This window comes from Marinomonas sp. AWM4_232 (assembly GCF_056158325.1).
The window spans coordinates 3894001-4009343 of record NZ_JBSWTA010000001.1; the positions used below are offsets into that span (position 1 = coordinate 3894001).

At 43.7% G+C, this 115343-nt stretch carries 112 protein-coding genes and 3 tRNA genes (1 of these 115 running past the window's edge); 34 read left to right on the forward strand and 81 right to left on the reverse strand.

Translation table 11 applies throughout. The annotated features are described in order from the left end of the window. The 4 genes from ACXAC1_RS18420 to ACXAC1_RS18435 all read right to left on the reverse strand — a co-directional run. Positions 1-1083: the 5' end (the start) of an EAL domain-containing protein gene (locus ACXAC1_RS18420; RefSeq protein WP_475063404.1), read on the reverse strand. Its footprint begins 1494 nt before the window's first position; 1083 of the gene's 2577 nt are visible here — the first part of the coding sequence; the start codon lies at positions 1081-1083; its stop codon lies beyond the left edge, outside the window. 431 nt (positions 1084-1514) lie between these two features. Next, positions 1515-2720 carry a tyrosine-type recombinase/integrase gene (locus ACXAC1_RS18425; protein ID WP_475063406.1) on the reverse strand — a complete coding sequence of 402 codons (1206 nt, stop codon included), beginning with the start codon at positions 2718-2720 and terminating at the stop codon, positions 1515-1517. Positions 2721-3050: 330 nt separating this feature from the next. After that, positions 3051-3138 (reverse strand) — tRNA-Ser (locus ACXAC1_RS18430). A 327-nt stretch (positions 3139-3465) separates the two neighbouring features. Continuing rightward, positions 3466-4032: a nitroreductase family protein gene (locus ACXAC1_RS18435; protein ID WP_475063407.1), complete on the reverse strand. Its 567-nt coding sequence runs from the start codon at positions 4030-4032 to the stop codon at positions 3466-3468. Between the two features lie 100 nt (positions 4033-4132). Here ACXAC1_RS18435 and ACXAC1_RS18440 point away from each other — a divergent pair, with 100 nt between their 5' ends. Continuing rightward, complete coding sequence (locus ACXAC1_RS18440; protein ID WP_475063409.1) at positions 4133-5689, forward strand: hypothetical protein; 1557 nt, start codon at positions 4133-4135, stop codon at positions 5687-5689. Positions 5690-5718: 29 nt separating this feature from the next. Here ACXAC1_RS18440 and queF read toward each other — a convergent pair whose 3' ends face one another. From queF to ACXAC1_RS18455, 3 genes are read right to left on the reverse strand one after another with little or no spacing between them, the layout of a single operon-like run. Next, positions 5719-6531, reverse strand: a complete 813-nt coding sequence (gene queF / locus ACXAC1_RS18445) for an NADPH-dependent 7-cyano-7-deazaguanine reductase QueF (protein ID WP_475063410.1) — start codon at positions 6529-6531, stop codon at positions 5719-5721. Positions 6532-6541: 10 nt separating this feature from the next. Further along, positions 6542-7315 (reverse strand): ABC transporter permease, encoded by a 774-nt coding sequence (locus ACXAC1_RS18450; protein WP_475063412.1) that lies wholly within the window; start codon positions 7313-7315, stop codon positions 6542-6544. Position 7316: 1 nt separating this feature from the next. Beyond that, positions 7317-8234, reverse strand: coding sequence for an ABC transporter ATP-binding protein (locus ACXAC1_RS18455; RefSeq protein WP_475063414.1), 918 nt, complete (start codon positions 8232-8234; stop codon positions 7317-7319). Positions 8235-8288: 54 nt separating this feature from the next. On the opposite strand from ACXAC1_RS18455, the gene ACXAC1_RS18460 reads away from it, so the two are divergent. Next, the gene (locus ACXAC1_RS18460; protein ID WP_475063416.1) at positions 8289-8702 is read left to right on the forward strand and encodes a PA2817 family protein; all 414 of its coding nucleotides are present in this window, start codon (positions 8289-8291) and stop codon (positions 8700-8702) included. 38 nt (positions 8703-8740) lie between these two features. Here the strand turns inward: ACXAC1_RS18460 and fabF are convergent, their stop codons facing one another. The 7 genes from fabF to ACXAC1_RS18495 all read right to left on the reverse strand — a co-directional run bounded on the left by fabF (position 8741) and on the right by ACXAC1_RS18495 (position 13828). Then, on the reverse strand, positions 8741-9979 hold the full coding sequence (gene fabF / locus ACXAC1_RS18465; RefSeq protein ID WP_475063418.1) for a beta-ketoacyl-ACP synthase II: 1239 nt from the start codon (positions 9977-9979) through the stop codon (positions 8741-8743). Positions 9980-10082: 103 nt separating this feature from the next. Then, positions 10083-10316 (reverse strand): acyl carrier protein, encoded by a 234-nt coding sequence (gene acpP / locus ACXAC1_RS18470; RefSeq protein ID WP_055462884.1) that lies wholly within the window; start codon positions 10314-10316, stop codon positions 10083-10085. Positions 10317-10453: 137 nt separating this feature from the next. Continuing rightward, positions 10454-11179: a 3-oxoacyl-ACP reductase FabG gene (gene fabG, locus ACXAC1_RS18475; protein ID WP_475063420.1), complete on the reverse strand. Its 726-nt coding sequence runs from the start codon at positions 11177-11179 to the stop codon at positions 10454-10456. A 19-nt stretch (positions 11180-11198) separates the two neighbouring features. Next, positions 11199-12125 (reverse strand): ACP S-malonyltransferase, encoded by a 927-nt coding sequence (gene fabD / locus ACXAC1_RS18480; protein ID WP_475063422.1) that lies wholly within the window; start codon positions 12123-12125, stop codon positions 11199-11201. Continuing rightward, a complete protein-coding gene (locus tag ACXAC1_RS18485; RefSeq protein WP_475063424.1) occupies positions 12122-13072 on the reverse strand; it encodes a fatty acid synthesis protein in 951 nt (316 codons plus the stop codon). The genes fabD and ACXAC1_RS18485 overlap by 4 nt, the downstream gene beginning before the upstream one ends. Before the next feature lie 13 nt (positions 13073-13085). Next, positions 13086-13265, reverse strand: a complete 180-nt coding sequence (gene rpmF / locus ACXAC1_RS18490) for a 50S ribosomal protein L32 (RefSeq protein WP_067209547.1) — start codon at positions 13263-13265, stop codon at positions 13086-13088. A gap of 11 nt (positions 13266-13276) precedes the next feature. After that, complete coding sequence (locus ACXAC1_RS18495; RefSeq protein WP_233401630.1) at positions 13277-13828, reverse strand: YceD family protein; 552 nt, start codon at positions 13826-13828, stop codon at positions 13277-13279. Positions 13829-13941: 113 nt separating this feature from the next. Between ACXAC1_RS18495 and ACXAC1_RS18500 the strand changes: the two genes are divergently transcribed. Beyond that, positions 13942-14529, forward strand: coding sequence for a Maf family protein (locus tag ACXAC1_RS18500; protein WP_475063426.1), 588 nt, complete (start codon positions 13942-13944; stop codon positions 14527-14529). A 56-nt stretch (positions 14530-14585) separates the two neighbouring features. On the opposite strand, the gene ACXAC1_RS18505 is transcribed toward ACXAC1_RS18500, so the two are convergent. Then, complete coding sequence (locus tag ACXAC1_RS18505) at positions 14586-15587, reverse strand: S49 family peptidase (RefSeq protein WP_475063427.1); 1002 nt, start codon at positions 15585-15587, stop codon at positions 14586-14588. A gap of 132 nt (positions 15588-15719) precedes the next feature. On the opposite strand from ACXAC1_RS18505, the gene ACXAC1_RS18510 reads away from it, so the two are divergent. After that, positions 15720-16127 carry a MaoC family dehydratase gene (locus ACXAC1_RS18510; protein ID WP_475063429.1) on the forward strand — a complete coding sequence of 136 codons (408 nt, stop codon included), beginning with the start codon at positions 15720-15722 and terminating at the stop codon, positions 16125-16127. 81 nt (positions 16128-16208) lie between these two features. Here ACXAC1_RS18510 and rluC read toward each other — a convergent pair whose 3' ends face one another. Then, positions 16209-17180, reverse strand: a complete 972-nt coding sequence (gene rluC / locus ACXAC1_RS18515) for a 23S rRNA pseudouridine(955/2504/2580) synthase RluC (protein WP_475063431.1) — start codon at positions 17178-17180, stop codon at positions 16209-16211. A 430-nt stretch (positions 17181-17610) separates the two neighbouring features. Here rluC and rne point away from each other — a divergent pair, with 430 nt between their 5' ends. Next, positions 17611-20832: a ribonuclease E gene (gene rne / locus ACXAC1_RS18520; protein ID WP_475063433.1), complete on the forward strand. Its 3222-nt coding sequence runs from the start codon at positions 17611-17613 to the stop codon at positions 20830-20832. Positions 20833-20996: 164 nt separating this feature from the next. Here the strand turns inward: rne and katG are convergent, their stop codons facing one another. The 9 genes from katG to ACXAC1_RS18565 form a co-directional block, all read right to left on the reverse strand. Then, positions 20997-23129: a catalase/peroxidase HPI gene (gene katG, locus ACXAC1_RS18525; RefSeq protein WP_475063858.1), complete on the reverse strand. Its 2133-nt coding sequence runs from the start codon at positions 23127-23129 to the stop codon at positions 20997-20999. Positions 23130-23582: 453 nt separating this feature from the next. After that, positions 23583-24383, reverse strand: coding sequence for a glutamate racemase (gene murI, locus ACXAC1_RS18530; protein WP_475063435.1), 801 nt, complete (start codon positions 24381-24383; stop codon positions 23583-23585). Further along, a complete protein-coding gene (murB, locus tag ACXAC1_RS18535) occupies positions 24380-25426 on the reverse strand; it encodes a UDP-N-acetylmuramate dehydrogenase (RefSeq protein WP_475063436.1) in 1047 nt (348 codons plus the stop codon). The genes murI and murB overlap by 4 nt, the downstream gene beginning before the upstream one ends. After that, positions 25419-25874, reverse strand: coding sequence for a low molecular weight protein-tyrosine-phosphatase (locus ACXAC1_RS18540; RefSeq protein WP_475063438.1), 456 nt, complete (start codon positions 25872-25874; stop codon positions 25419-25421). The genes murB and ACXAC1_RS18540 overlap by 8 nt, the downstream gene beginning before the upstream one ends. Before the next feature lie 4 nt (positions 25875-25878). Further along, positions 25879-26067, reverse strand: a complete 189-nt coding sequence (locus ACXAC1_RS18545) for a Trm112 family protein (RefSeq protein WP_133559907.1) — start codon at positions 26065-26067, stop codon at positions 25879-25881. Then, entirely contained in the window at positions 26060-27088 is a 1029-nt protein-coding gene (lpxK, locus tag ACXAC1_RS18550) for a tetraacyldisaccharide 4'-kinase (protein WP_475063440.1), read from the reverse strand. Before lpxK ends, ACXAC1_RS18545 begins: the two co-directional genes overlap by 8 nt. After that, a complete protein-coding gene (locus tag ACXAC1_RS18555; protein WP_475063442.1) occupies positions 27085-27507 on the reverse strand; it encodes an ExbD/TolR family protein in 423 nt (140 codons plus the stop codon). Before ACXAC1_RS18555 ends, lpxK begins: the two co-directional genes overlap by 4 nt. A gap of 12 nt (positions 27508-27519) precedes the next feature. Continuing rightward, the gene (locus ACXAC1_RS18560) at positions 27520-28131 is read right to left on the reverse strand and encodes a MotA/TolQ/ExbB proton channel family protein (RefSeq protein WP_475063444.1); all 612 of its coding nucleotides are present in this window, start codon (positions 28129-28131) and stop codon (positions 27520-27522) included. Then, positions 28115-29641 carry a ComEC/Rec2 family competence protein gene (locus tag ACXAC1_RS18565; protein ID WP_475063860.1) on the reverse strand — a complete coding sequence of 509 codons (1527 nt, stop codon included), beginning with the start codon at positions 29639-29641 and terminating at the stop codon, positions 28115-28117. Before ACXAC1_RS18565 ends, ACXAC1_RS18560 begins: the two co-directional genes overlap by 17 nt. A 314-nt stretch (positions 29642-29955) precedes the next feature. Here ACXAC1_RS18565 and ACXAC1_RS18570 point away from each other — a divergent pair, with 314 nt between their 5' ends. Continuing rightward, positions 29956-30462, forward strand: a complete 507-nt coding sequence (locus ACXAC1_RS18570; protein ID WP_475063446.1) for a DUF2062 domain-containing protein — start codon at positions 29956-29958, stop codon at positions 30460-30462. Positions 30463-30508: 46 nt separating this feature from the next. On the opposite strand, the gene ACXAC1_RS18575 is transcribed toward ACXAC1_RS18570, so the two are convergent. Genes ACXAC1_RS18575 through dapA form a run of 5 tightly spaced genes read right to left on the reverse strand, consistent with a single transcriptional unit; the run spans position 30509 to position 35216 of the window. Continuing rightward, on the reverse strand, positions 30509-31195 hold the full coding sequence (locus ACXAC1_RS18575) for an ABC transporter ATP-binding protein (protein ID WP_475063448.1): 687 nt from the start codon (positions 31193-31195) through the stop codon (positions 30509-30511). Beyond that, a complete protein-coding gene (locus ACXAC1_RS18580) occupies positions 31188-32429 on the reverse strand; it encodes a lipoprotein-releasing ABC transporter permease subunit (protein WP_475063450.1) in 1242 nt (413 codons plus the stop codon). Before ACXAC1_RS18580 ends, ACXAC1_RS18575 begins: the two co-directional genes overlap by 8 nt. A gap of 58 nt (positions 32430-32487) precedes the next feature. Further along, positions 32488-33204: a phosphoribosylaminoimidazolesuccinocarboxamide synthase gene (gene purC / locus ACXAC1_RS18585; RefSeq protein ID WP_133559914.1), complete on the reverse strand. Its 717-nt coding sequence runs from the start codon at positions 33202-33204 to the stop codon at positions 32488-32490. A 36-nt stretch (positions 33205-33240) separates the two neighbouring features. Beyond that, on the reverse strand, positions 33241-34338 hold the full coding sequence (locus tag ACXAC1_RS18590) for a hypothetical protein (RefSeq protein ID WP_475063451.1): 1098 nt from the start codon (positions 34336-34338) through the stop codon (positions 33241-33243). After that, positions 34338-35216 (reverse strand): 4-hydroxy-tetrahydrodipicolinate synthase, encoded by an 879-nt coding sequence (gene dapA, locus ACXAC1_RS18595; RefSeq protein ID WP_475063453.1) that lies wholly within the window; start codon positions 35214-35216, stop codon positions 34338-34340. Before dapA ends, ACXAC1_RS18590 begins: the two co-directional genes overlap by 1 nt. A 173-nt stretch (positions 35217-35389) precedes the next feature. On the opposite strand from dapA, the gene bcp reads away from it, so the two are divergent. Then, a complete protein-coding gene (gene bcp / locus ACXAC1_RS18600) occupies positions 35390-35836 on the forward strand; it encodes a thioredoxin-dependent thiol peroxidase (protein ID WP_475063455.1) in 447 nt (148 codons plus the stop codon). A 49-nt stretch (positions 35837-35885) separates the two neighbouring features. Here bcp and ACXAC1_RS18605 read toward each other — a convergent pair whose 3' ends face one another. Together ACXAC1_RS18605 and ACXAC1_RS18610 are read right to left on the reverse strand one after the other, a co-directional pair. Continuing rightward, positions 35886-36971: an AI-2E family transporter gene (locus ACXAC1_RS18605; RefSeq protein WP_475063457.1), complete on the reverse strand. Its 1086-nt coding sequence runs from the start codon at positions 36969-36971 to the stop codon at positions 35886-35888. Between the two features lie 3 nt (positions 36972-36974). Continuing rightward, a complete protein-coding gene (locus tag ACXAC1_RS18610; RefSeq protein ID WP_133559919.1) occupies positions 36975-37220 on the reverse strand; it encodes a sulfurtransferase TusA family protein in 246 nt (81 codons plus the stop codon). 30 nt (positions 37221-37250) lie between these two features. Here ACXAC1_RS18610 and ACXAC1_RS18615 point away from each other — a divergent pair, with 30 nt between their 5' ends. Further along, positions 37251-38666, forward strand: a complete 1416-nt coding sequence (locus tag ACXAC1_RS18615; protein WP_475063459.1) for a M48 family metallopeptidase — start codon at positions 37251-37253, stop codon at positions 38664-38666. Positions 38667-38723: 57 nt separating this feature from the next. Here the strand turns inward: ACXAC1_RS18615 and nadA are convergent, their stop codons facing one another. The 18 genes from nadA to ACXAC1_RS18705 all read right to left on the reverse strand — a co-directional run bounded on the left by nadA (position 38724) and on the right by ACXAC1_RS18705 (position 55002). After that, a complete protein-coding gene (nadA, locus tag ACXAC1_RS18620) occupies positions 38724-39773 on the reverse strand; it encodes a quinolinate synthase NadA (protein ID WP_417553848.1) in 1050 nt (349 codons plus the stop codon). A gap of 36 nt (positions 39774-39809) precedes the next feature. Next, positions 39810-39885: transfer RNA gene (locus ACXAC1_RS18625), tRNA-Lys, on the reverse strand. Positions 39886-39908: 23 nt separating this feature from the next. Beyond that, positions 39909-39984 (reverse strand) — tRNA-Lys (locus ACXAC1_RS18630). Positions 39985-40027: 43 nt separating this feature from the next. Then, complete coding sequence (ybgF, locus tag ACXAC1_RS18635; protein ID WP_475063461.1) at positions 40028-41029, reverse strand: tol-pal system protein YbgF; 1002 nt, start codon at positions 41027-41029, stop codon at positions 40028-40030. A gap of 44 nt (positions 41030-41073) precedes the next feature. Next, on the reverse strand, positions 41074-41628 hold the full coding sequence (gene pal, locus ACXAC1_RS18640; RefSeq protein ID WP_475063463.1) for a peptidoglycan-associated lipoprotein Pal: 555 nt from the start codon (positions 41626-41628) through the stop codon (positions 41074-41076). A gap of 23 nt (positions 41629-41651) precedes the next feature. Next, positions 41652-42950 carry a Tol-Pal system beta propeller repeat protein TolB gene (tolB, locus tag ACXAC1_RS18645; RefSeq protein WP_475063465.1) on the reverse strand — a complete coding sequence of 433 codons (1299 nt, stop codon included), beginning with the start codon at positions 42948-42950 and terminating at the stop codon, positions 41652-41654. Continuing rightward, the gene (tolA, locus tag ACXAC1_RS18650; protein ID WP_475063467.1) at positions 42950-43936 is read right to left on the reverse strand and encodes a cell envelope integrity protein TolA; all 987 of its coding nucleotides are present in this window, start codon (positions 43934-43936) and stop codon (positions 42950-42952) included. The genes tolB and tolA overlap by 1 nt, the downstream gene beginning before the upstream one ends. A gap of 3 nt (positions 43937-43939) precedes the next feature. Continuing rightward, positions 43940-44362 (reverse strand): protein TolR, encoded by a 423-nt coding sequence (gene tolR / locus ACXAC1_RS18655; RefSeq protein WP_475063469.1) that lies wholly within the window; start codon positions 44360-44362, stop codon positions 43940-43942. A 2-nt stretch (positions 44363-44364) separates the two neighbouring features. Next, positions 44365-45039, reverse strand: a complete 675-nt coding sequence (gene tolQ, locus ACXAC1_RS18660; protein ID WP_475063471.1) for a protein TolQ — start codon at positions 45037-45039, stop codon at positions 44365-44367. A 14-nt stretch (positions 45040-45053) separates the two neighbouring features. Beyond that, positions 45054-46067 (reverse strand): Holliday junction branch migration DNA helicase RuvB, encoded by a 1014-nt coding sequence (gene ruvB / locus ACXAC1_RS18665; protein WP_475063473.1) that lies wholly within the window; start codon positions 46065-46067, stop codon positions 45054-45056. 3 nt (positions 46068-46070) lie between these two features. After that, the gene (gene ruvA / locus ACXAC1_RS18670; protein ID WP_475063475.1) at positions 46071-46670 is read right to left on the reverse strand and encodes a Holliday junction branch migration protein RuvA; all 600 of its coding nucleotides are present in this window, start codon (positions 46668-46670) and stop codon (positions 46071-46073) included. Beyond that, positions 46670-47218, reverse strand: coding sequence for a crossover junction endodeoxyribonuclease RuvC (ruvC, locus tag ACXAC1_RS18675; RefSeq protein ID WP_475063862.1), 549 nt, complete (start codon positions 47216-47218; stop codon positions 46670-46672). The genes ruvA and ruvC overlap by 1 nt, the downstream gene beginning before the upstream one ends. A gap of 129 nt (positions 47219-47347) precedes the next feature. After that, positions 47348-49117 (reverse strand): aspartate--tRNA ligase, encoded by a 1770-nt coding sequence (aspS, locus tag ACXAC1_RS18680; RefSeq protein WP_475063477.1) that lies wholly within the window; start codon positions 49115-49117, stop codon positions 47348-47350. A 164-nt stretch (positions 49118-49281) separates the two neighbouring features. Then, positions 49282-49767, reverse strand: a complete 486-nt coding sequence (locus ACXAC1_RS18685) for a GreA/GreB family elongation factor (RefSeq protein ID WP_475063479.1) — start codon at positions 49765-49767, stop codon at positions 49282-49284. A 64-nt stretch (positions 49768-49831) separates the two neighbouring features. Further along, positions 49832-51445: a sulfate adenylyltransferase subunit CysN gene (cysN, locus tag ACXAC1_RS18690; RefSeq protein WP_475063480.1), complete on the reverse strand. Its 1614-nt coding sequence runs from the start codon at positions 51443-51445 to the stop codon at positions 49832-49834. A 17-nt stretch (positions 51446-51462) separates the two neighbouring features. Beyond that, the gene (cysD, locus tag ACXAC1_RS18695; protein ID WP_133559934.1) at positions 51463-52377 is read right to left on the reverse strand and encodes a sulfate adenylyltransferase subunit CysD; all 915 of its coding nucleotides are present in this window, start codon (positions 52375-52377) and stop codon (positions 51463-51465) included. Positions 52378-52533: 156 nt separating this feature from the next. Beyond that, a complete protein-coding gene (gene trhP, locus ACXAC1_RS18700; RefSeq protein ID WP_475063482.1) occupies positions 52534-53892 on the reverse strand; it encodes a prephenate-dependent tRNA uridine(34) hydroxylase TrhP in 1359 nt (452 codons plus the stop codon). Positions 53893-54030: 138 nt separating this feature from the next. Continuing rightward, positions 54031-55002 carry a hypothetical protein gene (locus ACXAC1_RS18705; protein WP_475063483.1) on the reverse strand — a complete coding sequence of 324 codons (972 nt, stop codon included), beginning with the start codon at positions 55000-55002 and terminating at the stop codon, positions 54031-54033. A 166-nt stretch (positions 55003-55168) separates the two neighbouring features. Here ACXAC1_RS18705 and ACXAC1_RS18710 point away from each other — a divergent pair, with 166 nt between their 5' ends. From ACXAC1_RS18710 to fusA, 4 genes are all read left to right on the forward strand, one after another. Continuing rightward, positions 55169-55753 carry a superoxide dismutase gene (locus ACXAC1_RS18710; RefSeq protein WP_475063484.1) on the forward strand — a complete coding sequence of 195 codons (585 nt, stop codon included), beginning with the start codon at positions 55169-55171 and terminating at the stop codon, positions 55751-55753. A gap of 164 nt (positions 55754-55917) precedes the next feature. After that, positions 55918-56583, forward strand: coding sequence for a TIGR04211 family SH3 domain-containing protein (locus ACXAC1_RS18715; RefSeq protein ID WP_475063485.1), 666 nt, complete (start codon positions 55918-55920; stop codon positions 56581-56583). A gap of 20 nt (positions 56584-56603) precedes the next feature. After that, positions 56604-57785, forward strand: a complete 1182-nt coding sequence (locus tag ACXAC1_RS18720) for a cation:proton antiporter domain-containing protein (protein WP_475063487.1) — start codon at positions 56604-56606, stop codon at positions 57783-57785. Positions 57786-57942: 157 nt separating this feature from the next. Next, entirely contained in the window at positions 57943-60033 is a 2091-nt protein-coding gene (gene fusA / locus ACXAC1_RS18725) for an elongation factor G (protein ID WP_475063489.1), read from the forward strand. A gap of 72 nt (positions 60034-60105) precedes the next feature. Here the strand turns inward: fusA and ACXAC1_RS18730 are convergent, their stop codons facing one another. The 10 genes from ACXAC1_RS18730 to gorA all read right to left on the reverse strand — a co-directional run bounded on the left by ACXAC1_RS18730 (position 60106) and on the right by gorA (position 73188). Further along, a complete protein-coding gene (locus ACXAC1_RS18730) occupies positions 60106-61158 on the reverse strand; it encodes an aldo/keto reductase (RefSeq protein WP_475063491.1) in 1053 nt (350 codons plus the stop codon). Between the two features lie 104 nt (positions 61159-61262). After that, positions 61263-62441, reverse strand: coding sequence for a cytochrome-c peroxidase (locus tag ACXAC1_RS18735; RefSeq protein ID WP_475063493.1), 1179 nt, complete (start codon positions 62439-62441; stop codon positions 61263-61265). 148 nt (positions 62442-62589) lie between these two features. Further along, complete coding sequence (gene minE, locus ACXAC1_RS18740; RefSeq protein WP_133559943.1) at positions 62590-62847, reverse strand: cell division topological specificity factor MinE; 258 nt, start codon at positions 62845-62847, stop codon at positions 62590-62592. A gap of 1 nt (position 62848) precedes the next feature. Beyond that, positions 62849-63658: a septum site-determining protein MinD gene (minD, locus tag ACXAC1_RS18745; RefSeq protein ID WP_475063495.1), complete on the reverse strand. Its 810-nt coding sequence runs from the start codon at positions 63656-63658 to the stop codon at positions 62849-62851. Between the two features lie 44 nt (positions 63659-63702). Next, the gene (gene minC, locus ACXAC1_RS18750; RefSeq protein WP_475063497.1) at positions 63703-64431 is read right to left on the reverse strand and encodes a septum site-determining protein MinC; all 729 of its coding nucleotides are present in this window, start codon (positions 64429-64431) and stop codon (positions 63703-63705) included. 261 nt (positions 64432-64692) lie between these two features. Beyond that, positions 64693-68355, reverse strand: a complete 3663-nt coding sequence (locus tag ACXAC1_RS18755; RefSeq protein ID WP_475063498.1) for an AAA family ATPase — start codon at positions 68353-68355, stop codon at positions 64693-64695. Continuing rightward, complete coding sequence (locus ACXAC1_RS18760; protein ID WP_475063500.1) at positions 68352-69545, reverse strand: exonuclease SbcCD subunit D C-terminal domain-containing protein; 1194 nt, start codon at positions 69543-69545, stop codon at positions 68352-68354. Before ACXAC1_RS18760 ends, ACXAC1_RS18755 begins: the two co-directional genes overlap by 4 nt. Further along, entirely contained in the window at positions 69545-70285 is a 741-nt protein-coding gene (locus ACXAC1_RS18765; RefSeq protein WP_475063502.1) for a 2Fe-2S iron-sulfur cluster binding domain-containing protein, read from the reverse strand. Before ACXAC1_RS18765 ends, ACXAC1_RS18760 begins: the two co-directional genes overlap by 1 nt. Next, a complete protein-coding gene (locus tag ACXAC1_RS18770) occupies positions 70282-71760 on the reverse strand; it encodes an aminoacyl-histidine dipeptidase (protein ID WP_475063504.1) in 1479 nt (492 codons plus the stop codon). The genes ACXAC1_RS18765 and ACXAC1_RS18770 overlap by 4 nt, the downstream gene beginning before the upstream one ends. Positions 71761-71829: 69 nt before the next feature. Continuing rightward, the gene (gene gorA / locus ACXAC1_RS18775) at positions 71830-73188 is read right to left on the reverse strand and encodes a glutathione-disulfide reductase (RefSeq protein ID WP_475063506.1); all 1359 of its coding nucleotides are present in this window, start codon (positions 73186-73188) and stop codon (positions 71830-71832) included. A gap of 168 nt (positions 73189-73356) precedes the next feature. On the opposite strand from gorA, the gene xthA reads away from it, so the two are divergent. Both xthA and ACXAC1_RS18785 read left to right on the forward strand, forming a co-directional pair. Beyond that, positions 73357-74184, forward strand: a complete 828-nt coding sequence (gene xthA, locus ACXAC1_RS18780; RefSeq protein WP_475063507.1) for an exodeoxyribonuclease III — start codon at positions 73357-73359, stop codon at positions 74182-74184. Positions 74185-74348: 164 nt separating this feature from the next. Further along, a complete protein-coding gene (locus tag ACXAC1_RS18785; protein ID WP_475063509.1) occupies positions 74349-74660 on the forward strand; it encodes an ArsR/SmtB family transcription factor in 312 nt (103 codons plus the stop codon). On the opposite strand, the gene ACXAC1_RS18790 is transcribed toward ACXAC1_RS18785, so the two are convergent. The 5 genes from ACXAC1_RS18790 to ACXAC1_RS18810 all read right to left on the reverse strand — a co-directional run bounded on the left by ACXAC1_RS18790 (position 74657) and on the right by ACXAC1_RS18810 (position 79702). Next, positions 74657-75346: an alpha/beta fold hydrolase gene (locus ACXAC1_RS18790; protein WP_475063510.1), complete on the reverse strand. Its 690-nt coding sequence runs from the start codon at positions 75344-75346 to the stop codon at positions 74657-74659. The genes ACXAC1_RS18785 and ACXAC1_RS18790 overlap by 4 nt on opposite strands. 1 nt (position 75347) lies before the next feature. Beyond that, a complete protein-coding gene (locus tag ACXAC1_RS18795) occupies positions 75348-76187 on the reverse strand; it encodes a DNA ligase (RefSeq protein WP_475063511.1) in 840 nt (279 codons plus the stop codon). Between the two features lie 74 nt (positions 76188-76261). Then, positions 76262-78181, reverse strand: coding sequence for a molecular chaperone HtpG (htpG, locus tag ACXAC1_RS18800; protein WP_475063513.1), 1920 nt, complete (start codon positions 78179-78181; stop codon positions 76262-76264). Between the two features lie 98 nt (positions 78182-78279). Beyond that, positions 78280-79002 (reverse strand): O-methyltransferase, encoded by a 723-nt coding sequence (locus ACXAC1_RS18805; RefSeq protein ID WP_475063514.1) that lies wholly within the window; start codon positions 79000-79002, stop codon positions 78280-78282. Continuing rightward, the gene (locus ACXAC1_RS18810) at positions 78971-79702 is read right to left on the reverse strand and encodes a DUF599 domain-containing protein (RefSeq protein WP_475063516.1); all 732 of its coding nucleotides are present in this window, start codon (positions 79700-79702) and stop codon (positions 78971-78973) included. The genes ACXAC1_RS18805 and ACXAC1_RS18810 overlap by 32 nt, the downstream gene beginning before the upstream one ends. 243 nt (positions 79703-79945) lie before the next feature. Here ACXAC1_RS18810 and ACXAC1_RS18815 point away from each other — a divergent pair, with 243 nt between their 5' ends. Continuing rightward, the gene (locus tag ACXAC1_RS18815; RefSeq protein ID WP_475063518.1) at positions 79946-80245 is read left to right on the forward strand and encodes a hypothetical protein; all 300 of its coding nucleotides are present in this window, start codon (positions 79946-79948) and stop codon (positions 80243-80245) included. 46 nt (positions 80246-80291) lie between these two features. Continuing rightward, positions 80292-80885, forward strand: coding sequence for a CBS domain-containing protein (locus ACXAC1_RS18820; RefSeq protein ID WP_475063520.1), 594 nt, complete (start codon positions 80292-80294; stop codon positions 80883-80885). Between the two features lie 46 nt (positions 80886-80931). Here ACXAC1_RS18820 and tusA read toward each other — a convergent pair whose 3' ends face one another. Together tusA and ACXAC1_RS18830 are read right to left on the reverse strand one after the other, a co-directional pair. Further along, entirely contained in the window at positions 80932-81168 is a 237-nt protein-coding gene (gene tusA / locus ACXAC1_RS18825; protein WP_475063863.1) for a sulfurtransferase TusA, read from the reverse strand. A gap of 12 nt (positions 81169-81180) precedes the next feature. Further along, positions 81181-81771: an alpha/beta family hydrolase gene (locus ACXAC1_RS18830; protein ID WP_475063521.1), complete on the reverse strand. Its 591-nt coding sequence runs from the start codon at positions 81769-81771 to the stop codon at positions 81181-81183. A gap of 231 nt (positions 81772-82002) precedes the next feature. Here ACXAC1_RS18830 and ccoN point away from each other — a divergent pair, with 231 nt between their 5' ends. The 12 genes from ccoN (at position 82003) to ACXAC1_RS18890 (ending at position 93238) form a co-directional block, all read left to right on the forward strand. After that, entirely contained in the window at positions 82003-83445 is a 1443-nt protein-coding gene (ccoN, locus tag ACXAC1_RS18835) for a cytochrome-c oxidase, cbb3-type subunit I (protein ID WP_475063522.1), read from the forward strand. Positions 83446-83456: 11 nt separating this feature from the next. Further along, a complete protein-coding gene (ccoO, locus tag ACXAC1_RS18840) occupies positions 83457-84059 on the forward strand; it encodes a cytochrome-c oxidase, cbb3-type subunit II (protein WP_133559961.1) in 603 nt (200 codons plus the stop codon). 9 nt (positions 84060-84068) lie between these two features. Next, the gene (locus ACXAC1_RS18845; RefSeq protein WP_133559962.1) at positions 84069-84257 is read left to right on the forward strand and encodes a cbb3-type cytochrome oxidase subunit 3; all 189 of its coding nucleotides are present in this window, start codon (positions 84069-84071) and stop codon (positions 84255-84257) included. Beyond that, positions 84254-85150, forward strand: coding sequence for a cytochrome-c oxidase, cbb3-type subunit III (gene ccoP / locus ACXAC1_RS18850; protein WP_475063524.1), 897 nt, complete (start codon positions 84254-84256; stop codon positions 85148-85150). Before ACXAC1_RS18845 ends, ccoP begins: the two co-directional genes overlap by 4 nt. Positions 85151-85261: 111 nt before the next feature. Further along, positions 85262-86671, forward strand: a complete 1410-nt coding sequence (gene ccoG, locus ACXAC1_RS18855; RefSeq protein WP_475063525.1) for a cytochrome c oxidase accessory protein CcoG — start codon at positions 85262-85264, stop codon at positions 86669-86671. Between the two features lie 59 nt (positions 86672-86730). After that, positions 86731-87216, forward strand: coding sequence for a FixH family protein (locus ACXAC1_RS18860; protein WP_475063526.1), 486 nt, complete (start codon positions 86731-86733; stop codon positions 87214-87216). Then, positions 87213-89591, forward strand: a complete 2379-nt coding sequence (locus ACXAC1_RS18865) for a heavy metal translocating P-type ATPase (RefSeq protein WP_475063528.1) — start codon at positions 87213-87215, stop codon at positions 89589-89591. Before ACXAC1_RS18860 ends, ACXAC1_RS18865 begins: the two co-directional genes overlap by 4 nt. Positions 89592-89601: 10 nt before the next feature. Continuing rightward, entirely contained in the window at positions 89602-89760 is a 159-nt protein-coding gene (ccoS, locus tag ACXAC1_RS18870) for a cbb3-type cytochrome oxidase assembly protein CcoS (RefSeq protein WP_475063530.1), read from the forward strand. Continuing rightward, positions 89757-90425 carry a sulfite exporter TauE/SafE family protein gene (locus ACXAC1_RS18875; RefSeq protein ID WP_475063532.1) on the forward strand — a complete coding sequence of 223 codons (669 nt, stop codon included), beginning with the start codon at positions 89757-89759 and terminating at the stop codon, positions 90423-90425. The genes ccoS and ACXAC1_RS18875 overlap by 4 nt, the downstream gene beginning before the upstream one ends. A gap of 82 nt (positions 90426-90507) precedes the next feature. After that, positions 90508-91878: an oxygen-independent coproporphyrinogen III oxidase gene (gene hemN, locus ACXAC1_RS18880; protein ID WP_475063534.1), complete on the forward strand. Its 1371-nt coding sequence runs from the start codon at positions 90508-90510 to the stop codon at positions 91876-91878. A 29-nt stretch (positions 91879-91907) separates the two neighbouring features. Beyond that, a complete protein-coding gene (fnr, locus tag ACXAC1_RS18885) occupies positions 91908-92669 on the forward strand; it encodes a fumarate/nitrate reduction transcriptional regulator Fnr (protein ID WP_475063536.1) in 762 nt (253 codons plus the stop codon). Positions 92670-92695: 26 nt separating this feature from the next. Beyond that, on the forward strand, positions 92696-93238 hold the full coding sequence (locus ACXAC1_RS18890) for an adenine phosphoribosyltransferase (protein WP_475063538.1): 543 nt from the start codon (positions 92696-92698) through the stop codon (positions 93236-93238). Positions 93239-93323: 85 nt separating this feature from the next. Here ACXAC1_RS18890 and ACXAC1_RS18895 read toward each other — a convergent pair whose 3' ends face one another. From ACXAC1_RS18895 to ACXAC1_RS18910, 4 genes are all read right to left on the reverse strand, one after another. Next, entirely contained in the window at positions 93324-93887 is a 564-nt protein-coding gene (locus tag ACXAC1_RS18895; RefSeq protein ID WP_475063540.1) for a YfaZ family outer membrane protein, read from the reverse strand. A gap of 14 nt (positions 93888-93901) precedes the next feature. Then, positions 93902-94738 (reverse strand): tRNA 2-thiocytidine(32) synthetase TtcA, encoded by an 837-nt coding sequence (ttcA, locus tag ACXAC1_RS18900; RefSeq protein ID WP_133559973.1) that lies wholly within the window; start codon positions 94736-94738, stop codon positions 93902-93904. A 90-nt stretch (positions 94739-94828) separates the two neighbouring features. Further along, on the reverse strand, positions 94829-95338 hold the full coding sequence (locus ACXAC1_RS18905) for a SprT family zinc-dependent metalloprotease (protein WP_475063542.1): 510 nt from the start codon (positions 95336-95338) through the stop codon (positions 94829-94831). Further along, a complete protein-coding gene (locus ACXAC1_RS18910) occupies positions 95331-97115 on the reverse strand; it encodes a RecQ family ATP-dependent DNA helicase (RefSeq protein ID WP_475063544.1) in 1785 nt (594 codons plus the stop codon). Before ACXAC1_RS18910 ends, ACXAC1_RS18905 begins: the two co-directional genes overlap by 8 nt. A gap of 58 nt (positions 97116-97173) precedes the next feature. On the opposite strand from ACXAC1_RS18910, the gene ACXAC1_RS18915 reads away from it, so the two are divergent. After that, on the forward strand, positions 97174-97827 hold the full coding sequence (locus ACXAC1_RS18915) for a YecA/YgfB family protein (RefSeq protein WP_475063545.1): 654 nt from the start codon (positions 97174-97176) through the stop codon (positions 97825-97827). Between the two features lie 74 nt (positions 97828-97901). Here ACXAC1_RS18915 and ACXAC1_RS18920 read toward each other — a convergent pair whose 3' ends face one another. The 6 genes from ACXAC1_RS18920 to ACXAC1_RS18945 all read right to left on the reverse strand — a co-directional run bounded on the left by ACXAC1_RS18920 (position 97902) and on the right by ACXAC1_RS18945 (position 102874). Then, positions 97902-98345 (reverse strand): Spy/CpxP family protein refolding chaperone, encoded by a 444-nt coding sequence (locus ACXAC1_RS18920; protein WP_475063547.1) that lies wholly within the window; start codon positions 98343-98345, stop codon positions 97902-97904. Positions 98346-98460: 115 nt separating this feature from the next. Then, positions 98461-99216 (reverse strand): ATP-binding cassette domain-containing protein, encoded by a 756-nt coding sequence (locus ACXAC1_RS18925; protein WP_475063548.1) that lies wholly within the window; start codon positions 99214-99216, stop codon positions 98461-98463. Next, the gene (locus ACXAC1_RS18930) at positions 99213-100172 is read right to left on the reverse strand and encodes an iron chelate uptake ABC transporter family permease subunit (protein ID WP_475063549.1); all 960 of its coding nucleotides are present in this window, start codon (positions 100170-100172) and stop codon (positions 99213-99215) included. Before ACXAC1_RS18930 ends, ACXAC1_RS18925 begins: the two co-directional genes overlap by 4 nt. Continuing rightward, positions 100162-101163: an iron chelate uptake ABC transporter family permease subunit gene (locus ACXAC1_RS18935; RefSeq protein WP_475063551.1), complete on the reverse strand. Its 1002-nt coding sequence runs from the start codon at positions 101161-101163 to the stop codon at positions 100162-100164. Before ACXAC1_RS18935 ends, ACXAC1_RS18930 begins: the two co-directional genes overlap by 11 nt. Continuing rightward, positions 101160-101969 (reverse strand): siderophore-interacting protein, encoded by an 810-nt coding sequence (locus ACXAC1_RS18940; protein ID WP_475063553.1) that lies wholly within the window; start codon positions 101967-101969, stop codon positions 101160-101162. Before ACXAC1_RS18940 ends, ACXAC1_RS18935 begins: the two co-directional genes overlap by 4 nt. After that, positions 101969-102874, reverse strand: coding sequence for an ABC transporter substrate-binding protein (locus tag ACXAC1_RS18945; RefSeq protein WP_475063554.1), 906 nt, complete (start codon positions 102872-102874; stop codon positions 101969-101971). Before ACXAC1_RS18945 ends, ACXAC1_RS18940 begins: the two co-directional genes overlap by 1 nt. A 231-nt stretch (positions 102875-103105) precedes the next feature. Between ACXAC1_RS18945 and ACXAC1_RS18950 the strand changes: the two genes are divergently transcribed. Further along, positions 103106-104425, forward strand: a complete 1320-nt coding sequence (locus ACXAC1_RS18950; protein WP_475063555.1) for an NtaA/DmoA family FMN-dependent monooxygenase — start codon at positions 103106-103108, stop codon at positions 104423-104425. Here ACXAC1_RS18950 and ACXAC1_RS18955 read toward each other — a convergent pair. After that, on the reverse strand, positions 104395-105315 hold the full coding sequence (locus ACXAC1_RS18955) for a helix-turn-helix transcriptional regulator (protein ID WP_475063557.1): 921 nt from the start codon (positions 105313-105315) through the stop codon (positions 104395-104397). The genes ACXAC1_RS18950 and ACXAC1_RS18955 overlap by 31 nt on opposite strands. 168 nt (positions 105316-105483) lie before the next feature. On the opposite strand from ACXAC1_RS18955, the gene ACXAC1_RS18960 reads away from it, so the two are divergent. Further along, the gene (locus ACXAC1_RS18960) at positions 105484-107586 is read left to right on the forward strand and encodes a TonB-dependent siderophore receptor (protein ID WP_475063558.1); all 2103 of its coding nucleotides are present in this window, start codon (positions 105484-105486) and stop codon (positions 107584-107586) included. A 280-nt stretch (positions 107587-107866) separates the two neighbouring features. On the opposite strand, the gene ACXAC1_RS18965 is transcribed toward ACXAC1_RS18960, so the two are convergent. From ACXAC1_RS18965 to ACXAC1_RS18975, 3 genes are all read right to left on the reverse strand, one after another. After that, complete coding sequence (locus ACXAC1_RS18965; protein ID WP_475063560.1) at positions 107867-110113, reverse strand: response regulator; 2247 nt, start codon at positions 110111-110113, stop codon at positions 107867-107869. Between the two features lie 10 nt (positions 110114-110123). Next, on the reverse strand, positions 110124-111392 hold the full coding sequence (locus ACXAC1_RS18970) for an ABC transporter substrate-binding protein (RefSeq protein ID WP_475063561.1): 1269 nt from the start codon (positions 111390-111392) through the stop codon (positions 110124-110126). A 159-nt stretch (positions 111393-111551) separates the two neighbouring features. Continuing rightward, positions 111552-111932 (reverse strand): hypothetical protein, encoded by a 381-nt coding sequence (locus ACXAC1_RS18975; protein ID WP_475063563.1) that lies wholly within the window; start codon positions 111930-111932, stop codon positions 111552-111554. Positions 111933-112234: 302 nt separating this feature from the next. Between ACXAC1_RS18975 and ACXAC1_RS18980 the strand changes: the two genes are divergently transcribed. The 3 genes from ACXAC1_RS18980 to ACXAC1_RS18990 all read left to right on the forward strand — a co-directional run bounded on the left by ACXAC1_RS18980 (position 112235) and on the right by ACXAC1_RS18990 (position 115300). After that, complete coding sequence (locus ACXAC1_RS18980; RefSeq protein ID WP_475063565.1) at positions 112235-113827, forward strand: sensor domain-containing diguanylate cyclase; 1593 nt, start codon at positions 112235-112237, stop codon at positions 113825-113827. A gap of 42 nt (positions 113828-113869) precedes the next feature. Beyond that, the gene (locus ACXAC1_RS18985; RefSeq protein WP_475063566.1) at positions 113870-114148 is read left to right on the forward strand and encodes a YrhK family protein; all 279 of its coding nucleotides are present in this window, start codon (positions 113870-113872) and stop codon (positions 114146-114148) included. 276 nt (positions 114149-114424) lie between these two features. Then, positions 114425-115300, forward strand: coding sequence for an MYG1 family protein (locus ACXAC1_RS18990; RefSeq protein ID WP_475063568.1), 876 nt, complete (start codon positions 114425-114427; stop codon positions 115298-115300). The last annotated feature ends 43 nt before the right edge of the window (positions 115301-115343 follow it).

Here is a 115343-nt window from a genome sequence, read left to right on the forward strand (position 1 = left end):
GCTTTTGTAACCGAAAGGCAAAATTTTATCACGATAGTCCTTCCATAACGGATCACTTTCAATATCAGTAACCAATACGGGTTTCCCTAGGTGTGCAGCAGTACCTGACGACGCAACAGATTTACCAATTCGAATATTCTGTAAAAGCTTTCTATAGTCACTAGGTAAATTAGGAGATGATAATAGCTGCAAACAACTACCATCATCTACTTTCAATATGGCTGGCGTGATATCCCCTATGATCTTACTTATCTCATTACAAACAGACTCCATAATAATCTCTAGCGGCTCATCTCTTGCTATAGCACCAAGAATCTTGGCATGGAGAACTTCATGTAGCTTAGTTTTGGTTATTTCAGAAAATATAGTTACAATATGAGTCAGCTCGTCTGCCTCATTAAAAACGGGATTACTCATCACAGAACACCAAAGTTTCTGACCACTTTTCGTTTGAATAAGTTCATCCACTTTAATTGCCACGCCATTTTTTAACGTGGTATGTACTTTAGCTATCTGGTTGTCGCTAAAATGAGGGGCAATAATCGATATTGGAGTACGACCTAAAACATCATCACTCTCAAACCCTAAAATATTCGAGAAGCCTTTATTAACATAAATAACACGCCAAGTTGCATCAGTAATAAGAATGGCGTTATCCGTCTTGTCTGTCACCAGAGAGAGCATTTCTACGCGTTTTCTTTCCACGACCTCGGCGGTCACATCTTTAATAAAAGCAGTGTATAAGTTTTCACCATCTACGGTTACTTTTGAAATAGACATGGAGCCCCATTTTGTAGAGCCATCTTTACATGCTATTTCCACTTCACGATTAGTACCAACAATTTTATTCTTCCCGGTTTCACGGTTAGCGCTTACATATCGGTCATGGTTTGGTTTTATGTGATCAGGAACGAGAATTTTAACATTTTCCCCTATAACCTCATTTTTTTTGTAGCCCCACAAATTCTCTGCTGCATGATTATACAAAATGACATCATTTTTTGTATCGATAACAACAACACTATCCATAGCTTGCTCAAGTGTTTCTACAAATATATCTGACAACAGTTTTTTACCTAACATACAAACCCTGTACAAAAATTACACTCATTGTTCATAACATTTTACCCCCCCCCCAAAAAAAATACGAGCAATTACAAATTGTGCAAATAGTAGTCAGAACAGTTGACCATGTTAAGTGCTCACATCCCTTGTCTACTTTGCTACGTATTCACTTTATGCGGAACTGGTACAGCATAACTAGGCTGGCATTCCAGTGATTCAGCGATGGCAGGTGCACTTTAAAAGATACCTCTATGCAACTGTTTTCTGGTCTCTCGGTAGAAGGCGCGCCCCTGACCACACAACCACTAAGAATTTCCGTCATTTGCAATAGAAGCATAAGCTGGGTCATAAACTCCTCAAAAAAGTTAACAAATGCGTATCCAACTCCGGCATCTATTTTAAAGAATGGGTTATAGTTGATGTGACGATCACCGAAGCAGCGAGTTTCACTAGAAATAAGTCCAACACAAAACCCCGAAATAGCTACTCCATCGCTGCATCATTTCTCGACGTCGCTCAAGATAATCTGTTCGGTTATAGGCGTTACGTATTTTATCCTTGCCAATATGGGCAAGAGCTACTTCAATCAAATCAGGGTCCTCTCCCCACTCATTAAGCGTCGTGCTTGCCAGCGAACGTAGCCCATGAGTAGTGGTGCGATTTTGAAGCCCAATCCGCTTTAAAGCTTTGTTTATTGACTCTGGATCAACATGGCGACTGTTACTTCTAGTTGAAGGGAATACATAAGGACTATTAGATGTAAGCGCTTTAACACCATCAAGTATAGATAGAGTCTCGTCGGTCAACGGAACACGGTGTTCACGTTTCATTTTCATTCTTGAATCAGGGATCACCCAAACTTTGCTTTCAAAGTCGATTTCATCCCATCTTGTACCTGCAGCTTCAGCTGGGCGTGTCATTGTATGAAGTTGCCATTCAATCAGATAGCGGGTTACAACATATAGATTGGCATGACCAAGCGCCCTCATTAGATCCGTTACTTCATGTGGGCTTAAAGCTTTCATGTGCTCAACAACAGGCTTCTTGAACACATCTCTTATGCCTGAAAGAGGGTTATGATCAATGAACCCACTGTTTACTGCAAAATTCATGATCTCATTAAGAAGCTGTGCTGTTCGCTTAACAGTTTCCAATTTACCGATGCTTTCGGGCTCACGAAGCACTTCTATTACAATTGGAGCACTCAAAGACTTGACTGGAATGTCGCCAAGTTTATGAAACTCATACTTTTCAAGTTTACGCCAGTTATCAAGCATCGTTTTATCTTTTATTTGACTAACCTTTAACTCCCGCCACTGGTTTGCAACGTACTTCAAAGTATAAGTCTGCAATAGCTTGAGTTTGGCTTTTCTCTCAATACGATCTATCTGCGGGTCAATTCCCTCATGCAAGAGCTTACGCATTTCAAGAGCCTTGTCCCTAGCTTCTGAAAGAGACACATCTGGGAATGGTCCAATACCTATAAACGTTTTTTTACCCGTTACTGGCCTGGTATACCTGAACTCCCAAAATTTTGAGTCGTTTGGTTTTACGTATATGTAAAGGCCGCCCCCATCTGATTTTCGGAAGGATTTACCGTCGATTGACTTCAGGTTTTGGATTTGTTTGACGGTTAGCCTATTTAAACCTGCCATGATGCCTCCTGAATCAGCTAGTGTATGACTGACTCAACGAGAAAAATCACGAAAAACACCGTCATACACAAAACCAATTTTTATTTTTAATTACAATAACTTAAAAGCTATTAAACGTTGAAAATACTGATTTTAAGGTTTGAGATAGGCATATTACGTTTAATCGAAAAGTGTATGACTCTAATTAGATGAAAGATTAGTCATACTTTTTGCACTACACTTTTTTCTTGGACGTAATCGTTCAATATAGACGCTATTGAACATAAATCATTGATTTTATTGAATTTTTGACACAAAAAAAGACGTCCTTGGACGTCTTTTCTGAGATGATGGCGGTGAGCAAGAGATTCGAACTCTTGATGCCTTTCGACATACACGCTTTCCAGGCGTGCTCCTTCGGCCACTCGGACAGCTCACCAAAACTTTTTGTCCGCAGAACTGCGAAACGTGGCGCGTATCATAGCGATGAAGTCATTGAATTGCAAATGTTTTTAGCGACCCAATGAGACTTTTGCTTACCCCCACACTCCATCAACGGGAGCGACTGTGCCATCATGATAAGCTAGGCTTGGTATACGATCTTCCGATAGCAATATAGGCCCATCAATATCCAGCCAACACGCCTCTTGCGCTAAGAGTAAAGCAGGCTCCATGCCCAATAACGATGGACGTCATGCTTAGCGAAATCGTTAGGTTAATTTAGAGTTCTCGAACGATTTCGAAAACTCTAAATCATCCATTAGACCTAAAAATCGACAAAGCTTAATCTTTCTTCAAGACCTGTATCAGCTACTCGATTGGGAGTTTGTGTCGGTGTTCCAGCGTAAATCAAGCCAACAACCTGTTGGTTTTCATTAAGATCGAATAAGTCCTTAGCAGCATCGGTAAATACCGCAGGCCCTGTTCTCCAGATGCCACCATAGCCGAGCGCATCCAACCCCAACAATGTCTGTTGTGCAGCGGCTGAAGCCGCCATAAGTTGTTCAAACTCAGGCACCTTTGGATGATGCACAATGTCCGCGTAAATAAGCAAAATAGCAGGGGCTCGGAAGGCTTTCTTAATAAAAGTTTCCGCTTTATCATCCGTCAACTCAGGGACTTCACTTTTCGCATGCTGCCAATAAACTTGGCCAACTTGCTCACGACCTGAGCCGCTAAACACTTTAAAACGCCAAGGCTTTAACGAGCCATGATCTGCCGCACGACTTGCCGCATCCAGAATATCAAACCACTCTTCCTTAGAAGGTGCCGGCTCAGCAAGTTGATTTCGAGATACACGATCTCGCATAAATCGTAAAAAATCTTTACTCATAGCGTGAAAAATTCCGTTAGTATCATATATATATACCTAAAGATAACGAATGTGCTGAGACAAGTAAATCTAAACGACTCTCATTTATGAGGCAGGCATTATGGAAAAATGGGTTCTATGGGTCTTACTGGAAGCCGTCACCGTCATGGCCATCGCATCACTGTGGATTCTATGGCGCGCTAAAAAACTAAGCAAACCTTCTGAAGACAAACAAACAGTTTCTGTCGAGTCGGATGAATCTGTTAGCATCGAAGAAAACACCACTCTTCAAGTTAATGGTTCAGCTAAAGGTGATGAGCAATCCCCTTTTAAAGCATTTGCAAAAGCCTTAGAACTTCAAGCCAATGAAGCTGCCGATGTTCTGAAAAGCTTACGTACATCCGACGATTTAGAAGCCGTCACACGCTTTAAACTTTGGGGCACTCTTGTGAAGGCTGAACGTGCTATCTTACTCAATGATGAAACCGAAAAGCCTCAAGCGATTTTAAATCGATTTATGGCCAGCATTATTAGCACCCTTGAAAGCGTTAAGAACCGAAATTTAACGAAGCATTCTCTTACTGAAACACTGAAAGAAACAGACGCAGAGTTCATCCAAGCCAGTGAGTTGCTCATTTCAAAAGAGGAACTTGTAACCAACCAAAGAGAACTACATGGGGAGCTTCACAAGAGTATCGAGTTTGCTGAAAAGAAACTGAACAAGCTCAAAGTTAAAGAGACTGAGTTACAACGTTTACGTAATGAACTAAAAAAACAGCAGAATCAAGTTAGTAAACTAGAAGAGCATGCACATTATAATCAGGACCTCAAGCAAACAGCTCAAGCAACACCAAAAGACACGCCTCAAATTCAACACGGCTCTACGCGCCACCTTCATCAGTTAGAGCGTTTATCGAAGCGCCAACAGGCCATTATCGAACATTTACAAGCCCAGCTTAAGGATAGTGCTAATGATAAAGGCGACCAGAAAGAGAAAGCCCAGCAAATGGCCATTAGCCGTATGGAGCGCCTCGCTAATGAGTCTCGCTCTTTAATTGAACAACTACAATCGGAGCTCGAAAGTACTAACTTGTCCATTTCATCACTTAAGCAAGAGATTGACGATAAGGATAAGCAGCTCGAAGCCATTGATGAGCAACTGAAGTCAAGCGAGGGTGGCGTTTTAGGTGAATACCAAACATTATCTTCAAATAAGCGGGATGCGCTAGAGTCTATTCTAGGAGGCTTTGCAAACCTTAATAAAGACACTCCTGAGCAGGCTCAATCAATTTCAGAGCAAGAAAAAGAAGTGCTGAGCCTAGAGCAAATGCTTAAAGAGTCTGAGACCTGTGTGCAATTATTGGCTCAAGAACTTGAAAGTGCTGAAACTGAAAACGCTGCCCTGCGAGAGCGCATCGAAAGACAAACAAAAGATAAACGCAATAGCGCTAATGCCGAGGATATACCGAAAGAGCTGTTGGAATTAGAAGCCCTTAGAGAAGAACATCGAGATATAGTGGGACAAATTCAGCACATGAAAGACTCATTATTAAATCAGGTGTCTGGCTCAACAGAAAAAACACTACGAAATGAATATAACAAGAAGAGCCTTGAACTAGATAGATTACAACTTGCCTATTCAGATCTTGAACGGAAATACTTAGGAACACTCCGCTAGTCAACAACACGACTAGCGGAGTAATTACACTATTGTCTTGTTAAACGATCATTACCTAAGACAATTGGATCTGTCGAGCGATATGGGTTGATATCTAAACCGCCGCGACGAACATAGCGTGCATAGACAATCAAACTCTCAGGCTGACATTTTGTCATGATATCGATGAAGATGCGCTCCACACACTGTTCGTGAAAGTCAGTATGTTCACGGAATGAAGCAACGTACTTTAGTAGACCAGCATGGTCGATTTTAGCTCCACGATAATCAATGAATACAGAGCCCCAGTCAGGCTGATTCGTCACAGGACAGTTTGATTTGAGCAAGTGGCTCACTAAACGTTCCTCTACCTGCTCTCCGTCAACAATCGTCAAAAGATCCGCATTTGGATGGTATTCATCGATCTCAACATCTAGATCATCGATGCAGTAATCAGGTGTTAGCACCACAAGCGCTTCCATCGCTTCCACATCACGTATGATCACCGTCACATCGGTACCTGCCGCTGCTGATAGATCTTTTTCAAGCAGCTCTTGTACTTCAAACTGATCTTCATAGCGCATCTGATTAAGCGAATTCAGGTACAACTTGAAAGACTTCGACTCAATGATATTTGGCGAGTGGCAAGGCAGACGAAATTCAGCCGTCGCAACAATAGGTTTGCCTTTTTTATTTAGCCAGGACAACTCATATGCATTCCAAATATCCTCACCATGAAAAGGTAAGCGCTCAGACTCAATTCCCATGTCTTTCCACTTGTCTACGCGTGGGATGGGAAACAACAATCCTGGATCGTACTCAGACACATATTCCGTTTTCTGTCCTAGGGGCAAAAAACCCATGCTCAACACCTCAACTTCTAATGCCTCTACCGCGATTGAGTAGAGATAAGCCAATATAAAATAACGCAATGATAAAGGCAGCGATAATAAACAAAGCCCACGTCACGTCAATATCTGAAACGCCTAAAATCCCATAGCGGAAGGCATTTACCATATAAAGCACTGGATTTAGCATGGATATCCCTTGCCAAAGGTCGGGCAGCAAACTAATCGAGTAAAACACCCCGCCAAGGTACGTGAGTGGCGTTAAGATAAATGTCGGCACAATGGACACATCATCAAATGAGCGTGCATAGAGGGCATTAACAAAGCCTCCCAACGAGAACATCACTGATGTCAGGAATACGATAAGCATCGTTAGTAGTAAATTATGTAGATGCATATGTGTAAAAAACAGCGACAACACTGTCACAATCGCTCCGACAAAAAGACCTCGAGCGACACCACCTAAAACATAGCCAAGTAAAATGACCCAATTAGGCGTTGGCGACACCAGCAACTCTTGAACACTATGTTGAAACTTGGCTGAAAAAAACGACGAGGCAACATTTGAATACGAATTGGTGATCACCGACATCATGATCAGCCCTGGGACGATGAACTGCATATAACTAAAGCCGCCCATTTCCCCTATACGACTTCCGATTAGATTACCAAAGATCGCAAAATAAAGAGTCATGGTTATGGCAGGAGGTAGAAGGGTTTGCGGCCATATGCGCATAAAGCGGCGAATCTCTCGGCGCAAGATGGTGTAAAAGGCAATCCAAATTTCAGACGAGGACATGCTACTTACTTCCTTTAATCAATTTAACAAATAGCTCTTCAAGACGGTTCGACTTATTACGCATACTGACGACTTTGACCTTCAGCTGATTTAAGTAATTAAACACATCATTTAGGTTTTGACCTTTCATGACGGCTACCTCAATTGAAGAACCATCACCCACTAAATTCATGTCATAACCGTCCAGCTCAACACTTGAAAGAGAGTGATCTAAATCCAGTACAAATATCTCACTACTTAACGTCTTTAAAAGCGCCTTAACACTGGTGTTCTCTACAATTTCACCACTGTTAATGATGGCAATGTTGCGACAAAGCTGTTCCGCTTCTTCAAGATAATGGGTCGTTAGGATTATCGTGGTCCCGTGCTTATTTAGCTCTTTAATGAACTCCCACATAGAACGACGCAGCTCAATATCAACACCTGCTGTAGGCTCATCAAGGATTAAGACTTTGGGCTCGTGTATTAGCGCACGAGCAATCATTAAACGACGCTTCATACCACCTGATAGCATACGAGACTGCGTGTCTTTTTTATCCCAAAGATCAAGTTGCTTAAGGTACTTTTCCGCCCGCTCTTTTGCTAACTCCAATGGTATTCCGTAAAAGCCAGCCTGCGTGACCACGACGTTAAACACCGTCTCAAAAACATTGAAGTTAAACTCTTGAGGTACCACACCAAGGTGTAACTTTGCCTTGGCAAAATCTTGGTCAATATCCTCGCCAAAGATACGTACACTACCTGAGGATTTGTTGACCAAAGAACAAAGAATCCCAATCGTAGTCGACTTACCCGCGCCATTCGGTCCTAACAAAGCAAAAAAATCACCTTGCTCAACAGTTAGATCAACCCCTTTTAAGGCCTCAAAACCGTTATCGTAGCGTTTTTTTAGGTCCTTTATTTCAATAGCATATGCCATAATAACCTTCTTAATTAATACACTTTAAACCCATCAAGATAGGTTTCATTTCTCGTGAGTTCTAGAATCCAATTTATTATTAGCCGCCTACAAAACCTTCAGCAACGCTTCCAAGAGCATGATCCCTTTGATCGCTCTGAGTTAGCTGAAGAAGAGCAAGATTTTATTAATAAGTGGGATGAACTAATTACTTCCGGCAACCAAGCTCAACCTGACTTTCTCTTTGATGCCCAGGAACTTTTAAGTCGCTTTATCCGCTGCTACCCAAACTTGGTTCCTTTGATGCACCGTGAGCTATTATATTTTGTCGGTGGTGAATGCCTTCACTTCCTAGGAGATGAAGAGCTCAGTTTTTACCAACAAATTGACGAACAATTATATGATGCGGAACAAGCAGGTGGGAGCGTTGATATAGCAGAAATGATAGAAGCTAATCGCCCTGCTGCTCAAGGGGAAACCTTGCAATAAAAATTAAGTTTATAAAAAAAGCGGCTATTGCCGCTTTTTTATATTTTCCGAAACACTAATGTACCGTTGGTTCCACCAAAACCAAACGAATTGTTAAGCACTAACTCAACTTTACGTTTTTGTGCTGTATTAGCCACATAATTTAAGTCGCAACCTTCGCTTGGCTCTTCCAGATTGATAGTGGGTGGCACGAGCTGATCACGTATCGCCAAAACAGAAAAAATAGACTCTACAGCTCCTGCAGCACCTAACAAATGCCCTGTCATCGATTTAGTAGAACTGATTGCCACATCCGATGCATCATGACCCATTAATGCCTTCACTGCTTCTGTTTCCGCCAAATCACCGATTGGTGTCGATGTACCATGCGCATTAATATAATCAATCTCATGAGCTTTAGCCCCCGCATCTTTTAGCGATGCAGCCATAGCAGCAAGAGCCCCCTCACCAGTTTCCGGTGGCGCAGTCATATGATAGGCATCATCACTCATACCAAAACCAGCAAGCTCAGCATAAATAGTTGCACCACGAGAAATAGCATGCTCATATTCCTCAAGCACAAGAATACCTGAACCATCCCCCATCACAAAACCATCACGATCTTTGTCCCATGGTCTACTTGCCGTCTTAGGGTCATCATTTCGTGTCGACAAAGCACGTGCCGCACCAAAGCCACCGATACCAAGTGGCGTGATCGCCATTTCTGCGCCACCAGCAATCATAACATCCGCATCACCATACGAGATCATACGCCCCGCCATACCTATGTTATGAGTGCCTGTTGTACAAGCGGTTACGATCGAAATATTTGGCCCTTGAAAACCAAAGCGAATCGCAACATGTCCAGAAATCATATTTATGATAGCGCCAGGAACAAAGAACGGTGAAATCCGCTTTGGCCCTGATGCATTTAGCAATTCAACATTCTTCTCAATCATTGGTAAACCACCAATGCCCGAGCCGATAGCACATCCAATGCGTTGATAATCCACTGTTTCAGGGGTTAGTCCAGCATCTTCAATTGCTTGGACTGCTGCCGCAATACCATATTGAATGAAAACATCCATTTTCCGAGCTTCTTTTACGCTCATGTATTGCGATGCATCGAAGTCTTTTACTTGCGCAGCAAAACGGGTTGAAAATTGGGACGCATCGAAGTGCTCAATCGAAGAGACACCACTTTTACCTTCAATTACATTATCCCAAGAGTCTTTAACGTTATTGCCAAGGGGGCTCACCATTCCCATACCGGTGACTACGACCCGACGACGAGACATATGATTCCTCCGAAAAACTCCCTTTTATGCAGGGGGTATGAATAAGAAAAGCCGCTGTACATACAATACGAGCGGCTTTTCGGAAACTCAGTGCACCAGAGTATTACAAGTTAGCGTTGATGTAATCAATTGCTGCTTGTACAGTGGTGATTTTTTCTGCTTCTTCATCAGGAATCTCTGTGTCGAATTCCTCTTCAAGAGCCATTACAAGCTCAACTGTGTCTAGGGAATCAGCACCTAGATCGTCTACGAAAGACGCTGCTGGCACAACTTCTTCCTCTTTAACACCTAGTTGTTCGCAAACGATTTTTTTAACGCGTTCTTCAATGCTACTCATTAGAAGTTCCTACTCTACTCGTCAATAGCTCACTTTGAGCATATTATAAAAATTAGTGACACCCACATGTTGGGCGTGATTCTCATCATGAACCGGAGACGTATTTTCGTTGAATTCATTACGAATTTCAACTCAAATTACGCCATGTACATACCACCGTTGACATGTAACGTTTCACCGGTAATGTAACCCGCCGCATCAGAAGCCAAGAAAGCAACAGCCGCCGCAATCTCTTCGGGCTCCCCTAAACGTGCCGCCGGCACTTTAGAAACCAAATTCGCCTTGTGTTCTTCTGGCAAGTCTTTTGTCATATCTGTCGCAATAAAGCCAGGCGCCACACAGTTTACAGTGATCCCACGAGAGCCAATTTCAGCGGCTAGAGAGCGACTAAAACCTTCCAGGCCTGCTTTTGCTGCAGAGTAATTTGCTTGACCAGCATTACCCATAGAGCCAACAACAGAGCTGATCGTAACGACTCGACCAAATTTTGCTTTAGTCATCCCTCGTAGGCACGCTTTCGTTACGCGGAACACAGATGTAAGGTTAGTATTGATCACTTGATCCCACTCATCCATCTTCATACGCATCATTAGGTTATCACGCGTAATGCCAGCGTTATTAACCAAAACCGTCGGCGCACCAAACTCTTCGTTGATTTGCTTGATAACAGCATCTACTGACTCGTCATTAGAAACATCCAGTACGATCCCCTTACCATTATCGCCTAAGTATTCGCTAATGCTTGCAGCACCCGCTTCACTTGTTGCGGTACCCACTACAGTCATACCATTAGCGACTAGCGCTTCAGCGATGGCTTTGCCAATGCCTCGCGTCGCGCCAGTTACTAGTGCAATCTTGCTCATCAAGTTATCTCCAGTAATTTTAAATTCCTGCAGCAGTTTCAAAACCTGCTACATCTCCAATTGCTACAGCCCCTAAACCTTTTACTATACGCTTGTTTAGACCTGTCAAAACTTTACCCGGACCACATTCAACTGTCTTTTCTACACCAAGCTCATTCAACAAGGCAATAGATTGTGTCCATAAAACTGGCTCACTTAGCTGAGAGACTAGGTTTGATTTGATTTGTGCCGCATCCGATACCGCTTTTGCAGTCACGTTTTGAACCAGTTTGATCGCAGGCTCTTTAAATTCAATCGCATTTAAACGCTCTGCAAGTTTCTCACCTGCTGGAACCATCAATTTACAGTGTGACGGCACGCTCACCGGTAAAGGCAATGCACGCTTAGCGCCCGCTTCTTTAGCGTTTGCCATAGCCTCTTCTACTGCTGCCGTTTCACCTGCAATGACTACTTGACCTGGAGAGTTAAAGTTAACCGCACTCACCACGCCTTCGGAAACAGCCTCACAAGCTGCTACAACCCGCTCATCAGATAAACCAATGATAGCGGCCATAGCGCCAGCACCAGCTGGGACCGCCTGCTGCATGTACTCACCACGCAATTTAACCAGTTCAACCGCATCAGCAAATTCAATCACACCAGCACACACCAACGCAGAGTACTCGCCCAGGCTATGACCTGCAACATAAGCAGGCTGATCACCACCCTGCTGCCCCCACAAACGCCATAGAGCAACACTACTTGTTAACAGTGCTGGTTGAGTTTTATCTGTTTGATTTAGAGATTCAGCGTCGTTCTGCACCAAATCCCATAGGTCGTAACCTAGCACTTGAGACGCTTCATCAAACGTTGCTTTGATAATGTCGTATTTTTCTGCCAAGTCAGACAGCATACCTAGCTGCTGAGAACCTTGACCTGGAAACACGAATGCTAATGAAGAGTTCATAACACCCCCTGTTGAGTTAACTTGGTTTCTATTCGTTTGTATAAATTTGTGCGAGCTATATCAATACCGTACTCAATCGCACCCATCATAGCCTGCAGATCTGAGCGACCATGACCTTTGACTAAATTCCCCTTGATGCCAACTAAACACGCACCATGCCGACTTTCCGCCTGCAACAATTTTTCAATAGCAGAAGTATCCATTGAATGCTTTGGCAACTGAGACAACAAAAACATAAACAAGCCTTCAGAAGCTTTCAGCACAGCATTACCTACCATGCCATCACAAACAATCACATTCTTCTCACCTGAAAAAAGCTCAAACCCTTCAGCAAAGCCCGAAAACTTAGGCCATGTTTGTTCGGATAGCATTTGGTAGCATTCTTTAATAACAGAGCTACCTTTGCTCGTCTCGACACCAACATTTAACAGCGCCACATTTGCTTCACTGTCACTTCGCGCTTCCACATAGGAAGCACCTAGTAAGGCAAAGCCATTCAACATCTCTGCAGCACAATGTACATTCGCCCCCAAATCTACTAAACAACGAAGCGGATTGGGTCGCATCTCTCGAATTAAAGCTGGATAAAGCTTTGGTCTAAGCAAACCAACGATGTGACGTGCAAGCGCCACCATGGCTGCGGTATTACCAAACGTCACCACTACATCAGTCTTAGCTTCAGACATATCAGCCAGAGAACGATATATGGTCGAATCCACTCTTTTAAACAATGAACGATCGACGACTTCCATACTGGATACAGAATCGTGACAAGCGACAGGAATAATTCGAGAAGAAGGCGACTCAGCAGGAAGGTCTAATTCCTGAGGGTCAAAATAGAAGTGCGCCTCAACGTCTGTAAAGGCGGCAACAATTTTTTCTGTTGCTTGGAATGCAATGCGGGGACCTAAGTCCCCGCCCATAGCGTCAATAGCTACCCTAATCATTGGGGGTATCTAATTACTCACCCTTAGGAGTAACAACTTGACGGCCACGGTAAAAACCGTCTGCAGAAACGTGGTGACGACGGTGTAGCTCACCAGTAGTCTGTTCTACAGATAGAGTTGGGTTAGATAGTGCATCGTGTGAACGGCGCTGGCCGCGACGTGAACGAGTCACTTTACTTTTTTGTACTGCCATTTTTGGAGCTCCTAATTTTTCTTAGCCTTTAATTCGGCCAATATACTAAATGGATTCGGTTTATTTTCGTCATCCGGTGCGTCATCGGTAGACGATGCATACTTTAGAGCTACTGGGTTGCAACCACTTTCTTCGTGATAGGCAACAATAGGTAAAGCGAGAAGTAACTCTTGCTCAACCATATTAGCGAGAACGACCTCACCATCGGTCATGACAACGGGATCATAGTCGCTAGGAATGTTCTTAGCATGGTCTTCGTCATAAACGAAGCACACACACAGATCAACCTCCAGATCAACTGGCGCAGCCTCCAAGCATCGTTGACACTCAACTTGAACGGTTGCAGCAATGGATCCAGTCGCAATGTAGCGCCTATCTTCATCGACTCTAAAGTTTAGATGAATTAACGCATCCCCTTCATTTGACGCTAAAGCAGCGCTCAACTCCGGAAACACACTGAGTGGTAAACGCCCCTCTAATGCAACTTCTTGAGCAGCATATTTACGAGGGTCAAAGTATTTAGGTAATGTGTCATTCAACATGGCGGGGAATAATATTGCCAAGGACCATTCTTGTCAAAGAATACTGAGGCAGAAATGGCATTTTTTACGTATTATTTCGTGCAATTCTAATTTTTAGCTATTTTTTCGACAAATCAAGGCACTGCAGGCTTCATATGACACAAAAATTGATCTTAGGCTCTTCCTCAAAATACCGTCAAAGCCTTTTAAAACGTCTTCAAATCCCATTCACCACACTTTCTCCTGATATCGACGAAAATCAGTTACCAGATGAGACTCCTGAGAATTACATTGAGCGGATCACTAAAGCAAAAGCTGAGGCACTCAAAAGCCAGCTGGATGATAATAGTGTCTTAATTACATCAGACCAGTGTGCAACGTTCGATGGCATTATCATAGGCAAGCCTCTAACCAAACAAAAAGCCTGTGAACAACTTCAAAGCTTTAGCGGCAACACCGTCACGTTTCTGACTGGTCTTTACACTTACAGCGCCCTATCTCAGCAAAGCCGATACATTTTGTCTGAGTTTAAAGTAAGCTTTCGAGAGTTAAGCACATGTGAAATTGAGAGATACATTGACCTTGAGTCGCCACTAGATTGTGCAGGCAGCTTTAAATGTGAAGGCCTTGGTGTTGCTTTGTTTGAAAAGATGGAAGGAGAAGACCCCACATCATTGGTAGGACTACCTTTAATTGAAACATGCGAGAGCCTGCGACAGCTTGGCATGAACCCTCTTGCTTAATCGACACAAAAACGGAGCCCTAGGCTCCGTTTGGCATTTATGTAAAGGCATAATGTTTAACGCAGTTCATAAAGCCAGGACTTAACACTTGCCGATAGCTCCACACCTAACTGCTTGGCCACCTTCTCCCATGGCTCTTGGTAAGGCGTATAGTAAGCAGGCGTAAGACCCGAAAACTCTGTATTCAATAAATTTTGAGCGTAACCGAGCTCATCAGCCAACCCATTCTGCAATGCCTGTGCCCCAGTAAATACCATACCAGTAAACATCTGCGGATCGTTTGTCAAACGATCACCACGCCCTTCTTTTACCGCATTAATAAACTGTTGATGCGTCTCATCCAACACCGCCTGCCAACTCTCTTGAGCCTGCTCTGACATAGGCGAAAACGGATCCATGAATCCTTTATTCTCTCCTGCGGTAAATAAGCGACGTTTTACACCTAGCTTTTCGATCAGTTCACTAGCTTCAAAACCACCAGAGATAACACCGATAGAGCCAACCAAGCTCGCTTTATCCACAACAATCTTATCAGCCGCTGATGCGATGTAATAACCACCAGAAGCCGCCATATCCTCTACTGCCACGACGACAGGTATCGATGGAAACTGCTGTCTATATTTCATGATGACATCATGTAATATTCCCGCATGTACTGGACTGCCTCCAGGGCTATTCATTTCAATCAATACAGCTTTATTACGCGAATCCGCATAGACATCATCAAAGAGAGGAACATATTCGTTTGCGTCCACCTCACTTTGCGCGCCTATCGTCCCCTGCATCCGAATGACAGCAACACTATCGCTCATTTTCACTTCGTCTATCTCGGCATTCATAAATGCCGCGGATATAATGCCAATAAAAATCGTTAGATAAACAAATCGGAAAAATATTTTCCATCGGCGTGCTCGGCGACGTTCAACTACTTGAGCTCCAAGCACTTCTTTTAATGCATCAACAACACTATCTGACGTGCCACCAGATGCCGAGACAGTTTTTTGAACTCTGACCTCGGATTCTACGGTACTTTTATCGTCTTCTTCATTCCACGCCATAAACTTCTCCACTCGCCCAACGACTTTAATTAAAGGCCTTATCACAAATACAACACTCATAGCGCCAAAGCACTTAAGTTACAACAGATTGAAGTGTAACATAGCGCCATTTATAGAAATAAGGACTTAATAGTGAGCTACTCATTCGAAGAATTAACAGAAGGCCTAAACGCAAGCTTTGAAAAAGTTGTTACAGAACAAGATGTACAAGCTTTTGCCCAAGTAACAGGAGACACCAACCCCGTTCACTTGGATGCAGACTATGCTGCCACTACCAGCTTTGAAAAACCCATTGCTCACGGGATGCTGACTGCCGGCTTCATTTCAGCAGCCATCGGCACAAAATTACCTGGGCCTGGCTGTATTTATTTAGAGCAATCACTGAAGTTCCGCGCCCCTGTATTTATTGGCGCAACGGTGACCACTACGGTAACTGTAAAAGAGCTGAATGAACGTCGCCGTCGCGCCGTGCTGGAAACTGTTTGTACAGTAGAAGGCAAGAAAGTTGTGACGGGCGAAGCCACCATCATGTTGCCCTAAAAGGTAATTACCTCCTAGAATGCAAAAAAGCCGCAGCATTCGTTATGCTGCGGCTTTTAAATCAATCAATACAGGATCAAATCAAAACTTACTTGGGAGAGCCTGCATCGCCTCTTTCCAAGCATCTTCAATCGGCGCTTCTAACACTAGCTTTTGACCATCGTAGTCATCAATCACTAATCGAGAAGCGTGTAAGCACAAACGTTTAAAACCGAGTTGCTTTGCTTCTGCATTCGCTTCATTAGGTGAATATTTATCATCTCCAACAATTGGATAACCTGCAAATTGCGTATGCACACGAATCTGGTGAGTACGCCCTGTGACTGGCTCACATTCTATTAATGTATAACCTTCAAAGTTACGCACCACTTTGAAACGAGTCAAAGATTCTTTGCCATCCGTATGAACTTTCACGACACGTTCGCCAGATTTAAGTTCATTTTTAAGAAGCGGTGCATTGACCTGCAACTTTCGCTTCGGCCAAGAACCAAACACCAAAGCATTATACGTCTTCTGTACGCCTTCTTTCTCGCGCAAGGCAGCATGCAGCATTTTTAACACGCTTCGTTTTTTTGCGATCATGATTAGTCCTGAGGTATCGCGATCCAAACGATGCACTAACTCTATAAACTTTTCTTGAGGGCGCATCTGACGAACAACTTCAACCAGACCAAAGCTTAGCCCACTACCACCATGAACAGCTAAGCCAGATGGTTTATTCACCACAATCAGGCCTTTGTCCTCAAATACAATGCGACTCTCGATTTCTTGCTTTAAACCTTCTGCCACCGTGGGCTTATCCGATGGCTGAGCCACAACAATTGGCGCAATGCGTATTACGTCTTCATTACTTAAACGAAAATCAGGCTTTATTCTTTTTTTGTTGACTCGAATCTCACCTTTACGCAGCAAGTTGTAGATCTTCCCCTTGGGCACTCCTTTAAGGAAGGTCACCAAAAAGTTGTCGATACGCTGACCATGATTATTCTCATCAATGGTTACAAAACGTACCTGTGGGCGCTCTGATACGCCATTAATTTCACTAGCTGCCAAAAGAATGGTTTCCTATGTAATTGAAGCACTTAGATTTTACTGTTATATTCAAAACCGCAGAGGGTAAGAGGCAACAGAAAGCCTCGAAGAAGTAATTGTAACGAATGAATAGCCAATACCAAAGCGACACTTTGGTGAATTCTTACCTCTGAGCAAAAAGTTAATTTTTATATAATAAACCGCATGAATCAGTGAGTCGGTTCGTGGGTGTAACAGTTTACCATTGAAGACGCTTTCAAGATCAGCACCTTTCATGTTGGCCGATAGTTGAAACACGTATTACAGCAACACAGAAAAGAGCGACGCCATGGCGATTTTTGGCCTTTGTGGCGAGCCTTTAAATTGTGCCTGATTGCGACCGCCAATTCAAAATTCTCGTTACATTTCATGAACTTAGCATTCACCGAATCATTAGAAAGAGTCAGCATTAATGATTAGAATGTTAATAAACGCAACTCAACAAGAAGAGTTGCGCGTTGCGTTAGTGGATGGGCAGCGCCTGTACGATCTAGATATCGAATCAGGGTCTCGTGAACAAAAGAAAGCAAATATCTATAAAGGCAAAATCACTCGCATTGAACCTAGCTTAGAAGCCGCTTTCGTAGACTACGGCGCAGAGCGTCATGGTTTCCTCCCTCTCAAAGAAATATCAAAAACTTACTTCTCTAAAAAATCCAATTCAGACGGCCGCCTTAACATCAAGGATGTGCTAACTGAAGGACAAGAAGTCATCGTACAGGTAGACAAAGAAGAACGTGGCAACAAGGGTGCGGCGCTTACAACATTTGTCAGCTTAGCGGGTCGCTACTTGGTTTTGATGCCAAACAACCCCCGCGCTGGTGGTATTTCACGCCGCATTGATGGTGACGACCGAACTCAATTAAAAGAAGCTATGTCTGGTCTTGATGTTCCAGATAATGGTGGTTTGATTGTCCGCACTGCAGGTGTTGGCCGTTCAACTGAAGAGCTTCAGTGGGACTTGGATTACCTACAAACACTTTGGGACTCGATCACCAAAGCCGCAGCTGATCGCCCTGCTCCATTCTTGATTTACCAAGAAAGCAACATCGTGATCCGTGCTATTCGCGACTACCTCCGCGATGACATTGGCGAAGTGCTGATCGACGAAAAGAACGTTTACCAAGACGCCCTTAACTTCGTTATGCAGGTAATGCCACACTTTAAAAACCGCATCAAACTGTATACAGAACCTACTCCACTATTTAACCGCTTCCAAATCGAAACTCAGATCGAAACAGCTTTCCAGCGTGAAGTTCGCCTGCCATCAGGTGGCTCGATCGTCATCGACCCTACAGAAGCCTTGGTTTCTATTGATATCAACTCTGCTCGCGCAACGAAAGGCGGAGATATTGAAGAAACAGCACTACAAACCAACTTAGAAGCCGCTGACGAGATCGCACGTCAATTGCGTCTTCGTGACATTGGCGGCCTAGTTGTTATCGACTTTATCGATATGACACCTGTACGCAACCAAAAAGAAGTTGAGAACCGCATGAAAGCGGCACTTGAAGCCGACCGAGCGCGCGTGCAAATCGGACGCATCTCACGTTTTGGTCTACTAGAAATGTCGCGTCAACGCCTTCGCCCTTCACTTGGCGAAACCAGTGGTATCGTTTGCCCTCGCTGTAACGGACAAGGGTTTATCCGTGACGTTGAATCCCTAGCGCTTTCTGTTCTGCGCCTTATTGAGGAAGAATGCGCCAAAGAGCGTACCGCACAGATTCGCGCTATCCTGCCAGTGTCTGTCGCAACATTCCTGTTGAATGAAAAACGCACCAACATCGCCAAAATAGAAAAGCGTAACGATGTTCATATCATCTTGGTACCTAATCCTCACATGGAAACCCCTCACTTCCAAGTTGAGAGAATTCGTGATGACAACGAAGTCATCGCGCAAGACGACAGCAGCTATACACTGGTTGAAGAGCCCGCTCAGCCTCCTTACGAGCCACGCAAGGCAAATGAGCATGCTCGTCAGCAGGCAGCAGTAACCAGTATTTCACCTGCGTCCCCTGCTCCAGAGCCGACAGAAACCGAGAAGAAATCTCCTGCTAAACCAGGTTTCTTCAAACGTTTGTTGAGCGCATTATTCGGAAGCACCGAGGCGTCTGACAAAGCAGAAAAAGCACCTCAAAAAGATAATAAGAAGGCTTCTGAAAAATCATCTGATGAACGCAAGCCTTCTCGCAACCGCCAGCGTGATCGCCGCCCTTCTCGCCAAAACAGCGACCAAGCACAAAAAGATCACAACAACAGCGAGCACCAGAAACCTAAGTCAACTCGTCAGTCTCGTCGTGCCCAAGCAGAAGCACAAGAGTCTAATAAAGAAACGAACAATAGCCGTAACAAACAGCGTGAAAAGACGAGCAAAGACTCGCAGAGCAAAGACTCGCAGAGCAAAGACTCTACACCTAAGGTAAAAGCACGTCGACCAGAGCCAGAAGTTAAAGAGCGTAAGCGCGACCGTAACGATAACAAGCGCCGTAACGGCAAGCTCAAAGACGAAGTTGAGCTAGCTCAACAGCAACAGTTGCAAGCTGAACAAGAAGCGAAAGACGCTAAACAAGCAGCTGAGCAAACTCAAAACGCCGAGACTTCTGCTTCAAATCAAGGCAGTGAAGAAAGTAGCTCAACGGAGCGCAAACCTCGTCGCTCTCGTCGCTCTCGTCGCAACAAGTCTGATGATGCTGCTAAAGCAACACCTGAGACACAGGAAAATGCTACCGAGCAAACGGCTGAAACACCTACTACTGAAACAGAAGTGAAGGTAAAAGAGACCACTTCAGCCAAAGAGAACTCAACTCAAGAAGTCACTTCAGCAACGAGTGAAGTAGCTGAACAAAGTGAAACTGCTGAAGAAAAACCTACTAAGCCTAAGATGTCTGTAAAAGCCGGCATGAATAAGATTGCCAAAGCAGATACTACTGAAGAAAGCAGCACGACAGCCACTCCTGAAAAAGCAGTCGTAGACTCTGATCAGGAAACTGAAAACAGCGAAGCGGAAGCTCAAGCTTCTGTTACAGCTGATCAAAAGGCTGGCAGTAACTCAAAAGCATCAGACGCTAAAGTTGAAACACCCGCTAAGTCTAATCAGTCTTCTGAGGTTTCTGAAGATAACGCTAAGACTGAAAGTGTAACGACGGCAGAGGCAACTAAGCCGACTACACCCGTTAGCGAAGCCACTACCGAAAGCGACGCTCAGAGTGCAGCACAAGATAATGAAAACCCAAGTGAGGTTAAAAGTTCGACCGAGGATACAGCAGAGCAACCTAATGCTAAGGAATCCAATACAACGGAAGCAAATCTAGCAGAAACTGAGCCGACGAAAGCTGAAGCAGTAGAATCATCTAAAGGTGAAAATACTCCTGAAACAGGTAGAAAGATTCGTCAACCGCGCCCTATCCGCGGAAGAAAGGTCAACAAGCCTGCGACTGAGCAAAAAGCACCTGTAGAGCTTCCACAAGCCCTTATTGAGCAACAAGAAAAGGCTAAGCAAGAGCTAATTGAAAAACGCGAGCAAGCAGCTCAAGAACGTCGTCAACGTCGCTCTGGCCGTGTTAAAAATGACCCTCGTTTAGCACACCAAACTGAAGCAACAACTGAGAGCCAAGTAGAAACTTCAGAAAAGTAATTTTTGCTTAAAAGAAAAAAGGCCTATCGGACAGTCCCGATAGGCCTTTTTTATTTATAAACCAAAGCAATAATCGAATTAATTTTTTGATCATGCCTTGCTTAGTTCTTCCAGATTAAAACACCCCAAGGGTAATTGAGGTGCTTTATTTTAATCCTAAACAACTACTTTAAATCAAATCTGTCCGCATTCATGACTTTTACCCAAGCGTTCACGAAGTCATTAACAAATTTTTCATTATTATCATCTTGAGCATAAACTTCAGCATAAGCTCGAAGTATAGAGTTTGAACCAAATACTAAATCTACTCGAGTCGCAGTGTATTTATTTTGTCCAGACTTACGATCAACAATATTGTAATGAGACTTACTAGCAGGCTCCCACTTGTAAGACATGTCTGTTAGCACGTCAAAAAAGTCAGTAGAAAGCACACCTACTTTATCGGTAAATACACCGTGCTTACTGCCACCATAATTCGCACCAATAACACGTAAGCCACCGACTAACACCGTCATTTCTGGAGCAGTCAATCCCATTAATTGCGCTCTATCTAACAGCATTTCTTCTGGCGCAGGAATATAATCTTTCTTGATAAAATTCCTGAACCCATCTGCTAACGGCTCAAGCACTTCAAAAGACTCTACATCTGTCATTTCGTCTGTTGCATCACCACGACCAGGCTGAAACGGTACAGAAACATTTACTCCAGCAGCTTTAGCCGCCATTTCAACACCTACGTTACCAGCCAAGACGATAGTATCTGCAATTGAAGCACCAACTTGTTCTGCCAAAGGCTCAAGGATGGCTAAAACTCGTTGCAGCCTTTCCGGCTCGTTTCCTAGCCAATCTTTTTGTGGTGCCAAACGAATACGAGCACCATTTGCACCACCTCGGTTATCTGAACCTCGGAATGTGCGAGCACTGTCCCATGCAGTATTAATCATATCTTGAATACTCAAGCCACTGTTAGCTATGAGTGATTTCAAGTGACCAATGTCGTAGTTGGAAGCTCCCTTTGGAATTGGATCTTGCCAAATCAAGTCTTCTTCTGGCGCATCTGGACCAACATATCGAGATTTTGGGCCTAAGTCGCGGTGAGTTAGCTTGAACCAAGCCTTAGCAAACGTTTGCGAAAAGTACTCTGGATCAGCCATAAATTTCTGACAAATTTCGTTATAAATAGGGTCTACTTTCATTGCCATATCTGCATCAGTCATCAGAGGCATAACTCGAATGCTTGAATCTTCTGCATCAGTAGGCATATCTTCTTCTTTAATGTTTACAGGCTTCCACTGCTTGGCACCGGCAGGGGATTTAGTTAGTTCCCACTCATGCCCAAATAGCATATCGAAGAAGCCCATATCCCATTTAGTAGGGTCCGTTGTCCATGCTCCCTCTGGCCCACCAGCAACAACATTACGACCAATTCCGCGCTTACCTTTAGGCATCCAACCCAACCCTTGATCTGCAATATCAGCATCTTCAGGAGCTGGCCCTACGTTATCCGCTGATTCACCACCATGACTTTTACCAATGGTGTGGCCACCAGCTGTTAATGCAACGGTTTCTTCATCATTCATTGCCATTCGAGCAAATGTTTCACGGATCTGATGAGCGGTTGCCTGTGGATCGGGGTTGCCATTCACGCCTTCTGGGTTGACATAAATAAGACCCATTTGAACAGCTGACAATGGATTCTCCATAGTGTCAGGCTTTTCAACGGCTTCATAACGATCATCGGACGGCGCAAGCCACTCTCTCTCAGCACCCCAATAGATATCTTTTTCAGGATGCCAAATATCTTTGCGACCAAAGGCAAATCCAAAGGTTTTAAGTCCAGCCATTTCGTAGGCAATGGTTCCCGCCAATATAATCAGATCAGCCCACGAAATTTTGTTGCCATATTTCTTTTTTATAGGCCAAAGAATACGACGCCCTTTATCTGTGTTTGCGTTATCAGGCCAGCTATTAAGAGGCGCAAATCGCTGATTACCTGTACTTGCACCACCACGACCATCTTGTAGTCGATATGAACCTGCTGCATGCCATGCGACACGTGCCATCATTCCACCATAAAAACCATGATCGGCAGGCCACCAATCTTGGCTAGTACTCAGTAACGCCCTCAAATCCTGCTTAAGTGCTTCAACATCAAGCTTTTTAAGCTCCTGATAATAATCAAAGTCTTCGCCTAGTGGGTTAGTTTTGACATCATGTTGATGAAGAATGTCAAGGTTTAGTGCGTTGGGCCACCAATCTGTATTGGAAGACCCAGATAAAGTATGGCTGCCATGCATAACTGGACATTTACCACCGGATGTGTTGTTAGTCTGACTCACGGTTAACTCCTTATTGTAAATTCTTCTAAGATGTACTGGCACACTTAACATAGTAGGACAGTTAAACATGCAATCAAGCAATGAAATGCTTATGTTAAGGACTCAAGCTGATTCCATACTTAGTAGACTAAACATTTTTTTACGATTAAAAAAATAACCATTAGCCATAATCCTAATAGAAAATACTAATAACCCATCAACTTTACACACCTCTGACACCAGATCACAGCGTAATTTACTCAAATAACGTACAGCTATCCGAGATAGTCGATGATTTTGATGAAGAATTAAGACGCCCCCATCCTGATAAGCGCTCGGATTACTTGAATAGGGAATACCATCACATTAAGGAGACTTGGAAAAGTGAAATCAAAACGCACAAAAAACCATCAGTCCAGATAAGCGCGCGGATTAAATCACTGAGCATTCAAAGGTTGCTGAAGAAATATTTTTTGACCAATAGCGCAAGCAATTTAAGTAATCATGACCGCCATTTGATAGAAGCAATGCTCTTCCGATTGATCTAGCCGCCAAATCCTTTTGCCATTCAGGGTGTATATTATTTAACACTCTTTGAACTTGCGCTGTTACGCCAGCACTAGGCTCTACGATCTCGACGCCTGGTAACGCGTGGCAGAACATTGATTTAATCAATGGGTAATGTGTACATGCTAAAACTAGCGAATCCGACTGATGCGTATTTACCAAACGCGCTAACTTATCCACTTCTTGTTGAGTTAAGAGAAATGAATCAGGCATTCTATCAATATACGTAGCAAGGTGCCGACTTGATAACACCTGAACTTCTGTATCAAAGCGCCATGTTTGTATAAGATCGTTCAAGCGCACACTTTTGCTTGTGCTCTCAGTTGCAAGCACAGAGACACGCTTCATACGGCTGCGCAAGCAGGCTGGCTTGACCGCAGGTTCAACGCCAACGATGGGTAAACTAGCCTGCTCTCTTAACTCTTGAATTCCAGCGACAGTAGCGGTATTGCAGGCAACAACCATCAAACAGCATTTGAGCTCTTGAAAAAAGTGTGCAATGGATATAAGGCGGCTAGCGATAAAATCATTGCTCAAAGCACCATAGGGGGCGTAAGCCTGATCGGCAAAATAGACAAACTCAGCATTAGGCAATGCCATTTGAAGGGCTTCGAGGATAGTTAATCCACCCACACCAGAGTCCATCACACCGATCTTCACCATCATTTAGAACAACCAAGCAGCACAGGTTCTCTCTCTAAAGTAATATTAAACATATCCTTTATGGAACGTTGAATACTTGCCTCTAGAGTCAATAAAGCATCAGCCTTATCGCATCCAAAATTGACTAAAACCAATGCCTGCTTTTCATACACACCCACACCTTGGTCGGTATATCCCTTCCAGCCCGCTCGATCATTCAACCAACCCGCCGCAAGCTTCCACCCACCCTCTTGCTCAAAAGCGACAATATTAGGATAAGCGCCCTTCAAGCGTGAATAGTGCTCATGAGTGACTACAGGATTCTTAAAAAAGCTGCCTGAGTTTGGCAGGACATTCGGGTCAGGAAGCTTTTCCTTACGAATCTTACAAACACAATCAAACACTTCTTTTATTGAGGCATCTGCATCAAGCAAGTTACCCAATCCACCATACGACAGCGTTAGCTCTGGATGCTTTGATAATTTTAATTTGATAGAGGTAATGATGTAACGATCTTTCCAATCGGTCTTAAAGAAAGAGTCTCGATAACCAAAGCCACATTGTTCTGCATTTAGCTCAAGTAGCTCAAGAGAACGGCGATCAACAACAGATACTGATAGCAGAGTGTCTTTGATTTCAACACCGTACGCACCGATATTTTGGACGGGCGCAGCACCAGCAGAACCAGGAATCAAAGCGAGATTTTCAATGCCGCCAAAGCCTTGCATGACCGCCCACTCAACACATTGATGCCAAACTTCCCCTGCAGCAAACTCGACGACAGCATAATCCTGAGAGCTTTCACAAAGTGCTCGCCCTTGGAGTTTATTCACAATCACAAGACCAGAAACATCACCACAGATAAGGAGGTTGCTCCCTCCTCCTAGAACAGTGATAGGTAAGTGGTTCGAGTTTGCCCACAAAACGGCTTCAGTCAACTCATTCTGAGACGTAACTTCTGCTAAATACTCCGCCTGATAGTCGAATGTAAACGTGTTGTATTGCTTTAATGAAACCCTACTTTTCACAAAAGAGGGAGCAGTAGCAGATGACTCAACTTTATTCATAGTGTCTTTCCAGAAAGCTTTCCGCAATGGCAAACAAGTGCTTTCGCATCACCACAAATCCAGCATCGCCACCATAATAAGGATCATCAACTTCACCAAACTCTGCGGCCGAATCAAACTCACCAAACATGACCACTTTTGCTGTAGCATCCAGAGGCTTAATGGACTGAAGGTTCAAAAGATTCTCTTTATCCATGGCCAGAATCCAGTCGAATACATAGAAATCCTGCTGACTCACCTGTCTTGCAGACTGCTTAGAAATATCAATGCCCACTTGCGCCAATGCATTGATTGATCTGGCATCCGGTCGTTTGCCTATGTGATAAGCAGCTGTACCAGCTGAATCAACAGTTAAATCCAGTGATTGAGAGCATGCCAAATACTCAAAAATTCCTTGAGCCGCTGGCGAACGACATATGTTACCCAAGCAAACAACTAAAATTTTCATGAGCTTACTTTTCTTCTAGACGCTCTTCGCTGGACAAGGTTCTTGCTTCAGTTTCTAGTAATACAGGTATGCCATCGCGAAGCGGGTAAGCCATTCCACCAACCTTACTAATTAGCTCAGTACCATCTTCACTTAATGTAAGCGGTGCTTTAGTGACAGGACAAACAAGGATCTCTAATAATGCTTTATTCATAACGTAAACTCTTTAATTCAGTCACTTGAGCCAACCGGCCCAAAACAAATTGCTTAAAATTTTCTGGCAGTGATAGCTCTGCAACCACATACCACCAATCATCTTGCGACTGTGCAAATGCTTCAACCTTAACCGCATCCTTCTCAGTCATTATTACTTTTTCAAATCCAGCTATGTCATCTCTTTTGAATTGGTGATGATCAGAGAAAAATGTCGTATGGGACTGCTCCGGTAAACCCTGCTTTTTTAGAGTGTCCATAAACCTCTCTGGATTACCAACACCAGCCACGACGTGCCAACCATCATGCGCTAATGCTGACAATACCTGCTGCCGATCGTCTATAACATGCTTAAGTTGAGTCAGTTCCGTCGTTCCAGTAAACATGGGTTGTTTGGTCACAAGCGCTGGCAGCGCATTTAGAGAAAAGACGCAGTCAGCCGCATCGATACGAGATGCTGGCTCACGCAAAGGGCCTACTGGCAGTAACTGACCATTTCCTAAGCCACGCTTCGCATCAACCATGATAATTTCGATATCACGATCCATAGCGTAATGCTGCATACCATCATCACTGATGATCACGTCAACATCCGAATCGTTTTCAAGAGCACGAATAGCTAAGACACGTTTGTTTGCAACAGACACAGGACAGCCAGTACGACGAGCCAGCATCAACGGTTCATCACCAACTTCTGACGCAGTTGACTGGGGTGTAACGAGCAAAGCAGTATCTAGCTCACGCTTATGGCCACGTGTCACAACCCCTGGACGATAACCTTGCTCTTTTAAGTATGAACAAATGGCAATCACCATCGGAGATTTTCCGGTACCACCTACTGTGATATTTCCAACCACAATGACAGGCAGTTTTGACCGATAACTCGCTGTATCCCGGTGCTTTAAAAACGCTTTACGCTTAGCATGGACAATGGGTGCAGTGAGCAACAAAAAAGGCGTCAGCCCCCAAGTCCAGCCACACTTGCGATACCATGACTTCGTCAATGATTGCTCAAAGCTCACTGAGCATCCTCTTTTTGCGCAGTATGAGCTAACTTTGTCACCCCTAACTGCGAGGCTGCGTCATACACTCTCATTACCATCTCATAGGACGCGTTGGCATCAGAGGTAATAATTAAAGGACGATCGAAGTTTCCAGAGAACGTTTCTTTTAGTCCCTGCACCAAAGTACTTACCCGCTCATTAATCAAGGTCTGACCATTAATCACAAACTGACCATCTCTAGTGATAGTTACTTCAACAGGGTCCTGAGATACGATAGATGGCGCGCCATTTGCTGCTGTTGGCAAGTCGATTGTAAGGTCACTAGTCTGTTTAAAGGTGGTACTGACCATAAAAAATATTAATAACAAAAAGACCACATCAATTAATGGCGTTAAATTGATATGGACATCTTCAATCTTTTGCCTACGAAATTTCAATGAAGCCTCCTGCTACTCTTTGCCGTCAGCATTCAGTACATCGATCAGCTTAGTCGACTGCTGTTCCATATTGACCACCAGCTCATCAATTTTCCTCGCAAAGTAACGATGAAAGGCAAGCGCAGGGATGGCAATCAAAAGGCCTGCAGCCGTGGTTAACAACGCCTCAGAAATACCTCCTGCTAACAATTGGGTATTACCTGCGCCTTGCTCCATCAGCACATTAAAGACTTTGATCATGCCTACGACAGTTCCCAGTAGTCCCACCAACGGAGAAATGACTGCGATCGTTCCCAAAGTACTCATAAAACGCTCAAGCTCATGAATAACATGGTTAGCGGCTTCTTGAATACTTTCTTTCATTGCTCGACGTCCATGCTTTGAACTCAGCAAACCTGCGGCAAATATAGAACTTAAACCCGATTGAGCCTGCATAGAACGAATATAATCGAGCGTCATTCGGTCTTCGCGCAAACGCGTCATCACATCAGAAAGCAATGCTCTTGGAGCCACTCTGCTTCCACGCAGCGTCCAAAAACGCTCTAAAATAATGGCAAGCGTAAGAATAGAACATAGCAATAATGGCCACATAAACGGACCACCAGATTTAAAAAGCTCTAACACCGAGACCTCCTGTTTCTAATTGGGAGTAATTTAACACACTCTCCAATAATTCTGCATGTTCGCAAGCAACTGTTTTCAAAACATTTAATAATTGGTAGCAATCGGACGATTCGGCCTCCCAACTGCCCTGAGAAAAGGAAATATACAGCTTTTCACTAGGCTGAAGGTGTATCACTGGAACACTCATCGCCTCTAAGAGCTCTTTCTCAACAATACGTTGTTCCGATAGTATCGCGAGCCGCCAATCTTTAACTATCGCAGCTCGTGCCACATCACGAACGACTACGTTCAAGGCGATAACATGATCACCAACCTTTGTGGAATTTTGGGCATGATAATACACCTCACCCTTTTCATGCTTCCATTCAATAATCGATTGCTCTGCTGAGGCACGCTCCCAGATTCGCACGGTCGTAGAAGGTTCACTCGATTGCTTAACAGCAAATATCAAACATCCCATCACCAACCAAACTCTGCGTTTTGGCAACCAAGCAACAAAATAATAAGCGAGAACGATAAGCAGCAGTTTGATTTGTAAGGATGGCAAACTAATTAAAAATAACGCCGGAGCTTTTACTAACAATGGCTCAATCGATTGGTATGCATAGACTACCGTTTCATCAAATAAAGCGTAAACATTGGAAGTTTGAAACAAGAAACCTTCAAGCAAAGCGACCCACGCAATGGGAAACCAAACAAACGCCACAAAGGGAACCAACACCATATTAACAAGAACGGTTAATCCACTGAGCTCCACTTGCCAGCCTAATGTCAACAGCACAGCGAACATAGACAGTAAACTTTGCATTTCGACAAACCGGCCAACGGAGACACTCCGTTTCAAAGTAATACAAATCAAAGCCACAAATGAGAAGGAAAGCCAAAACGAAGGATCTAGCACCCTCCCCGGCCAAACCAGCAACATACACCAAGCACTTACCAGTAAAACCTGAAAAACCGAAACCTTGAGACAAACAGCTCTCAATGAAAAGCCTATTAGCGTCATCAAAGCCGCCCGAATAGCTGGCTCCCCTGCCCCGCTCCAATAGGCATATAGGAATGCTAACGGAATCACCAATAAAGCATCCAAGTGACAACGCCAAATACCTAGCGTGCGAACTTTAGGAAGCATTAGCCAAATAACCTTACTGAGCAACAAAGCTAGAACACAAACAAAACCGACATGAAGTCCTGAGACAACAAAAAGATGCGCTATACCTAAATGATTCACCAGCCAACGATCACGCTCACTCCAACCCGCGCGATCCCCCTTGATTATTGAGTAAGCAAATCTCCAACTAGGAAAATGCGATAGTGACTTGAAATACCGATCACTTGCGGCAACCTCACCATATAGATACACCACTGCATCCACACCTTTGGCAAACGCATAGCGTTCTCGGTAATCACCATGAGAGTTTGCAACAGCAGGCACAACCGGACGTCCGTTAATAACTTCAGCAACCGCGTGACAACGCGCAAAAACAGCTCCTCCCCCACTCTGTTTCACCAAGATGGTTTCAAGGACTGTTTCTCCACTTGTAAACCAGCAACCCTGGTCAAGATCTAAAAAGTAATCTTGATGTTGATAAACTAAGGACCGCTCATGCCATATGTGGTGACTTATCAGTGAAACTAAGGAAATTAAAACTAATATGAGCCCTAGCCAATCTTTACGAAAGATTTGATAGAGACATAGCAGGGTCATATGAGTAGAATACATCCACCGAAGAGAAGGTGGTGTTAATACAGCAGCCACAAGCAAGCAAATATTGAAAAGCAACATTGGACCTCCTTGTCCGTTTGTAGCCTTAAGTAGTTATTATGCCAAAGCGTTACCTTAAGAAATTTGTCCCACATCCAGAGAAGCTCAAACAGAATAAAGCGCTTGGGCTTCTTGGAACACAAATATATGAAGCCGACCTTTGGCACCTGTCGCGTCGTTCTGTCGCGAAAGCATTTTGGAATGGCCTTTTTTGGGCAGCAATACCCATGCCGTTTCAAATGGTTGCCTCTGCACTTTTCGCCATTCCATTGAGAGCCAACATTCCACTATCAATTGCGTTAGTGTGGATCACCAACCCGATTACCATGCCTGTTGTTTTCTATGTTAATTACCTGATCGGCACATGGATCGTTGGCAATGGCATCGACTCAGAATTCCAAATGTCCGTCGAATGGATTTGGCGACAAATCGAACATATCTGGTTACCACTTTACGTTGGATCCATCGTTGCCGGCTTCATAGCTGGCGGTATCGGCTACTTTTCAATTCTTCTGTTATGGCGTTTACACGTCATAAAACGCTGGAAAAATCGCCGTCTGAAATAACTAAAAAGCGCAGCCAATGGCTGCGCTTTTTTCTTTCTCAAATCGACTAATCAGTGATTTGGTTCAACGTTTTGGCACTTAAGCGATAAGCCCGATCCATCCAAGAGAGCATTTTTTCATCATGAGTAACGATGAGGAAAGCCATTTCTTTTTCCACTTTAAGACGCAGAATTAAATCCTGAATCTCTTGGGAAGTCGTTTCATCCAAATTACCCGTTGGCTCATCCATCAACACACAAGCTGGGTTGTGTGCTAACGATCGAGCAATTGCAACGCGCTGGCGCTCCCCCCCAGACAATTGCGACGGCCGATGAGAAAGCCTCTCTGATAAGCCGACATCCTGCAGTAACTTAGACGCCACACCTTTGGCATCGCTAGTTTTCTTTCCTGCAATAAGAAGTGGCATCATGACATTTTCAAGCGCACTAAATTCAGGCAACAGATGATGAAACTGATAAACAAAACCAAGCTTTTCATTACGCAATTTTGAGCGCTTAGAATCACCAAGCGAATGCCAGGAAATCCCATCGATTTCCACATCACCATGAGACGCTTTATCCAATCCTGCTAACAGGTTAAGCAAGGTTGTCTTACCTGAGCCAGAGCTACCCACAATCGCGACAGCCTCGCCCTTAAAAAGCTCGAAATCGATATCATCAAAGACCTGAACATCCCTTTTACCATCTCGGTATTGCTTGCCCAGCCCTTTACTTTGTAAAACCACATTACTCATAGCGCAAAGCCTCCGCTGGTTCTACTTTTGAGGCACGCCAAGCTGGGTACAAAGTTGCTAAAACAGTCATACAAAATGCAGCAGTTACTATAAGCCGAACATCTTGCCATTCTAATTGCGAAGGCAGATAGTTGATAAAGTACACATCACCACTTAGGAACTGCACACCCAAGATCCCTTCAAGCCAAGCAATCGCATCACTGACGTTCAACGCGGCAGCCACGCCAAGCAACAAACCTATCAAGGTACCCAACAGGCCAATAAAAATACCTTGCACAACAAACACCCACATAACCTGACCTGATGTTAGCCCCATCGTACGTAAAATCGCAATATCGGTACGTTTATCCGTTACCACCATGACCAATGTGGAAACGATATTAAAAGCAGCCACGGCCACGATCAACAATAGCAGTAAGCCGATCATAGTCTTTTCCATTTTAATGGCCTGAAATAAGTTACCGTGAGTACGTGTCCAATCACTTACTTTATTTTGACCAGGAATCGCTCTTGCTATATCCCAAATTAAGCTTGGCGCATCAAACAAATTATCAAAAGCAACTCGTAATGCTTCCACATCCTCTGGCTGATAGCGCTTCAATCTAGCGGCATCCTGAATATGTATATAGGCCAAACTTGAATCCAATTCAGCGCCAACTTTAAACGTACCCACTAGAGTAAAACGCTTCAAGGTAGGAGTTATGCCAGCTATGGATACATTTGCTTTAGGCATTAACGCCGTTACCTTATCTCCTAATCGCACACCTAACATTCGGGCAAGTTGCTCACCCAGAACAATGCCGAACTCACCAGACTTTAGATCACTCAAAGCACCTGAAGTCATATGATTAGGCAGGATAGAGACCGTCGCCTCTAAGTCAGGATTAATGCCATTGAGCAATGCTCCGTGTACCCCACGACTCGACTGAAACATTACTTGGGCTTGTATATGCGGGGCAACAGCTTTTACCCCCGGCATTTCAGCAACCAAGTCAGCAGTTCTCTGCCAATCGTCCAGAGTCGGATCCCCCCAAACTGTTGCGTGGGGAACCATTCCGAGAATACGTTGACGCAGCTCTCGATCAAAGCCATTCATAACAGATAACACTGTAATCAGAACAGCTACGCCTAATGCAATACCCGCAATAGATGAGAAACTTATAAAAGAAATAAAATGATTGGCACGCTTAGCACGCGCATAACGCAAACCAATTTTGACAGGCAATAAATTCATACAACATGCGTCCATAACAAAGAAGGGGCATAAAGCCCCTTCTTGTGATCAGCGTATATTAAGCATCAAAATCGATGCCAATACGACGACCTACATCTTCGTAGGCTTCAATCACACCACCAAGACCTTGGCGGAAGCGATCTTTGTCTAGTTTTTCTTTTGTCTTCGCATCCCACAAACGACAACCGTCTGGAGAGAACTCATCACCAAGTACCACTTCACCTTTGAATAGACCAAACTCAAGTTTGTAATCTACTAGGATCATGCCACCTTCCGCAAACAATGCTTTCAGCACATCGTTTACTTTGTAGGTTAGCTCTTTTGCTTTCGCTAGATGTTCGGCTTTCGCCCAACCAAATGATTCAACGTGAGATTCGTTGATCATAGGATCACCTAAAGCGTCATTCTTAAGGAACAATTCAAAAGTAGGAGGTGTAAGCTCCTGTCCCTCTTCGACGCCTAAGCGACGACATAAGCTACCAGCTGCTACGTTACGAACTACACACTCTACTGGCATCATATCTAAGCATTTAACCAAAGACTCGGTGTCGCTAAGCAGTGCTTCAAAGTGAGTAGGAATGCCAGCTTCTTCTAGTTTACTCATAATAAAGGCATTAAATTTATTATTTACCATGCCTTTACGGTCTAGCTGCTCAACTTTCTTACCGTCGAACGCAGAAGTGTCGTTACGGAATACCAGAACCATTTTATCAGGATCATCGGTACGAAATACCGATTTTGCCTTGCCTGCATATAGCTCTTGTCGTTTTTCCATGTGGAGAATCTCCAATTAATACTGTGAGGGGATTAATTACTTCGCCAGTAGCGAAAGGATGCGGTATGACGTCAGTGCGGGGTTATCCGTAGCAGACGTATCAACCGTTAAAAAGTAGCCTTCCTGTTGACGAATCAAGTGATACGGATAGCTACGTTCCGTCCATGGCACATCGTCAAGATTGCGACGACGTACTTTAAAAAGAATCACATCTTTATTTTCCGCAAGTGCACCTAGAGGCACTTTAAAATCAACAATATCGCCTACTTTTGCCAATTCGTTTTGCGGAACTAATGCCAGCTCTTTAGGCATGTCATTAGTGATGTGAATACCAGGAGTTGAACGGATGTACTGATCAACTGAAGCGGCATCCGCCTCTTTGCCTAAGTACAGCGCCAACTTATCGTCTCGATTGGTCCAAATGCGAGATTTTAGCACTGGTTCTTTGCTTTGGTTGGACAAAAGCACTGTTTCGACCGTTAAATCTCGTGACATATGAGACCATGCATTCACCATTTGTGAAGCAATAGTTTCATTTAATGTTAGATCGACGTTTTCTTCACGACCATCCGCGTCAATAGCAACAACCGAAACGCTGACATCAACAGTTGCACTCTGCTGAGCAAAGTTCGCTGTCACTCGATATTGAGTCGGCTTTAATCGTGTAATGCTGCTCCACAATTTCGCCAAGCTTCCTTGGCTATCAAGCTGAATAGGTGCACTGACCAGCTGCGCATCACTCACGGCATTAAACACAACTTCCTCGCCACTTAGGGACGAGAAGTAGTCCGTAATCAGTTTCTTAGACTGCTCAAGCGAAGCTGGAATTTGATAAGTCACTTGGTACTGACCAAATACCATCGGCACGTAGGCCATAGATAAAAAAGGTTTCGGAGCTCTAGGAGCTTCAAATTCACCTGTTGCATTTAAAGCTGCCACACGATCTTCATTAGGAATGATCATTTTATCTGAAATATCGTATCGGCCTGCAGGTAACTCCAACTCAACATCGCTGCTTTCTGCTGTTTGATAATCTAAACCATGATCTGTGACCAGATTAGAACAGCCAGATAAAACAACGACTGAAAATAAACCACCTAAAACTAACTGAGTTTTTTTCTGCTTAATGGGCATTATTTAGATACTCCAGCGGCCTCAAGAGCTGCAGAAACTTCTGCAAAATACTGCTCTGAAAGCGGTGTGAGTGGGAGTCGAATAGCGTTATCACATAAACCTAATTGCGCCGCAGCCCATTTAACCGGAATAGGATTCGGCTCTACAAATAGTGACTTGTGTAAACCTTTGATTCCGGCATCAACCTCATGCGCTGCTTCAGCATCGCCAACGATGGCAAGCTCTGCGGCTTTTGCAACTTGTGAAGGGGCAACGTTAGCTGTAACGGAAATATTACCTTTACCGCCCAACAACATTAAACCCACAGCCGTTGGATCATCGCCAGAATATACTGCAAACGTTTCTGGTACGGCATTGATCAGCTCTTTTGCTCGCTCTAAGTCGCCAGTAGCATCTTTAATCCCTATGATGTTAGGAATAGATGTTAAACGTAGAACCGTCTCATTACTCATATCACAAGCTGTACGACCTGGAACGTTGTACAGAATTTGAGGAATGTCGACAGCTTCAGCAATGGCTTTAAAGTGCAAGAACAAGCCTTCTTGAGTTGGGCGATTGTAGTATGGCACCACTAACAGACAAGCGTCCGCACCCGCTTCCTTTGCTCGCTGTGTAAGATCAATGGCCTCGTGCGTAGAGTTTGCACCTGTACCAGCAATGACAGGAATTCTACCATTCACTTTCTGGACCACTTGGCGAATCAAATTCGCATGTTCATCATAAGTCAATGTGGCGGATTCGCCTGTTGTTCCCACCGCAACAATGCCGTGTGTACCGGCTGCAACATGGTACTCTACAAGTTCATCTAGCTTTTGCTTATCGATGCTGCCATCGGACTTCATTGGTGTGATAAGCGCCACTAAACTTCCAGTAATCATTCCTACATCTCCACATTGATTTAAGCGTGCATAGTCTACCGCTCACGTACCCCCTATACAACACAACAAGAAGGCAATATTTAGTCCTTACACGTTATCAAGTACACTTAGCATCCAATTTGACACTTCAATACGTAAGAGTGCCAAACATAAACATGATAATGGAGCCAAAAATGAGCTTAACAATTGGACAAGAAGCACCTGATTTCACTTCAAAAGACCAACATGGCAACCCTATCACGCTGAGTGAATTTCGTGGAAAAAAAGTCGTACTTTACTTCTATCCAAAAGATTCCACGCCTGGCTGTACGGCGCAAGCATGCAACCTACGTGATCACCACCAAGAGCTAACAGATGCTGGATATGTGGTACTAGGTATCAGCCCTGACAGCGAAAAGCGCCATCAAAACTTTATTAATAAAAACGAGCTTCCATTCACTCTCATCTCGGATGAAGACAAATCCGTTCACGAGTTGTACGACACTTGGCAGCTTAAGAAGTTTATGGGCAAAGAATACATGGGCACAGTGCGAACCACCTTTATCATTGATGAGCAAGGCAAAATTGAGAACATCATTGAGAAAGTCAAAACAAAAGACCATACCGCACAGATCCTGTAACGATCAGCATCACAACAAAAAGCCCAGTCAAAGGACTGGGCTTTTTTAATTAATCCTTAGCAGGCTTCCCAACCAGGAGCTGCTGATCATGAACCCTGGGCCAAGCGTTTATAATAGCTTTCACTAATGTTGCCAGCGGTATCGCGAAAAACACGCCCCAAAACCCCCAAATCCCACCGAAAAAGAGCACAGCAATAATAATTGCCAAAGGATGTAAATTTACCGCCTCAGAAAACAGTAGTGGAACCAAAACATTGCCATCAAGAGCCTGCACAACAAGGTAGGCAACAAACACATACCAAAACTCATTTGCAGCACCAAACTGATAAAACGCAACCAATACAACAGGTATCGTTACCGCCGCTGCACCAATGTATGGAATCAGCACAGATAACCCTACTAGCAAGGCCAACAAAGCGGAATAACGCAGATCAAAAAACCAAAAAACAATAAAGGTAACCACACCCACTACAATCATCTCGATCACCTTGCCGCGAATATAATTAGCAATTTGATCATTCATTTCATGGGAAATATCGCGAATCATTTGTCTCTCTTTGGGCAACCAAGATGTCATGTATGACATGATCTGACGCTGATCCTTTAGCAAGAAAAACATCACCAAAGGAACCAGCACTAAGTACAGCATCAAAGAAAACAGTAAAGGAATACTGGTTAAAGAGTAAGACAATAACCATTGGCCAACGGTTGCCGCTTCAGCAGCCAGAACATTTACCACTTCATCGACGGCCGCTTGGCTAACATAAGCAGAATGTTCCTGCGCTAACGCTTGAACAAAGCCCTGCAAATCCGAAAACATTCTCGGCAAATCATTAACGAAGCGAACTGCCTGTCGCCAGATAATCGGCACCATCACCCCGATGAAAGCACCACAAACTGTCACAAAGCTCACAAAAACGAGGCTAACGGCTAAATTGTGACTCAAGCCCAGCTTCTTACATCGACCAATAAGCCCTTGCAGCAAAAACGCAAATACCACCGCAATGAAAACAGGCGCTAGGATCCCCCCCCAGAACGCCACCACTAACAGCGTTGAAATGAGCAGCAGGATAAAGATTACGACTTCTTCGTTACTTAAATAACGAGTCATTAGGTTATCTAGTATGCGAATCATTAATTACAGCTCTCGTTTACATGTCACAAAGAAAAAAGTTCCCTCTAGCTCACCTTGCTGGAGTAAGGGTAACCCCACTAATGAAAGAAAATGCGGTATATCTCGCAGCGAGCCCGAGTCAGTGGCATAAACACATATCGTTTCACCTTCGGACATTTTCGCCAATGCAAGCTTCAACTTAAGTAAAGGCATTGGACATCGCTCTTCTTTTGCATCTAGGATTACGTCATACTGCTTTTCATCTAGCATTTTTGATCCCGCTTTTGAACTCAGGCCACTATGAGACATTTTTTTTTACAAATCAGCAAGCTACTTATCTCACTTTGCTTACTTTCACTGTCAATATCCAGCATTGCAGAGCAAAATGAACTCCCTGATTTAGCCCGCTACGAGAATGAGAGAAGCCTCTCCAATCCAAGCTATATACTAGGACAGTATTGGTTTAGGAAGCTAAATGGAAGCCCTGGACTTATAGAGTTTCCACCTGCTTACAACTACCTTAGAGAGGCCATATCAACCCTTGTTCCTCACACTGGCATGAACAACAAAACAATAGATTTTGCTATCTTAAACAGCTCGCAAACAAATGCTTTTGTAATACCAGGCAACCACCTTTTCATCTACTCCGATATCCTCAAACTTATTAATACCGAAAGCTCTTTCATGGGACTCTTGGCCCATGAAATCTCTCACTTGGAATTGCACCATTATCAGCGCTCTGTTGAAAACCAGAAAAACGAGCAAGCCAAAGCACTGCTATTGATGTTAGCAGGCGTTGCTACAGCCGCAGCTGGTGATGGAGAGACCACCTCTGCCTTGTGGCTAGGAGGCATGGCAAACCAAGCGGAGAATATGCTTCGACATTCGCGTGAACATGAGCAGGAAGCCGACAGAAGAGGTCGAGAATTGCTTGAGCAGAGTGGCCAATCTACCATTGGCATGAATGATCTTTTAGCCGGATTACAAAAACAAGCCATGGGGAGCCAGCGCATTGAATTCCTCTCCACCCACCCACTACCTCAGAGTCGCCTTAGTGACAGCCTTACTGCCCAACAGCAAACATCTATACTTTATCAACCATCATCAGAGGAGTTTCGCTTTTTTAGGGCAACACTATTAGCTTATCGCGCCACGCTGGAGGGTAATGGATATCAGGAGTTCATAGACAGAAACATTCGCTCCAATGACGAGCAACATTTTGCTTTAGCTCTCGCGGAGCTATTAATGCACTACGAGCAGCGCGCTGAAGAAAACATAAGAAAAGTTAACACTTCAAATGAGTTTGTTGATTACTTAAACAGTTTGATCTTGCTAAGCACAAATCAAATATCTCAAGCGCAAGAAGTAATAAACAAACGTTTACTACTTGCCCCCAACAATTTGAGCTTTATCTATTTAGCGGGACAGCTTAGCACCAATGGCCAATACCTAAAAATGGACCAAGACAGCTTAAGCTATGAAAAAAGAATGGCGTTGCGACATAACATCGCTTTGGCTCGGAAGAACAATAATTCATCTTATGCCCTATACAGTCACGCACTTTTGCAATATGAACTAGGCCAAGACAAGCCTGCCTTGCACCTCATAAATCGTGCTTTGAAACAAAGCGATGGCATTCAAAAAGCCGAAATCCAAGAGACCCTAAATAGACTTGAAACAATCCAAGAGTCACAAAAGAGCCAACGATTAGACTAGACACAAAAAAAAGCAGCCAAATGGCTGCTTTCTTATGTAAACCAGTACAAAGGCACTTTAAGAAGACTTTTTAAAGTCCAGCATACGCTGCAAAGGAATCAGGCCTTTAACTCGTACCTGCTCATCAACAAAGATCTCACCCGTACCATCACGCAGAGCATCTCGCAAAAGCTCCAATGAATTCAGAGCCATCCAAGGACAGTGCGCACAACTACGACAAGTAGCACCTGAGCCAGCAGTAGGGGCCTCTACGAAGCGCTTTTCAGGTGAAGCCTGCTTCATCTTGTAAAAAATGCCGCGGTCAGTCGCCACAATAAAAGTCTGGTTAGGAAGTTCTTTACTTGCCTTTAATAACTGCGAAGTGGATCCGACCACATCTGCGATTTCAACGACCGATTCAGGAGACTCCGGGTGCACTAGCACAGCGGCATCAGGATATATGGCTTTAAGGTCATGAATCCCCTTCGCCTTAAACTCCTCATGCACAATACAAGCCCCATCCCACAACAGAACGTCTGCACCAGTTTGAGACTGAACATAACGCCCTAAATGCTGATCAGGAGCCCAGATTATTTTTTCACCTTGGTCACTTAAGTGCTGGACAACATCCAATGCAATGGCTGAAGTCACCACCCAATCAGCACGCGCTTTAACTGCCGCAGAGGTATTAGCATAAACAACAACCGTCCGATCAGGGTGCTCATCGCAAAACTTAGAAAACTCTTCTTCCGGGCAACCAATATCTAACGAACATGTTGCTTCTAGGGTCGGCATCAATACTGTTTTTTCTGGGCTGAGTATTTTAGATGTTTCACCCATAAATTTAACGCCAGCAACGACCAGCGTTTTAGCTGGGTGCTCGGCACCAAATCGAGCCATTTCTAGAGAGTCAGCAATAACGCCACCGGTTTCTTCTGCTAGCTCTTGAATTGCATCTTCGGTGTAATAATGCGCTACCAGAACGGCATCTTTTTCTTTCAGAAGCGCCTTGATTTCGTCTCGCAAATCCTGGTTATCAACCACAGGCTTTTTCAGAGATTCTTCTGCTTCAGATAGATACTTCTGAACTGTGTCGCGTAATGCTACTTTGTCAACTAATTCAGACATTTGAAAACCCCTTAGAAATGGGCAATGTTGGAGTGATGGTGGGTCGTACTGGATTCGAACCAGTGACCAATTGATTAAAAGTCAACTGCTCTACCAACTGAGCTAACGACCCATTATCACTAAACAAGGAAGAGTTGGTGGGTCGTACTGGATTCGAACCAGTGACCAATTGATTAAAAGTCAACTGCTCTACCAACTGAGCTAACGACCCAACGGGCGCGTATAATACAGTGGTCACTGGATAATGCAAGTAATTATCTAAAAATTTCACCAGTCATAGCATTTAGATAGATTCTTTCATCAACAGTATAGAACTTTGGCTTTGTCTCCCCTGAGGCACAGTAGGTAAAATAAACAGGCTCATTAGTGTATGTTGTTGTTGATTTTATCCAACCACCCGCCTCATTAAAGTCATCAAGAGAAAGATTGCAAGTTCCATTATCAATTAGCGATTGAGAAGCTTTAAGGAAAGCATCCTTGTATTTAATATAATCGTCAGATGATGAAATAGCAGACTCAAGGCTCGAAGTTGTCATCGATTTTGACAAGTTGTTAGCGGCAAGCTTCGCAGCATTAGAGTTAGGAAAGTTAACAATTACTTTTTTGAACGACTCATTGGCCAAGCTTTGATTACCTAATAGATCATTCACAATGCCAAGTTTATAAATGGCATCTGGTACTTTTGAATGTCCTGCAAATGAATCTTGCACCGTATTAAATTGCACAAGCGCTTCACCTTGATTGCCTAAAGCAAGCGCAAGCTCGCCCAACCAATAATGAGCATTTCCAGTTAGAGTGTTATTCGGGAATTTCGAGACATAGCGCCGATACGCAGCTTGCGCCTCTTCGAATTTTTTATTGCGTATTAATTCATAGGCAGAATTGTAAGCCGCACGCGCCTCAGGGCTAGGCTCTTCTAATTGCACAGGCCGTACTGGAGCTGTTTGTAGTGTAGACGAAGAAGCTGGAGTTACTGATGAGGATGAAACAGCAGAACCTACTTCACTTCCACCGGCTGAAGGTTGTGTTGACATACGACTTTGCGAAGTAACCAAGCCAGAAACACGCTTATCCAAATCAATATAACGATCTTTGGATAATGACTTCAGCTTATTCAACTCATATTGCTGCTGCTCCACTTGACCACGCAACTGAGAAACCTCTTGCTGGAGCGTTTCAAGTTGATACAACAGATCTGCAGCAACATTCGGGGAAATACCATTTAGCGTATTCGCCGTTGCGATTGGTGCTGACAAAGCCAGCACCAATGCAGCGGAGCTTATCTTTAAACGAGAGCTCATTACTCGTAGCGAACCTCTACACGACGGTTAAGCTGCCATGATGAATTGTCGTGACCAAAAGCCACTGGCACTTCTTCACCATAACTAACTGTTTCAATCTGAGTTGCTGGAACACCTTGGATCGTAAGGTAACGCATAATAGCTTTAGCACGACGCTCACCCAAAGCCATGTTGTACTCACGAGTACCACGCTCATCAGCATGACCTTCTAGCACAATACGTGCACTTGGATTTTCCATTAGGAACTGAGCATGCTTAGCTAGCGCTTCACGCGCCTCAGGACGCACAACAGACTTGTCGAAATCAAAGTAGAAAACCGTCGCAACACCATCAAGTAAGTCTGCACTTGATTGAGCCGCCGCTTGATCATCAACAATAACACTGTTTAAAGAACCATCTTCGCCAGCAGCATAAGTTGAATCAGTTGTGCTCATATCTGCACCTTCTGTCGACATAGAAGACGTATCAGAATCAGATGCGGTCGTACTACAACCAGCCAACCAAGCTGCAGATAGACCAATTACTGCAAACTTACCTAGTTTTGTTACACTCATTATTAGCTCCTTAAAGTGCTTTTTTAATTAAAATAGGGAGACCAAGCAGGTTCACGCACATCTCCTTCCGCTGATGGTAGCCTATATTTGACAAGCCCATCAACTGAAACAACCGAAAGGATCCCCTTTCCTCGGTTTGATGTTGCGTACATCACCATACTACCATTTGGCGCGATGCTTGGTGATTCATCCAAGTAGGTTTCTGTTAGCACTTGCACTCGCCCCGTATTCATATCCTGCAAGGCAACATGATAGTTTCCATCATTCTTTTGGACCGTTACTAAATAACGGCCATCAGGCGTCAATCGAGCACGTGTATTCAGCTCACCCTCAAAAGTAACTCGCTCTACATTTTTAGTACGAACATCCAAACGGTAAATTTGAGGATTACCTCCCCGGTCAGAAGTAAAGATGATTCCTTGACCATCTGGCTCCCAGCTCGGCTCAGTGTCAATTGAGTAATGATTTGTCATTCGCTCAAGCTGACGAGTTGCTATATCTAATGTATAGATTTCCGGGTTGTTATCTTTAGACAACACTAATGCCAATTTACTTCCATCCGGGGACCAAGCCGGAGCACCGTTTAAGCCACGAAACTGAGTCAATTGCTGCTGCTTCCCAGTGGCAAGCTCTTGAATAAAAATGCTTGGTCGGCGATTTCTAAACATCACATAGGCGATCTTACGCCCATCACGACTCCAAGATGGAGATAAAATCGGCTCTTTAGAACTTACGATGACTTGTGGCCTATGACCGTCAGCATCAGCAACCTGCAACTTATACGTTGGAGCAGATTTACTACCCTCCGCTGTTACATAAAGAATGCGCGTACTAAATGCACCACGGATCCCTGTTAACTGTTCATAAACCTTATCGCTGATGAAATGCGCGGCATCTCGAAAGTTACTTGGTTTTACATCTAATGCCTCACGCTTGCCCACTCGAGCCTGAGTTAACACGTTTAATAACTCATAACTGACACGATAGGTCCCGTTACCATTGTTTGCTACATTACCAACCAAAACATAGTCAGCCTTAAGCAAACGCCAATCACGATAAAAGACATTTTCCGAAGTACTTGGCAAACTCAACATATTGGCACGTGGAATGGTTTCAAAAACACCACTTCGTTGCAGGTCAGCATCAACGATACCTGCAATATCTTCAGGTAGGGGCGAAGCACCAGAATAACCAAATGGCACCACAGCAATTGGCAACAATTGATCCGAACCACTCGTAATTTCAATCACCAGCTGAGCCCTAGCAGGGATCGCAGCAACTAAGCATGCCACCAAAAGGGCAAACACAATGTTTCTTTTCATCAGTTTCTCAAATCTTGTGGGTTAAACAATAAATCAACTTGTCTAAAGTTACGTTCAAATATGTAAGACTCTATATCAGCCAACTCTTCGATTCGTCCAACTTTGTATACAGCATCCACCGCATATTTATCAAACGTACCATTACCACTCCCTTTCAGCACTTGAACATCCGCCACTTCACCATTAGGTAAAAAATTAATACGCAAGAGTGTTTTCATACCATTGCGTGCACTAGGCGGGCGAATCCATGCATTGGTGATGCGTTGATTAATCAAGCCACTAATAGACTGAACCATCTTACCAGATTCCGCTTCACGTCTACGGGCCTCTTCCTCTGCAACCGCTTTTTGCACCGCTTCCTCTGCGCGCTTGCGCCGCTCAGCCTCTTGTCGCGCTTGCTCTTCAGCTCTACGCTTTCTTTCTAATTCAGCCGCTTTTTGACGCTCTAGTTCCTGCTGACGCTTGCGCTCAGCCTCTTGACGAGCTTTTTCTTCAGCCGCTTTCTTCTCTTTAGCAATACGCTGCTGACGAGCTTTTTCCTCTGCCGCTTGCTTTTCTTTTGCAATACGCTGCTGGCGAGCCTTTTCTTCAGCTGCCTTTTGCTTTTCTATCGCCGCCTTGCGCTCTGCCTCTGCTTTTTGTCGAGCCTGCTCTTGCTTCTGACGGGTGGCTTCAGCTTCTCGCTTCTGTTTTTCTAGAGCAGCCTTTTCAGCTTTGCGTTTAGCTTCTTCTTGGGCTTTTCTTTTTGCCTCTTGCTGCGCCTTTGCTGCGGCATCCGCCGCACGCCTCTCTTCTGCTTCACGCTGACCAATAACAGTATCGGATACATCAATGATGGTTGCATTAACAATAGGAGGTTGCTTTGGTGGCTCAGGGGCACTCTGAGTAAGCCCAGCTATTATTGCACCACCTACAAGCACAGCAACGTGTAAACCTACCGCTAATACCACAGGCAATGAATAGCTGTCTTTATCAGTAAACTTCATTGCTTACTCTGGCTCCGTTACCAAACCAACATTCGGCGCACCTGCCCCCTGAAGAGCAACCATTAAGCCAACAACTTGACCATAAGGAACGTTTTTATCACCACGAACCAGAATTGGAAGCCTTGGGTTCTGAGCAAGAACTTTTTGTACTCTTTCTTTTAAATCATTCAACGAAATAGCACTTTGCTCTCCACCTATATCAATGTAATAGCTTCCATTTTTATCGACTGAAGCTATCAGAACATCTGTATCGTCATTCTGAATAGGTGCTGCGTTCGCATTCGGTAACTCAACATCAACCCCTTGGGTCAACATCGGAGCAGTGATCATAAATATCACAAGTAGCACAAGCATAACATCAATGTAAGGGACTACATTTATTTCAGCTACAGGCTTGCGGCGTTTGATACGGCGTTTTGAAGGCATTGTTAATTCCCTTCGCGCACATGCACTTTACGGTAGAGCACACTGCTAAACTCGTTTGCAAAATTTTCATAGCTTGAAGCAAGCGAATCCGCAGTAGACGAGAAACGGTTATAGGCAACGACAGCGGGAATCGCAGCAGCCAAACCAATGGCCGTCGCAATGAGCGCTTCAGCGATACCGGGTGCAACGGTTGCCAACGTAGCTTGCTGCACCTCTGCCAACCCGATAAAAGCATGCATAATCCCCCAAACAGTACCAAAAAGACCGATGTAAGGACTAATTGAACCGACAGTCGCCAAAAAAGGTAAATGCTGATCTAAACGTTCTTCTTCACGATACAAGGCCACACGCATCGCACGATCAACACCCTCGATAATCGCATCCGCCTCAACCGTGCCATTCTGACGTAAGCGCGTAAACTCTTTGATTCCCGCAGCAAAGATATTTTCCATACCTTCAACCTTGCGCCCATCGACCGTTAGTTGGCGGTATAAATTACTCAGATCAATTCCAGACCAGAATTGATCTTCAAAGTTACGCCTCACTTTCTTGGCTCGGCCGAGCACTCGTTTTCGCTGAAAGATCACTACCCACGAAAAAACTGATGCAAGCAAAAGCGTTAACATCACCAACTGTACAACAAAGCTGGCATTTAAAATTAAGCCCCAAATGGACATGTGTTTAGATTCCTTTAGTCAAAATCTTTTGGTAACTGATAATCAAAGTGTTCGTAAGCACGCTTTGTTACTTGCCTTCCTCGCGGCGTACGAATCACAAAACCTTGCTGAATTAAGAACGGCTCGATGACATCCTCAATGGTATCTTTATCTTCTCCCACTGCTGCGGCAATACTATCTAGCCCCACCGGACGACCATCAAACTTTTCTATCATAGTCAACAACATACGTCGATCAAGATGATCAAAGCCTTGATCATCTACACTTAACATATCCAAGGCACGTTGAGCAACTTTTTGACCAACAACAACTTCACCATCGACTTGAGCAACATCGCGAACACGGCGCAACAATCGATTTGCAATACGCGGGGTACCACGAGATCGCCGCGCCACTTCAAAGCAACCCGAGTCATCTAAGTCGACGCCCAACTTAGAAGCTGAGCGCTTTACGATTGTAGTCAGAGATTGGACATCATAAAACTCCAAACGTTGCACGATTCCGAAACGATCGCGTAAAGGTGATGTAAGCAACCCAGCACGAGTGGTTGCACCTACTAAAGTAAACGGCGGTATATCAATTTTTATAGACCTAGCAGCCGGCCCTTCTCCTATCATAATATCAATCTGATAGTCTTCCATTGCCGGATATAACACTTCTTCTATAGCGGGACTGAGTCGATGAATTTCATCAATAAAAAGCACATCTCCTTCTTCAAGGTTAGTAAGCAGAGCAGCCAAATCTCCAGCGCGCTCCAACACAGGACCTGAAGTCGTTTTAATTTCCGCCCCCATCTCATTTGCGATTATATTCGCCAGAGTGGTCTTACCAAGCCCAGGAGGCCCAAATATTAACGAATGATCAAGGGGTTCCCCCCGCTGTCGAGCGGCCTGAATGAAAATATCCATCTGCTCTTTAACGACAGGTTGCCCAATATACTCTGCCAAGCTTTGTGGGCGGATCGCCCTATCCACCTGACCTTCACTACCTCTTACTTGAGGCGAAATTATTCGATCATGTTCAATCATAAACTACTTCAACATACTCTTAAGAGCCGCTTTGATTAATGTCTCACTATCAGAACTATCTTTAGGTAGCTTCGCAATAACACGAGCTGCCTCTTGCGGCTTATAACCCAGCGCAACTAACGCAGCTTCAGCTTCTTGACGCGGATCTGTTTGAACCTGAGCCACCACTGAACGCTCAGTAAAGAGATCCTGCTTGGCCGCCGTGCCAAGCTTATCGCGCAACTCAACGACTAAACGCTCAGCCGTTCGCTTACCAACACCTGGTATTTTCACCAAAGAGTCCACTTGTGACTCTTGAACCGCTAAAATCAACTCTGATGTTGACATGCTAGACAATACAGAAAGTGCCATTTTCGGACCTATTCCATTTACCTTAATGAGAATCTTAAACAAGGCCCGCTCATCTTTTGTCGCAAACCCATATAAAGACTGAGAATCTTCCTTGACCTGAAAATGCGTATGAAGCATTACACTTTGACCAACTGGAGGCAGCTCATAGATTGTGCTCATGGAAGCCATCACCTCATAGCCCACTCCATTCACATCAACCAACAATTCCGGTGGAGATTTCTCTATTAAAGTCCCAACAATTCGCCCAATCATTATTTAACCCTTAAATCTGATAACTGCCAACGTTTTGAAGTACGCCCCGCTCGCTTACCAACACCATATTCCAAACCATCTGAAGTGCGAGTATTTACATGACATAACGCTATGGCCAAAGCATCCGCAGCATCCGCCTGCGGCGTTGACTCAAGTTTTAGTAGCAGCTGAACCATCGCCTGAACCTGCTCTTTATCTGCGCTACCATTACCAACGACAGATTGCTTAACTCTTCGAGCGGCATATTCATAGACTGGCAAATCAGCCATTGCAGCAGCAACAATCGCAGCACCACGCGCCTGTCCAAGCTTCAAGGCGGAGTTAGCATTTTTCGCCAAAAAAACCTCTTCAATGGCAAATTCGTTTGGTCGAAATTCATCGATTACATCACTAACACACTCATAAATCCGCTTTAAACGAATCGCCAGATTTTCATCAGGCAAGCGGATACACCCACTAGTCACGTAATGAGTCTTCCCATTAATAAAATCCAACACCCCAAAGCCCGTTAACCGAGAGCCTGGGTCAATTGCTAAAATCCGAGCCAAAGCACACCCTAACAACAAGCCTAAAAACACTGTATATTCCAACAGGCTACGCAACACTTTGCAATCTAAAGCAATAAAAAAGGGCCAGCAAAGTGGCCCTTTTCAAATTCATGTAGCGGACTTGATCAATTATTCCGCAACAGGCTTACGCACACGAATGCTAAGCTCTTTAAGCTGCTTATCACTTACTTCACCCGGTGCTTGAGTCAATAGACACGTTGCACTCTGAGTTTTAGGGAAGGCAATAACATCACGGATAGAAGCAGAACCTGTCATAAGCATCACTAGACGATCAAGACCGAACGCTAGACCACCGTGCGGCGGCGCACCAAACTTAAGCGCATCAAGCAAGAAACCAAACTTCTCTTCTTGCTCTTCTTCAGAAATGTTTAGTAGCTCGAAAACTGTTTGCTGCATATCAGCTTGGTGAATACGGATCGAACCACCACCAAGCTCAGTACCATTAAGCACCATGTCATACGCTTGAGACAGAGCAGTAAGCGGGTTAGCTTTCAGATCTTCAGGCGAACATGAAGGCGCAGTAAATGGGTGGTGGATCGCAGTCACACCGCCATCAGGCGTCTCTTCGAACATTGGGAAGTCAACAACCCAAAGTGGAGCCCACTCGCAAGTGTACAGATCAAGATCCGCACCTAACTTGCAACGTAATGCACCTAACGCTTCGTTTACGATGCTTTCTTTGTCTGCACCGAAGAAAATCAAATCGCCGTCTTGCGCTTCAACGCGGTCTAGCAATGTTTGACGAACCTCGGTCGGCAAGAACTTAACGATTGGAGACTGAAGACCTTCTTCAAGATCAGACTTATCATTAACTTTAATGTAAGCCAGACCTTTAGCGCCGTAGATACCGACAAATTTCGTGTACTCGTCAATTTGTTTACGAGTAAGAGAATTGCCACCTGGCACTTTAAGGGCTGCAACACGACCTTTTGGATCTGACGCAGGACCAGAAAAGACCTTAAAGTCCACTTCAGTCATAAGATCAGAAACCGTTTCAATCGTTAGCGGGATACGTAGATCAGGCTTATCTGAACCGTATTTTTCCATCGCTTCAGAGAAAGGCATGCGTGGGAATGCACCCAAATCAACATCCTTCAACTCTTTGAATAGATTTGCAATCATACCTTCCGTCAGATTCATGATCTCTTCCTGACCTAGGAAAGAAGTCTCTAAGTCGATCTGAGTAAATTCTGGCTGGCGATCTGCACGAAGATCTTCATCACGGAAACATTTTGCAATTTGATAGTAACGATCAAAACCAGACACCATCAACAGCTGTTTGAACAATTGAGGTGACTGAGGAAGAGCAAAGAAACTACCTTGGTGCGTACGACTTGGAACCAAGTAGTCTCGCGCACCTTCAGGTGTGGCACGAGTCAAAATTGGCGTTTCAATGTCTAGGAAACCGTTTTCATCTAGGTAACGACGTAGTACAGACGTTACTTTTGAACGAAAACGCAATTTCTCCTGAATTTCAGGACGACGTAAATCAATGAAACGGTTCTTAAGGCGAATATCCTCACCAACCGTTTGATGATCATCAAGCTGGAATGGAGGTGTCGCAGCACGGTTAAGGATTTCAAGTTCATGACCCAGAACTTCAATCTCACCCGTTGTCATATTAGGGTTAACAGTACCTTCTGGACGAGCACGTACAAGTCCCTTGATCTCTACTACGAATTCACTACGGCAGCTATCCGCTAATGCAAAGCTTTCTGCACGATCTGGATCAAATACAACCTGAGTGATGCCTTCGCGGTCACGTAGATCCAAGAAAATAACACCACCGTGATCTCGACGGCGATGAACCCAACCGCTGAGAGTGACTTCTTCTGAAATATTTTTTGCTGTTAACTCGCCGCAATAATGGCTGCGCATAATTCCTATCCTATTACTGTCTCGCAAAGTTGCGAACGTACCGTTATTCACCCTGTTTTTCGCTAAAATTGATATAGATCGCTCTAAACAAGGAGGTATTAATCATTTAAGGCCCAGCATTATATGCCAAGCGCCTTTTACTCTCTAGGGTGAGATTCAAATTTCTAATCACGTGGCAGAAATATTTTTACAATTTCCGCCTCTTGATCGACGCCACGACTTTTCATCAAAATCTCGTCCCCCTCTTCTCGGCCAAGCAAAGACTTACCCAAGGGTGTTTGTGGTGTCACCAATAAAATCGAACTTTCCTGACACTCAAACTCACCGCCACCACAACACTGCAACAAGATAACAACCTTGCTCCAACCATCTTGACGCTCAACCCTGAACACTGATCCCAGTGTTATTTCATCACTGCCCGAAAAGGAGAGCTTTTTTAAATATGCCAAATCGGCCTCACACTCAGCCACACGAACAGATTGCCCATGAGCCAAGTAAGAATTCTCTAAACCAAAGGTGTCCCACTTTGTTTCTGCAACACTCTCTCTATCCGTTGCCGCAGAACGGGCTTGATTAGCCGCCTCTTTCGCGACTGCCACACGATGCTCAGCATAAGCAACCAGAGCCAAGTAGAGTTGATCTAACATCATTTTCTTCACAAACAAAAAAAGCCACTGTTAAACAGTGGCTTTTTATACACGATTTATCGACTAATTACAGACGTACAGTCGACAAAATTTGCTCTGCAACCTCTTCAAGGTTGCCATCGGTCAGCTCGATATCAGCAATCGCTGCATCCGCCACCACAACCACAACACCAGTTTGCTTAAGCAATTCCGCTTCAGAAACAGACGCATCAAGCTTAGCAAACGCAACCACACCTCGGCGCAATAAAGAGCGCTCAAGCTGCTGAGCATCCACTGCAGAGCCAGATGCTAAAGCAACCACAGCTGGTTTTTGACCTAGACGAGCTGCGCGCTCTTCTGCCGTAACCACAGCATCAGCATCCAAATCACCTACAGTCTCTTCAACCATACCCGCACCAACGGTTACGTTTGAAAGACGATCGATCACAATCAACGCACCCGTCAGAGGGCTAATCTGGTAACTATCGAATGCTACTGGCGCATCGAAGCTGATAACACAGTCAGCAATAACATTTAGCTCAACTTGGTCAACCTCAGTTTGCTCAAGCGTATTTACATCAACACGGTAGTTAATGTGATGTACTTTGCCTGGCACTGTTTGTGTTCCAAGCTTGAAGTTGTATAGCTTACCTGGCACCAAAGGCTGCTCAGACATCCACACAATTGAGGCACGAAGGTTTGAGCTAATTTCTGGCTCTTGCCCCGGATGTACAATCATGTCTCCACGACTGATATCAATCTCATCCTCAAGCGTCAAAGTGACTGCCTGCCCCTTCTTCGCCACTTCCAAATTGCCATCGTACGTTACGACCTCAGCAACTTTAGACTTTTTACCAGAAGGTAGCGCGACAATTTCGTCACCCGGTTTCACTTGACCTGCCGCGATGGTGCCAGCAAAACCACGGAAATCTAGGTTTGGACGGTTAACATACTGAACAGGGAATCGGAACGCATCGCTCTTCACGTCACGATTAATTTGAACCTGCTCTAAGATTTCCATTAATGGACCACCTTGATACCAAGGTGTTTGCTCAGATGCATTAACAACATTGTCACCATTAAGTGCAGACATTGGCACAAAGTACACATCTTCTGGCTTACGGTTACCAAGCTGCTCAATGAACTCTAAGTAATCCGCACGGATTTCGTTAAACTTCTCCTCAGAGAAGTCCACCAAGTCCATTTTGTTAACTGCTACAACAACGTGCTTAATACCAAGTAACGAAGCAATGTAACTATGACGACGCGTTTGCGTTTGTACGCCGTAACGAGCGTCGATCAAGATGATCGCCAGATCACAAGAAGAGGCACCTGTCGCCATGTTACGCGTGTACTGCTCATGCCCAGGCGTATCCGCAATGATGAACTTACGCTTCTCAGTAGAGAAGTAACGGTATGCCACGTCAATGGTGATACCTTGCTCACGCTCTGCTTGTAGACCATCTACAAGCAGCGCCAAATCCACTTCTTCGCCTTGTGTGCCAGATTTCTTACTGTCACGCTTAACGGCATCTAAGTGATCTTCATAAATCAACTTAGAGTCGTGAAGCAAGCGGCCGATTAGCGTACTCTTACCATCATCTACGTTGCCGCAGGTTAGAAGACGAAGCAAGTCTTTTTCTTCATGCTGTTTTAGGTAGCCAAGGATATCTTGACTTATCAATTCTGATTGATGAGACATTCTTACAACTCCTAGCCTTAGAAATAACCTTGTTTCTTCTTCTCTTCCATCGAACCCGCTGAATCGTGGTCGATGACACGGCCTTGACGCTCTGAACTCTTAGTTAAAAGCATCTCTTGAATGATTTCAGGTAACGTGTCTGCTTCAGACTCTACAGCCCCCGTTAACGGGTAACAGCCAAGCGTACGGAAACGCACTGATTTCATTTCTGGCACTTCGCCTTCTTTTAATGGCATACGCTCATCGTCAACCATGATTTGAACGCCATCGCGCTCAACCACTGGACGTTTCGCTGCGAAGTAAAGAGGAACAATTGGAATGCTCTCTAGGTAGATGTATTGCCAGATATCCAGTTCCGTCCAGTTAGACAGAGGGAACACACGAATACTTTCACCCTTATTCACTTTGCCGTTGTAAATGTTCCACAACTCAGGACGCTGGTTTTTGGGATCCCAACGGTGTTGCTTATCACGGAAAGAATAAACACGCTCTTTCGCACGAGATTTCTCTTCATCACGACGTGCACCACCAAAGGCTGCATCGAAACCGTACTTATCAAGCGCTTGTTTCAAGCCTTGAGTTTTCATAACGTCAGTGTGTACTGCACTACCGTGCGTAAATGGCCCAATACCTTGAGCAACACCTTCAGGGTTTTGATGGACTAGAAGATCAAGGCCAAGATTAGCAACAAGTTCGTCACGGAACTTAATCATCTCTTTGAACTTCCAGCCAGTATCGACGTGCAATAGCGGGAAAGGCGGCTTGCCTGGGTAAAACGCTTTCATCGCAAGGTGCAGCATAACCGCTGAATCTTTACCAATGGAATAAAGCATCACTGGGTTATCAAACTCTGCTGCCACTTCACGAATGATGTGGATACTCTCAGCTTCAAGCTGTTTAAGGTGAGTCAGTCTTGCCTCTGTAACTGTCATATAATCTCATCCAAATATTAAAAGGCTTCTGCATTTTGCTAACTATAACATGCCAGAAAGTTATAAAAACCAACCTAACTAGAATTTCATAGCATATAGATATTAAAAAAGGCTCACAGTGAGCCTTTTAGTTACCAAAGATCCACAAAACACCATTTACATAGCGTTTGGCAGATTTCGCATCACCAACCCAAGCTCTAGTTGCTCTGGTTGATATGCCATCGGAATACGCACTTTATGACCAGAACCCGGCGCTACAGCCATGGTTTCACCTTTTAAATTTTCCATCGCCTCGATACTGTAAATCATGCTGCCTTTTGGCGTAATCAATTCAATCGAATCACCCACTTTAAAGCGGTTTTTCACATCAATCGTTAACCAGCCATTATTCCAGTCCAGCATTTCGCCAACAAACTGCTGGCGGTCTGAAATTGAGTTACCATATTGATAGTTCTGATATTGGTCATGCACGTGACGACGATAGAAGCCTTCTGTATAGCCTCGGTTTGCAAGCCCTTCTAATTTATCCATCAAAGACATATCGAATGGCTGACCATGAACCGCATCATCGATTGCTTTACGGTACAACTGTGCGGTACGTGCTGCGTAAAAGTGTGACTTTGTGCGTCCTTCAATTTTAAGCGAGTGGACACCAAGCTCGATTAGCTTTTCAACGTGCTGAATAGCACGTAAATCACGGCTATTCATAATGTAGGTACCGTGCTCATCTTCAAAAGCTGGCATGAATTCACCTTCACGCCCTTGCTCACGAAGCAGTACCACATCATCAAACGGCTTACCTTCACCTAAAGTCGGCGCGGTAAATTCAGATGGATCAAAACTTTGCACTCCTTTAAGGTGACTACCATCTGCTGGCACGATATCACCATTTTCATCCTGCACAGCAGATTTCACATCATACTGCCATCGGCAAGAGTTGGTACAAGTACCTTGGTTTGGATCACGGCGATTAAAATAGCCCGATAGCAAACAGCGACCAGAGTAAGCAATACACAATGAACCGTGAACAAACGTCTCAATTTCCATTTCCGGAACCATCTGACGAATCTCACCTACCTCATCAAGTGAAAGCTCACGAGAAAGGATAACGCGCTCCAATCCAAAATTATGCCAGAACTTTACCGTTGCCCAATTCACCGCGTTCGCTTGAACAGATAAATGAATCGGCATATCGGGCCATTTCTCTTTAATCAGCATCATTAAGCCAGGATCAGACATAATCAATGCGTCAGGCCCCATTTCAACAACAGGCTCCATATCCTTGATAAACGTTTTAATTTTGGCATTGTGTGGCGCAATATTTGTCGCTACATAGAGCTTTTTACCCAAGCTATGGGCCTCTTCAATACCTTGAGCAAGGTTTGCCATGGTGAAGTCATTATTTCGTACGCGCAGACTGTAACGAGGCTGGCCTGCGTAAACTGCATCCGCACCATAAGCATAAGCGTAACGCATGTTTTTAAGGGTACCAGCAGGAGAGAGCAATTCGGTCATAATAAATCTTTATAGAAGGAGTTACGATGGCGCGAATTCTAGCGAATTGATGACGCTTTTCCTTAAGCAAAAAACAAGAAAGGCTGAACAAGTCAGCCTTTCTTTGATCTACATCAACAACATTAATTAATGACTAAATTAACCACCATTAGCAATACTTAACTCCAACGACATCTGCCTCACCTGCGCTTTAAGATTATTTATTTCACGCAACACTTGTGGACGAAACTCATCTATAGAACGAATCGCCTCCTCCGTATTCGACAGACGAGACGTTAGATCATTCGGTATCGCGGGTGTCGCCGGAGCCTCAGACAAGGTCGAAATTGTTTTGCTCTGACTATCTATGCTATCCTCAAGTGCGGCCAGGGAGCGCTTTAGTGTTGCAAGCTGAGATTCCAAATTAGAAACCTGGCTGGTAACAGTTTGAGTTGTACTCTTTTGATCATCGAGCTCAGCCACAATCTCAGATTTAGATTGCTGAACAACTTGCGCCTGATCAGCAAGCCCCTTCTCCATTTCAGCTAGTGTCTTCAACATTCTGTTATAGCCATTCTCGACTTCATTAAAGGTATCAGCTTGAATAGCAACCCTCTTTCCTTGTGTTGAGACCACTTCACGCAGCTCAGCCACTTTATTTTCTAATTGTTCAATTTTTTGGTCATTAGCAGAAATAGCTTTGCGGTTACGGTCATACGACACTCCCCATAGCTTACGTATCTCACTATCATGACTTGCCAGCGTCTCCTCAACCGTTTCACCTTGCTTCATATTTGAAACATCAGCGGCGACTAATTGACTATCAAGGTCTTGAATTTGACTGCGAGCGCCAAGCAACTCAGTACGAAGCTTTTGATTTTCGAGCCACAACCAGTAACCACCTCCAGCAATGGCCGCAATAATAAGCAGCATTAGAAAGTAGACAAAGGCTAAACTGGTTTTCTTAGCTGGGACTTGAGCAGCACCAGCATGAACTGAGGAAGGCCTTGCTGGTGGTGGGTTTAGGCGCTGTCGGCCTGCTTTCGGAGCAGAAGCTACTCCACTGTGATCACTTAATTCATCTTTGTCTAAGGTTAAGCTAGGAATTTCGACATCATCATCTTTGCGCATAACAGTGTTCGGCCATCAATCATTGTAGAACTATGAAAAACTTTGGTAATAAATAACCACACAAACAGAATGAATATAATATTCAAATGTTCGATGCTACTATATAAGCACCATTAACTGCTTGATCACAAGCACTTTTCAGTACATTAAAGCAAGGAGAAAAGAAATGGCTTTTGAACTACCAGCACTACCATACGCAAAAGATGCACTAGAACCTCACATGTCAGTTGAAACTCTAGAGTATCACTACGGCAAACACCACAACACTTACGTAACAAAGTTAAACGGTCTTGTTCCTGGTTCCGAGTACGAAGGCAAGTCTCTTGAAGAGATCATTACATCTGCTCCAGCTGGCGGCGTCTTCAATAATGCAGCACAAATCTGGAACCACACTTTCTTCTGGAACAGCTTAAGCCCGAATGGCGGTGGCGAGCCTACAGGCGCACTTGCTGAGGCGATCAATGCAAAATGGGGCTCTTTCGCAGCATTCCAAGAAGCGTTCAACGACAAAGCAGTCAACAACTTTGGCTCAAGCTGGACTTGGCTAGTAAAAAATGCGGACGGCTCTCTAGAAATCGTTAATACTAGCAATGCAGGCACTCCAATGACCTCAGGTCAAACAGCGTTGATCACTGTGGATCTTTGGGAACACGCTTACTACATTGATTACCGCAACGTTCGTCCAGACTACCTTAAAGGATTCTGGGCACTTGCTAACTGGGAATTTGCAGCAGCAAACTTCGCAGCATAATAAAGCTTTAAGCCAGTCTAAAAAGCGCAACACATGTTGCGCTTTTTTTGTTTTACAAGTTGCTGACACATTACCTATATAAAGTCAGCTCTATAGCGGTTGCGATTACTTATCAGTAGCGCTATTGTCTGCATACAAGTAATTGATTGTAAAAGGGTCTTCAAGTGCTAAAACAAATACTGTTCGGATTAACAGCTTCCTTTAGCGTTATCACTTCCACTTACGCGGAAACCGTTTATGTTTCTGACATCCAATTTGTAGCTATCCGCGAAGGGTTAAGCAACGATACACGTGCAACAGAGCGCGGTATAAAGAGTGGCACCCCTCTTACAGTGTTAGATCGAAGAAACGACTATATCAAAGTACGAACACCTGATGGTAATGAAGGATGGCTACCAAGTTATTTTATCAGTGAAGACCGAGTTAGTCGTGATGAGTTAGTTTACCTGCAAAATCAACTAACCAAAGCTAAAGAATCTCAAATTGCAGCAGAAGAAACACTGCAGGAAACAAAAAACACAAATGACGAATTAGTTAACTCTGTCGAAAGCTTAACCTCTCAAAAACAAGCTCTAGAAAAGCAACTCAATGATGTTTCTGAGCTTGCCCAGAAGGCAAAAGAGATTGTCTCTGCCAACGAAGAATCAGACTATAAAATCGAGTCATTACAACAGCAAGTTGACACCCTAGTAGCGCAGAATAATGAGTTAAGCTCATCTATGGAGCAGCGTTGGTTTATGATCGGCGCAGGCACTTTACTATTGGGTGGCATTTTTGGATTGCTGTTTCCAATGACACGTAAAAAGAAGGTATCATCTAGCTCTTGGTAAATAAATCATAAGGGCGGCGCATGGATGTAAGCATAGTACACTCCTTCTTTTTAATTTTTGCAGGGGCAGCGGTAGTTGCCTCAATTGCCCTTTATACAAAACAACCCCTAATTCTTGCATACATTGCACTGGGGGTTGCTCTAGGCCCCTCATCATTAAAACTTGTTGACCAACCAGAACTGCTTGAAGGCATGTCCCATATTGGGATTATTTTCTTATTGTTCTTGCTGGGTCTCGACATGAAACCAAGCCACCTATTCAATATGCTGAAGAAAGCCTCTTGGGTAGCCGTAGCATCTTCTCTTGCTTTTGCAGCAGTTGGCTATTTAACTGCTAAGGCTTTTCAGTACACTGAAATCGAATCCATTATCGTTGGACTAGCAATGATGTTTTCAAGCACCATCGTTTGCATCAAACTACTGCCGACAACCGTTTTGCACCACAAACACACTGGAGAGTTAGTAGTTGGTTTACTGTTACTTCAGGATATTATCGCTATAGCTGTTTTACTTGGACTTGTGGCTGTTGGTGGCTCTGAACAAAACCCAGAACAGTCAGCTTATATACAATATTTACTGCCTGTGATCGGACTTCCTACGCTGATTATTGGCGCGTTTGCGATGGTGAAATATTTATTATTACCCTTGATAACCAAGTTTGACCGCTTTCATGAATATATATTCCTTTTATCCATTGGTTGGTGCCTTTCACTTGCGACCGCGGCTGAAGTTCTAGGATTATCTGCTGAGATGGGAGCATTTGTCGCAGGCGTTGCGTTAGCCACCTCGCCTATTTCACAGTATATTGCCACGCACTTAAAACCCCTTAGAGACTTCTTTCTCATCCTATTTTTCTTCTCTATTGGTGCGAGTTTTAACCTAGATTTACTAGGATTGGTGATCTGGCCAGCTTTGGTTCTTGCAATCCTATCCATGATAATTAAGCCAACCGTTTTCAGATACTTACTCAAAGGCCTGAGAGAAGACCGCTCGACCAGCTGGGAAGTTGGCTTTAGACTTGGCCAAGTCAGCGAATTCTCGCTTTTGATTGCATATTTAGCCGCCTCTTTAGGGCTAATCGGTGAAGAGGCCAGTCATGTTATCCAGGCAACCGCGATTCTGACATTTGCGCTGTCTACTTATGTCGTGATTTTGTATTACCCGAACCCGATTGCAATATCTGACCGTTTAAGAAGAGATTAGCTTAAAAAAATTAAATAAATAACGAGAGCAGAAGACACGCCTCTTTTATTGCGCTAGCAAAGTAATATAGAATACGCGCGAATACCTGACTACTTCGCTGAAAAGTCTTGTATACTAACATGCGAACAATTCATCCTAGACTTATTAGAGTAATGTAATGGCTGACTTATCACTTTACAGAAACATCGGTATCTTTGCCCACGTTGACGCGGGTAAAACTACCACTACTGAACGTATCCTTAAGCTTACCGGTAAAATCCACAAGACTGGTGAAGTACACGACGGTGAATCAACTACAGACTTCATGGAACAGGAAGCAGAGCGCGGTATTACTATCCAGTCTGCAGCCGTTACTTGTGAGTGGAAAGGTCACCGCCTAAACGTTATCGATACTCCTGGACACGTTGACTTCACAGTTGAAGTATACCGTTCTTTGAAAGTATTGGATGGCGGTATCGGTGTATTCTGTGGTTCTGGTGGTGTAGAGCCACAATCAGAAACTAACTGGCGCTACGCTAACGAGTCAGAAGTTGCTCGTGTTATCTTCGTTAACAAACTTGACCGTCTAGGTGCTAACTTCTACCGCGTTGTTGACCAAGTTAAAAACGTACTTGCTGCAAACCCACTTGTTATGACTCTTCCAATCGGTGAAGAAGATGATTTCGTTGGTGTTGTAGACGTTCTTTCTAAGAAAGCATTCATTTGGGACGACACTGGTCTTCCTGAAAACTACGAAATCACTGATGTCCCTGCGGACATGGCTGATAAAGTAGAAGAATATCACGAAGCGCTAATCGAAACTGCTCTTGAGCAAGACGAAGACCTATTGATGGAATACCTTGAAGAAGGTACTGTACCATCAATCGAAGAAATCAAACGTTGTATCCGTAAAGGTACACGTGACCTAGCATTCTTCCCAACTTACTGTGGTTCTGCATTCAAAAACAAAGGTGTTCAACTAGTACTTGACGCCGTTGTTGATTACCTACCTAACCCAACAGAAGTTGATCCACAAGATCTTACTGACCCTGAAACTGGTGAGCCAACTGGTGAAAAAGCAATCGTTACTGCTGATGCACCACTTAAAGCACTTGCATTCAAGATCATGGACGACCGTTTCGGCGCCCTAACCTTCATCCGTATCTACTCTGGTAAACTTAACAAAGGCGATACAATCCTTAACTCTGCTACAGGTAAAACTGAACGTATCGGCCGTATGGTTGAGATGCAAGCAGACGACCGTAACGAAATCACTTCAGCACAAGCTGGTGATATCATCGCTGTTATCGGCATGAAGAACGTTCAAACAGGTCACACTCTATGTGATCCTAAGCACGAATGTACTCTTGAAGCAATGATCTTCCCAGAACCAGTAATCTCTATCGCTGTACAGCCTAAAGACAAGTCTGGTATGGAAAAAATGGGTATCGCAATCGGTAAAATGGTTGCTGAAGATCCATCTTTCCAAGTAGAAACTGATGAGGATTCTGGCGAAACCATCCTTAAAGGTATGGGTGAGCTTCACCTAGATATCAAAGTTGATATCTTGAAACGTACTTACGGTGTAGACCTAATCGTTGGTCAACCACAAGTTGCTTACCGTGAAACGATCACTCGTGAAATCGAAGATAGCTACACGCACAAGAAACAATCTGGTGGTTCTGGTCAATTCGGTAAGATCGATTACCGCATCAAACCAGGTGAGCCAAACTCTGGCTTCACGTTCTCATCTACAGTTGTTGGTGGTAACGTACCTAAGGAATTCTGGCCTGCTGTTGAGAAAGGCTTCAAGTCTATGATGGACGAGGGTGTGCTTGCAGGCTTCCCAGTTCTTGACGTAGAAGTTGAACTATTTGACGGTAGCTACCACGCAGTTGACTCGTCTGCAGTAGCATTCGAAATCGCAGCGAAAGGTGCGTTCCGTCAGTCTATCCCTAAAGCAGGCGCACAACTTCTTGAGCCAATCATGAAAGTTGACGTGTTTACTCCAGAAGACAACGTTGGTGACGTAATCGGTGACTTGAACCGTCGTCGCGGCATGATCAAAGACCAAGAAGCTGGCCTAACAGGCGTACGCATCAAAGGTGAAGTACCACTATCTGAAATGTTTGGATACATCGGTCACCTACGTACAATCACTTCTGGTCGCGGTCAGTTCTCTATGGAATTCGCACACTACGCACCATGTCCTGCTAACGTTGCTGAAGTCGTTATCGAAGCAGCTAAAGCTAAGAAAGAAGAGAAGTAATTCACTCTTTCTGATGGTTACAAAAAACCCGGCATTTGCCGGGTTTTTTATGTCTTTTGAAATAATGGAATACTAATAAGGCATTGGAAATTTTTTGAATACGCTTCCAATTTGGGCCATTAACTCATCATCCAGCACCACATCAAACGCCTTCAAGTCCTCTTCTAACTGGGACATCTTAGTCGCCCCAATAATTGTAGAAGTGACACCGTCTACTTCATCCACCCAAGCTAAAGCCAACTGAGAGGCAGTCAAACCGTTTGCTTCAGCAAGCTCTTTGTAGGCTTTGATGGCTTCATTAGAAGCTTCTGTATCACGGAACAGGCCATTACGCTGCGCAAAGCTCCAGCGACTGCCTTCAGGTCGAGCGCCATCAATATACTTCCCAGATAAGGCACCTGCAGCCAGAGGAGACCATGGCAAATAAGCAACATCTTCACGGACACAGTTTTCGATTAAGAACGGCCAATCTTTTGCGTGAAGTAGACTAAACTCATTCTGTATAGACGCTACTCGAGGTAAATCGTGCTTTTCAGCCAAACGAAGGTACTCATTAATCCCCCAAGGAGTTTCGTTCGATAGGCCAAAATGACGAATCTTACCAGATTTAACACACTCACCTAGTGCCTGAAGAATTTCCAGCATCTCTGCTGAGTGTTGCGCCGTATCGACACCGGAAAAATCCAACATACCCGGCCAGTGTTTGGCGAAATGAGGAGAAGTACGGTTAGGCCAGTGAATCTGGTAGAGGTCGATATAATCCGTTTTAAGACGATCAAGTGATTGATCAATGGAAGCAATGATCGCTTCTCCAGTGACGTCACCGCCACCTCGGACCCAACTTAAACCATTACCAGCTATTTTAGTCGCCAACACCATTTCTTCTCTTCGAGAAGCATGACGAGACAACCAATCACCAATAATGGATTCTGTTTTACCGTAAGTTTCAGGCGTTGGTGGTACCGCATACATTTCTGCAGTATCAAAAAAGTTAATACCCTGATCCAATGCAAAAGCAATCTGCTCATCTGCATCAGCTTGTGTATTTTGCTTCCCCCAGGTCATCGTTCCAAGACACACACGGGACACATCGATCCCAGTTCGCCCTAACTGACTGTATTTCATGAAGATATATTCCTTCTGTTGTTATCTTTAACCGTTAAAAATGTAAACAATCAGACACAACAAAGCCAGACCTGCTCAGGGAAACAATGTGAAGGATAACGTCATTACTCCGTTAGCAAATACTCGTAACGCTGATCCGTTAATGTTTTAAGGAAAGCCTCTAGCGCATCAACACGACGATTGTCCAAAGGTGGCCCGATCTCTAGGGATTCCAGATCTATGTTTTCAGGCACCTCAGGTGCTTGCCAAGGAAGGCCTGTCTCAGGATTGAGTTTTCTCATCGGATTATTGTAATGATCATAAAACAGGATAACCGTACGCAAATCCTTGAACACACCGTTGTGCATGTATGGCCCTGTAACCGCTACATTACGCAATGACGGCACTTTAAACTTACCCCTTTGACTATCTTCGTTGACTAAAGGATTATCAAACAACCCTTCGTCTAGAGTTGCCAAAGCTAAATTCGGGTTGCGAGGCACGCCGATATTTCGGTATTCGTAGTTTGTAAACGTTTCTTTCGGATAAAAAGGCGAGCTATTCAGTTGATGACAAGCATTACAGTTTGTGAATTGCTGAGAAAAGAAAAGCGTTCTACCCAACTCCTCTTCAGGCGTAAATCGCTCCTCACCACGCATCACTCGATCGTATTTTGAATCAAACGGCATAAACAACTCCGTCTGCTCAAAGTGAGCAATGGCATCAGTGATAGCATTGAACGCTTTATCTTTTGCAGAAAATACCGACTCACCATACAGCTCTTTGAAAAGGCGCTCATAGGCTGGATTTTCCAATACACGATCCACCACAGCAGATTCACTTTCCATCTGCATTTCAACTGGATTGACAAATGGTCCTGCAGCTTGGTCAGCCAGATTAGACGCTCTACCATCCCAGAACTGCCCACCTCGATAGTCTCCATTTTTCATTTTATGAAAGATTGGTGCCAACGCAGCATAGCCCGCAGTCGGTGCATTACGCTCCCCATGGGAAGCATCATCACTTCCCAATGATACGGCGCCAAAATCCACCGTCTCACGCCCATCAACAAATGCTCTACCAATATCATGACAACTTGCACAAGACTGGTTGCGATTCCTTGAAAGATTGACATCAAAAAAAAGCTGACTACCTAGCTGTGCCTTGGGATTATCTAATGGAACAGGCAAATCCGATTTTTTATCAGCGGAGGAGGACTCGATAGCGAGCGTCTCATTACTAGCGCGGCAACCCGCTAAAACGAGACTTAGAACAACAATTAGCAAGGGGGTAAAATACGACATACAACAACCAACATTTCAGGTGACTAAATAATACACCTAGAAAAATTGCTTGAGAATAAATGAGAATCAAAGTCTATAAAGAAAAATGGCCAAAAGTCACAAGTTTTGGCCATTTATTCACCTTGAGAAGAGCATCACTTCTGCGACATCAATTCTTCTCAGGAATCGTTACATTTAACTCAAGCACAGAACAGTCGTCAGTATTCTCGAGTTGTATTTGAACATCATCACTTTCGATCTGAACATACTTGCGAATAACCGCAATGATTTCCTGCTGCATTTGCTCTAAGTAATCGGGTTGAGTACGGCGACTACGCTCATGGGCAACAATAATCTGAAGTCGGTCCTTTGCAACCGATGCAGAGGTTGGCTCACTTTTGCTCTTAAAATAGTCAAAAATTCCCACTTTAACCTCCTAGTAGTCGCTTAAAAAATCCTTTCTTTTGAACATCCGTAAAACGCAGTGGACGCTGCTCGCCCAAAAGACGATCTACGGCATCAGAATACGCCTGACCAGCTTCCGCCTGATCATCTAATATCACTGGTGTACCTTGGTTCGACGCCTTGAGCACCGCATCAGATTCTGGAATAACCCCCAATAGAGGAATCGCCAAAATCTCTTCCACATCTTCTACACTCAACATTTCACCCTCACATACGCGCTCTGGGTTGTATCGGGTCAGCAGTAAGTGCTCTTCAATCGGTGAAAGACCTTGTTCAGCTCGTCGACTCTTACTTTGCAGTATCCCCAAAATTCGATCAGAATCTCGAACCGAAGACACTTCTGGATTCGTTGTGACGATTGCAACATCGGCAAAATAGAGCGCCATTTGCGCCCCTTTTTCAATACCGGCCGGAGAATCACATACAATATAATCAAATTCTTTTGATAATTCATCAAGAACAGCCTCTACACCTTCTGGCGTTAGCGCGTCTTTATCACGTGTTTGCGAGGCAGGAAGAATGAACAGATCCTTGGTGCGCTTATCTTTGATCAAGGCTTGCGAAAGAGTCGCTTCTTTATTAATCACATTAACAAAGTCATAGACCACACGACGCTCACAGCCCATAATTAAGTCTAAGTTACGTAGACCTACGTCAAAATCAATGATTACAGTTTTGTGTCCTTTCAATGCTAGACCGGTACCGATCGCAGCACTGGAAGTTGTTTTACCAACCCCACCTTTACCTGAGGTTACGACGATTATTTTAGCCAACTAAATATCCCCCAAAACATAATTCTAATAGCCTTTGCCCTAACCTATAGTGAGGCGATTTCCAATGTGTCTTCCACTAATAGCACTTGCGCGGCATCTTTCCAAATAATTTTTTGCAGCGCGTCACTAAGCATAAAATTCCCTGCTATAGCGACTAATTCTGCTTCCATGTTTTTACAAAAAATACGGGCTGAACTATCACCTTTTACGCCCGCTAATGCACGACCTCTCAAAGCGCCGTAAATATGTATATTTCCTTCCGCCAATACTTCAGCCCCAGCACTCACCTGCGACAGCACCACTAAGTCTCCAGATGCGTATATCTGCTGACCAGAGCGAACAGGCTTAGTGATAACCTTGGTAGGTTGAGACACTTCTCGCTCTTCAATAACAGTTTTAACAACCACCTGTGGGTCTTGTACAGGAGCAGTCGGTTCACTTTTAATATTGATCTGTCGCGAATTGGCATTTGGCAGCATAGGTAGCTCACATTCTAAGCGCCACTTAGGGATTGTCTCTTGGCTGGTACGCCAACCAATTACTGCTAAGCCTTGCCTTCGGCAAGAATCGACAAGACTTGTAAAAAAATCTAAGGTAGCAAAAGAAGCGATCTGATTGATGTCGATAATAAGAGGCACTTGGTCGAAAAATTGCGGGACTTGAGCAATTTTTTCTTTCAAGCCCGTGATGATTTGGTCCAAATTAGATGTTTTTATCTCTAATACCACAGTGGTAACAACACTTCCCTTTAGACGAAAGTCATTATCTGACATTGAGTGATTTTCCTTAGATAAATCAACGCTGTAGCGCTTCATACAATCAAAATTAAATGCAATACGCTATTCTAACAATATAGCGCTAGAATTGAAGCTATTCTCTGAAAACAAATCTCAACTCAGCTATTAATTTATATTAATAATACACTTGTGTGTGTTTTAAAACAAAATGACAACACACTGATTTTATTAAACTTTTACTACTTATTTACAAGGTTTTGCCACTCTTTCTGGGGAAAAGTTATATCGCTTAACAAGCTAATCTCGAAAACAGCTGGCTAAGGTCGAAACCCCCAAACCTGAATGTTTACGGACACTAAGCTGCACTGGAATCCGCTCTTTTAAGGCTTCCACATGACTTATAACACCAATTGTTTTACCGGTACTGTTCAATCGATCAAGTGCATCCAACGCAATATCTAATGTTTCACTGTCCAGCGTGCCAAAACCTTCATCCAAAAAGAGTGAATCGATTGATGTCTTATGGCTTACCAACTCAGACAATGAAACAGCAAGCGCTAAGCTGACCAAAAATGACTCACCACCAGACAGTGTTTTGGTATCGCGGGAAATATCCCCTTGCCATCCATCAATAACTTCAAGAAACAACCCTTCGCCTTTTTGACGCTGCAGTTGATAACGTCCATGCAATGTCGATAAGTGACGATTAGCCAACCAAACTAAATGATCCAATGTAACACTTTGGGCATAACGACGAAAACGCGCGCCATCCGAAGACCCGATCAACCCATTTAAGTCGTCTAGCCACTCGAATGCAGCCTTTTCACTTGCGATTCGCTGCAACATGGTTTCACTAGACAGCCGCTTTTGCTGTTCTGACTGAATGCGTTCAGCCAGCTGCCCAAGCTCCACTAAGACTGATTGATGGGCTTTTTTTGCTTGATCAAGCAACTCATTGAGCGCCTCTTCATCCTTGTACGATGCCACCTCAGGTAATGTCGTTTGTTTCAATTTATGGAGCTTAAGTTCTTCTTTTGTCTGTATCTGCAATGTCTTACACCGTTGAGCAAACATTTCAGCTTCTTTTATTCGATTAGCCAATGAGTCTTGCTCCATTTGACTCATTAATGTTTGCTGCCACCGCGCTTGACTATCAAAGCCATGTTCACTCAAGCGTGTCAGCCAACTAGACTTCAATGCGGCATTATCAGAAACCATTGTTTGAAGTTGGCTATCAGTTTGCGCTAAGCGCGCTGAATGCTCTTTCAAATCAAGTTGATTGGTAGCAACCAGAGAACTTGCATTGTCTTTTTCTAATCGAGCCTGTTCCACTTGTTCACTAATGGATGCGCGCTTCTGACTGACAGTCAGCCCCATTAATCCAGTGGTATATTTTTCATTAAGCTGCTCATAGTAGCGATTCAGAGTATTAAGCTGCTCCTGCTCACTTTCAAGCTGCGCCTGGATCACTGACGACTGCTGACTGATTTGCTGTAAATGCCAGTCACTTTCTGAAACAACCTGATTAAGCGCTTGCACCTGCTGCTGCGCGCGATGCCATGATTCAAGTGATTGCTCGATGGTTGATATTTGCGGCAGAGATTCAAGCAACGCACTTTCAACAATTAGAGGCGCTATCTCTTGATACAGCCCCTGAATTAATTTTTCGTAATCTGTTGCAACCTCCAGCAACAATGCTTCAAGCTCCGCTTTCTTATCCGTTAGTTGTACTCGTTGCTGTTCGATGTTTTGATTTTGATATTGCTGCTGAGCCAATTCATGGTCAATTGCACCCAGTGATTCCAGTAACTGACGATGCTGACGTTCGACCGTTTGATAGTATTTATTAGCATTCTTGTAATGCTGTTGTTTCGCCTGTAATTCTAAGACTTGATCTCTCAAGCTTTCCATGTCGCTAGATACCGCAGCCAAGCCTTCATAGTCATTACAGTGACTTTCGATAGACAACTCTACATCGCTGATCGCTTGATCTAATGTTTCAATCCGACCAGCTAAACGAGCTAACTCAGTATGTTGCGCTTGTTGTGCAGAAGCCATACTCGAATACGATGTCTGGCACTGCTCTAAACGTTGCAATAAAGCTTCATCTTGGGACTGAGGTTCCACGGCAGATAAATCATGCTCCGCACTGCCGCATAAAGGACAAGGACAACCTGACTCAAGCAATTGGCGTTCCTTCTCCAAAATGCTAATGCGCTGTTGCAACTGGAGGCGCTGCTCAATATCTTCTACCTGCTGCGAGAGCGCCATTAATTTTTCTTCATCGGCCGCAAGAGAGGTTTGCACTACACGCTGCTGATCCAAAAGCGTCTGGCGAGCAATAAGATGGTTTTGCAACTGCTTATCGAGGCTCTGGTAATGCTCTGTCGCAGTTAACCATTGTTGAGTCGTGATGACTTCCTGGTCTAGCTTTTCTAATTCTTCCAGCCACTGCTCATACGGCTTACCTTGTATCAACCGGTCGATTTCTGCTTTGGCATCCGCCTCGGAGGTTAACAGTGCTTGCTTGCGCTGCTCAGTCTCAAGAAGTGAAGCCGCATTACTTTCCAACTGTTGCGTTAAAGCCTTCTGATCCGCTTCTATTCTGGTCAAGTTTTCTTTGAGCGATTGCTGCTGTTGTTGCAAGGATGAAGATCTATGTGACTCTAATCGCCATTTCTCCAATAGCGACAAGGCCTTTTCCCCATCATGCCAACAAGATAGGTAGACATGTTGAGCATTTATATTTTGCTCAGCTTGCTGTTTCTGCTCCAAGTGATGCTTGTATTGCTGCTCAAGTCGCACTTGTTCATCTTGCTTAGTAATATAGCGTTGCTGAGCAGTGGCTTTGTCGCGGGCAAGCTGAGCCAACTCTGACTCTAATGGCAACCATGTGGATTCAGCTTCTTGCTCAAATAGCTCCTGCGCAGCCTTCTGCTGCTGTAACATCACTTGAGACATTGCTAGCTTTTGCTCTGAATCCGTCAGCTTTAACTGAACACTATCCAAGGCCTGTACGAGGTGATTTTTAACTTCGTTCAGCGCTTGTTCATTAGCCAAACCTTTTTCAAGAGCGTTAAAGTCAGGTTCGATTTTTCGAGCCAAAACAGCTCGGGCTAAACGCTCTTTTTCTGGCGCCAGCACGATAAGTTGCTCACCAGCCTGCTCAACATCTAACTTTTGCTGAGCTAATTTCTGTTCTAGGCGTGAACACTCTCGATACCAGTCACTGACCTGCTCCAGATTAGCAACATTACCTTGCAGTAATCCTTCCTGTTCCGCTATAGCTTGTTTTTTCTGCTGTAACGCGACCCATTCGCTTTCATCCATTAGCTTATGACTTGCTTGGACAGCTTCTAGCTCTTTAATCTGGGCTTTCTGATCTCGATGTTTGTCAAACACGCGTCGAGAAATGTCCGCGTATACCTCTGTCCCCGTTAGCTCTTCTAGTAACTCCGCGCGTTCATCGGTTCTGGCGTTAAGAAACGCCGCAAAACCACCTTGAGCCAACATCATTGAGCGGGTAAAACGCGCAAAATCCAAACCAGTAATGTCTGATATTTGGCTGAGCTTGTGGGCAATCTTATCCGCTAGAACTGTGCCATCGGCCAATGACAAACCACATTGAACAGGCTGCAGATTTCCATCAGCCTTGTTTCGGGCACGTTTCTGCTCCCAACTCGAAACATAACGCTTACCCTTCACTTCAAACACCACTTCCGCCGAACAGAAGCCTGTGTGGCGAGTCATCACATCGTTTGCTGACTGAGAAATATTCACACGAGGTGTTTGGTGATAAAGCGCCAAACATATGGCATCCAATAATGTGGATTTCCCTGCACCAGTAGGCCCAGTGATTGCAAAAATACCCGCATCCTTGAAAGGCTCAGACTCGAAATCAATAAACCACTTTCCCTTCAAAGAGTTGAGGTTCTCAAATCGTAACGAACAGATCTTCATGCCTTGTCCTCCTGCTCATTGATGATTTGGCTAAACAAACTTTTCAATGTACTCGCTCGACTTGACTCAACGTCTTTTTCCGTAAGCAAACGCTCAAACACCTCCATTGGTGTAATGTCCTCAAGGGTCGCAGTTTCGCCGTCACCATCGAACAATGTGGCCGCTTTGCGAGTCCGCTGCACTTTGACGATGTCTATCGGACGACCATCACAAAGCTCCGCTAGCTTTTCCTGAAATGGTCCCAAATTGATGTCTTCGTTAACTGTGATATCCAGCCAAACGGAAAGGCCCTCAGTATCTTCCAATGTTTCAATTTGCTTTAGTAGATCGGATCGCTTACCAGACATTTGTATAAGCTTTCTAAATACCGGAATGGCAATTCGCTCAACAGTGTTCGATTGCGTATCGTAGATACAAACAGATTTTGGGCTGTTCGCCTCATCAAAACTCATCGGCATTGGAGAACCGGAATACCGCCAGTTGGAGTTTCCTCCAACGAGCATAGGTTTATGAATATGACCAAGCGCTAAATAATCAAAAGCTGGCAACAAGCTTGGTGATAGCGACTCCAAACTACCAACGTAGATATCCCGAACCGATTCGGTCTTTTCACCTCCCACCATGGTTAAGTGGCCCGTTCCAATAATGGGCACCTCATCATTCATAGATTTAGCCAAATCATATTGCTGCTGGTAGTACTGCTGTATTTGATCCGCTAATTGAAAGCTTTTATCTGTGCCCGACTGTCCGGCTTCGTAACGGACCATATCACGAGCCCGCAGGAATGGGATGGCACATACCAAAGCGCTCACATTCCCAGAACCATCTTTTAATTCTATGATGGCTTCAAAGCCATTTTGCCAAGCGGGCTGCGTCACCACATATGTATCTAACGTCGCCAATAGATTTTTGCTTTCATTGAGCACACTCACAGAATCATGATTACCAGCGACCACGATTAGCACGCATTTTAAGGCATGCAGCCGCAACACACATTCATGGTACAGCTCACGGGCATAACTCGGTGGAGTGGATGTATCGAAGATGTCTCCCGCAATAATAACGGCTTCTATGTCATGCTCCGTGACAGTACTCGCTAACCAATCGATAAACAAACGGTGCTCTTCCAGTCGGCTTTTACCCATGAAATTTTGGCCTAAGTGCCAGTCTGAAGTATGTAGAATTTTCATTAATTTGAATGCGTCATAAAGGTGAAGTCTGCAACACGGCAGCGACTCGTCGCTAACCAGTCTTCTAGGGAGTCTTGTGAAACAGGCTGATCATTAAGAATTAAAGCCTTATCGAAACATTGAAATGCTAATGTCTTAGAAGGTAATGAAAGATCAATGGCCTCAAGCATTGGAGAGTGGCTAACACCATATTGCTGTAGCGCATCAGCAAAGTTCTGCGCTAGAGCTCGATTGTCCGCAGAATACAAAAGCAAGTGAGTCGCGGATATATCGATCGTCGCCCGCTGTGCGCCTTGTTCAATCAACAACTCTGACAGACGCTCTTGAAACGCTAACGGAAAATAAAAAGCAAGCGCTTCGCCTGCGGTGCTACAACACACAGAACGGCCAATATGATCGCCAAGCTGCCATCGGAACACAGCCCCCAAGGGGAGGCTAACAGGGCAATGCGCTTTTACTTTACCCCAATGATCAGATAAAACTTCACAGGAAACATCCTCTAGCGCAATAGTAAATCGCTGGCTTGGCTTTGATGATAAAGACATATCATCTTGAACCGTCTGCTGGCAGCTCAAGATAGAATCACCAACCAATGGGTATAACCGACAGCTGCCGCAAGCACCCGCAAGGCAACTATGAGAAACCATTGCCCCGCGCTGTAACAATGCAGATAACAAGTTCTCCTCTTCGGGCACAATGTACTCATGCCCGTCTAGGTTAATGCGACAGCCTCTACTCATGCGGCATCAGTTTTCGGGGTCTTAGCTAATAGCGCAACCAATATATCCCAGAATTCGCCCACTGAGCTGATTTCCATACGCTCAGATGGAGAATGCGCGCCTCGTATGTTTGGGCCAAAGGAAACCATTTCCATACCTGGGTACTTTGCACCGATAATGCCACATTCCAGTCCAGCGTGAATCACTTTAACGGTTGGCGTAAAGCCCATGACTTCCTGGTGAACTGCATCAAATTGTTTCAGCAAAGTTGACTCCGGCTCTGGCTTCCAGCCTGGGTAGCCATTTTCCAACAATACTTCACAGCCGATCAGAGCAAACGGCGCTTTCGCAACATTTGCCAAGTATTCAGTCTGACTGTCTACTAAAGAACGAACTAATAAGCATCCAGAAAAACTCATAGAGTCATTTTCTTCATGCAAACGAATCACCCCAAAGTTGCATGAGGTTTCGACAACCCCTTGTAATGTTGGCGACATACGATGAACGCCATTTGGAGCACACAACATGGCTTGAATCAATTGATTCTGTACAGAAGCAGGCAAGTGCGCCGCCGTGTTTGTCGGCTGTAGAGAAATAGCCAGATTTGGATCCGTGTCTGCAAACTCACTCTGAATCATTTGAGCTTGCTCAGAAAACCAAGTCTGCAACTTGCTTCGATCGGAAGATTGCACCTGTAGCACAGCAAATGCATCTCGTGCGATGGCATTACGAAGGGTGCCACCATTTAGCTCTGATAAGCCGTAATCCAGCTCTGCTCCAAGACTATTCAACAAACGCACTAGCAAAACATTGGCATTCGCCAAGCCCTTATTGATATCCAAACCAGAGTGACCACCTTTAAGACCAGAGATGGTGACTTTAAATGCCGTATCAAACTGATGATTCACTTCTGAAGCGAAACGGTGGCTGACGTTAATATCGATCCCACCAGCACAACCGATGTATACGTCGCCACGATCCTCAGAATCCAAGTTAAGCATTCGCTTACCTTTTAGAATGCCCTCTTCTAATTGCGCAGCACCACGTAAACTGGTTTCTTCTTCAATGGTAAAAACGGCTTCTATTGGTCCATGGGCAATTTCTTGGCTTTCTAGTACAGCCAAGATAGCTGCCACACCGATGCCATTGTCAGCGCCTAATGTTGTGCCCTTAGCGTGGACCCAACCCTCTTTTTCGTAGGTATGTATAGGATCCGTTTCGAAGTTATGATCAGAGTCTGATTCTTTCTGCGCCACCATATCCAGATGCCCTTGAAGTACCACTGTTTCGCGGTCTTCCATGCCAACTGTCGCAGCTTTATAAATAATCAAATTACCAGCAGTGTCGATATAAGGTGTTAAACCAAGCGTTTGCGCCCAGTTAAATAAATAATCGCGTAATGCCTTCTCATGAAAGGATGGACGTGGAATGTCACACAGTATACGAAATTGTCGCCATACCGCTTGTGGCGCTAAAGACTCCAACCATTGATTCATACTTCTACTTCTCCAAATAAATAAGCCGCTTAATAGAGCACTAAGCGGCTTATAGACTTTATGTCGTGCCTATCGTTTTTTCAACGACCCAGCCGAAAAGGTAACAAACTCTTCTGCACTGGTAGGGTGAACGCCGACGGTGCTGTCAAAATGCGCTTTGGTGGCCCCTGCCTTAATAGCAATGCCTAAGCCTTGAATAATTTCACCGGCATAATCACCGATCATATGCGCACCTAGAACTTTATCCGTGCTGCGATCAACCACCAGCTTCATAAAGGTACGCTCTTGAGCACCCGAAAGCGTGTGCTTCATTGCACGAAAATCCGTCTGGTATACATCAATATCGTAACCCCTCTTATCCGCTTCCTGTTCAGATAAACCTACGGTGCCAATAGGAGGCTGAGAGAAAACTGCCGTCGGGATATTATCGTAATCAAAATTTGGCTCAATCCCATCAAACCAATATCCAATCAACGCCATTGCTTCTTTAATCGCAACAGGGGTAAGTTGAACTCGATCCGTTACATCCCCAATGGCATACACAGAATCCACTGAGCTTTGGTAACGATCATTAACAATGATGGCACCATTTTTGGCTGTTTCTATCCCTACTGCATCTAAGTTTAACGAGCTTGTATTGGGAATACGTCCCGTTGCATAAAGCACTTCATCAAACATCAGGATACGGCCGTCTTTTAGAGTCACCTGTTTCTGGCCATCTTTTGCTTCGATCTTTTCAACATCACTGTTTAATTCAACATTGACACCTGCTCGAGCGTATTCATTTGAAGCAAAGTCACGAACATCTTCATCGAAGCCACGCAACAATTTGTCACCACGATACATCAGCGTTGTTTCAACGCCTAAACCATTACAGATACCAGCAAACTCAACCGCAATATAGCCGCCTCCCACCACTAAAATGGACTTTGGCAGTTTTTCAAGGAAAAACATGTCATCGGAAACAAGAACAAGGTCATTGCCAGAAAACTCAGGTACAAATGGCTTCGCACCAACAGCAATCAAAATTCGTTCAGCTGTTATCAGCTCTTCTCCGACTTTGACGGTATGCGCATCGACAAGCTCACCATAACCCTGATGAATCGTTACGCCAGGATTTTCCAGCAAATTTTTATAAATCCCATTCAGGCGCTCGATCTCTTTGGTTTTGTTATCACGCAAGGTTGCCCAATCGAAAGTAGGCTTCTCAAAGCTCCAACCATAACCTTTTGCCTGCTCTGTAACATGGCTAAATTCTGAACCATAAACGAATAATTTCTTCGGAACACAGCCAATGTTGACACAAGTACCACCCAAAGCTTGAGCTTCTGCAACGCCCACTTTAAAGCCTTTAGAAGCCGCCACGCGACTCGCACGCACACCACCAGAACCGGCACCAATCACAAATAAGTCGTACTGATATTCCATTGTAAAAACCTTTGTCAGGAAACGTATTCTTAAACAATTGGGTTAAAGCCATCTATTTCAATGGCTACACACCTATCAACACCCATGCAAGAGAAAGATATTATTGTCAATACGACTTTTATCTGTAACTATTCCAAAAATTAATGTTTTGGTCAGGAATGAATTATCATGAAAGTAGTATCCTTCAACATCAACGGATTGCGCGCTCGCCCGCATCAGATTGAGGCGCTCGTAGCCACACAGCAGCCAGATATCATTGGCCTGCAAGAAATCAAAGTTCATGATGAAGCATTTCCCCACGAAATTCCTGAATCCGTTGGCTACCACGCGTATCACTTTGGTCAAAAGTCGCACTACGGCGTCGCTATTTTTAGTAAGCAGCCTGCCACAAAAGTGGAATATGGATTCCCTACTGATGATGAAGACGCCCAACGCCGTATGATCATCGCCACTTTTGACACAGAGTCCGGGCCATTAAAAGTGATCAATGGCTATTTCCCACAGGGTGAAAATAGAGATCACGAGACGAAGTTCCCTGCGAAGCGAAAGTTCTACCAAGACCTTATGAATTATCTGGCGCAACACTCTGCAGATGAACAGATCGTTGTCATGGGGGACTTTAATATTTCGGCACAAGATCTAGATATTGGTATTGGCGAGCAAAATGCGAAGCGTTGGCTGAGAACGGGAAAATGTAGCTTTTTGCCAGAAGAACGAGAGTGGTTTGACAAGCTGCTAGATTGGGGACTTGTCGACACCTATCGCCATCAAAACCCAACCGATAACTCGTTGTTTAGCTGGTTTGATTATCGTTCAAAAGGTTTTGATGATGCGCCAAAGAGAGGCCTACGCATTGATGGTGTACTGGCAACAGAGCCATTAATGAAGCGACTTGTAGCAACAGGCATCGACTATCAAATACGCGGTTTAGAAAAGCCATCCGACCATGCACCGATTTGGGCTGAATTTTCGCTTTCTTTAAAGGCTATTTTTTAACCACACCTTATGGAACAAGATGAAGACTATTCTGGCTTGATTTTTACGTTCAATACCCCCAGTCTTATCCACAGTGGATGTGGATTATTTATTTTAGAATGAGTATTTGTTATAAAACCAATACTCATTCGCATCTATCCCAATAACAACATAACGAACACACCATGCAACAGACTGAAATTGAAATTAAAGACATGCTTGCGCGTGCCAGTGAAGCGTCGGTTTTCCTGAAAGCACTCAGTAATGAAAACCGTCTCATTATTCTATGTAACCTGTTACAAGACGAACTATCGGTAGGCACCTTAAATGAGCGTGTTTTGCTTAGCCAATCAGCGCTATCGCAACACCTTGCTGTGTTACGTAAAGATGGCCTCGTCACAACTCGACGAGACTCTCAAACGATCTTTTACTCGATTGCAGACCCGAGAGTAAAAGAGTTAATCCAAACCCTTCACGATCTTTTCTGCGCAGACTAACAAAAAAAACCATTGATTTTGTTAGCCACCCACTTTGGCTGCTCAAGCGGAAGCATATGTCCGCTTTGAGCCACCACATTGACATCTACCTGCTTCAATTCAGACAGCTGCTTAAGCCGTTCTCCCGTGACAAATTGATCCGCAAATCCAGCCAATACTAGCCATTTAGCTTGCGACATTGAAATCGCTTCAAAATTATCTCGACGCTCGAGTGTTGCCTTTAGCTGAGCGATCAGTACTTTCTCCCCTAAAACACTGTCCATGGCGATGATTGTGTCCAGCAGTTCATCTTGGTTTGGGTGTTCAGACCAAAGCATTTGCCTGGCCTTCTTCATTGGCAATCCGTTATAGCCCACTTTTAGCACCCAATCTAACGCTTGTTGGCGCTGTGCCTTTTCCACGTCAGGAAGACGGTTCCCCACATTAGACATCAGCATCGCAGACTTAATCCTATTAGGTTCAACTCTGGCGATCTCTGTTAGCAAATAACCCCCTAATGAAAAGCCAATTAAGTGCGATGGCTCAGGAGGAAGGAGTCTTAATACTCCCTCCACCATTTTCTCTAAGCTCTCTTCTACAGGCAAAACAATCGGATGAAGCTGTATAGAGGAGTGAAGTAGTGGCTTAATCCACTGCCAAAGCCTCTCATCGCACATAGTGCCAGGCAAACAATAAACATCAGTCATACTATTGAGGAACTCTAAATTCAAAAGGACCTTGTCTTATCCGCTGGTAGCTTGCAAAACGAGGCAAGCCAGTAGACGTAAGACCTTGGTAACGAAACGTAATAAATACACCGATTTCTGGTGGCTGTGCGCGCTCTTGATCTGAAAAACCAGTACCAATTTTAAAACGTTTGCCATCAGCTAACTCAACCAACAGTGCACCAAGCTGACCATAATATTTCCCCTGCCCCGGCACATGGTCAACCACTTTGGCTTCTGCATCTTGGTACTTTTTCACTTTCAGCAGTGCATCAGATCGCCCTGAACGAAAAAGCGCTGTTTTTCTATGCAACATAAGACCTTCAGCCCCCAACGCCACCATGGTGTCCAACTGGTCGTAGAGTTGCTCAGCTGAATCAACAGTGAATTGATCGACTGCTTGAATATAAGCGTTCCCCGCATCACTCACCAATGCTTGATAACGTTTTACCCTTTGCTCAAACGTTGAGAAATTATCTGGCGCATCAAACACCATGTAGCGGATCTCTCGCCATTGCTCATGATTTGGAATGGTATCTAGCACTGTATTTTGAACAGTGCCGAATTTATTTCTTCCCGCCCACAATTCACCGTCTAACCACACTTTTGGCCAACCTGACACAAACCAGTCGGGTGGATTAATCTTTTGCCCTTGACGAGTTCGTAAAACTTCGCCATCCCAGATGCCTCGTATACCATCCAGTTTTTCACTCACTAGATAGTCTTGTACATTCTCACCATCATATTGGGTAGCCAGCTGCACCTCCTGAGCATTAGCCGACGTAATAAACACAAATAACCAAGTAGCGCTACACCATTTCATAAGACCTCCTTGTCTTGTTACAGTGCCCAAAAAAAAGCCCAAGCATTAAGCTTGGGCTCTCTGAACAGATCTGATTAGTTCGACATTTGAACAATCAGCTTATTCATACGAGAAACAAACGTCGCAGGGTCATCCAATTGACCGCCTTCTGCTAGCGTTGCTTGTTCGTATAGAAGCCAAGCCATGTCTGCAAAGCGATCTTCATCTGCCTCTGCATCCATCTTCTGAACGATTGGGTGATCAGGGTTCACTTCTAATGATGGCTTAGATTCTGGCAGTTGTTGACCTGCTTGCTCCAACAAACGACGCATCTGTAGACCCATATCAAACTCCCCGACCACTAGACATGCTGGTGAGTTTGTTAAACGGTCTGTGCTGTTCACTGAAGTCACTTTTTCCTCAAGAACAGACTTCATACGATCTAGCAATGGCTTGATTTGCTCAGCCTTCTGCTCTTTCTCTTTTTTCTGCTCTTCAGATTCTTCTACTTCAATGTCTAGCTTGCCTTTGGTGACATCTTGGAAAGACTTACCATCGAATTCACGCAGTGAAGACATCATCCATTCATCAATGCGATCACTTAGTAGCAATACTTCATAGCCCTTCTTACGAAGCACTTCTAGATGCGGGCTGTTTTTCGCTGTGTTGTGATTCTCAGCGTAGATGTAGTAGATCTTGTCTTGGCCTTCAGCCATACGCTCTACATAGTCTTTTAGAGACTCAGTTTGCGCGGCATTGTCTGTATGGGTTGTACTAAAGCGTAATAGTTCAGCAATCTTATCTTTGTTACCAAAGTCATCTGCTGGACCTTCTTTAAGCACGTTACCGAACTCATCCCAGAACTTCTGGTAAGTTTCCGCATCGTTTTTCGCCATTTTCGAAAGCATGTCTAGCACACGTTTCGTTAGCGCAGAGCGCATCGAATCAACTGCGTTATCGTTTTGAAGAATCTCACGGGAAACGTTCAAAGACAGATCATTTGAGTCAATCACCCCTTTTACGAAACGCATGTATGGAGGCAGGAAGGCTTCCGCATCGTCCATAATGAAGACGCGCTGAACATATAGCTTCAAACCACGCAACATATCGCGGTTCCAAAGGTCTTGCGGCGCTTTAGATGGAATGTACAGTAGGCTTGTGTATTCGAGCTTACCTTCAACCTTATTGTGCGACCACTTTAGTGGCTCTTGGAAATCATGCGAAACATGCTTGTAGAATTCTTTGTATTCTTCGTCACTAACTTCGTTGCGAGGACGCGTCCAAAGTGCTTTGGCTGAGTTAACCGCTTCCCAAGTTGGTTCCGTCTCACTTGTTTCTTTGACATTGCCCTCTTCATCGTACTCAGGCATTGGTACTTTAAGCATTTCAACTGGAATCGAAATGTGGTCTGAGTATTTTGACACCAGTGAACGCAAACGCCAGTTATCTGCAAACTCTTTACCATCTTCTTTAAGATGTAGAGTAATGCTTGTACCACGAGAAGCTTTATCGATCGCTTCGATTGTAAATTCGCCGGTGCCTTCTGACTCCCAACGAATTGCTTCGTCGCTGCCAGCACGACGCGTTTCAACAGTAACTTTGTCGGCTACGATAAACGCAGAGTAGAAACCTACACCAAACTGACCAATCAACTGGCTATCTTTCTTCTGATCACCACTTAGCTGCTCTAGGAACTGAGCGGTGCCTGATTTTGCAATCGTACCTAGGTTTGAGATCGCTTCATCGCGATTCATACCGATACCGTTGTCATCGATAGTGATCGTGCCAGCATCTGCGTCAAAGCCAATGCGTACACGTAGATTTGGATCGTCTGACAATAGATCTGCGTTAGATACTGCCTCGAAACGTAGTTTGTCTACAGCGTCTGATGCGTTAGAGATCAACTCGCGTAGAAAGATTTCTTTGTTTGAATACAAAGAGTGGATCATTAAATGAAGCAGTTGTTTTACTTCAGTTTGAAATCCTAAGGTTTCTTTTTGAGTTTCAGTTGTCATGTTTCTCCATGCTCCTTCGTTACAACACACGCGCAAACGCGCTTAACTTTATGATGTTTAACGATATGGAGGCATGGAAAAATAATTCAAGGCAAAAATTAGCGTTTATGAATAATTGTAAAACCATCGCCGATAGGAAGCAGGCTAGAATCGACTTCTTGGTCTTGATGAACGCGGTCATTTAATTCACGTACGATGCGCGTATCTTTGTCATCAAATGACTCATCCGCTACATTGCCCCACCACAGGGTATTATCAATCACCATACAGCCACCTTGGCGTAGCAACTGCTTTCCCATGTCGTAGTAAGCCAGTAAATTGGCTTTGTCAGCATCAACAAAGATAAAGTCAAAAGTCCCCTTTTGGTCTTTTAACAATTCTTCCATGGATATTTTTGCGTCACAGCAGTGAGTTTCCACTTGTTCAGAGAGACCTGCCATTTCGATGTGCTTATTCGCTATATCGAGCCACATTTGTTTTTTATCAAAGGCCAGTAGTTTCGCATCTTTCGCAAGTTTTAGGCCCATCGAAATGGTGCTGTAGCCTGTGAACACGCCAACCTCCAAAACCTTTTTAGGGTTCTGCATTGCAATGAGCAGGCCTAAAAACTGCCCGACTTCAGGAGAAAGCGCCATACGTGCCATATGATATTGAGCCGTTTCACGGCGTAAGGCTTCAAGAACTTGGTGCTCATTAACAGAGTGGTTGATCAAATAGCTGTATAAGCGATCATCCACCTTCACCGTTCGGTTTACCGGTGGATTATCATCTGACACTTGTTTTGGAAAATTAGGAAGCATGGGATTTAATGACGAGTCCACGACTTAAGGTTTTAAAGGTTTTAGAACGAAACTCTCGGCGATAAAGGACTGCAACGATCATCAGGCTCGTGGCCATACAAAAATAAGGCCCTAAGAACCAAGCGGAGAAAGCCATAGCAAAGTAATAAGCTCTAAGCCCATAGTTAAATTGGTTCGCAGCTAAACTACAAACTTTTGCCATGTGCATGGCGTACAACTCACGCTCACTTTCTTCAATGCCTCGTTCGGTTGCCAATGGCGCACTGCCAACCAAAACCGAACAAAAATTGTACTGACGCACTGACCAAGTAAACGTGAAAAACGCATAGACAAATATCAGAACCAAAACGATGATTTTCAGCTCCCACTCTGTTTGGCTCATGGGTTCCAGAAAATAAAAGTCATTAATAATGCCCATCGCCTGTTCAGAATAGCTAAAGGCTGTAAAAAGGCCCGCGATAATTAACAAACTACTGGAAGCAAAAAACAAACTACTACGTTCAAGGTTAGCCATGACTGAGGCATCGGCGATCCGATTATCTCGTCGCAAAAGTCGAGACATCCAAGCCAGACGGAATTGATGAAGTACGCTTACCAAGCAAGTTCGACGCTTGGAGTTATAGAGTGCATAAAATGCATACCCCCACCAGCAACCAAAAAAAACAATTAAAGTTATGACATTGATCGGTTCAAACAGCTGAGCAAGTGAATGCGGTTCCATGATGCTTAGATTAAGCCTTTATCGTGTGATGGTATGGTAATGCCATTATATCTGAATAAACATTAAAACCAGCCTAAAGACATGACTTTTTTGCGATTTTTTTGAACAAAAAAGGCTACTTCTAAAGCATTCCAAACAGATAATGAAATAAATTTGATCAATCAAGCAAAATAAAAATTGACCATTGTCATTTTTTACTTTTTCGGGCTATTCTGGTCAGTATGAACTTTTGAGGAAAGCCACATGATTCGCTTTTTACTGACAACATTGATCGTGCCGTTATTAGTGCTTTTCAGCATTAATATCAAAGCGATGGATGAAGGTCAGAAAGAAGTACTTGTCAAAGGCGCACTTCTTGAAACGTCTTTTGAGCTTCCTTCCGCAGAAACTTCTCCTGACTTTGACCACGCACTACTTCCGGCTTCCCATAACCGCTCAGATATTGCATCTCAAGATCAGTTATTTGTAGAACAATCAGCGCTACCACTTGATAAAGTCAGGCCATTTCTTGGCCGCGCACCACCTTCGACATCATTTTTCTAGAAAAGCTTTTACTTTAATTCTTAAAAAATGATCGAGGTGACACCTTATGAAAACACTTACGTACACCACTACGAAAGATATTAACGACTTGACTTGGCCAAACATTGAAGAGAATGTAGGCCTTTACACATCAGCTCTTCGTGTTTTTACCGACTTTAAAACAGCCAGTCCGCGTCTAATAGAGCCTACCGTTCGTGCAGATGTGTTGGTTGATATCATGAAAAAAGAACACGTCAGAATGAAACTGGTCGTCGACAGTCAAAACCACTTCTTAGGCGTTGTCAGTTTAGAAGACCTATCTGATGAAGCGTTCGTTAAACACGTCGCTGAAGGTTATGTTCGAAGCGAACTGCTTGCGATTGACTTGATGCGCTCCAAAGAAGACATCCTTGCGGTATCTTATAAATCACTTAGTAACAGCGATATTGAATCGTTAATCGTCAGCCAGAAGCACAATACTTACCAGCATTTATTAGTGGTCGATGAAATCGATATGTCTATCCGCGGTTTAGTATCAGCGAACGATATTGTTCGACAATTAAAGTTAAACATTGATGTGGCAACATCTACAAGCTTCGCCAAACTGAATGATATTTTGGAACACGAGTACGCGAACAGTAAACGTCTGCGAGTGGCGTGATTAACGCCCTCTTTCGCTAAGCTCTTGATCAAGAAAAAGGTCAGCTTTATTTGCTGACCTTTTTTTGTACCCAATAAAAATACAACTCGCCATCTTGTTCAGAGGCTAAAAGAGGATGCCCGAGAAAATTACAGAACTTAGGAATATCTCGTTCTGTTGAAGGGTCCGTAGCAGTAATCTTTACGACTTCGCCAGGCTTCATTTTTCTGACAACCCCGTGCAGCATCATCACAGGTTCTGGGCAGTATAACCCTTGGGTATCCAACTCGTGTTGGTGGTCAATCACTATAACTCCTTATGAATTAGTCTCTTGGCTTACAATAAAATCTACTGAAACCTTTGCTAATTCTTTAATTACCAAATCTTGTGACCGATTATAACGCTTTAATACATTAAAATCGTGATCCGCCCCCTCAATCCAATGCAGATTCACATTATTAGGTAAAGTCTGTCTTGCCACCCAATCGATTGCCCCCAAGCTATCCCGTGTTCCTTGACACACTAAGTAAGGAACAGCATCAGAACTCTGAAGATTTTCTAGTCGATGCTTATCTTCTTTCTTCGCTGGGTAAAATGGAAAACCTAGGGCGACGCAAGCCTTTACATTATGGCTTTGACACAACTCGGCAATAATCCGGCTCCCCATGGATTTACCAATTAAAACCACTGGTGCCTCTTTATCAATAGTATCACCTACTTCGGTCACTAATTTAGGTAAACGAGGTGGCGGTCGCTTCTTTCCTGTTTTCTCGATTTCCTGCATATAAGCCATTGTTATAGGGATTACCGAGGTGTTTAAAAGGACTTCTAACTCACGCTTAAAAGCTTGTAAAAAGGCGCTCCCATGACCCGCACCGGCGCCATGTAATAAATAAACATTAGACATATCGACTGAAAACGTTGCTCTGTGACAAGGAATGCCCACAAAGCAAACGGCGCTCCTGTTCTTTGAAATGTGAAAAGACTTAGAATCATTTCGCTAGTTTACCGCTGTTGGATTGTGAGGGAAAACCCAACTGCTACAACTCCTAGAGACGCAGCATACAGTCAACCTCGCACAAAAACAGCATTCTCGTTTAATCAGGTCTATCACTCAACGTGGTTTGTGGAAGAAACTATGAGCACAGCTTTTGATCACCCAACATACAACTATCGAGTGGTGCGCGCATTCACCATTATGACGGTGGTATGGGGCGTAGTAGGCATGGCTATCGGCGTATTAATTGCGTCACAATTGGTATGGCCAGACCTACTTGCTAACATACCTTACCTACATTTTGGACGTTTACGCCCACTTCACACTAACGCAGTCATCTTTGGATTTGGTGGCTCTGCATTATTTGCTACCTCATACTATGTCGTGCAACGTACGACACAGGCGAGGCTATTTTCAGACGTATTGTCTGGCTTCACATTCTGGGGGTGGCAAATCATTATTGTCGCCGCAGCCATTACGCTACCACTTGGTTACACACAAACCAAAGAGTACGCTGAGTTAGAATGGCCAATCGATATTCTGATCACATTAGTTTGGGTGGCTTACGCTATCAACTTCTTTGGTACCATTGCCAAACGCAAGATGAAGCATATTTACGTTGCCAACTGGTTCTATGGTGCATTTATCATCACCGTTGCCGTATTACACATAGGCAACAGTGCTGTTGTACCGGTCAGTGCGATGAAGTCTTACTCTGTATACTCAGGTGCAGCGGACGCCATGGTTCAGTGGTGGTACGGACACAACGCCGTAGGCTTTTTCCTAACAGCGGGCTTCCTAGGTATGATGTACTACTTCGTGCCAAAACAAGCTGGTCGCCCTGTCTTCTCATACCGTCTATCAATCGTTCACTTTTGGGCATTGATCTCGTTATACATTTGGGCTGGACCTCACCACCTTCACTACACAGCTTTGCCTAACTGGACACAAAGTTTAGGTATGGTGATGTCATTGATCCTACTCGCGCCATCTTGGGGTGGTATGATCAACGGTGTTATGACGCTTTCCGGCGCTTGGCACAAATTGCGCCATGATCCAATTCTTCGTTTCCTTGTCGTATCATTATCTTTCTACGGCATGTCGACTTTCGAAGGTCCAATGATGTCAATCAAGACTGTCAACGCCTTGTCTCACTACACAGACTGGACCGTTGGTCACGTGCATGCTGGTGCACTGGGCTGGGTTGCCATGGTAAGTATCGGTGCCGTTTATCATCTACTACCAGCTGTTCTTGGCCTAAAACCAGGCGCTATGTTCTCAACTCGCTTGATCAATGTTCACTTCTGGTTAGCAACGATTGGTACGGTATTGTACATCGCTTCTATGTGGGTGAACGGTATCATGCAAGGTCTAATGTGGCGCGCATTTAACAACGATGGCTCTCTCACTTACAGCTTCGTAGAAGCAGTAGATGCAAGCTATCCTGGCTGGTTCGTCCGTGTCCTAGGGGGCGCCATCTTCCTACTAGGTATGTTGCTAATGTCTTACAACACTTGGATGACTCTTCGCCAAGCTAAAGGCAACGAAGCAGCAAACTTCCAAGCCGATACTCAAGCAGCATAGAGGGTTAAAACATGCGCCATGAAGTAATTGAAAAAAATATGGGGCTCATGATCATCCTAATCGTCGTAGCAATTAGCTTCGGTGCTTTGGTAGAGATCATCCCTCTATTCTTTATGAAACAGACAACTCAACCAGTTGAGAATCTTAAACCTCTCACTGCGCTTGAGCTTGAAGGTCGTGATATCTATCAGCGTGAGGGTTGCCTAAGCTGCCACACGCAAATGATTCGTCCTTTCCGTGCAGAAACTGAACGTTACGGACCATACAGCGTTGCTGGTGAATCTGTCTACGATCACCCATTTCTTTGGGGCTCAAAACGTACTGGTCCCGACCTAGCACGTGTTGGTCAGCGCTACAGCGATGAATGGCACCGTGCACACATGTACAACCCTCGTGATGTGGTACCCGAATCAAATATGCCAGGTTTCCCGTGGCTATTTGAAAACAAGATTGATGGTAACGACACTGCGAACAAAATGTCAGCTCTGCGAATGGTCGGTGTTCCGTACACGGACGAGCAAATTGCTAGCGCAAAAACTGACGTACGTGGCAAACGTGAAATTGATGCCTTAGTTGCTTACCTACAGCAACTTGGCACTGTAATCGAACGATAGGGCAACGTCATGGACATAAATACGCTTAGAGCACTTGCAACGCCCATTGCATTTGTCGCGTTCATCGCAATTTTTGCTTGGACGTTTAGCAAAGGACGCAAAAAGGGCTTCGAAGAAGCCGCTAATCTCCCCTTTGCAGACGATGACGATGTAAGTGATATTCAACGCGAGTCATCCGTGGAGAAGAATACCAAATGAATGAATTAACATCTTTTTGGAGCGGTTGGATCATAGTGATCTCACTTGGCTCAATTCTGGGTAGTTTTGTACTGTTAAGCATTGTACGTAAAGGTCAACGCTTCAACTCTGAAACCACCCAAACAGTAGGCCATGAATTTGATGGCATTGAAGAGTACGACAACCCTCTCCCACGCTGGTGGTATTGGATGTTTGTACTGACCGTTATTTTCGCTCTTGGTTATCTAACCCTGTACCCAGGCCTTGGTAACTTCAAAGGCGTACTAGGCTGGACTCAAGAATCAGCCTACGAACGCGAAGTCGCTAAAGCTGAAGCAGAGTTTGGACCTATGTTTGCTCAGTTTTCTCAAACACCCATTGAGGAATTAGCAAAAAATGACCAAGCCATGCGTATTGGCCAGCGTTTATTCGCTAACAACTGTGCTCAGTGTCATGGTTCAGCGGCGACAGGTAGCTACGGCTTCCCTAACCTAACGGACAAAGACTGGTTGTATGGCGGTGATGCAGCAGCCATTTCGCAAACGATTCTAAACGGTCGTATTGCAGCCATGCCTGCGTGGGGCGCTATGCTTGGCGAAGAAGGCGTTCATAATGTGACTCAATATGTGATAAGCATGAGTGGCCGTGAAGCGGACGCAGCTTCTGCCACAAAAGGTCAGCAGCTATACAACACAAACTGTATTGCTTGTCATGGAGCCGAAGGTAAAGGCAACCACCTGTTTGGTGCGCCTAACCTAACCGACAACATTTGGCTTTACGGTGGTAGCGAACAGCAAATTATGCAAACTATTCGCAACGGACGTAATGGGCAGATGCCTGCATGGGAAGGCATCCTAGGCAAGGATAAATCTCATGTGGTTGCAGGCTATGTTTATAGCCTATCTAATCAGTAAATCTCTGATGTGAGTCAACAGGGTGTGACCGAAAGGCACACCCTTTTTTTATCAAAAATTGTAATATTAGTTAGTACTTAAGCAGCCTATATTAAGGTTAAGGAAAGCACCGTGAGCGACAAAATCCCCGTTCAACAAGTCGAGTCAGAAGTCATCGAATTCGACCTATATGAGAAGCGCAAGAAAATATACACTCGTGCAATTTCAGGATTTTTCCAAAAAATTCGAACCCGTGCACTATGGGTGTTAATGCTCGGGTATTTTTTAACCCCTTGGGTTAATTGGCACGAACGACAGGGTGTATTATTTGATCTTCCAGCCCGACAATTTCACATCTTTGGTGTGACATTTTTTCCTCAAGACTTTTTCTTATTAGCCTGGATACTTATCATTTGCGCCTTCGGCTTATTTTTTGTCACCACCCTGTTCGGCAGAGTGTGGTGTGGTTACACCTGCCCGCAAACCGTTTGGACCATGGTGTTCATGTGGATTGAGGAAAAAACCGAAGGGTCGCGCAACGCTCGCATGAAGCTTGATAAAGCGTCTATGTCGAAAAGTAAATTCGTCAAGAAATTCAATAAACACAGCCTGTGGCTCTTGTTCGGTTGGTTAACGGGATTAACATTCGTTGGCTACTTCACTCCTATCCGTGAATTGCTAATCGATTTATTTACCTTTAATGCACACTTTTGGGCATATTTTTGGGTAGCCTTTTTTACAGGCGCCACCTACCTTTTTGCTGGCTGGATGAGGGAGCAAGTGTGTACCTACATGTGCCCTTACGCGCGCTTCCAAGCCGTGATGTTTGACCCTGATACCATGGTCATTTCCTATGACTACAACCGCGGTGAAGCACGTGGACCTAGAAAACGTTCTGCTGACCATAAAGCTCAAGGTTTAGGTGATTGCATAGATTGTAACCTTTGTGTCCATGTCTGCCCTGCTGGGATAGATATTCGTGATGGATTGCAGTACCAATGTATAGGATGCGCATTATGTGTTGATGCTTGTGATTCGATAATGGACAAGATGGGGTATGAACGTGGTTTGGTCAGCTACACCACTGAGCGGCGTTTAGAAGGTGAAACGTCACATATCATGCGCCCTAAGGCCATTGGTTATGCCATGTGTATGGTGGTTGTTATTTCGGCATTCATGTTTTTTGCCAGTGACCGTGAAGCACTGGGATTAGATGTAATTCGAGACCGAAATAGGCTTTTCAACGAGACACCTAGCGGCATGATCGAGAACATCTATACGGTGAAGGTCATTAATATGGACCAAGCTTCACACCGCTTTGAAATTTCCGTAAGCGGATTGGACAACATGACGATGATTGGCCGGAAGACTGTGACTGCCAATGCTGGTGAAGTACGCTCTGTACCTTTCTCTATTCAGGTCCCTCCTACTGCACTGGAAGAACAACGCAACACGATTTTCTTTAAAGTGGAGTCATTGGACCCAAATTATCCAGTAGAAAAAGTCACCGAAAGCCGTTTTATTGGTCCTGTATCAAAATAATTAATGATAAGCGGTGATAATATCACCGCTTATCTCATTTTAAGTATTGGAGAACTTGTATGTCTTCTACCGTTGCTCCGGTTTGGTATAAGCAGTTTTGGCCTTGGTTTATTATCAGTGTACCGCTTTCTTCCGTATTAGTTGCCGTTGTACAAGTCTATGCCGCCCTTCACTCCTCTAGTGATCTTGTGAAAGACGACTATTACAAAGAAGGTTTAGCAATTAACCAAGTGATTACCCAGCGCGAGGCAGCTAAAACAATGGGAATCAAAGCCCATCTTCGCATGGACGACTTGACTGGTGAGCTTTTACTGAGCACAGAAAATGCCACGGCAGATGAACTGACGGCTTTGTTCGCACACGCGGCAGTGTCAGCCAAAGACTTTAGTGTAACATTCCAAAAAATCCAAAATGATGAGTATCGAGCACAACTTGAGAAACCCTTATCTGGGATTTGGAACGTTTATTTAGAGTCTAAAAATGGCTGGCAGCTTAGCGGCCGTATCAACAGCAACATTCATGACCATTTGAATTTCAACTTATGAGTAATGTTTGTTTTCACTGTGGGGATCCTATCCCCACAGGGCTAGACATCGCGAGTACACTACAAGACCAACGCCGCGAGTTTTGTTGTTATGGATGCCAAGCCATTGCTGAGCACATATGTGGCGCAGACCTATCTATGTATTATGAGCGCAGAGACACAAACTCTGCGAAACGCTCATCCTCAGATACTTCTGCACTGTTTGACCTATTAAACGATGACGACCTTTACAACGAATACGTTTATCAAGAAGCGCAACAGCATACCATCCAACTTTCCATCTCAGGCATTACCTGCTCTGCATGTGCCTGGTTAATTGAGCGCCATTTATCCAATCAATGTGGTGTCATTAGCATTCACGTGAATGCCAGCGATGCATTGGCGACACTAGTTTGGGACCCAAACAAAACCACTGTTCAAGTTCTTTCGCAGAGCCTCCAACAAATTGGTTACAGCGCGCATCCACATCGACCAGGCGAACAAGATCAGATACACAAGGCCGAACGGAAAAAAGCCATTATAAGACTGGGAGTCGCTGGTGTCGGCATGATGCAAGCGATGATGAGTGCCATTGCAATGTATGCAGGTGACATGCAAGGCATGGAAGATAGCCACCGCCAATTACTCCGCTGGATCAGCTTCCTGTTCGCAACACCTGTCGTCATATACGCCGGCCTCCCCTTTTATAAAGGGGCACTTCGAGATCTCAAAAACCGTCATTTCACTATGGATCTGCCCGTATCATTGGGGATTCTTCTATCTTATGGTTCCAGTGTGATCGCGTTTTACACCGAGTCGGGACATGTCTATTTTGATTCAGCTACGATGTTTATCTTTTTCTTATTACTGGGGCGCTTTCTCGAGACACTGGCACGATCCAATCAAAACAAAGGTCGCCACAACACTGATCTAGAACCGGTTATCGTAAAACGTGAAGGCTCAGAGAAAGTCATTCCAGTACATAAGCTAACAAGCGGAGATATTGCCAAACTTGAATCAGGACAGACCATTCCTGTAGATGGCATTTTATTAAGTGACTTTACTAATGTTGATGAATCTAGCTTGACCGGTGAGTACCAACCAGTAGCCAAACACAAAGGGGATTTGCTACGAGCGCAAACTATTAATGTTGACCAACAAATTGAGCTAGAAGTCACTAATATTGGACAGAATACCCAAGCCGCTACCATTTCGCGCATTACTGAGCGAGCACTGAGCGAAAAACCACGTGTGGCGGTGATTGCTGATAATGTAGCGCATTATTTCGTTCTCGCTGTCTTGATCACGGCTTCATTAACCTACGCTTTTTGGTCTTTCATGGGCGAAGCACAAGCTTATTGGATCATGGTCAGTGTCTTAGTTGTCACATGTCCCTGCGCCCTATCTCTTGCCACACCTGTCGCATTAACCACCATGACCAATGCGTTTAAGCAGCAGGGCTTTTTAGTCACTCGTGGACATGTTATTGAGTCACTTGCACAAACAAAGCAAATAGTCTTCGATAAAACCGGAACATTAACCCAAGGTAAGTTCTCAATCGTTAAGTTCGTCAACTTATCAGAGCACTATTCTGAGGAGTTACTATTAAGTTGGATTAGTGCATTAGAGAGCCAATCTAAGCACCCGATCGCCCAAACATTCCATAGTTTTCCTCCTAGTAAAGTTGATCACCTTCAAAACCTTCCCAGTCTAGGTGTGACCGGGGAGATTGACGGTAAAACGCTTTTCTTTGGTAACGCTGCACTAATACTTCAAAGTGATGTCTCATTTGAACAACAGCAATACGCCGAACTAGGCAAGCTGACACTTTATCTGGCTGATTCAGAGAAATTACTAGCCGTTGTTTCTCTATGTGATGCGCTGCGCCCTGAAGCCGAATCGGTTCTTAGTACTTTGAGAGACCAAGGGATACGCTTAAGCCTTCTAACAGGTGACACCTCCACCTCTGCAATGAGTATTCTTCCAAGAGATTGGTTTGACGACTATGAAACGGATTGTTTACCTGATCAAAAATGGCAATGGATTAAACAACAACCTCATAAAGACATTGTGATGGTTGGTGATGGCCTTAATGATGTGCCAGCTCTTGCTGGAGCAACCACTTCGCTGGCTATGGGAGCTAGTTCTGACCTTGCCAAATTGCACTCGGATGCCGTCTTGCTGAGCGACCACCTTGAGACAATTCCTCTGGCGTTAAACGGGGCAAAACGCTGTCGCAAGATCATTAAGCAAAACTTATTCTGGGCAGCTGGTTACAATGCGACGCTTTTACCTCTGGCCATTGCCGGGCTTATTCCACCTTGGATGGCCGCCATTGGCATGGCGTTAAGCTCATTAATGGTTGTTGTCAACGCTTCCAGACTAAACAAACTCTAGGAACACCTTTATGGAAAGCCTTTTTTTATTAATACCTATAGCCGGCATCTTTGTGGTTATTGCTATCCTCATTTTTATATGGGCTGTCAAAGGTGACCAGTTTGACGACCTTAATCGAGAGGGCGAACGTATTCTGTTTGATGACGATGAAACGGACTCGAAGCAGTGATTTCCATTTTCCTAAGTGGTATCGCCATAGGATTAGCGGGTGCAGGACACTGTTTAGGTATGTGCGGAGGCCTTGCTTCTCTACTCTCAGTTGGCGGGCAAATAAAGCACTCATGGCTAGTGGCTTACAATGTTGGTAGAGGCCTGTCTTACTTAGCGTTCACCTTATTGCTAAGTAGTGCTTTGTACTATGGCCTTGCGGATTACTACACCCAATCCATGCAACCGCTTCGCACATTGGCTGGCATCATCATGATCTTAATGGGCTTGTATATCTGCGGCGCGTCTAGACTGATTCTTGTTACAGAAAAAGCAGGACGACTTCTATGGAAAAGCATTCAACCCGCGGCAAAGTCTTTGCTGCCTATAAGATCCAGCAAACAAGCCTTACTTGCCGGTATTATCTGGGGCTGGCTACCTTGTGGGCTTGTCTATTCTACCGTGCTGTGGGCCACATCCCTTGGCTCAGTGAAACTTTCCATGATGGCAATAACAGGTTTTATCTTAGGCACTCTCCCAAGCATGTTACTGGCGGGCCTATTTAGCCAACAATTAAAAGACATATGGCAGCGCTATCAACTCAAATGGATGTTTGGTATCTCCATCATCCTTTATGGGGCTTACAGCATCCCTCTAGTGAAAAGCATGCTTTCTTTAATCGGATAACTCCAATTCTTGATCTATATCAGCAAGTAAAAAAGGCATAAGAGTAAAATTCCTATTAGAATTTTTAATAGGACACGCTTTTATGCTTTGGGACTCCCAACTTATCCAAAAATACAACCTTGCTGGGCCGCGCTACACTTCATATCCAACTGCGCCTCAGTTTTCGACAGATGTCAGCAAGATGGAATTGATCGGTAAGATGCTAGAGCCCTCACACTCGCCATTGAGCCTATATTTTCACGTCCCATTTTGCGCGCACCTTTGTTACTACTGCGCTTGCAACAAAATCGTGACCAAACAATATGACAAAGGAACCGAGTATGTTGAATTACTGGGTGAAGAAATGCGCTTACGCGCATTAATGATTGATCAAAGCCGTCCTGTCACCCAGCTTCATTTCGGTGGTGGTACGCCTACCTTTTTAAGTGAACAGAACCTTGAAACATTATTCTCTCAAGTTCACGAGTTGTTCAACCTTGTCACTGATGGCTCACAAGATTTTAGTATTGAAATCGATCCAAGAGAAGTAAACCGCAATAAACTAGAAGTACTAAGAAAGCTTGGTTTTAATCGAGTTAGTCTTGGCATTCAGGACTTTAACGCTGATGTGCAAAAAGCCATCCATCGCATACAGCCTCTAGAGCTTGTAGAAAGTGTGGTAAACGATGTTAGAGATCTCGATTTTAACTCTATTAATTTCGACTTAATTTATGGACTACCAAAACAAACACTGTCAGGTTTTAAAGAAACCCTTGATAAAGTCATTGCCTTGTCGCCAGATCGAATCTCAGTGTTTAACTATGCTCATTTACCACAAAGATTTGCACCTCAACGCCGTATCTTGGATGAGGATCTACCTTCACCTGAGCATAAATTAGCGCTGCTGAAACTCAGCATAGACACGCTGACGGACGCAGGTTACGTCTACATCGGTATGGACCACTTCGCTAAACCAAATGACTCATTAACAAAAGCACAACAAGAAGGTCACCTTCAGCGTAACTTTCAAGGGTACACTACCCACGCAGAAACCGACCTACTAGCGTTTGGCGTTTCTGCTATTAGCCAAGTAGGCAAAGCGTATTTTCAAAACCATACGGATTTATCACTCTATCAAAACTGTATAGAAAACGGTCAACTTGCTATTATGAAAGGCTATATTAGTAACCAAGATGATCGCATCAGACACGCAGTAATCATGCAGCTTTTATGTCATAACTCGCTTAACAGTCGAGATATTGAACACAAGTTTAGTATTAATTTTCGAGAGTATTTTGAGAAAGAGCTGGCTTCTTTAAAAGAGCTAGAGGAGGATGGCGTTATAAACGTCTATAATAAAAATGATCAAATACATCTTGAAGTAACGGAAGCTGGAAGGCTGCTAGTGCGCTGTGTGTGCATGGCATTTGATAAGTACCTAACAAACAACAACAGTTTTTCAAAAGTTATTTAATTACCCGATCGAGCTCAGGGAGAGTATTTATGGCAATTTCTAATTCTAATAACCGTTTCAGCAGCAAGCTGACTTCGCAGTGCCAAAACTGCAGTCTAAGTGCCCTGTGCTTACCAATCGCTCTAGCTGACGAAGACGTCAACCGCCTCGATCAGATCATTGAGCGTAAGCGACCACTGAAAAAAGGTGAGCTTTTGTTTCATCAAGGTGAAGAATTTGATTCTGTATTTGCTGTACGTACGGGCACACTAAAAACTTTTAACATCACTAACTCTGGTGAGGAGCAAATCACAGGCTTCTACTGCCCTAGCGAGCTGGTAGGTCTTAGCGGTATTGATGATAATCACTACCCTGTTTCGGCCAAAGCGCTGGAAACCACCACTGTCTGTGAAATCCCATTTTCACACCTAGAGCAACTGTCTTCACAGATCCCTTCACTGAAGCATCAATTATTCCGCTTAATGAGCCGTAAGATCTGTGATGATCAACAAATGATGGTGCTACTTGGCAAAAAGAACGCTGATGAAAAAGTGGCGTCGTTCTTGTTGAACCTATCACACCGCTTCAAAAAGCGCGGTTACTCAGCGACAGCATTCCGTTTATCCATGTCACGTGGTGAAATCGGTAACTACCTAGGCTTGGCTGTAGAAACGGTAAGCCGTGTTATGACACGTTTCCAGAAAAATGGTTTAATTGACGTGGATGGTAAGGAAATATCGATCATTGATATGACCGAAATGGAGAAACTTGTCGGTGCGTCATCAGAATGTGCTACCATTGAGCATGTTTAATTAACCATTCAGTTAAGGTTTTACCTATGCTTTTTGATGACTTTTACTTTAAGTCTCTAATTCGCACAGTTGAAGATTGGCCAAAGCCAGGGATTAGCTTCCGCGATATCACCCCTATTTTCACCAACCCGAAAGGGATGCGTATGGTGGTTGACGCTTATGTACACCGTTACATTGATAGCGATATCACTCACATTGCTTGTATTGATGCTCGAGGCTTTTTAATCGCTTCAGTGTTGGCGTACGAGCTGCGCAAACCACTTGTGCTAGTGCGCAAGAAAGGCAAGCTACCAGGTAAAACGATTTCGCAGTCCTACGATTTAGAGTACGGCAGTGCCGAGCTAGAAATTCAAGAAGATGCGGTTCAAGAAGGCGCTCAAGTTTTGTTATTTGACGATCTGATTGCCACTGGCGGTACTCTAATTGCTGCAATGAGCCTCCTGAAACAGCAAGGCGCTAACATTAAAGAAGTGGCAGCTATTATTGATCTTCCTGATTTAGGTGGCAGTGCTAAGATACAGGACCTAGACATTTCTGTATTTTCACTTTGTGCATTTGAAGGCGAATAAATAAGCATTTCAAAATTGCTTGTTTGCCCATAAATAAAAAAGGTGGCATGAGCCACCTTTTTTATTTACAACTTATCTAATCAGCTTAAAACGTCGCTGCAACGCCAATAGCGACACCTTTGTTCATGTCAACATCTCCATACCGCTCTAGGTCAACACTTGTCAAACCGTATCGCAAAAACACACGAGCATTTCGCAACGTTCGATATTCACCGCGGATCTCAGCTTGATACAAATTATCAATATTTTGGAAAGACAGTACTTTAGGAGAGAAATACAGCGAGCCTAATACACTAAAGCGGTTTGCTTTTGGAAAAGTATAACGGTAGAAACCACCAAGCGCTATGGCTGAACCAGCATTGTCAACATCGTATTCCGTGTCTACTGCAAGCAAACGTGCTCCAAGACCAATTTGCACTGGATAGTCTTTCGCTGTGTCTAGGTCCTCAATATGAGCACCAATATAGCCGTATTTACCATCATCTGAATGATACATTCCACCAAAGTCAAAGAAATAGCGACCTTGGTTCAAGCTTACATCCAGCTTAACAGCGTCATTTGATAGACTCCCTTCAACATTGGTTTCAGCCGTCGCTTGAGCAGAGATTACAGCCCCTAATATGAGAGGAACAAGTTTCTTAATTGACATACAGCTTCCTTAAATTAAAGCGAGATAACATTTAAGCGTTTCATTGCTTCTTCAGATTGCTTAAGACCTTTAAAGTCAAACAATTCAGTGTCCGCCAAATGTGACGGCACAACATTTTGGACCGCTGAGAACATCGTATCCAAACGTCCGGGGTATTGTTTCTCCCAGCCTTGAAGCATTTCTTTCACTACCTGACGTTGTAGATTTTCCTGAGACCCACAAAGATTGCAAGGAATGATTGGGAAAGACTTTAGTAAAGAATATTGTTCAATGTCAGACTCCTTGCAAAAAGCCAGCGGACGAATCACTACGTGCTTACCATCATCACTCAAAAGCTTAGGCGGCATCGACTTCAACTTTCCACCAAAGAACATATTTAGAAACATGGTTTCTAATATGTCATCACGGTGGTGGCCCAAAGCAATTTTGGTTGCACCAATTTCTTCAGCAAAGCCATACAATGAACCACGACGTAAACGTGAGCATAAACCGCAGGTTGTTTTACCCTCTGGCACGACTTCCTTAACGATGCTATAGGTATCTTTTTCGAGGATGTGATAGTTCACACCAAGGCCCGATAAATACTCAGGCAAAACGTGTTCAGGGAAGCCTGGCTGCTTCTGGTCTAAATTAACCGCCACTATTTCAAAATTAATCGGCGCACTCTTTTGCAAGTTACATAAGATATCCAGCATGGTGTACGAGTCTTTACCACCAGACAAACACACCATGACTTTATCGCCATCTTCAATCATATTGAATTCTGCAATGGCTTGGCCCGTTAGGCGACGCAGGCGCTTTTGCAGTTTATTCAGTTCAAGCTTTTCTTTTCGATCGATCTCAGAAGTCATTCTAAATTACCATAAAACAGATGGCGGCTATCTTACTACAAGCGGTGTTTGGAAACATCCCATCAAGTTCGCAACAAAACAACAAATCTTTTAGAGGTTAGCGATCTGTTTCACAAAGGTTAGCTGACTGCCGCACTGACGACAAAGATACTGACTACCACGCTTCACTCGCCCATGACGATGAGCAGTGAATTCATGAGTTCGACACTGACAGCGGTATTCAAACAGATTCTTTGCTTTCGGCACTTCAAAGTCATGGGTTCGTGAGGCTTCCACATTAAAAATATGCTCCATCACTGCCACCCACTCTTTTCCATGCGGCCTTACTTTACTACCAAAAACCTGATGTACCACAATATGAGCCACCTCATGAGGAACCACCTCTTCGATAAAGCGCTCTGTATCTTGGGTTAACATAAACAGATTAAAACGCATTTCATTACGCTGAAGATACGCCGTACCGGCACTGCGTCCGCGTTGCCGAAAGTTATAGGTCGGCATACTTAACTTGATCTGAAAGTAACGCTCAGCTCGGGTCATGCACTCTTGTACTTTCTCAGCGATCCTATTTTTAAGTTCGGCTGATAAGACGTTAGACATCCAGCTTCTCACTTACTTGTTCATTGAATAAATCGCTCGCATTCAACTGACTAAGAATGTCTTTGCTAAGCCCTGTCAAACGACTCAATGCAGCAATAGACGTTGGGTTAGATTCGAAGATAGCATGCAGTTGCTTCTCTGTAAGGTAATCAGAGGCCCGATTGGTCACACTCCATTGCAATAACTTTTGCCAGTTTCCCGAAGGTTTCACCCATTCCTGCGTATCTTTTAAGGCTGGGTAAAACCAATCCGTTGTCGTTAATAGCTGCACTTCGGAACGCAATAACGCTCGACATTCTTCACCCAGCCCAACAGAGAAAGGCGTTAATCCTTGAATAAATAGATACCCTTTTGCCAGCAAGCTACGTACCACAGATTTCCACTGAATTTCGTCTAACGCTGCCCCAGTACCAAACAGTGCGTGACCTTCAAGGCGGTAGTTCATCACTTGCTTAGTACGCTTGCCCATCAATGCTTGAATCAAGGCAGCAAACGGCACCACACCTTTCGTATGATGCACAAGGCTTAAGAACTTCTGCGCTGCAATGGTGACATTATGCTGTTTGCTAGTTGAACGACATCGATCACACAACCCACACGCTTCTTTAGGTGATTCAGAGAAAGCCTCTAGCAGCACGTTTTGACGACAATCCGTGTGTTCCAAGCAGGACATCAGACGCCAGAACTCGTCTTCCATTTGCTCTTGTCGGACAAACTGCCAAGTCTGCATAACGTCTTGAAGACCATAGAATAACAACGCCTGTGCGGCACGGCCATCACGCCCAGCTCGCCCCACCTCTTGTACATAGTTTTCTAACGACAAAGGCAAGTCCATATGCACGACAAAGCGAACGTGGTCCAAATCAACCCCCATGCCATAAGCCGTAGTCGCCACCAGCACCTGCACTTTACCTTTAGCAAAACATTGATGAGCCGCTTCTCTTGATTCCGCATTCATACTGGCATGATAACAAGTCGCCGAAATCCCTTGGCTAGAGAGCCAACTGGCTAACTCTTCGGATTTAGTTCGGGCACGACAATAAACGATCCCCGGTTGAGCCACTGCATCTTTCATCAAGAAGGAAAGTAACTGCTGTTTGGCACGCTTTTTTTGCGATACTTTAAGCTGAATATTTGGACGACTGATACTCTCACGAACAATTCTCGGAGATTGTAAACCCAACGCATTCGCTATCGCTTGTTCTTTGTTGGGTAACAGAGTCCCTGTTAGCGCAATGATAGGCGCATCAGGAAACACCGTTTTCAAACAGCCAAGCTGCGCGTATTCCGGGCGAAAATTACGTCCCCAACGTAGAATACAGTGCGCCTCATCCACCGCAATGCAAGCAATCGGAACATCTTCTAATAACCCCATCACGCTCGATTGCAGAAGCTTTTCAGGCGACATGTACAAAATTTCGACATCATTATGTCGCAGGCGCCAATACAGATCATTTTGCTCTGCGCCATTTTGCGTGGAGTTTAAAAACTCTGCTTTGATCCCAAGCCCCTGAAGTGTCTCCACTTGCTGCTGCATAATGGCGATCAAAGGACTGATCACTAAACCAACCCCCTCTCGTGCCAAAGACGCCACTTGATAAATCGCCGACTTACCAGCTCCGGTTGGCAACAGAGCCAACACATCCTCGCCCTCTGCCACAGCACGAACACACATTTCTTGAGAACCAATAAAAGATGAGTACCCCAAACGTTGCAGGGCATGCTTGAGCGCTGGATCTATTCGCTCTACAGAGTCGTTTTTAACGGGTTTGCTCATGGTTTTTTACAACTGATGTGTTTAAACTGTGTCGCGTATAATGAATAGGATCACTTAAATGCAACACCAACCTCTTGATGACTTAGAATTAGAAGAGCTCGAAAACTTTCTTGATTCCGATGCCGTCCACGAAGACTGCCAAAACTTTGTGATGGCACACGGTTTCCTAACCGCTCTTGCCATTTGCCCAGAGCCACCAGCATCGTCTCAATGGTTACCGCTTGTTTTCGAAGAAACGCCTAATTTTACCTCTGATAAAGAACAAAAGCACATCGAGAATTTAATGGTGCGTTTGGCATCTGATATTCAAAAGGAATTAGAGTCTGAAGACGACTTCTTAGTCCCTTGTGAAATCGAAGTAAGCAGCGACCCAAATGAGCTGAGTGAACTTGAAGAATGGGCTTCAGGTTTCATGGAAGGCGTGTTCTTCACGGAACGTAGCTGGTTTGAAACCGAAAAAGAGGAAGAAGTAGCTGAACTTCTACTACCATTTATGGTGGCATCTGGCTTGTTTGAAGACGAAGAAGTACAGCAAATTCGTGAAAGCGAGAAACTCACCAAGTCTTGTATCGAGCAAATCCCTCAATTGGTAACAGACTTATTTCTAGTGCTGCGCACCGAGCCAGAGAAAAAGCCTAACAAGCCAAAGCCTCAACGAGGCCCAAAAGGCGGCAAATCCTCTAATAAAGGCAAAGGCGGTAGGAAGCGCTAGTCGTTTCTCAGTATAAAAAAAGCCGCATCAATGGATGCGGCTATCAAGGTGGGGGAACCGATTTCTCATCTGAACTATTTACGGCGACTTTGCATCAGTTGCACTTGCTGTGGCGTTAACAGCGCATAGAATTCATGAGTTGTCTTCGCTTGCTGTACCTCTAGGGTTTGCATCAAATCACTACGTTTCTCAGACAAATCCGCAACTTGATCAACATAATCTTTATCTACCGGGTTTAACTGCATCATAGGTTTGCGTAGCTCTTGCAGATCTTCGATCACTTCTTGGCGATCTTCTCTGGCTTCAGCAAACAGCTTTCCAGCTTTCTTTTTCGTACTCGCATCGAGCTTTAATTCAGCTGCCATGCGATCTAACGCTTGCTCGGAATATGGATCCATTGACTTCACCGGCGCTTGAGCAGATCCCGCTGCAAAAGAAGTTGACGCCATAGTCACTGCCGCAGCTGCGACCAAAGCCAATGCTGACTTTTTGTAACGCTTCGCATTAAGAGTGGTCATATACACACCTCGCTGTTCGTTAATGATGATTCCATTATCAACTTTTAACTGTCAGTGTGTGTCAGGTCGTTGAAATCGCCTTGTAAAGAAAAAGACCCCATTGAACATGGCGCCATTAAAAGTGCAAACTCACAGGTATACCCTGATGATGAATGACTTCAGTACTAACGCTATAAAGAGACTCTATATTTGAAGCATTAAGCACTTCTCTTGTACCTCCTTGAAAGGCAACTTGCCCATGTTTAAGAGCAACAATATAATCTGCGTAATGGCTAGCATAATTAATATCGTGAAGTACGATGACAATCGTTTTTTTCCAATCATTAATGGCAGTTTGTAATATTTTCATCAGCTTTTTTGCATGAAACATATCAAGGTTATTAAGCGGCTCATCTAATAAAATATAATCCGTATCTTGGCTGAATGTCATAGCGACTAGCGCTAACTGACGTAATCCACCAGATAACTGGTCAATGAAGTGGTTCTGCCATTTTTCCAAACCAAAATAAGATAGTGTCTTTTTAACAACAGAATAATCCAATTCCTGAGGTCTTCCTTTGTGGTAAGGGTAGCGTGCAAAAACTAGCAAATCGATTACTCTTAGTCGATTCATAAAATTACTATGTTGGGGCATAAAAGAAATCTTCTTCGCTAATCTAGAAGAGTTATTTTTTTCAACAAATATCGAATCAAATGTGATAACCCCCTTTTGAAGTGGCAGCTGTCTCGCCATCAAAGATAATAAAGTTGATTTACCTGCACCATTAGGGCCAATTAGAGCAACCGTTTGATGTTTGGCTAAACTCAGCGAAATATTTTTAAGAATCTTATTATCTTGACGTTTAAATTCAATATTAGATACTTCAATCATGATTTAGCACGTTTCCATAGCAATACAAAAAAGACCACTCCACCTACTAACTCTACCGCAACACTTAAGGTGGATTTCATCGATAATATGTGTTCGAAAACCGCTTGCCCTAATACTAGAATTAAAGCCCCCAACAGCGCGCAAGCTATCATAGATGTACCAGCCGAAACATCAACCATAAGAGCGTTAATGGCCGCCACGACCAACAAACCGAAGAAGAAAATCGGGCCAACAAGTGCTGCAGACACGCTGACCAGTACGGCAACTATCATCAATAACAAACAAGTCATTCCAAGAAAAGGTATGCCTAGATTAACTACATGTGAATGACCAAGACGATAAATATCCATCACAAAACGCAATTTCCATAACACCCAAAAAATACCGACCAGTACAGCGAAAACCAACTTCAATAATGAAGTACTTACATGATCAAAACGCGCAAATGCCACTCCTTGGAAGGCCGCAAAGGAATCGGGCGAGAGCAAACGTGCTAAAAACTCCGTCATCGTTTGGGTAAACATACCAATTACAATCCCCATCAATAACAGTCGCCCCAGATCCCTCTTAAATCGAAGTAATAAAGCGCCATAAATAAACACAGCGAATGCGATCATAATGAGAGTCGTTAACAAAAACACTAATTTAGCGGGTAATTTTTGAAAGCCCATACCGCCTAATACGCTAAGAAGTGCAATATTAAAAAGTAGGTATACGGAATCTAATCCAATGATCGAGGGAGTCAAAATCCGGTTTTGCACGACTACTTGAAACACAAATGTTGCCACCGCAACACTCACTCCAACGATATTAAGGGCCAACCACCGCTCAAAGCGCAATTGAAAAAGCAGTGACTCATGTGGGGATAAGCCATACGTTAAGAAGAACATTGATGCAATGCACCAACACCAAACAAGTAACCTAATAGAAGCTTTATTGCGCCAACTAATATTCATCGTCAGCACCTTTCCATAACATGATAAGGAAAAGACCTGCTGCAAACGTACCAAACACCACACTCGCAGGGAGCTCTATAGGTGACCCTAGTATGCGTCCTAATATGTCACATGACAGCAACAGAAAAGCTCCAAGCCAACCACTCCAAGGTAGGCTATACGTTAAATTATCCCCAACATACTGGCGCACAATATTTGGTATAACCAGCCCCAAAAAACTGATCATTCCAACCGTTACAACTACCAGCGAGGTGCCTAAGGCAATCATCACCATTGCCAAGAATGCTATACGCTGATAGGGAACCCCCAACCCTGATGCTAGCGTCTGCCCCACGGCTAAAAGCGAGAAATAAGATGCAGCTAAATATACCGCAAGGCCCGTAAAAAATGCCCCCCAAAGTAACTCGTAGTTGCCAGCTAGAACGGTTGAAAAATCCCCATTAAGCCATGACATAAGTGTTTGTAGGCGGTCATATTCAAAGGCTAAAAATGTCGCACCTGCCCCAAGTATGGCGCTGTAAACTAAACCAATCAGTGGGAGCTGCATCGAGTCTGCCAAACGTAAACGTTTAATAAGCCAATTCAAAAACAGCAAGCTACTTAAACCAGCACTACATCCCATTAACATATGTAGCAGAAGACTTTGCTCAGGAAATATAATTGAAGCCACCAGTAAGCCAAGAGCAATGCCTTGCGGTGTACCTAGTGTTGTTGGCTCTGCGAATGCATTACTCATAACAGTTTGAGATAGGCATCCGAGCATGCCAAGCACTGCACCTGCAATTATCACTGCGCAGGTTCTGGGTAATCGGCTAACAAGAATCACTTCTCTTACACTTGGGTTACTTATCATCTCGATAAGAGACAATTGAAAAGTCCCAATCAATACACTCCATAGCGACAATATCAAAAGACTGAATATGGCCCCTATTATTAAAAGTGTTGATTGGAATTGAAACACGCCAGATCTGCATGACTCTGATGCGTTCATCCTTGTTTTTCTCGCTTCCAATACGCTTTCAAATCTAGATATTCAGAACAAAAACCCAAAGCGAGCATCCGCTTTTTAAGTTCGACGACCGTGCTAGCTTCACAAGCCCCCCAGCACCAACTCAAAGCGTCGATTGGTGGCAAATGATCTAAATAGGATAAAAGTAGCTCACCAAAACAATCTGACTCATTTCTTGGAAGCCAATGAATCGCTGTATTTGGCCTTTCAGGCAAATGAATTATTCCATCATTTCCACTCACCTCGATTGCTGCCCACACCGAGCATTCAAGAGGAAGTATCTCCAACCAGCGTGCCAATGCAGGAAGGCCAGTCTCGTCTGCGAAAAAAATATATTGATTAGCATGCGTAGGAATGCGTTTAAGAATACGTGGGCCAAGCACACCAAGCATTTGCCCTACTTTAGCTTGAGATGCCCAAGGGCCCCCCACTCCCGTTTCGTGTAGAACGAAATCAATCTCTATTTGACCTAGCTGGGCGTTGAAAGATCGCACGGTATAATCCCTGAAATCGGAAAAACGGCCATCTCTGACACCGTACCAATCCGCTTCTCCATTTCTTTGTACAACTGGCATCTTAATTTTATTCGCAGCGTCCCAAGGATCCTCTGGAAAGAACAGCTTTACATGTAGATCTGGGGCTAAACGGTCAAATGGCAGGCTCAACAAGTCTAAACCACCGAATTGAATGCGACGAAGACTTGGGGACAAGTCTGTTACCGAGATAACCTTTGCAAACCGCTGCTGTAATTTATACTGCACGAGTTCTATCTCTAACTTACCACGCATTACTGGACACCATTAGCATGAGAAAATCCTTGTTTAAGCTGTAGTAACGTATTTTTTATACCTTGCACGCCTCCTACGGCATTCAAGGTTCCGACACCATCTAGATAGATAATTTGTTCTGACTTGCTGGCATGAGTCATTTTTACCAAAGGATTATCCAGACGTTGTTTCGCTTGTGAATTCGTTGTGATCCCCACCGCAGCGTCACGATCAAATACGATTAACCAGTCTGGGTTCTTAGCCAAAATATACTCATATGATATGGGTGCTAATTCTCCAAGTTGAATTGAAGGGTCGCCCATCAAATTGATTCCCAATTCGGATGCGAACCAATCAATGCGTGTCTTTTCAGTAAGCATATGCAAGGAGCGTCCCATCAACATCACCACCATCACATCATCTCCCAAAGGCACGCTCTTTTTCACATCTGTTACTAGGCGAGAGAGGTCTTCCTCTATTTGTTTAGCCTGCTCCTGTTTACCAGTCATAGCAGCCAGCTGATACAGTCTATTGATAGCAGCTCGATAATGATTACCGGGGGCAAGTGACATATCTATTGCTTTAGAGACTTGTGATACCGCTTTAAGTTGTCCTGCAGACCGAGTACCTACAATAACCAAATCTGGATCAAGTCGATGAATAGCTTCAACATCCGCTGAAAAGAGGGTTCCAACCGTCTGAGTATTAGGCTGATTAATATAATCTAAATGAACATCACTGGGGACGCCAACGAGAGGCACTCCTAACGCATCGAGAGAATCTATGACACCAGCTGGAAACGCGATAATTCGAGTGACAGGAGCATCTATTGATACGTCTCCTTGCGCAGTATTCACACTTAGTGATTGAGCTTGGGAGGCATGCCCCCAAAATAATAGTATTCCAAATAGGATTTTTTTTAGCATAGCCCCTCGTTGCTGTCATATTTTCCAACATTGAGCATGATTATTAAGTTAATACAGCCCTTTTTATTGCCCGTCCATCATAAAAGCGATGCAATAGATTTCTAAAGTCAATGGCATGATTTCCAAATGGAATGGCACACATTCAACATTTATTAAATCCCTCTTTCCGATAAAATTAAAAGTGGATAATAACCATTCTCAAATAAGAATACATTATATTTTAGGAAGACTATGACGTCCTCAAAGAAACTTACGATAGGTGTCGCCTTGGTGACGAGCTGGCTGTCTGGTAATGGATGGAAACGTTCGGATAGTCAGGTGGAGAGCATGTTTACTCTCGCACCATACTTGAAACTTGCAAAGCGATCAGAACAATCTTACCTTGACTTTGTATTCCGGCCTGATGCTTTATACCTTTCACAACAAGAAGCATCTCTCGAAGCGAATGCCTGTAGCCTAGAACCGTTTACTTTGCTTTCGGCCATTGCGGCTCACACTCACAAAATTGGCTTGGTTTGCACAGCTTCGACAACATTCCTACCGCCCTTTCAAATTGCTCGGCAATTGCAATCTTTGCACTGGATCAGTCAAGGAAGAGCTGGTTGGAATGTTGTAACAGCTTTGGATGGACAACAAAACTTTGGCCAACAAGAAATGCCTTCCCAGGAGACTCGTTATGAAAAGGCCGAACAATGTTTAAATGCAGTGCAGGCACTTTGGCGAAGCTTTCCCAACCAAGCCTTAACAATGGACAAGAAAGCTGGCCAATTTGCCAATGTTAAAGCCATACAGGCGGCGAACTATCATCAATCTCTTATTAAAACGTCTGGACCTTTAAATACGCCAGCGCCGCCTTTTGGCAGTCCGCCAATTTTTCAAGCAGGCGCTTCCTCAACCGGGAGAAACTTTGCTGCTAAGTACGCAAACGCCGTATTTGCAGCAACACCAGATATCGAAGCAGGTGTTGAACTTCGCTCTGACCTGCGTAAGCGAGCAGTACAGCATGGTCGCAATGCGAACGAAATTAAGGTGTTACCTGGACTTAGCTTGTTTCTTGCTAAAACTCGTGAGGAAGCATCAAAGTTATATCAATTCACCCATAAAGATTACCCATTACAAAAGCGCTTTTCATACATCCAAGAAGCAATAGGATTAGATTTAAATAACCTGCCACTTGAACAAAGGATCACAGGCGACGATCTTCCTCCTATCTCAAATAAGGTTCGCAGTCGTACTCACAGCCACTTAATGAGACGTTATATTGAACGTGAGTCCCCGACTGTTGAGCAATTATTGCAACGACCTGAAGTGATGGGATCTTCTCATTGGCAAGTGATTGGTACACCTGACGACGCCGTTCAGAGTATTAGGGAAAGAGTGCAAATGGGAGCTGCAGATGGATTCATTGCTGTCTTTGGAGGAGCTCAGCAATCAATCGATCTTTTCTTCAATGAAGTCATGCCGACTCTAGTCAAACAAGGATGGTTCAGAGATCATTATCAGCAAAGCACCTTAGCAGGTCACTTAGCACTAAGTAGTACTCGTTGTTGAGCTAAAAAGACTTTCGGGGTCACCTTAAAAGATTTTTTAAACGCTTGAATAAAGCTTGAACTATGATTGTATCCAGCAAGCCATGCCGCTTCCGAAATAGATACACCGTTTTCAATTAAGGCGTTTTGTGCAATAAGCATACGTTGATTACTTAACCACTCTTTTAAGGTACAACCAAATTGCTGTTTCGCGCGGCGCTGTAGGGTACGTAAACTCATGTTTACCCCTTCCGCCAATCGTTTTGAGTCAAAAACCCCATCTTTCAGCATAGCTTTTAATTCGGTCTCTAGATCTAGAGGCCTTTGATAGCCTATATAAGTTTCATTCGATTGCATGCTTAGCCATATGAAATGCCGCCAAGCAATTTCCAATAAGTTAATACCATACATATCTCTCTGCAAGCCGGTTGCCTGGTCTCTATGTTCTTGCCATTGGAGGCAACCTTGATGCATAGCCAATGTCATAGGCCAAGAACGCACACTTTCCTTGTAAACATTTTTCGAAAGCATCTGGTGATTAGGCTCTTCCCGTAGCCACAGCTCTAATCCTGATAACCCAATATGCTCATTAATTTCTCCTGCACGAGCGATACGCCTAAGGTTTTCAGCAGTGTCAAGACTGATCATGATGCAACACCCTTCAGCGCCCGCCTCAAAATGATATCTTCTTTGCCCCAGTTCAAGGGACATAGTGCCCTTTAGAAGGAAAATAAAGCCAATCTGAGGCGGTATATAAACAGTGCTGTCAACGCGTTCGGAGAAATGGATATTACTCCCTTTTACTCGAACACCACATCGCAATGCGTAAAACCATGAATCCTCGCGCCATTCACTTGAGCACTCAGCAAAGGGCATTTGATTAAATATTTGTTGGGAAACTAGGTTTTGCACAACCCCCTCCTTTAAGCGCTTAGACCATAAACTTTGTATCTTGATGAGATTTGGCAGGTTCTAGTTACAAAATGGCACGTAATCAACACCCTCATTGAAAACCCATATCATACAATCTACACACAAACGATAACCTTTCTCATTAACAAATGCAATTTAGGCTACATTATGCTCCAGAAGAAACTATTCTCAATATCAGTGTTATACGCGTCCGTTTTAATGGCAAATCAGGCCATCGCAAATAATGAAATACGCCTTCAAACACTGACCGTAGAGGGAAATGAGCTCTACTCAGAGCAAGCATCAGAAGACAATACCCATTACACAACATCAGGCGCATCGGTTAGTAGTAAAGCGCCCGCTACACTACGCGATATTCCACAGTCAGTTAGTGTCATAACCCATCAGATGATTGAAGACCAAAATGTCGACACTTTGGATGAACTTGCAGTGAATACACCTGGGGTTCGAATGCTACCTAATGAGCAAGGGCGCTCATCTGTTATTGCGCGTGGCTATAAATACTCAGAATTCAATGTTGATGGGCTACCTTCTCAAATGGAAAGCCGTCTTGGAACCATGCCTAACTTGGCTCCTTTTGATCGTATTGAGATTATGCGCGGCCCATCAGGATTGTTTGACGCAAGTGGCGAAATGGGTGGAATTATTAATTTAATTCGTAAACGAGGTACCTATGATTTTCAAGGCGAAGCGGAAGCCAGTGTAGGATCAAATTCCCAATACAATTTTGGTTTAGATATCGCTAGCCCACTCAATAACGAAGGAACGGTACGCGGACGAACCGTGATCAATACTTTTGGTGAAACGCCAGAGACCACAGATCAACGTGACCACCATGAAACTTTCTATGGCGCATTAGATTTTGATATTACTGACAACACAACACTTGGTATCGGCTATCTCCACCAACAAAGGGACTTAACGCCTAACAATGGACTACCTCTTAACTCAGACGGCGAATTATTTAATTTACCTCACGACACATACTATGGCGTACCATGGAATAGCTTCAATATGGAAAGCGATGACTTCTATGCTGATCTGAAAACACATTTCGACAACGGTGGATTTGGAAAGCTCTCCGCTCGTTACACTGAAAATCAGGCCGACTGGAACTATCTATATGCTGCCACTAATGTCAGTGATGAAGGAAATATCGGCCTGCGACCAATCGGTGCCGATATTGAACAAAGCGCACTTGTTGCAGATGCAAGCTACAGCCGCCCTTTTGAATTTTTGAATAATATCTCCGAGGCAGTTGTAGGGCTCGACTTTAAAAACTTTAAAGATGATCGTGATGAATTCAAAACACGAGCAGCAACTCAATACAACATCTCAAGCTTGCAAAATGTAGCCTACTACGACATTTTAGCGTCTGCAAAATTAAACGGCACTGCAGGTCAAAGCTATACAAATATTGAACTGGAAGAGATAGGCATCTACGGAAAACTTACACTCCGACCAACAGACGACTTAGCACTAATCATGGGTGCTCGTGCTAGTAACTGGGACATTACTAATCAGAACAAACTAACCAATTCCGCAAATACGCGTAGCGATAGTAAAATGATTTGGTATGGAGGCACCGTATATGATTTGGACAACCACCACAGCATATACGCGAGTGCTTCTCAATTGTATGTGCCGCAAGAGTATGTAGACGCAAACGGTGACATTTTGTCTCCTCGGGAAGGAAAGCAAATTGAAGCCGGACTTAAAGGTAGCTATTTCAATAATACTCTGAACACTCGACTCTCTATCTACCAAATCGATGATGACAATGCATTTGGTTTAGACAGCTCATACAATTACATAGCCAGTGGTAAACGAAGAATGAAAGGCGCTGAAATTGAAGTTGCAGGACAAATCACAGACAAGCTAAAACTGATCGCAGGCTACAGTTATATTGATACAGAAATCATAGAAGAAAGCTCCTATGACGTACTAATTAGCTACATGCCTGAGCATATGATTAATATATGGAGTGATTATCAAGTTACTGACCAGCTAAACTTGGGGCTTGGCTTAAACACTCTCAGTAAAGTAGAGAATCCATATGGTCAAGATGGCAAAGCCTACGAAGTAATCAATGCTATGGCTTCTTACCAGTTTACACCAGCACTGCAAGCGCAATTGAATGTGAACAATTTATTTAACGAACACTATTACGAACGCGTAGGTGACTCTGGTCAATTTAATATTCCTGGAGATGAGCGATCAATTAAAGTAACTGTGCGTTATCAATTTTAGTCGCATATGAGAAACTTAGGTGCCATCATGTTTATACAAGTTGGCACCGATATCGATCAGTGAGTTTCAGACTCATTTAACTCAAACTTACTTTCGCAGTGCGACTGGCAAAGAAGTAAAATGAGAGAACTTAACCCCAAAACACTCAGTTTGAACGCTTTTTTAAAAATCCGTACCACAGCTCAGCTCCATCTCTTCGGTTAACGAAAATAATGTAACAAAACTTCATTTTAAAGTACGTCACGCAAACGCAAACAGAAATTAAACTTTTCGTTTATCATTAATTATATTGATTTATTGACCATCTATTAAGCACTTCCTCCAATTGATCAATATCTATAGGTTTTCCTATAAAGTCACACATACCAACTTCAGAACATTTCTTTTTATCTTCTTCAAAAACATTAGCCGTTAATGCAATAATTGGGATATTTCGATACTGTCTCATGGCTTTAATTTGGAGCGTTGCTTGAAGGCCATCTATTACTGGCATTTGCATATCCATAAATATTAAATCGAACTCTTCATGTATGCATTGGTTAACAGCTTCCTCTCCATTTTCTACTAATGTAATCGAACCAACATTTAATTTACTAAGAAGAGCTCTAATAACAACCTGATTCGTTTTATTATCCTCTGCAACTAATACATTCAGTCTTGAGAAGTCTAGCTTAATTTTTTCGTTTGCTTTTATCTTGTTATGTACACTCTCTTCTTGAAAACATAAAATAGAATCGATCTCAAAAGAGAACTTAGACCCTTTACCCAATTCACTTTCAACATTCAATTTGGACCCCATAAGACCAAGAAGTTTACTTGTAATAGTCAAACCCAGTCCTGTCCCACCAAACTTTCTAGTAATTGACGTATCAGCTTGAGAAAAGGCATCAAATAAACTGTCTAGATAAGTCGATTCGATACCTATCCCTGTGTCAATAACACTAAAAATAATTTTAACTTTTCCATTATTCTCTTCATTGACATGAGCTTTTACGACAACCTCTCCCTTTTCAGTAAACTTAACAGCATTTCCAATAAGGTTAATCAGTATTTGCTTAATTCTTGTTTCATCCCCGATAAACTCAACAGAACCACCTGTATAAATAACGTCAATATAAAAATTAATATCTTTATCTGAAACTTGCTTTTTGAAAAGTATCTCTAAATTATAAAATAAATTATTTAGGTCAATAGGACTACTCTCTAAATAAATCTTATCTGCCTCAATCTTGCTTAAATCCAAAATATCATTGATTACTACAAGTAAACTCTTTCCCGAGGATATAATAATATCCAACATTTCCTTTTGCTTTATAGTTAATTCTGTGTCTTGCAAATTAGTAGCCATACCTAAAACACCGTTCATAGGTGTTCGGATTTCGTGACTCATATTGGCTAAAAATTCCGATTTCACTTTAGATGTATGCTCTGCAGCTTTTTTTTCTTTCTCTAGATCTATACTCATATCTCTAAATCGGCTTGCAGCTTGCGCTAACACGCCAATTTCATCTGTTCGCTTCGAGTGAGGTACTGTAGCAGAAAGGTCGCCACTTAAAAAACGGCTAAAGCTATCCGTGAGTCTAGAAATTGCTTTCGTTATGTGTGCATGAAAGAACCAAGCCAATAGTAAAAGGTAAAATATAATTGCAAAACTTAAAATATTAAGTGTCGTTCTTGTTATTGAAACACTATCATCACTCACCTCCTTAATATTTTTTAATCTTTCAAAAGATAGCTCTCTTAATGAGTTTGACAATATACCGAATTCATTAACATCTCCCGCTATAACAATATTGACCAGATTTAAGTAATTTCGATTAACCTGAACCGTTTTCGCGAAAGAGGCCTGATACTTCTTTACAAGATTATTCAAATAGTTGGATTCATCAAATCTTTGAGATTTCATAGAAATACCCGACAGAATAGAAGCAACTTCTCGCTTCTTAGCATAATCTTTTCGAGATAGAAACAACCATGCACTGCGATGTAAAGCATGCCAATCATTGCTAACATCTAATATTTCAAGCTTAGCGACTGGATCCTTCGTGTTACTTCTTAAAACTGCTAGGCTTTTGATTGCAGATTGATAAACACTTTCCAAAACAACATTTAACATCTCTTGCCTTTCACGATATATAGACGGCAATACTGTTAAATTAGCACCAATTTTATCGACTAATTCTGAGAGTTTCTTTATATTATCTTCTTCCTCTTCAGATATTGAGTCAGAAACTTCCAGACTAAGCAATCGACTTTTAATATCTGAGTGATTTTCATTGATTTTCTCAAAAACAGCACGGCTACCCGTGATACTATATACAGAAATATCTCTTTGCATTTCAACAATATCTTTATTAATCCCAACAGTGGAATTACTATAGTTACTGATATTAGCAACATTACTAATAGACTCTTCAATCGTATCGAGACGCTGAACCATGATGATATAACTTACAAGCAATATCAGAACAACAAAACTAAATGCCACAACAATTTTTAATGCAATAGAGCGAGCGAAAACAGTCAACCTCTACTCCTCAGGCGTTTAAAAGCTCATACCATTTATCTAAACTATAATCATAATTTTGCATAACTGTGTTCCAAACGGCTATATTAGAAAATCGAGAAGCATAGCTTCCTCCATGTCTTACTTCTCCTGCTTTTATAGACACATTACCGTCGGTCCCTCTTAAGTCCGTTACGGCCTCCTTACCATCATACCAATAGTCCCATTCAGCAGAAGACATTAAGCTACGGCTACGTTCAGGGTTAGAAATATAATAACCTTGTCGAGCGATGAAAGCGCCTGGAAAACCAGATAACCACCAATTCATATACTCGTAGGCAGCTTCCTTTACTTCCTCACTTACATTTGCAGATAAACACATAACACCGTGCCAAGCACGATAGCCCTCTTTTGGAGCAGCATACACAACAGGAACGCCCTGCCCTTTGCAAGCACTGACAGCAGGTGAAAACATACTTTGAATATTAGCTCGACCCGATTTCATGAATTCAACTGATTGGGGAACTGACGACCAAAATCCAGAAAAATGACCTTGGCGCTTTTTGATAAGCAATATCTCGAATAAATTGTCTATTTCTGTCAGGCTCATATTGCCAATATCATTAAACTTTATCAGCCCTTGTGCTTGAGCAGACAAAGCCGCATCAAAAAGACCAATAGTTGGCGCATTGATTAGCGCAACCTTACCTTGATTAGCTTCATCCAGTAACCAAGACCAAGACTCTGTCTCATAAGCCACACCAGGCGGAATGTGTTGTGTGTTATAGCCAAAGGAGTCGACATTATGCACGTATGGCATAAAACTGAGTTGTTTCGACGGTGTTGCACCTAACGAGCCGTCTGGCTGTACATAGATAATTTTATTCGGCGCATCACCTGCACCTATTTGTGAATCATCTGTTAACTTCCCTGTTTTGGTTAGATTATTTATTTCGTCCCAGTAGCGAAGTCGATCCGTATCAAGGGGCTGTATAGATCCAGCTTGCCAGAGAATGTTAATCGAATCAGACCAGTGTTCGTAAAGGTCAAACGAATTAGGGTCTGATGCGGCTTTTTGCAACAAAGCGGCATCTCCCATGGGATAAAACTCAAGGTTGATGCCTAACTCTTTCATTGCTCGTTGTCGGAGTTCTTCCTGTAAGGTAACGTGCGTTCCCATTACTCTTAATGTAATGTTTCTTTTTGAAAAAACATACGGAGCCTTAAGTCCAGCAGTTGATGCGACCACTCCTGTCCCTAGAGCACGTAAAAAGCTTCGTCGGTCGAGTAAATCATTCATCTGCACACTTCCTATCCAATTTATTCCTTCTAGTATAGATAGAAAATGAAAAGTCGCTTAAAAACAATAAATTTCTAACCGATTTTATAAATTTTTTAGCATGGCCTACTCATATGAGACCAGCGCTTGACTACAGCTGGTAGTAAAAAATAGACAAATCTAATATAGATCATCGCTTGCTTTCGTTTCCACCATCGCGCCATTAAAAAGCGAAATAAGCAAAGCTGATATTCGCTCGTGCATTATAACAGTGTGCTCATTGTTGCAAACTTGCATATGATGCCGCAGTGCATCACGAACAGACTTAATACCTGTTACATCAATTACAATGTCGACCTCTTCGCCTTTCTTTAAAAGTTCGTACATGTCTGTCGTAACAGTAAGACCGCGCTCTTTTGCCAGAAGAATACCGGGGGCTTGAGGGTTTGTATCTGCAATACCAACGATTTCTACAAACTCTGCAATGAAAAGTCGATTCAGTAGCTCCAAGCCCGCGCTACCGCCACCCACGACTGCAATTTTAAATTGATTTTGACGCATTGCTAATCCTTATCTGCTCTTAAATACTAAAAGCCTCAACTTACGCCCACATGAATAGATTAACTAGCCGCAAGCAGTTAGAACTCATAAAAAAACCTCATTAATTGTCTCAAGTCAGGCAATTAATCATTTAACTTAGAGTTAATAGAACAGTAATTTTATTTGTTGCTGCTCAGCATATGGATTTCCTTGTTATGGAAAATAACTAGACAAGCTATAAGAGGTTTGAAACAATCGGACAAATTTCATTCAAATTCACATGGGTAACGCTTCATGTATGAAGTAAAACGCTGATTTTTTACATGAAAAAACTCTCAAAGCTACACCGCCAAATTTTTTCAATCACAACAACCTTAGCCTTGCTTACTATTCTCATAATTAGCGTTTGCATAGCTTCTCTTTTGTATACGCAAGGCATAGACAATGCTGAGTCGGTCCTGCGAAACAAAAATAGGTCAGTCACTGCTCTTATTGAAGGTTATGTTGCGCCTTTACGCAAAGCGGTAGACTATACAGGCAGTAAAGCTTCCGATGTAGATCACAGCAATTATCATGAGCCAGATACTCAAGCAAAAATTCTTAATCTATTTGACACACTACAGAACACGATTCCCAACATACATTACATTTTCGCTGGCTATGAAGATGGATCGCTTTTAATCAATAATTACACCCCACCTTCTGACTATAATGCGGTTTTAAGACCTTGGTACCAAGCTGCCATCAAGACAAGCCCTTTGATATCTGATGGTATCCCTTATCAAGATGTGAATTCGAAAAAATGGTTAATATCGTTTGGTAAAACTCTCCTAGATGAAAATGAAGGAGTGATAGGAGTTATTTCTATAGATGCAGGCATGGAAGCTATCGTTCAATCATTGGCTGCAAAAGATGAGAATTATCCGACTATCTACAACTTTGTAATGAATACTGAAGGTAAAATATTAATTCACCCTGATGAAAGCCTTCCAGATACACTTCATCGACAAATTATCTCTCATATACCTAAACAAAAAAATGCTTCAGGAAGCCTTTCATATCGTGATGGTAAGCTCGAAAAGCTAGCGCACTTTAACCGCATTGATGAACTTGGTTGGATTGTTGTAACAGAAGTCAATTTGTCAGATATACGCCATCCCATCATGAAAACTATATCTCTAACTGTATTAGCAATAGTATTAGGCTCTCTTTTCACTACTTGGCTAATGAGTCATATTTTAAGCAGACATCTGATATTACCTCTAAAAAACTTGCAAAATAGAGTGCAGGAAATTATCGAGGGAAACGATAAAGCAAACAAGTATGATTTTCCTAACAACGAAATTGGTAAAATATCTGAATCGATAGAAAAGCTAACTGAAAGGGCTTTATTTCAAAAAAACATAGAACTTAAAGAAAAAAACTCGCAGCTTAGTTCCATATCTCATACTGATCAACTAACAACGATCGCGAATCGCCGTAAAGTTATGGAAGTTCTGTATACAGAAGTCAGTAATTTCCAGCGACACCGTCGCCCGTTTAGTGTCCTAATGTTTGATATTGATCATTTCAAACGTGTGAATGACAATTACGGTCATGAAGTTGGTGATCAAGTGCTTATTAGGCTGGCTCAAGTTATAAAAGAGACGATACGCGAGACTGACACGTTTGGCCGCTGGGGAGGAGAAGAGTTTATCATCGTCTGTCCTAATACCAATAAAGATATGGCTTTAGAAGTGGCTAAGAAAGTGTTCTCTTCCATTCACTCTCATAATTTCCCCCTACAAATTAAGGTAACAGTGAGTCTAGGCCTATCAGAATTTACTCATATTCATACATTAGAGAGTGTCCTAGTAGAAATTGACAAAAAAATGTATAGAGCCAAGCAAATGGGACGAAATCGTATTCAAACCTAATGCATAGACTGATAGCATCAATACAAATTTTATGGAGTATTTATGATAGCAGGTCAAAAGCAAAAGGCAGATGCGGGTGTCGGTAATAAACACATTGTCATTCAAAGACGTTATGATGTTATCGGCGCCTTTAATGATCTATTAATCGCTATCTGGTTTCTAATAGGCAGCGTGTTTTTCCTGAGTGAATCCCTTACGTACAGCGGCACTTGGCTATTCATTGTCGGCAGCGCTCAATTAATGATCAAACCTGCCATTAAAATCATTGGTTACATGCACGTCGGTAGAATCCACCCAGATCTTCAAAATAAAAACGCTTAGATAATTGAACTCTAGCACTAAGTGACACTAAAGCGATGCCGGATAATAATTAAAATGGTTATAAGCATCGCCCTATCGACAAAAATCGTATCCAACCATGCCTACCTCACTGCTAAGTGCCTAAATATTCTGGGGAACCTCTTATTCTATAGTTTTCTGATCGACATCAGTAATCACAAAGAACGGTGTTCCCGGCCCCCAAAAGGCCGTAGAATCCGGCCCCTTAACTCCACCTAGCTGATAAACGAAATAAGATAGAAACAAGAGATGATAAACATGACAGAACACACTCCGGTGATTGCGACGCACAATGGCAACTTTCACGCAGACGACGTATTTGCTGTAGCAGCACTGAAACATATTTATCCATCTGCGAAAGTAGTTCGAACACGTAACCTTGACGAGCTAGACCAAGCCGATATCGTCTTAGATGTAGGTGGCGTATACGATGCCGACAAAGGCCGTTTCGACCACCACCAACGAGGCGGCGCTGGTGCTCGTGACAACGGTATTCCGTTTTCATCATTTGGCTTGATGTGGCAAAAATACGGCCTAACAATCTGTGCTGGCAATCAAGAAGTCACTGATGCGGTGGATAAAAACCTCGTCTCTGTCATCGACGCCATCGACTGTGGCCATGTTGACGGCCCACTCACCGGTGTCAGCCTGAGCCAAACCATATCCATGTTTAACCCAACTTGGGAAGAGCACGGCAATTTCGACGCTTGTTTTGAAGAAGCCGTAACCTTTGCTTCACGAGTACTGGCGCGCTTTATCGCCTCGGCAAATGGTGGCGTTAATGCCAAATCCATCGTCCTTGAAGCCATTGAGAACGCCAACGATCCAAGAGTCATCGTCTTGGAGCAATTTACACCGTGGAAAACCACCGTTCTGAACACCTCAAAAGATGCCTTATTTATGATCTACCCTTCACAAACTGGCGAATGGCGTATTCAAACCGTGCCGGTTGAACTAGGTTCGTTTGAAGATCGCAAAAAACTGCCTGCTGCTTGGGCGGGCCTATCTGGTAAAGAGCTGCAAGACGTGACCGGATTTGATGATGCTATGTTTTGTCATAACGGCTTGTTTATCGCAGGTTGTGCATCGTTTGAGAATACCATGAAAATGGCAGAGATGGCGTTGGAGGGTTAAGGCTTTAGGGGCAGATAGGGTTTTCATCTGCCCCTGATTGTTC

Bases quoted from the DNA above. Each gene is read 5' to 3' on its own strand.
- ACXAC1_RS18425 (WP_475063406.1), bottom strand. From the start codon at position 2,720: ATGGCAGGTTTAAATAGGCTAACCGTCAAACAAATCCAAAACCTGAAG.
- ACXAC1_RS18435 (WP_475063407.1), bottom strand. From the start codon at position 4,032: ATGAGTAAAGATTTTTTACGATTTATGCGAGATCGTGTATCTCGAAAT.
- ACXAC1_RS18440 (WP_475063409.1), top strand. From the start codon at position 4,133: ATGGAAAAATGGGTTCTATGGGTCTTACTGGAAGCCGTCACCGTCATG.
- queF (WP_475063410.1), bottom strand. From the start codon at position 6,531: ATGGGTTTTTTGCCCCTAGGACAGAAAACGGAATATGTGTCTGAGTAC.
- ACXAC1_RS18450 (WP_475063412.1), bottom strand. From the start codon at position 7,315: ATGTCCTCGTCTGAAATTTGGATTGCCTTTTACACCATCTTGCGCCGA.
- ACXAC1_RS18455 (WP_475063414.1), bottom strand. From the start codon at position 8,234: ATGGCATATGCTATTGAAATAAAGGACCTAAAAAAACGCTACGATAAC.
- fabF (WP_475063418.1), bottom strand. From the start codon at position 9,979: ATGTCTCGTCGTCGGGTCGTAGTCACCGGTATGGGAATGGTGAGCCCC.
- acpP (WP_055462884.1), bottom strand. From the start codon at position 10,316: ATGAGTAGCATTGAAGAACGCGTTAAAAAAATCGTTTGCGAACAACTA.
- fabG (WP_475063420.1), bottom strand. From the start codon at position 11,179: ATGAGCAAGATTGCACTAGTAACTGGCGCGACGCGAGGCATTGGCAAA.
- fabD (WP_475063422.1), bottom strand. From the start codon at position 12,125: ATGAACTCTTCATTAGCATTCGTGTTTCCAGGTCAAGGTTCTCAGCAG.
- ACXAC1_RS18485 (WP_475063424.1), bottom strand. From the start codon at position 13,072: ATGATTAGGGTAGCTATTGACGCTATGGGCGGGGACTTAGGTCCCCGC.
- rpmF (WP_067209547.1), bottom strand. From the start codon at position 13,265: ATGGCAGTACAAAAAAGTAAAGTGACTCGTTCACGTCGCGGCCAGCGC.
- ACXAC1_RS18500 (WP_475063426.1), top strand. From the start codon at position 13,942: ATGACACAAAAATTGATCTTAGGCTCTTCCTCAAAATACCGTCAAAGC.
- ACXAC1_RS18505 (WP_475063427.1), bottom strand. From the start codon at position 15,587: ATGGCGTGGAATGAAGAAGACGATAAAAGTACCGTAGAATCCGAGGTC.
- rne (WP_475063433.1), top strand. From the start codon at position 17,611: ATGATTAGAATGTTAATAAACGCAACTCAACAAGAAGAGTTGCGCGTT.
- katG (WP_475063858.1), bottom strand. From the start codon at position 23,129: ATGCATGGCAGCCATACTTTATCTGGGTCTTCCAATACAGATTGGTGG.
- murI (WP_475063435.1), bottom strand. From the start codon at position 24,383: ATGATGGTGAAGATCGGTGTGATGGACTCTGGTGTGGGTGGATTAACT.
- murB (WP_475063436.1), bottom strand. From the start codon at position 25,426: ATGAATAAAGTTGAGTCATCTGCTACTGCTCCCTCTTTTGTGAAAAGT.
- ACXAC1_RS18540 (WP_475063438.1), bottom strand. From the start codon at position 25,874: ATGAAAATTTTAGTTGTTTGCTTGGGTAACATATGTCGTTCGCCAGCG.
- ACXAC1_RS18545 (WP_133559907.1), bottom strand. From the start codon at position 26,067: ATGAATAAAGCATTATTAGAGATCCTTGTTTGTCCTGTCACTAAAGCA.
- ACXAC1_RS18570 (WP_475063446.1), top strand. From the start codon at position 29,956: ATGCCAAAGCGTTACCTTAAGAAATTTGTCCCACATCCAGAGAAGCTC.
- ACXAC1_RS18575 (WP_475063448.1), bottom strand. From the start codon at position 31,195: ATGAGTAATGTGGTTTTACAAAGTAAAGGGCTGGGCAAGCAATACCGA.
- ACXAC1_RS18580 (WP_475063450.1), bottom strand. From the start codon at position 32,429: ATGAATTTATTGCCTGTCAAAATTGGTTTGCGTTATGCGCGTGCTAAG.
- purC (WP_133559914.1), bottom strand. From the start codon at position 33,204: ATGGAAAAACGACAAGAGCTATATGCAGGCAAGGCAAAATCGGTATTT.
- ACXAC1_RS18590 (WP_475063451.1), bottom strand. From the start codon at position 34,338: ATGCCCATTAAGCAGAAAAAAACTCAGTTAGTTTTAGGTGGTTTATTT.
- dapA (WP_475063453.1), bottom strand. From the start codon at position 35,216: ATGATTACTGGAAGTTTAGTGGCGCTTATCACACCAATGAAGTCCGAT.
- bcp (WP_475063455.1), top strand. From the start codon at position 35,390: ATGAGCTTAACAATTGGACAAGAAGCACCTGATTTCACTTCAAAAGAC.
- ACXAC1_RS18605 (WP_475063457.1), bottom strand. From the start codon at position 36,971: ATGATTCGCATACTAGATAACCTAATGACTCGTTATTTAAGTAACGAA.
- ACXAC1_RS18610 (WP_133559919.1), bottom strand. From the start codon at position 37,220: ATGCTAGATGAAAAGCAGTATGACGTAATCCTAGATGCAAAAGAAGAG.
- ACXAC1_RS18615 (WP_475063459.1), top strand. From the start codon at position 37,251: ATGAGACATTTTTTTTTACAAATCAGCAAGCTACTTATCTCACTTTGC.
- nadA (WP_417553848.1), bottom strand. From the start codon at position 39,773: ATGTCTGAATTAGTTGACAAAGTAGCATTACGCGACACAGTTCAGAAG.
- pal (WP_475063463.1), bottom strand. From the start codon at position 41,628: ATGAGTGTAACAAAACTAGGTAAGTTTGCAGTAATTGGTCTATCTGCA.
- tolB (WP_475063465.1), bottom strand. From the start codon at position 42,950: ATGAAAAGAAACATTGTGTTTGCCCTTTTGGTGGCATGCTTAGTTGCT.
- tolA (WP_475063467.1), bottom strand. From the start codon at position 43,936: ATGAAGTTTACTGATAAAGACAGCTATTCATTGCCTGTGGTATTAGCG.
- tolR (WP_475063469.1), bottom strand. From the start codon at position 44,362: ATGCCTTCAAAACGCCGTATCAAACGCCGCAAGCCTGTAGCTGAAATA.
- tolQ (WP_475063471.1), bottom strand. From the start codon at position 45,039: ATGTCCATTTGGGGCTTAATTTTAAATGCCAGCTTTGTTGTACAGTTG.
- ruvB (WP_475063473.1), bottom strand. From the start codon at position 46,067: ATGATTGAACATGATCGAATAATTTCGCCTCAAGTAAGAGGTAGTGAA.
- ruvA (WP_475063475.1), bottom strand. From the start codon at position 46,670: ATGATTGGGCGAATTGTTGGGACTTTAATAGAGAAATCTCCACCGGAA.
- aspS (WP_475063477.1), bottom strand. From the start codon at position 49,117: ATGCGCAGCCATTATTGCGGCGAGTTAACAGCAAAAAATATTTCAGAA.
- ACXAC1_RS18685 (WP_475063479.1), bottom strand. From the start codon at position 49,767: ATGATGTTAGATCAACTCTACTTGGCTCTGGTTGCTTATGCTGAGCAT.
- cysN (WP_475063480.1), bottom strand. From the start codon at position 51,445: ATGTCTCATCAATCAGAATTGATAAGTCAAGATATCCTTGGCTACCTA.
- cysD (WP_133559934.1), bottom strand. From the start codon at position 52,377: ATGACAGTTACAGAGGCAAGACTGACTCACCTTAAACAGCTTGAAGCT.
- trhP (WP_475063482.1), bottom strand. From the start codon at position 53,892: ATGACCGAATTGCTCTCTCCTGCTGGTACCCTTAAAAACATGCGTTAC.
- ACXAC1_RS18705 (WP_475063483.1), bottom strand. From the start codon at position 55,002: ATGCGCAAAGATGATGATGTCGAAATTCCTAGCTTAACCTTAGACAAA.
- ACXAC1_RS18710 (WP_475063484.1), top strand. From the start codon at position 55,169: ATGGCTTTTGAACTACCAGCACTACCATACGCAAAAGATGCACTAGAA.
- ACXAC1_RS18720 (WP_475063487.1), top strand. From the start codon at position 56,604: ATGGATGTAAGCATAGTACACTCCTTCTTTTTAATTTTTGCAGGGGCA.
- fusA (WP_475063489.1), top strand. From the start codon at position 57,943: ATGGCTGACTTATCACTTTACAGAAACATCGGTATCTTTGCCCACGTT.
- ACXAC1_RS18730 (WP_475063491.1), bottom strand. From the start codon at position 61,158: ATGAAATACAGTCAGTTAGGGCGAACTGGGATCGATGTGTCCCGTGTG.
- ACXAC1_RS18735 (WP_475063493.1), bottom strand. From the start codon at position 62,441: ATGTCGTATTTTACCCCCTTGCTAATTGTTGTTCTAAGTCTCGTTTTA.
- minC (WP_475063497.1), bottom strand. From the start codon at position 64,431: ATGTCAGATAATGACTTTCGTCTAAAGGGAAGTGTTGTTACCACTGTG.
- ACXAC1_RS18755 (WP_475063498.1), bottom strand. From the start codon at position 68,355: ATGAAGATCTGTTCGTTACGATTTGAGAACCTCAACTCTTTGAAGGGA.
- ACXAC1_RS18760 (WP_475063500.1), bottom strand. From the start codon at position 69,545: ATGAAAATTCTACATACTTCAGACTGGCACTTAGGCCAAAATTTCATG.
- ACXAC1_RS18765 (WP_475063502.1), bottom strand. From the start codon at position 70,285: ATGAGTAGAGGCTGTCGCATTAACCTAGACGGGCATGAGTACATTGTG.
- ACXAC1_RS18770 (WP_475063504.1), bottom strand. From the start codon at position 71,760: ATGAATCAATGGTTGGAGTCTTTAGCGCCACAAGCGGTATGGCGACAA.
- gorA (WP_475063506.1), bottom strand. From the start codon at position 73,188: ATGGAATATCAGTACGACTTATTTGTGATTGGTGCCGGTTCTGGTGGT.
- xthA (WP_475063507.1), top strand. From the start codon at position 73,357: ATGAAAGTAGTATCCTTCAACATCAACGGATTGCGCGCTCGCCCGCAT.
- ACXAC1_RS18785 (WP_475063509.1), top strand. From the start codon at position 74,349: ATGCAACAGACTGAAATTGAAATTAAAGACATGCTTGCGCGTGCCAGT.
- ACXAC1_RS18790 (WP_475063510.1), bottom strand. From the start codon at position 75,346: ATGACTGATGTTTATTGTTTGCCTGGCACTATGTGCGATGAGAGGCTT.
- ACXAC1_RS18795 (WP_475063511.1), bottom strand. From the start codon at position 76,187: ATGAAATGGTGTAGCGCTACTTGGTTATTTGTGTTTATTACGTCGGCT.
- htpG (WP_475063513.1), bottom strand. From the start codon at position 78,181: ATGACAACTGAAACTCAAAAAGAAACCTTAGGATTTCAAACTGAAGTA.
- ACXAC1_RS18810 (WP_475063516.1), bottom strand. From the start codon at position 79,702: ATGGAACCGCATTCACTTGCTCAGCTGTTTGAACCGATCAATGTCATA.
- ACXAC1_RS18815 (WP_475063518.1), top strand. From the start codon at position 79,946: ATGATTCGCTTTTTACTGACAACATTGATCGTGCCGTTATTAGTGCTT.
- ACXAC1_RS18820 (WP_475063520.1), top strand. From the start codon at position 80,292: ATGAAAACACTTACGTACACCACTACGAAAGATATTAACGACTTGACT.
- ACXAC1_RS18830 (WP_475063521.1), bottom strand. From the start codon at position 81,771: ATGTCTAATGTTTATTTATTACATGGCGCCGGTGCGGGTCATGGGAGC.
- ccoN (WP_475063522.1), top strand. From the start codon at position 82,003: ATGAGCACAGCTTTTGATCACCCAACATACAACTATCGAGTGGTGCGC.
- ccoO (WP_133559961.1), top strand. From the start codon at position 83,457: ATGCGCCATGAAGTAATTGAAAAAAATATGGGGCTCATGATCATCCTA.
- ACXAC1_RS18845 (WP_133559962.1), top strand. From the start codon at position 84,069: ATGGACATAAATACGCTTAGAGCACTTGCAACGCCCATTGCATTTGTC.
- ccoP (WP_475063524.1), top strand. From the start codon at position 84,254: ATGAATGAATTAACATCTTTTTGGAGCGGTTGGATCATAGTGATCTCA.
- ACXAC1_RS18860 (WP_475063526.1), top strand. From the start codon at position 86,731: ATGTCTTCTACCGTTGCTCCGGTTTGGTATAAGCAGTTTTGGCCTTGG.
- ACXAC1_RS18865 (WP_475063528.1), top strand. From the start codon at position 87,213: ATGAGTAATGTTTGTTTTCACTGTGGGGATCCTATCCCCACAGGGCTA.
- ccoS (WP_475063530.1), top strand. From the start codon at position 89,602: ATGGAAAGCCTTTTTTTATTAATACCTATAGCCGGCATCTTTGTGGTT.
- hemN (WP_475063534.1), top strand. From the start codon at position 90,508: ATGCTTTGGGACTCCCAACTTATCCAAAAATACAACCTTGCTGGGCCG.
- fnr (WP_475063536.1), top strand. From the start codon at position 91,908: ATGGCAATTTCTAATTCTAATAACCGTTTCAGCAGCAAGCTGACTTCG.
- ACXAC1_RS18890 (WP_475063538.1), top strand. From the start codon at position 92,696: ATGCTTTTTGATGACTTTTACTTTAAGTCTCTAATTCGCACAGTTGAA.
- ACXAC1_RS18895 (WP_475063540.1), bottom strand. From the start codon at position 93,887: ATGTCAATTAAGAAACTTGTTCCTCTCATATTAGGGGCTGTAATCTCT.
- ttcA (WP_133559973.1), bottom strand. From the start codon at position 94,738: ATGACTTCTGAGATCGATCGAAAAGAAAAGCTTGAACTGAATAAACTG.
- ACXAC1_RS18905 (WP_475063542.1), bottom strand. From the start codon at position 95,338: ATGTCTAACGTCTTATCAGCCGAACTTAAAAATAGGATCGCTGAGAAA.
- ACXAC1_RS18910 (WP_475063544.1), bottom strand. From the start codon at position 97,115: ATGAGCAAACCCGTTAAAAACGACTCTGTAGAGCGAATAGATCCAGCG.
- ACXAC1_RS18915 (WP_475063545.1), top strand. From the start codon at position 97,174: ATGCAACACCAACCTCTTGATGACTTAGAATTAGAAGAGCTCGAAAAC.
- ACXAC1_RS18920 (WP_475063547.1), bottom strand. From the start codon at position 98,345: ATGACCACTCTTAATGCGAAGCGTTACAAAAAGTCAGCATTGGCTTTG.
- ACXAC1_RS18925 (WP_475063548.1), bottom strand. From the start codon at position 99,216: ATGATTGAAGTATCTAATATTGAATTTAAACGTCAAGATAATAAGATT.
- ACXAC1_RS18930 (WP_475063549.1), bottom strand. From the start codon at position 100,172: ATGAATATTAGTTGGCGCAATAAAGCTTCTATTAGGTTACTTGTTTGG.
- ACXAC1_RS18935 (WP_475063551.1), bottom strand. From the start codon at position 101,163: ATGAACGCATCAGAGTCATGCAGATCTGGCGTGTTTCAATTCCAATCA.
- ACXAC1_RS18940 (WP_475063553.1), bottom strand. From the start codon at position 101,969: ATGCGTGGTAAGTTAGAGATAGAACTCGTGCAGTATAAATTACAGCAG.
- ACXAC1_RS18945 (WP_475063554.1), bottom strand. From the start codon at position 102,874: ATGCTAAAAAAAATCCTATTTGGAATACTATTATTTTGGGGGCATGCC.
- ACXAC1_RS18950 (WP_475063555.1), top strand. From the start codon at position 103,106: ATGACGTCCTCAAAGAAACTTACGATAGGTGTCGCCTTGGTGACGAGC.
- ACXAC1_RS18960 (WP_475063558.1), top strand. From the start codon at position 105,484: ATGCTCCAGAAGAAACTATTCTCAATATCAGTGTTATACGCGTCCGTT.
- ACXAC1_RS18970 (WP_475063561.1), bottom strand. From the start codon at position 111,392: ATGAATGATTTACTCGACCGACGAAGCTTTTTACGTGCTCTAGGGACA.
- ACXAC1_RS18975 (WP_475063563.1), bottom strand. From the start codon at position 111,932: ATGCGTCAAAATCAATTTAAAATTGCAGTCGTGGGTGGCGGTAGCGCG.
- ACXAC1_RS18980 (WP_475063565.1), top strand. From the start codon at position 112,235: ATGAAAAAACTCTCAAAGCTACACCGCCAAATTTTTTCAATCACAACA.
- ACXAC1_RS18985 (WP_475063566.1), top strand. From the start codon at position 113,870: ATGATAGCAGGTCAAAAGCAAAAGGCAGATGCGGGTGTCGGTAATAAA.
- ACXAC1_RS18990 (WP_475063568.1), top strand. From the start codon at position 114,425: ATGACAGAACACACTCCGGTGATTGCGACGCACAATGGCAACTTTCAC.